This is a genomic window from Amycolatopsis marina (genome assembly GCF_900111885.1).
GTDB lineage: Bacteria > Actinomycetota > Actinomycetes > Mycobacteriales > Pseudonocardiaceae > Amycolatopsis > Amycolatopsis marina.
Window position 1 is genome coordinate 113,971 of sequence record NZ_FOKG01000001.1, and the last position, 111,582, is coordinate 225,552.

A 111,582-nucleotide genomic window follows, 5' to 3' on the forward strand; every position below is an offset into this window, starting at 1 on the left:
AGGTGTCACGTCCCGCGACCTGCAGCATCTGGGCTTCGACGAGCGATTCGGCGACATTCGCGCCGGTACCGCGGTCCACGCCGAGCAGGGTGGCGACGGCGGCACGGGAAACGTAAGGCAGACGTACCGCGCCGAGTAGCCGGAAGGCCTGTCTTGCCTGCCCGGAGCACTCGACATAGCTCAGCTCGATCGTGGCCCGCACATCGAGATCGCCTGCGCGCATCTCGGTGAGCCGGGACCGGCCCGCGCCGATTCGGTCGGTGAGCTCGGCCAGTGTCTCGTGGGGGCGGGCAGCGAGCTTCGCACCGACAATGCGCACGGCCAGCGGCAATCCCGCGCACATCCCCAGCAACTTGCGCGCGGCGTCGGGCTCGGCGACCACGCGTTCCTGCCCGGCGATCCCGCCCAGCAGTTGCCAGGCCTCCGTCTCCGCGAAAGCGTCGACCGGGATGGTCGTCGCCCCGGCAAGGCCGAGCATCCGCCGCCGCGATGTGACCAGCACTCCGCATTCCTCGCCCGCGGGCAACAGGGCGCGCACCTGCCCTTCGTCCCGTGCGTCATCCAGCAGCACGAGCACCGCGGCGTCGGCAGTGCGACTGCGCCAGAGTTGCTGACGCTCGACGAACCCGTGCGGGATCGTCTCCTCGGCCTCGCCGATGGAAAGCAAGAACCTGCGCAACACCTCGCTCGGCTGGCCGGGTTCGGTGGCGAGGTCGGCCACTACCTGACCGTCCCCGAACTCGCGCCGGAGCAGGTGTGCGGAACGGATCGCGAGCGTGCTCTTACCGACGCCGCCGGGTCCGCTCAGCACGACGAGGCGTGGCCCTCGTCCGGTGAGTTCACCGCGAATTCGCTCCAGCAGCTCACCACGGCCGGTGAAATCGGGAATCTGCGCGGGAACCTGCGCGGGACAGGCGATCCCTCCGTTGTGTCCAGTGCCGCCGTGGCCGGGTCCGGTGCGCTCGAGGAGGTAAGACGAGGGGACCGCAGGGGGCTCGGGACGCAGGCGGCCCGCGGCCTGTTCCAGCCGGGTTCCTGGCGAGACGCCCACCGCGTCGAGTGCGATTCGCGTGCTGTCGAACACGTCTCGTGCTGCCGCCCCCCTGCCCGCCGCGACGAGTGCCTCGATGAGCAGTGCGGCGAAGTTCTCCTGCGCAGGGTCGTGGGTGAGTTGCTCGGTCAGGCCGCTGATCGCGCCGGTGAGGTCCCCGAGTGCGATATCGATCTCGAAGCGCTGCTCCAGCGCGGCGAGCCGGTGCTGCTCCAGCAATCCGGCGTATCCGGACAACAGCGGTCCACGGCCGGTGTCCTGCAATGCCTTACCGCGCCAGAGTGCCAACCCGGCGCGTAAGCAGCGACTTGCCTCGGGAAGATCGCCCTGCGCCGCGGCCTTCTTGCCCGCCTCGGTGAACCGGAGGAACTCGGTGGCGTCCAGTTCCGCGTCCTCCAGCATCAGCGTGTAGCAACCCTGCCGGGTGCGAATGAGCTGCTGGGGCGAGCGGGCGGGCAGATCGGGACAGAGCAACTTGCGCAGGGTGGAGATACGGCCCTGCAGAACCGCCCCGCTGGAACCGGGGGCGGGTCCACGCCAGAGTTCGGCCGCGAGCATCTCCGTGGTGACGGGTTCGTTCGGACTACTCAGCAGTACCGCGAGCACAGTTCGAACCTGGCGCGGACCGACGGGCGCGCCTGAGACCAGAGTGGATCCGAGAATGCCGTATCGCACATGCACCCCCGCCGTGTGAAAGTTGCTCACTTACCAGCTTCCGACAGGAACCGCCATGTTCCCACGGTGCGCACAGCATCGAGGGTTTGCGGCGGGAAATCAAGCAACTCCCGTCGGTCATTTCGGACATTCATCAAAATTCACGGGACCGGCGGACGAGAAGAAAGGGAAAACGGCAGACGCCTGTCCGGGGTGCCCAGTACAGGCACCCCGGGAGCGCGCGGACCCGGCCGGACCTCCCCCGGACCCCCAGGACCGGGGGTGGTGGCTCGCACTCGTGTGCAGAGGATGACCACCCAACTGCTTCACCAGAGTGGAGCCGGGTACGCGCAGAGCCTAGACTGGACTCGCGAGCGTTTCAACCGACAGAGAAGTGAAAACTCGGACGGCCGTTTCCGTGAGTGGAGACCCGCCGGTGACATGGGGAGGTCACGATGGTCGACGAAGCAGGCGCGAGTCGAACCTTGGCCAGCAAGCTGAACCACCTCTTTGTCAACAAGACGCCTCGCGACGGGCAGGAGTACAGCAACGAGCAGGTGGCGGCCGCGATCTCGGCGCAGGGCGAGGTCAAGATCTCGCAGAGCTACATCTGGCAGCTCCGGAAGGCGAAGAAGGACAACCCGACCTTCAAACACCTGCAGGCGCTGGCCGGTTTCTTCGGCGTCCCGGTCAGCTACTTCTTCGACGACGAGGTCACCGACCGGGTCGACCAGCAGCTGGCGACGCTCAAGTCCGAGCAGGCGAGGCTGAACGAGATCGCGGGCAGCAGCGAAGCCCAGATGATGGCGATGCGCGCGGGGGAGCTCTCACCGGGGCGGCGCAGGCTGGTGATGGAGTTGCTCGACGTGGTCTACCGCGAGGAGCAGGCCGGCCGCCCGGACGCCACCACCGAGTAGTTCCCCACTCGGCCTTAACCAGCTCCGGGCAACCCGCTAACGTCGAGGACGACGGTGTGTGCGGCAAGGACGGCGGTGACTGATGCGGGAACGACAGCTGCGGCGCCGCTGCAGGCGACTGCTGAACGAGCTGGACATCCAGCCCCCACTCGACGTCACCGAACTCTGCAAGCGCGTCGGCGAACAGCGGGGCAGGCCGATCCGGCTGCTCGGCCATCCGATTCCGGTGCCGGGACCGTTCGGGGTCTGGATCGCGACCGCCACCGCCGACTACATCCTCTACCAGGAGGAAACGAGCAAGTCGCACCAGCGGCACATCATCCTGCACGAACTCGGCCACATCCTGGCCGGTCACAGCAGTGACCAGGACGACGACAGCCTGCTGGCCGACCTCTACCCGGACGTCGAGCCGAACACCCTGCGCGCGAAGTACCCGGACCTCGAACCCGATGCCGTTCGCAGGGCGCTGCGGCGCACGTCCTACGACACCGAGCACGAGCGGGAGGCGGAGACCGTGGCGACCATCATTCTCGAATGGGCCTCCGTGCTCGACCGTGTCTCTCCCCGGACTCCCGTCGACTCGAAGGACACCAACCAGAAGGTGGAGAACGCGCTCGGCGACCGCCTCGGCTGGATGTAGCCTTCAGGGCAATCTGCGCCAGACGAACGCGGCCGAGACCGGGTGGTTGCGGAACCGCTCCCACTTCGGCTTGACGGCGACCCACTCGTCGTCCACGACGCGCTCCCGAAGTTCGGCCAACTGCCAGCCCGCTTCCAGCGCCGCACCGACGTGATCGCTGAGCAGGTGCACGGTCGTGCTGATGGCCACGTCCTCGCCCGCGTGGTTCCGGTAGTGGGTCGGCATGCCGCTGGCCATGATGAAGTGCGGGTGGAAGGCCACCACCACGAAGTGGGCCTTGTCCGCGGCAAGCCGCCAGGCCTCGTGGTAGAACGGCCGCAGGTCACTCAGGTGTTCGTCCACAAGGGACGATATGAGCAGGTCGTAGGTGCCTGCGGCAAGACCGGTCGCGGTGACGTCAGCCTCGATCAACCTGTCGTGTGCTCCGCGTTCCCGTGCGACGGCGAGCATCTGCGGGGTCAGGTCCACTCCGTCGATCGCCCTGACCCCGTGCTCGCGCAGCCAGGCGCCGGTGCGGCCGGTGCCACAGCCGAGGTCCGCCGCGCGCTGCGCGGAAGCCCACGACGGCTCCGTCAACCGGTCGAGGAGGGCGATGTCCATCGTGTCCTGGACGGTGTCCTCGTAGCTGGCGACCCATTCGCCATAGCCGGTGCGAACGTCCACAGTGCGGTAGCCGCGCGCGTCGAAATCGCCGAAGTCCATGACCGCCAGTGTGGCCGCCGATTCCGGTATGGCCAATCGGTTTTCGGGCCGGTTCAGCGCGCGGACCGCGCCAGCTCCCACACGACGTAGCCGCACTCTGCGCTCGGCACGCTCACTTCGGCAATCGGGTCTTCCAGCCGAGCAGTACGTCGAGCACGAGGAACGCCAGCAGGCTGATGCCCAGCAAGGGCACGAACCAGCCGACCACGGCCGCCACGGCGAGCCCGGCGAGCAACGGAAGCCGTGGCGCCTTCCGCCACTGCCCACGGGGGATCGGCCTGCCGAAGGTGAAGCCGGTTGCCCTGGTCGGCCTGCGCTGCCACCACATGCGGTAGCCGAGGACCACCAGCGTCGCCAGGCTCAGCCCGAGTGCGGCGAGCAGGATCTGGTTGGGCCACCCGAACAGCGAGCCCATGTGGCCGTCGATGCCCCAGCGGGCCAGTTTGGCCGCGAGCGGGTAGTCGGCGAAGCGCACGTCGTCGACGACCTGGCCGGTCGAGGCGTCGACCGCGACCGCGTCGACCTGGGTCGGCCAGCCACGGTCGATCTCGGTGACCGCCCATGCTCCCCCTGCTTCGCCGGGCGGCGTGACCTCGATCAGGCCTGCGTCGATCCCTCCTGCACGCGCGGCGGCGAGCACACCGTCCAGTTGCGCGACCGGGTCCTGTGTGGACTGCTCAGCACCGGACGAGTGCTCGGCGTGGCCCGTGTGCTCCGTGTGCTCGGCGTGCTCGCCCCCGCCTGCGGTGTCCAACGACGGAGTGCTCCAGCTCAGCGCCGCGCGCAGGTCGGAGACGTTCTCCCCCGCGTACGTGGACCAGGTGAGCCCGGTGGCGGAAAGGAACAACGCACCGAGCAGCACCCAGGTACCGAGCGCGCCGTGCCGGCTCATCGTGCGGCGGCGCCCGGACGTCCCCGGTTCGGGACGCACCAATGTGGCCGGTCGGCGGCCTCGCCGACGCGAGACCCAGAGCACGATGCCGCCGAGTGCGACCACCCACAGCCAGGAGGCGGCGAGTTCGCTGTAGAGGCGCCCCGGGTCGCCGAGCAGGAGGTTGCGGTGCAGCTGGTCGAGGGTCATGCGCAACGGCAGGACGCCGCTGGTGCCGTAGGTGGTGAGGTCGCCGGTGATGTCGCCGGTGCCCGGATCGACGAAGAGCGTGCGGTACTCCGACGAATCCAGTTGGTCGTCGGCGAACAGCACACGCGTGGTGTCGCCCGGCTCGGGTGCCGGGCGGACGGCGTGCAGTTCGGCGCCGGGAGCGGCGTTCTGTGCGACGCGCACCTGTTCGGAAAGCGGGAGTGGCTCGGCGGCCGCCGGTGCGGTGAGTTCGTCGGCGTAGAGCCAGGACTCGAGCTGCGGGGTGAGGGCGTAGAGGACGCCGGTCAGCGCGGCGACGAGGACGAACGGACCGACCAGCACCCCGGCGTAGAAGTGCAGGCGGAGCACGAGCCCGCGCCAGCCCGAGGCCGGCTGGGAACTGGCATCCGGTGGTGCGGTCGGCGCTGGTTTGGTGGTTTCGGACATGGGAGGTGGTCTCCTGGTTCGGTGCAGGGTGGAGGACCGCGGCGCGCGGCCGGGCAACGGGCGCGCTGCGGTGTGGTGCGGGGTGGTCGGTCAGCTGTGGGAAGGCGGACCGCGCCTGGTCTGCACCCTGCGGCGCAGCACACTGGAGACCGGGCTCGGCGGGATCGGCGCGAGTGGCGCGAGCCGCAGCGGCGCGGTGGCGGGAAGCGGTGTCAGCCTGCGTGGTAGCCGGGACGTCAGCACGGCGAAGAGCAGGAAGACCGCGCGTTCCGCGCCGGTGAGCACGGTGACCACGACGAGGGTGGCCAGCACGTGCGCGAAGAGCATGAACTCGGGGTTGTCGTTTCCGTGGCCGTGGGACCGTGCATGGGACACGGTCATCGACAGGAGGGTGTGCATGGCCAACTGCCCCGCGCCGACCAGGGCGAGGATCGTCCACGGCCCACGTTCACGGCCGCCGAGTCCGGCGGCGACGAGGCCCATGAGCAGGACGGGTGGCACGAACAAGGCCGGATCCGGCAGCGCGGCGCCCGCCTCGGCGTGCGCCAGCAACGCGAGCGTGCCGGTGGCGATCCCCGCGACCCCGCCACGCAGCAGCCTGCCTGCGCCGCGGGTCAGGGTCGGGGACATGACGGGACGATAACCGCGAATCGATTCAGGCAGTACCGCAGGTAGTAGTCAGGATGAGACAGAAAACGGGACAACCATCGCGGCCTTGACCTCAACTTAAGTCGAGGTACCAGGGTGGTTGAAAGGACAACCCGAGAGGTGATGGTCATGACGTTCACGAAGGAAGAGATCGACTACCTGAAGTCGCAGCGGCTGGGCCGGCTCGCGACCGCCCAGCCGGACGGGACGTTGCAGGTCTCGCCGGTCGGATTCGGCCTCAACGAGGAGACCGGGACGATCGACATCGGCGGTTACAACATGGCGGCGAGTCGAAAGTTCCGCAATGTGGCGGACAACGGCAGGGTGGCGTTCGTGGTGGACGATCTCGCCTCGGTGGACCCGTGGCGCGTGCGCTGCCTGGAGATCCGCGGCTACGCGGAGGCCATCGAACAGCCGACGGACAGCTCGGGGAACTTTCGCGGCCCGGTGATCCGCATCCACCCGCAGCGGGTCATCAGTTTCGGTATCGACGATCTCGACACGGAGCCGCACAAGCTGGTCGCCAACAAGCGCGACGTCGGCTGACGGGAAGAGCGCCCCCGGCGGCGGTATGGCTAAATGGCAGGTGATGACCAGAAACCGCCGCAGAGCCATGACCTGGCAGGAGTGGGCCGTCCTGCCGGCCGCCGTGCTCATCTCGGTGCCTGTCCGGGCCGGTCTGTACCACGACTGGCAGTTCCCTGCCCGGCTCTGGTGGGAAAGCCTGGCCTACGGCGTGCTGACCGGGCTACTGCTGGTGTTCCTGTTCCGGTTCCTGCGGCGAAGCCGCCGCTAGGACGGCGGCTTCGCCGCGGGATCAGGGGCAGCTGCCTTCGCCTTCCTGCGGCCTGCTGCACTTCGCGCGGCTCCACAGCTTGCTGAAGTTCTCGTTGAAACCGCGGCTCACCGTCGCGTTCTCCACCTTCGTCAGGATCTCGTCGTTGCTGCGCAGGGCGGCGCCGGAAAGGTTCTGTGAACCGCTGAACACGATCGACCGGTTGGCGGTCTTGTTGTAGTGCCCCTTGTAGATCATGTACTTCGAGTGCAGGCTCACCTTGCGGCCGTCGATGTTGTCGGCGTCGTTGTCCAGGTAACGCTTGAGGGAGATGTTCGCCTTGCCCTTGAGTTTCCCGAGGTTCTTCGAGCCCATCGAGTCGTAGACCACCCGGACCTTGCAGCCGAGCCGGGCGATCCTGGTGATCTCGTCGACAACCACGGAGCGAGTGTCCGCGATGTTCGCCTGGGCGACGTCCAGCGAACAGCCGGATTCGAACCTGTTGATGTACTTGAGGATCTGCGTGTAGATGTCGGTGCTGTGTTCCTGGGACCGGCCGCCCTTGGAATCCGCACGCGGTGACATGTACGTGGTCACCAGACTGGGTACGGATTTGTGGTAGCCACCGTTCTGGGCGTAGTTGTTGTCCTTGCGCTGGGCGAGCATCCGGTCGACGTGCTTGCGGTAGTAGCCGTAGAGGTCGGCGTCGCCACTCATCAGGAGTGCGTGGTTGAACAGATTTCCCTGAGTCGTGGTCAGGTTGTGCGAGGAAACCACCACGACGTCCTTCAGCCCGCCGGTTTCGGAGAACATCCACAACTTGTTGTGATTGATCGAGTGAGGGACGCCGCGGTTGGCGATACAGGCGGTGTTCTTGCCGCCCGGTCCACAGAAGACCAGCTTCGTGAACTTGGCCGATTTGAGCACCTTCATCGCGTTGTTGGCCGCGTTGTCATCCGCGCCACCGTCGATGGCGATCCGCACGCTGACCCCACGCTGCTGAGCCTCGACAAGCGCTTCCGCCACCGCCGGTCTGGTCCAGCTGTAGACGGAGAAGTTGATTTCCGAACCGGCAGGGGCGCCGTTGACCAGTTCGAGGAGCCGCTTCTCGATGCGATGGTCACGGTCACCGCGTTCGGATGGCTCATTGAAGATCGTCTCCATGGTGGCTGGAGCGGGTGCGGCGACGGACGCCGGAACGGCCGCCGCTCCTGGTGGAGTCAGCACCGCCAAGGCCACCCCCAGCGCCGCCGCAACAGAAACCGGTCGACGAAAGACCCGCAGAAGCCTCATCGCTCTCCCTGCCCAGAACTTCCCGATGGCGGAAATGCCAGCCTCAAGGGGAGCACGAAGACGACAGCCGAACCAGTGGCCGAGGGCAACCAACCAAACGCCAACACTTTCCCGGGAAAATGCCACCAGCGACCGATCGGGGCTCGGGCATGAAAAAACCGCCCTGACCTGGGTCGGGGCGGTCTTACGGAAGGTGGCCAGGGCCGGGGTCGAACCGGCGACCTTCCGCTTTTCAGGCGGACGCTCGTACCAACTGAGCTACCTGGCCGGTAACGCCGGCTAGTAGCCGAACGTAAAGCGACCCTGACGGGACTCGAACCCGCGACCTTCGCCGTGACAGGGCGACGCGCTAACCAACTGCGCCACAGGGCCTTACTTGTACTGCGTACTCCCAACGGGATTCGAACCCGCGTTGCCGCCTTGAAAGGGCGGAGTCCTAGGCCGCTGGACGATGGGAGCCCGGTCGGTTGCGGCGAACCGGACGACCGTGCTCTCAGGTCCCCCCGGGAGCGATTACAAGCATAGGGCATCCGTCCACGCCCTTTACGACGGGGGCGCAAACCCGACTTGAAGCGCTTCTACCTGGGCATACTCCTTCACATGTTCCAGGATTTCACCCTTGAGCACATCGACGTCGGCGATGCGCAGCTCCGCGTCCGGTGGGGCGGCTCCGGCCCTGCGGTACTGCTCCTGCACGGCCATCCCCGGACACACACCACCTGGCACCGCGTCGCACCCCTGCTGACCTCGGACTTCACCGTCGTCTGCCCCGATCTGCGCGGCTATGGCCAGTCCTCGAAGCCCCCGACCACCGCCGACCACTCGCCATACAGCAAGCGGGCGATGGCAGGGGACTGCGCGAACCTGATGAGTGCGCTCGGTCACACCGAGTTCGCCGTGGCCGGACACGACCGGGGCAGTTACGTGGCCTTCCGGCTCGCACTGGACCACCCCGATCGGGTGCGTGCGCTCGCCGCACTCGACTGCGTGCCCATCGGCGAGGCACTGGCACGCTGCGATGCCCGCTTCGCCAAGGCCTGGTATCACTGGTTCTTCTTCGCCCAGGCCGAACACCCGGAGCGACTGATCACCGCCGATCCGGACCACTGGTACCGCACCGACTCCAAGAACTCTCCGGATCGCCTCGGGACGGAGAACTTCGCCGACTTCCACCGTGCCATCCACAACCCGGACACCGTCAGCGCAATGCTCGAGGACTACCGCGCCGGACTCGGCGTCGACCGCGCCAACGACGACGCCGACAAGGCCGCCGGCCGGCGGATCACCTGCCCGGTGCTCGCGATGTGGTCCCTGCAGGACGACCTCGGCGACCTCTACGACGACATCGGCGCGATCTGGCGCGACTGGGCCGACGACGTGCGGACGGCGACGATCGACTCCGGCCATCACATGGCCGAAGAGGCACCGGAATCGCTCGCGGACGAGCTACGCACCTTCTTCCGCGGCTGACCGTCGCCCGGCCACCTCAGCGACGGCATCGCCGCGTACCGCTTCCAGATACTCGGCGATGGCGTCCCTGTTGCGGGTCAGACACTCCACGCGGTCAGTCATCCGGTCACGTTCGTGCTCCAGCGTGGCGATCATCTCCGGAGTCGCGTCAGCGAAGTGGATCACCCTCGGCTTGTCGAGACACGGCAGGATCTGCCTGATGATCCGGGTCGGCAATCCGGCGTCGAGCAGGCCCCTGATTTGCAGGATCCGGTCCACCAGCTGTTCGTCATACTCCCGATAGCCGTTCGGCGCCCGGTTGGAGTTGATCAGCCCCTGCTCCTCGTAGTAGCGCAACAGCCTGCGGGACGTGCCGGTCCGAGCTGACAGCTCACCGATACGCATGTGCCCGGCCTCACTCTCCGCCGCGTTGACCTTCACATCTATGTGAGGGTTTGAGCATATCCACCATGCGAAACAACACCACACCGTTGCCGTCCGATTCCCCGGTCGATACGGAGAACGGGCAACTCCCTGTCCCGGCGCTGATGGCACTGGCCACGGCCGCCTTCATCACCGTCCTCACCGAGGCGCTGCCGGCCGGCGTACTGTCCGCCATGAGTACCGACCTCCGCGTCAGCGAGTCCGCCACCGGACAACTGGTGACCGTATATGCGATCGGCACCGCGATCGCGGCGATTCCGCTGTCCGCGGCCACCGCGAGCTGGCGGCGCAAGCGCGTGCTGCTCACCGGGGTCACCGGGTTCGCCGTCGCCAACACGATCACCGCGGTCTCGACCCACTTTCCGCTGACACTGGCGGCCCGGTTCGTCGCAGGCGTGGCCGCAGGCCTCGTCTGGGCACTGCTGGCCGGATACGCCCGTCGCATGGCACCCGTTCAGCTGCAGGGCAGGGCGATCGCGATCGTCATGGCCGGCATTCCCGTGGCACTGGCCCTTGGCGTGCCGGCGGGAACGTTCCTGGGCGGAGCCGTCGGCTGGCGGGTGACGTTCTCGGCGATGACCGTGCTGGCCTTCGTCCTGATCGTCTGGATGATCATGGTGGTCCCGGACTATCCCGGGTACCGCCAGGACGACCGGCCATCGATTCCGCGAACCCTCACCATTCCCGGCGTCGCACCCGTTCTGTTCGTCACGCTGGTTTTCGTACTCGCCCACACGATCCTCTACACCTACATCGCCCCGTTCCTGGACAGGATCGGCATGGGCGGCGCGATCGACGTCGTACTGCTGCTCTTCGGCGCCGCCTCCATGGTGAGCATCTGGATCGTGGGCGCCCACATCGACCGGCGGCTGCGAGTCCTCACCGTCGCCGGCACCCTCCTGTTCGCCGTCGCCGCCAGCACGCTGGCCGTACTGGCGGGCAACTCCCTGCTGGTCTACGTCGCGGTGACGCTGTGGGGGCTCGGCTTCGGCGGCGTGCCCACCCTCCTGCAGACCGCTGTCGGGGACGCGGGCGGCGCCGCGGCGGACACCGCACAGGCCATGCTCGTCACGCTGTGGAACGCGGCCATGGCGGGCGGCGGAATCGCGGGCGGCGTGCTCCTCGACCACCTCGGCCCGGCCGCGTTCCCATGGAGCGTCCTGCTCCTGCTGATCCCGGTGCTGGTCGTGGTGATCACCGCCCGCGCGCACGGCTTCCCGCTCCGGCGCGGAGACACCCACTCATGAACGCCTGGTCACCTCGTCCAGAGCCCGCAAGCGCTGCCGCAGTTCCTCCCGCCGCTCACCAGCCCCCAGGAAGGACCAGGGCACGCTGGGCAGGAGCAATCGATTGCCCGAAACGGCGTATCGCAGTACCTTTTCTTGGTGCTGCCCAGGCGCGCGACCAGGGGGTGCGCACCTGGGCAGCTCCTGGTCAACCCAGCCGGGGAAGGTTCAGCGTTGCACTGGTGGCTGACCTTGGTCGTCCGGCACAAGACCGAGCATGTCGAGCAGTTCGGCACAGTCCTCGACGCCATTCGCACCTCGAGCCACGGCCAGTCGTGCGCGGCGCACCTGGTCGTCGGAGACGCGACCGGCGTCCCCGGCGCTCGTCCGCTGGGCCGGCACTCCGCCGACCACTCCTTCGCCACCTTCGTGCCGCAGGAGGAACTGTCGAACTTCGAGAGACCCGCTCATTGCTCCTCCATGCCCGTCGGAATCGCTTGGCCGCGAGGCTAGCGAGCACGCGAACCGACTCACAGCCCCCCGCAGAGTGAACCTCCCGGCACTCTACGTGTGCTTGAGCCGCCATCCGGGCATAGTTGAAGGTGAACGATCAGCAACGGGAACATGACAGATCACCAGGTTTTTTCCGCTCGCGGGGTCGCCTCGGCGCGCCAAATCATGTAACAATCAACGTGCTGACACACCCCCGGTCAGCGCCTGTGGAGATCCCCTCCGGCCCCCGCGTTCCTCCCCCTGGCGCGGGGGCCTCTCCATGTCCGCACCCTGATTTCGGACTGCGCGACATCGACGCCGGCCTTCCAGCCGGACCGCCGCGTCAACTACTCAGAGTTGTGGCCGTATTGCCGCTCGCGTCGATCACTCATCCAATCAGCCCAGTGACAGCAAAGTTTTCGCGACACGCTGTGTGTGTCATGTCACAAGCGCGTTGCGACCGAAACCTTACCGTTATCGTGTCGGGGTGCCTCTTCCATCACTAGGACGACTGAGCAGCCGGACCGGCCCCAAGGCCGTGAGCCAGGGCCGCCATCGCAACTCCGCGCCCGTCGAGGCGGAGGAAGCGGTCGAGGACCACGAGCTGACCAGTTACCTCGCCGCACTCGCGCCCGAATCCGACGACCCGGAAAGCACGGGCAGCGGACGGCGCTTCGGCGAGGCTCAGGTCTTCCAGCTCCGGCTGAACCTCATCGCCAGCCAGCAACTCAAGGACATCGCCGCCGAGCGCAACACCTCTCCCCAGGCACTCGCCCAGGAATGGATTCTGGAGCGCCTCTCCTGGGAAGGCCAGGCCTCGGCCCAGCTCCGTCAGTTCGAGGAGCAGCACACCGAGGAGCACTACTTCGATCAGCAGTGGCCGCAGCCCGCGGACACCCGCCACTGACCCCACTCACCCGGCAATGAGCAGGGCCCCGGACGGATTTCTCCGCCGGGGCCCGGGCTCGATACGGGACAGCCGTTACAGGGCGCGAACCTTCTGCGCCTGCGGGCCCTTCTGGCCCTGACCGACCTCGAACTCAACGCGCTGGTTCTCCTCGAGGGTGCGGAAGCCGCGTCCCTCGATTTCCGAGTAGTGCACGAACACGTCGCCTTCGCCGCCGTCCTGCGCGATGAAGCCGAAGCCCTTCTCGGCGTTGAACCACTTCACAGTGCCTTGCGCCACCGTCTTTACTCCTCGTTACAGATCCGCATCGGCCGTCACCGAGGCGACGACCGGGCCGCCCCGGGCGGTTCCAACGAGTCGAGCAAAGAGCACGTGTCCGGCTCAGGGCTCGCGTCAGAAGTTCCGCGAGTGTGAAGCCACGAACACGCAAAACGACGGCCTGCCGAAAATCGTACCGGGATCCAGCGCGTTCCGAACCCCTCATCCAACGGTTGGACCAACGCCGTCAGTCGATCGGCGAAACATGGCCGTCCGCTGTCACGAAACGTCGCCTTCCACCGATAGAGGAGCGTCGACCGACGTCCAACCGGTCCTCGGGGGCGACTCCATCTCACCCCCTGCGAGCAACGGCGCACCACTCACTCCATCGCGTGACGCGGGTCACTGTTGCGCGGGTCAACGCCGCACCGGGCCGGGGCGTCATGTGGGAGTAACCGGGGAGAAGGGGCATTCAGTGTTCTTGTCGACTGCGTCGAGACATTCCGTCGCCACAGGCAGGACCCAGCGGACGCATCGACGTCGAAAGTTCCGGCCGAGTGCGGCGACTGCGCTTCTGGCCGCGCTGGTGTTCGGCCTCGCCGCTTGTTCGGGCGATTCGCCGGAAAGCGCCTCGCCGCCCGCGGGCAACCCGGCGCCCGCCGCTCCCGAGGCGCAGGTGACCGCGCAGCCCGCCGACGGGGCGACCGATGTGGCGCCCGCTGATCCGGTGCGGGTATCGGTGACCGAGGGCACGCTCGACTCGGTCGCGCTGACAAACCCGGACGGCAAGCAGGTCAAGGGCGAGACGAGCGAGGACAACCGCAGCTGGACCGTGACGGAGCCACTCGGCTACGGCAAGACGTACACCTGGTCCGGCCGGGCCACCGCGGGTGACGGCGCCGAGGTACCGATCACCGGATCTTTCACGACCGTGCAGCCGCGGCAGCTCCTCCACGCGCAGCTCAACGTCGGGGACAACAAGACCTACGGCATCGCGATGCCGATCAGCGTCACGTTCCGGGACGCTGCGGGCAGTCCCGCCAAGGTCACCAACAAGGCGGCCGTCGAGAAGGCGCTGACCGTGGAGTCGACACCGAGTGCCGAAGGATCGTGGGGCTGGCTGGAGAACGACACCGCGGTGCACTGGCGGCCGAAGGAGTACTGGACCCCGCACACCACCGTGAAACTCACCGCGAAGCTGTACGGCCTGGAGTTGGCCGAGGGCACCTACGGCAAGTCGGACATCACCGCGGACTTCGAGATCGGCCGCTCGCAGATCGTCAAGGGCAACACCCAGACCCACCGGATGACGGTCATCCGCGACGGCGAGAAGGTCGCGGACTACCCGGTCAGCTACGGACTCGACTCCGACCCCGGCCGGGTCACCCGCAGCGGTACCCACGTGGTGATGAGCAAGCACGCGAAGTACTTCATGAACAACCCCGGCTACGGCTACGAGGACTTCGAGGTCGACTGGGCGGTGCGGATTTCCAACAACGGCGAGTTCACTCACGCGGCGCCGTGGTCGGTGGGTGACCAGGGCAACAGAAATGTCTCGCACGGTTGTCTGAACCTGTCCCCGCAGAACGCCAAGGAGTACTTCGACAGCGCGCTGACCGGGGATCCGGTGGAGATCGAGGGCAGCACCCAGAAGCTCGGCCCGAAGGACGGGGCTTACCACGACTGGACCTACTCCTGGGACGAATGGGCCACGAAATCGGCTCTGACCAGCTAGAAGTCGAATCGTCCTGTTTGTCACATCGGTTGCAGGTAGATCGATAATTTCCCACACTGTGCCTCCTCAGTAGAACGTTGTCCTGTTGGACTCCGGGAGGCCGTGACATGACCGAACACGCAGTGCCCGCGGCCGCGGGTGAACCGGACACGGCCCCCTACGAGCCGGCTCCCGGCGATGTCCGCAAGGCGGTCGCGGGCTCGGCCATGGGCAACTGCATCGAGTGGTACGACTTCGGCGTCTTCGGCTTCATGCCCGCGATCCTCGGCCAGGTCTTCTTCAACGCGGGCAGCACCTCCGAGGGTGCGCTCGCGACGTTCGCGCTCCTCGCGGTCACCTTCGTCATCCGGCCGTTCGGCAGTTTCGTCCTCGGCCCGCTCGGTGACCGGCTGGGCAGGCAGAAGGTCCTCGCGCTGACCGTCATCATGATGTCGGGATCGACGTTCTGCATCGGCCTCCTGCCGTCGTGGGAGACGATCGGCCCCGCGGCAGCGGTGCTGGTCATCCTCCTGCGGGCATTGCAGGGTTTCTCCGCGGGCGGCGAGTACGGCGGTGCCGCGACGTTCATCGCCGAGTACGCACCCGACAGGAAGCGCGGTTTCCTCGGCAGCTGGCTGGAGTTCGGCACCCTCGTCGGCTTCTTCCTCGGCGCGGGTGTCGTCACGGTGTCCACCGTGCTGCTCGGCGACGAGGCGATGCGGGAGTGGGGCTGGCGCGTGCCGTTCCTGATCGCGGGCCCGCTCGGCCTCGTCGGGCTCTACCTGCGCACCAAACTTGAGGACACGCCGGTGTTCCGTGAGGTGGAGAAGCAGAAGAAGGTCTCGAAATCGCCGCTGCGGGAACTGCTGACCCATCACTGGCGTTCGATCCTGCACCTGATCGGGCTGGTGATCCTGCTCAACGTCGGTGACTGGATCATGCTGGCCTACGTCGAGACCTATCTGAAGAACGTGCTGGGGCTCGACGGCAATATCCCGCTGTTCATCGTGATGGGCGTCATTCTGGCGATGCTCGCGGTGATCGTCCCGCTGGGCAGCCTGTCCGACAGGATCGGCCGGAAACCGATCCTGATCGCGTGCTGCGCGGGCTTCCTCACGCTGCCGATCCCGGCGTTCAGCCTGATGCAGAACAGTAAGAACGGCGAAGAGGTCAACATCCTGATGCTCGCGGGCGGCTTGTCGCTCATCGGCGCCTGCCTCGTGCTCTTCCTCTCCGTGGTGGCCTCGACGTTGCCTGCGATGTTCCCCACCCAGGTGCGGTACGGGGCGTTCTCGATCGGCTACAACGTCTCGACTGCCGCGTTCGCCGGCACCGCGCCCTACGTCGTAGGCTCGCTGGTGACCTCGACCGGGAACACGCTCTGGCCCGCCTTCTACCTGATGGGCGCGGCCGCTATCGCCGCCGTGCCGATCCTGTTGCTGCCCGAGACCAACGGCGTCTCCCTGCGCGGCATCATCAGCTCGCGCAAGTGCAAGGCGGACAAGGTGCCGAAGGTGTCCGCCGGGACGCCCACCGGCTGAGCGCACTGCGACCTCCGCCACCGCCGTGTCGGCCCTGGGGTGGTCGCGGGTTAGCGTGAGTGGGTGAGCAAACAGGTACAGCCGTGGCCCCCGGTGGACACCGAGCCGGTCGCACCCCACCCGGACGCCCCCACCGCGGGCAGCAAGCTCGGCGTGCACTTCGACGAGTGCTTCGGCTGCGGTAACGAGCAGGAGGCCGGACTGCATCTGCAGTCCACGGTCGGCGAGGGCGCGACGGTGCGCTCGCAGTTCACGGTCACCGAGGCACACCAGGGCGCACCTGGTCTCGCCCACGGCGGCCTGCTGGCCTGCGCGTTCGACGAAGCTCTCGGTTCCACCGTCGGCAACCTCCTGCGCAGGCCCGCGGTGACCGGGCGACTGGAAACGGATTTCCGCAGGCCCGTTCCTGTTGGCTCGACCCTGCACATCGTCGCCAAACTCGACGGGGTGGCGGGCCGCAAGATCTACGTCAGCGCCGACGGACACCTCGACGCGGAGGACGGGCCGGTTGCGGTGCGTGCCCGTGGCCTGTTCGTCACGGTCGGACTGGAGCACTTCACATCCCACGGGGACGCCGACGCACTGGAGAAGATGCGGGCGGCAGGCCGGGTCAAGCGCGAAGACTGGGACATCAACCCCTGATATCCCCTGATCGGTCCCAGCTGGGCCGGAGTGAAAGGCGCCCTGGGTGCTGTTCTTCGTAGTGCTGAGCATCGCCGTCGTGCTGGTGCATGTCTACCTTTGGCGGCGGCTGGTCCGCGACACGACCCGTCCGGGTTGGGCACGCCGAGCGGGTACGGCCGTCCTCGTTGTGCTCGTGTTGTTGCTGATCGCCGCACTGGCGCTGGGCACGAGGACGGACCCGGCTGTCGCCCGGTGGTTCGCCTGGCCGGGCTACCTCTGGCTGGCGGTGTTCTTCTACCTGCTGCTGATCCTGCTGGTGCTGGAGATCCCCCGGCTCGCCCTGCGGGGCTGGATGCGCCGGGGTGAGGAAACCGAACCCGGGGGGCAGGGGGCGGAGTCCCGCAAGCTGAGCAGGCGGGACGTGCTCAGCCGTGGCTCGGCTGCCCTCGCCGGCGTGGTATCCGTGGGTCTGGTCGGCTACGGCACGACGGTCGCGCTCGGCCCGCCGAGCATCACCCGGTTCCCGATCACCCTGCGCAGGCTGGACCCGCGCGTGTCCGGCTTCCGGATCGCCCTGATCAGCGACATCCACCTCGGCCCCATCCTGGGACGTTCGTTCACACAACGGATCGTGGACCTCGTCAACGCCGAGCGGCCGGACGCCGTGGCGATCGTCGGCGACCTGGTGGACGGCGACGTGCCCGCACTCGCCGACGCAACGGCCCCGCTCGCGGACCTGCGCAGCACGCACGGAACGTTCTTCGTCACCGGGAACCACGAGTACTACGTCGGGTACTCGCAGTGGGTGGAGCATCTGCCCACGCTCGGGATCACGGTGCTGCGCAACGAGCGCACGACGATCAACCACAACGGCGGCAGTTTCGACCTCGCCGGGGTGAACGACGCGACGGCCGATCAGTGGCAGGATGCGGCCGACGTCGACAGGGCGATGCGCGGCCGCGATCCGCAGCGCGCGGCCGTGCTGCTGGCGCACCAGCCGGTCGACGTGCAGGACGCCGTGCGCAACGACGTCGACCTGCAGCTGTCCGGACACACGCACGGGGGCCAGCTGACGCCGTTCGAACTGGCGGTGAGCCTGCAGCAGGGCGCGGTCGCCGGCTTCTACGAGATCGAGGGGACCAAGCTGTACGTCACGCGGGGCGCCGGGTTCTGGGGCCCGCCGGTCCGCATCGGCGCGCCCCCGGACATCACCATCATCGAGCTCCGTGCCGAATCCTGAGCCCGACCAGTGGACTCGCACTTTCCCGGGAAAGTGCGAGTTGTTGCCGGCCGGGTCAGGTGAGGGTGCGGGGGCGAACCGAGTTGGCGCGGTCGACCAGTTCGATGCGTTGTTCGGCACTGCTCGCCTGCCTGGCCAGGGTGCGGTAGCACCGTTCGAGACCGAACCGCAGGTCTCGTTCGGTCAGCGCGCAGCCGAGCACCTTCGCCCCCGGCTGCTGCCCCTGATGATGCCTGCCCTGGGCCTGCCCGGAGCGCACCCAGTTGAACGCGGCCTCCAGCACCTCGGCGGACAGCCGGGTTCTGCGTTCGGCGTCCAGGCTCAGTTGCTCCAACCGGGCGGCGGCGTCCACGAGATCACGTTCGTGCACCGCGGCCTGCTCCTGGCCACCACCACCGCGGGCCTTGATCTTGATGGCAGCCACCTGCGCGGCGACATGGTGTGTCGAGGACGCGGGGATCGACTCGAGCACCTCGATGGCCCCGGCTTTTCCGCCCTGGGCGAGGTACACCCGCGCCAGTCCGAAAGCGGCGCTGACGTAGGAGTGGTCGGTCCGCCAGACAAGTTCGTAGAAGCGGGAGGCGCCGAAGTAGTCGCCGTTGGTCTCGGCGCTGACCGCCAGCGCGAGCTTCGGCGCGATCTCGCCGGGGAGCTCGTCGTAGACGGCGTCGAACGCGACCTGCGCGACCCTCGGCCGGTTGCCTGCCAGCTCGATCAGTCCGCGGTACCAGTCGATGCGCCAGTCGTGCGGGTAACCGGCCTTGATGGCGAGGTACTGCGCCGCCTGCAGCTGCCGGTTCGCCTCGGCCAGCTCACCGAGCTCGATCCGGGCGCGCACGATACGCAGCCGCACCTCGATCGACTCCCGAGGTGCACCGGCCAGCGAGGCGATGGCCGTGTGCGGATCCAGCGCCGAGGTGGTGGCGAGCACGCCAGCACCCGGGTCGTCGGTGTCCACCTGCGGCACGGGCAGGCCGGCGATCACCTCGGCGGGCGAGGGCAGCGGCACGCTGTGTCCCGCCTCGGGAACGACCATGTCGACGCCGAACGTCCTGGTCTCCGGGCCGTACACGGTGGAGGCACCGGGACGGGGCTTTCCGGTGCCCAGCGCCATGATCTCGCGCAGCACGCCGGTGAGCTGGTCGGCCATGTCCTCGGCCGAGATGAAGCGGCGGTCCGGGTCGGGATGCGTGGACCTGCGCAGGAACCGGTGGTACGACCCGAACAGGGCGAACAGCGGCACCTCTTCCGCAACGGGCAGGCTGTCCTTGTACTTGCTGGTGTACCCGGTGAACTCGAAGCTCAGCACGGCCAGGGTACGGCCGACCGTGTAGAGGTCCGAGGCCACCGACGCACCCTGCTTGGCCAGCTCCGGTGCGCTGTAACCGGTGGTGAAGAACAGCGGGCTCTCGTAGTCGTCCATCCGGCGGACCGCGCCCATGTCGATCAGCTTGAGCTGCTCGTGGGTCTGGATCACGTTGTCCGGCTTGAGGTCGCAGTAGAGCAGTCCCTGACCGTGCAGATATCCGAGTGCGGGCAGGATCTCCAGCCCGTAGGCAATCACCTGGCCGATCGGCAGTGGCTCCGCCCGGCCGGTCTCCCTGTGGTGCGCGAGCGCGAGCTGGCGCAGCGACTGCCCGCCCACGTACTCCATCACGATGTAGCCGACCGTGGTGCCCGAGTGGGCGTCCGGGTGCTGCACGAAGTTGTAGATCTTGACGATGTTGGGGTGCTCGACCTCGGCGAGGAAGCGCTGCTCGTTCACCGCCGCGGCCATCGCCGTCGCATCACCGGTGTCGATCAGTCCTTTGAGGACGACCCAGCGATCGCTGACGTTGTGGTCCTGTGCCAGGTAGATCCAGCCGAGGCCACCGTAGGCCAACGCGCCGAGGACCTCGTACTGACCGCCTACGATCTCGCGCGGCCGCAGCTTCGGAATGAAGGAGAAGGGGGTGCCACAGTTGGCGCACACGCCCTCGCGCGCACCCGGCTCACCGTCCTTGCCGCGGCCCACCTTCGCGCCACACTTGCTGCAGAAGCGCTTCTCCTCCGACACCACGGGATCGGCAAGCACCGCGGAGGCCGGATCCCGGTAGGGCACCTGCGGCACCTCGACCAGTCCCGCGCCCAGGCGTCCACGCCGAGACTTGCGGGAGGACGTGCGCCGGGACGTGCCGGGAAACGCGCCGGAGCCGGTGCCCGATCCCGTACCAGATCCGGTTCCGCTACCGGTGCCACTGCCACTGCCACGGCCCGAACCGGGATGGATGCCATCGCTGGTGCTGCTGGGCAGCACGCTTTCGGTGCCGGGGTCCGGCAGCACCAGCGGGTTGACTGCCTGGGTCGGGGGTGGTGGCTGAATGCTCTGGGTCGCGGGCGCGGGAACGGACAGCACACTGGTCGGCTGTGGTTCCGCGCCAGGTTGCGCGACCTGGGGCAGCTGCCAGAGCGCAGGTGGACGCTGCGGCTGCGACGAGGACACGCCATCCGCGTCGGGTACGGCATGCCGTGGCTGCTGCGGCTTATCCGTCACTACTTGTCACCCCTACTTGTACTTCGCGGCGGGCGGCTGCGCGGCACCGAGCGGACCTTTGAGCCAGCGGTCGTAGATCTTCTGCCACTCGCCGCCCCGGACGTCCTCCAGCACGGCGTTGACGAAGCGCACCATGTCCTCGTCGTCCTTCGGGATCCCGATCCCGTAGGGCTCCTCGGTGAACCGCTCGCCGACGATCTTGGTGGTCGGGTCCTGCTGGGCCATCCCCGCGAGGATCGTGTCGTCGGTGGAGATCGCCTCCACCTGCCCCTGCTGCATCATCACCAGGCAGTCCGACCAGTCGTCGACCTGGACGGGAATGGGCCCTGGCTCCGCCTTCGCGATGTTCTTCAGCGAAGTGGATCCCTTGCTGGCACACACCTTCCGGTCTGCGAGGTCGGCAAGGCTCCGCACATCGGAGTTCTCGTCGACGAGGATCCGCTGCCCTGCCACGTAGTAGACCGAGGAAAAGTTGATCTTTTTGAGCCGGTCGCAGGTGATGGTCATCGTGCGCACCACGATGTCGACGTCACCGGCCTCCAGTGCCGGGATGCGCTGCGCCGAGGTGACGGCCCTGAACCGGACCTTGTCGGGGTCGCCGAAGATCGCCTTCGCCACGGCCCTTGCCATGTCGACGTCGAACCCCTCGAGAGTTCCGGTGGTCGGATTGCGGAATCCGAAGAGGAACGTGTTCTGGTCCACCCCGGCGACCAGGTAGCCACGCTCCCTGATTTCGTCCATTGTGGAGCCACCAGGGATACCGTCCTGCGGCGAGAGGCTCGCCGTCGCATCGCAGTCCCCGGTGGTGGTTCCCTCGACGTCCACCTCGACGGGACCGGCGTTGGCCGGCATCGGCCGCGCCACCGAACCCACCGGAGCCGGATCCACCGGGGCGCCGGGGGACCCGCAGCCCGCGACGACCACTGCCAGCGCCGACATCAGCGCCACGAGCCGCTTCACCCGAACACTCCTCACCCGCACTGAACTCGCCTGTCCCCGGCTCATCGATACTCCAGCAGGCGTTCCCGGATTCCCATGGTGGCTCCGAGTGCCGCGATCACGGCCAGGACCGCGAATCCCGGCGTCAGCAGGATGAGAGCACGTGAGCCGTTGGTCGTGTCGTCGAGGAAGGTCTGCCTGGCCACCCCGATGGCCTCGGAGAGATCGTTGTCGAGGCGGTAGAAGGCCGCGGCCGCGCTGGCCTCGTCCTGGCCGTCGATCGCCATCGTCACCGCGCTGGCGTGATCGCCGGTGTCGTCGAGTTCGCGCACCTCGGCGTGCGCCGCGAGCCAGGCGGTGGCGTTCTCCCTCGCCCGGTCCAGATGTTCCGTGGCCTCCTGGCCATCGGTGCGGTCGCGGGCCTCCTGCAGCAGTCCACTTTGCCCGTCCGGCCCGGCGAACTGCGCCGCCAACTGACTGAACTCCTCCTCGTAGTCGGAGTCTCCGCCCCTGGCCACCAGGGTCAGGGTCTCGTCGGCGCGCGCCTGCAGTGCGGCGATCCTGGCCCGCACCAGCACATCGACCTGCTCGGTGCCGTCCTCGCTACCGCTGCTGACCAGCACGCTCTGCACCGTCATCGCCACTGTGCTCCACAGGATCGCGATCCCGACCGCGACGGTCGCGATGACCAGGCCGACGTTGAACACCCGGTTGGTCCGGCGGCGAAGATGGATCTGCGTGTAGACCAGCGCCCCCAGCAGACCGAACGTCAGCAGTGCGGTGAACCAGGGGAAGTCGGTCGCGTCGTCCTGCTCGGCGAAGAGCCGCTCGGTGTCGATCCGGTAGAGGCTTTCCGCGGCGGGGAGAATGGTCGCCCGCATGAGTTCCGAAGCCTCACGCAGGTAGGAGGCCCCGGCGGGGAAGCCCTGCCGGTTGTTGGCCCTCGCGGTCTCGACAAGGCCGGTGTAGACGGGCAGCCGCTGGCTGATGACGTCCACCTGCTCGGCAGCCGCGGGGACACCGGCCGAGTCGGACGCGGCCTTGGCGAGCGCGGCCCCGGCCCTGGCGATGTCCTGCTCGTACCGCGAGCGAAGTTCGGGAGGCTCGGCACCGGTCGAGAGGAACGCGCTCGCGGCCGTCGCATCGGCGTCGGACAGCGAGCGGTAGACCTCCTGCGCGGCCGCGGCCAGCGGTTCGCGGTGGTCGATCAGCCCGTCGATGGTGTCTTTCTTGTCCTGCACGGCGAACGCGCCGACCAGCGCGGTCAGTAGCGCGAGCACCACCAGTCCGACCGCGATCACCGAGAGCCTGCCCGGTGTGCTGCTCGCGGAGCGCACGACCGACCGATACGCCTGACCCGGCAGGTCGAGCATTCCGGCGACCCCGGACTTTGCCCCAGGATCTCGGCGGCTTGCGGGCTCCATGGCGGCGCCGGCGGGCGGCCCGGAACCCCCATGGTTCCCGGCGCGGGTCGCGGTGCTCGTCATCGTGTCCATCCTCCCAGTGCCGACACCGGATGAAGGTATCCGAGAGCGCGTGGCCACGAGACGGTTACCTCCGCATTGGGGCGGAGTTGATGCAGTGAGACGCTCCGCGCGCGCCCGTCTCCCGCCACCACCCCATCCAAAGCAGCGGAGCCGCCACCTCGTGCGAGGTGGCGGCTCCGCTGGTTAAGGCGTTGGGGTCAGATAACGCTGACCGAGGTGGCCTGGGGGCCCTTCTGGCCCTGGCCGATCTCGAACTCAACGCGGGCGTTCTCGTCCAAGGAACGGAAGCCGTTGCCCTGGATCTCCGAGTAGTGCACGAAGACGTCGCCGCCGCCGTTGTCCGGGGTGATGAAGCCAAACCCCTTCTCGGAGTTGAACCACTTGACAGTGCCCTGCGTCATGAAAAATCTCCTGTATGACAAAAAATAAAAGGATGACATCAGCTCCGGGAAGCCGTCGCTGACGTCGTAATAAGTCAAGCACACCCGGTCAGTAAAAGCCAATGTTTTCCAGCCGAACGGGTGTGTGATAACCCTCTTGCGCTATTCGCCCTGAGCGGCGTTGCCGTCCTTGCCGAACGGCGACCGCCGCATGGCGTCCCGCGCCTCGGTGGAGTGGAGCGCGTCACCCTGGGTGGTGTCCGCCGTGCCCTCCGGCGCGCTGAACCGAACCGGGGCGACGCCCGATCGGCCAGCGGCATCCTGCTGTGTGGTGTCTGTGGACATGTGTTCTCCCAATCGAGAATGACGGGCGCTACTGAGCGCGCCCGGAAGATGTTGCGAGGCTCGCGTCGAGGCTCAGCGCGCCACTGTGATGCGGTCGAGCCTGGTTGGCGTCGGCCATCGCACGTTCGAGGCCCAGCCGAGCTTTTCGAAGATCCAGATCACCCGCGCGGAGATGTCGATCTGCCCGCGCAGTACCCCGTGCCTCGCGCAGGTGGGATCCGCATGGTGCAGATTGTGCCACGACTCGCCGAACGAGACGATCGCCAGCGGCCAGAAGTTGGCTGCCTTGTCCCTGCTGGTGAACGGCCGCTCGCCGAGCATGTGACAGATCGAGTTCACCGACCACGTGACGTGGTGCAGCAGCGCGACCCGGATGAAGCCGGCCCAGAAGACGGCGGTCACGCCGCCCCATATGGACCAGGTGATCAGCCCGCCGAGCACGCCGGGCAGCAGGAAGGTCGCGACCGTCCACACGGGGAACAACCGGTCCACCGTGCGCAGGTCGCTGTCGGCGACCAGGTCGGGGGCGAAGCGCTCGGCGTTGGTCACGTCCCTGCTGAACAACCAGCCCATGTGCGCGTGCCAGAAACCTTTGGCCAGTGCGGCCGGGCCGGTCCCGAACAGCCACGGCGAGTGCGGATCGCCCGCCCGGTCGGAAAAGGCGTGGTGCCTGCGGTGGTCGGCGACCCAGGTGGTCGTCGGCCCCTGCGCGGCCATGTTCCCCGCGATCGCGAGCGCGATCCGCAGTGGACGCTTGGCCTTGAAGGAACCGTGGGTGAAGTGCCGGTGGAAGCCCGCGGTCACGCCGAGACCGGTCACCACGAAGAACAGGGCACCGAGACCGACGTCGACCCAGCTCAGTCCCCAACCCCAGGCGAAGGGCACCGCTGCGACGAGCGCCAGCAACGGCAGCAGCACGAACACGGTGACCAGCACGTGCTCCGACGTCGGACGCGGCGCGGCCAGCATGGGCTTCGGTTTACGGGCGGCTGGGGGTTCGGGCCTGGTCGGTGTCTCGGTTGCGGACATGCACACCTCTGGTTTTTCTGGCGCCCGAAATCAGGCCACCGCGAATTTGCGAATAGGCTTGACAAAGCCACCGCACGAATCGCGTCAGGGCTTACGTCAAGAGCAGGACTTGTCAATTGCACGAAAGTGAATTCAGAAACCGCGCATTTCCTGCGCAGCCGCCCCACCGACAAATGAAGTTCTCATTGGGGCGCTGGGGTCTAACCCACGCCGTCGGGGTGGCTCCGATCTACCAAGCGGTCGTGCCGCTAACCTGCCTACGCCTTCGACGGTACCCGATAGCCAGACCAGACGCCATGGCCACACCCTGCGACCTGTGGGTGAGATCGCGGTCACACCCGCCTCGGCCGCGACCGTGGGTTAGCTTCAGGCCATGCAGCAGGACTACCCCCACTGGCAGCAGGTCCCCACACGGTGGAAGGACAACGACGTCTACGGGCACATGAACAACGTCGTGCACTACTCGCTGATGGACACCGTCATCAACGAGTGGCTGATCCGCGCAGGCGGGTTGGACATCCACGACGGCGATCTCATCGGCCTGTGCGTGGAGTCGCACTGCAACTACCACGCTTCGGTGGGCTTTCCGGACACGCTCGCAGTCGGCCTGCGGGTCGGGCGTCTTGGCCGTTCCAGCGTCCGCTACGAGATCGGTATCCACACCGCTGACCGCCAGACACTGGTCGCCGACGGGCACTTCGTCCATGTCTTCGTGGACCGGGCAGCCCGCAGGCCGAAGGAGATCACCGGGCAGCTGCGCGCGTCGCTGGAGCGGCTGCTGATCGAGCCGACGCCGTGACCGGCCCCTCCCAGGCCTGCATCAACTCCGCGTAGCGCGGCGAGCGGTCGAGCAGTTCCGTGTGGGTACCGAGCAACACCGACGCCACGCCCGCGGGTCCGCCGTCCATCACCAGCACCCGGTCCGCCCGCAGTGCCGAACTGAGCCGGTGCGCGATCACCACCAGCACCCCGCCCCTGGCTGCGAACGCGCGCTCGGCCCTGGCCTCCGCCTGCGCATCGAGGTTCGCCGTGGCCTCGTCGAGTACGACCACCTTCGCCGGTGACGCGTACAGCCTGGCCAGCGCGAGCAGCTGGGTCTCACCGGCGGACAGCCCAGATCCCGCGTGCCCGAGCTCCGCGTAGAGCCCGCCGAGCCGTTCCACCAGCGCGCCGGCGCCCACCGCATCGGCCGCGGCGAGCAGGTCGGTGTCGTCGGCGAGCGGGGCGAACAGCGCCAGGTTCTCCCGCACGGTCCCGGCGAAGACGTAGGACTCCTGCGGGGTGAAGGCGATCAGCTGGTGCCGCAGTTGCGGTCGGATGTCACCCACGGGCACCCCGCCCAGCCGCACACTCCCCTCCTGCGGAGCGAGCGTGCCGGTCAGCAGACTCGCCAATGTCGACTTACCGATACCGCTGGGACCCACCACGGCGAGGTGATCGCCGGGCACGAGGTCGAGGTCCACGCGATCGAGCACCGGTTCGGCCTTGGCTCCCCACCGGTGCGTGAGGCCGCGGATCGAGATCGCACTGCCGTCCGGAACGGCGTCGACACCGCGCTCCTGCTCCGGTGCGCACGCCTCGCCGAGCCTGCGCAGCGCGACCAGCAGTCGCAACACGACGGTGCTCGCGGTGGCCGCGAGACCCTGCAGCGCGGGCTGCATCGTGGTGGCCAGGTAGACCAGCGCGCCGAGGGCCGCGCCCGCCGTGAGCTGCCCGGACGCCACCATCCCCGGCGCGAGCACCAGCACCAGCAGCAACGGGAAGAACGCCCCGGTCGCCACCACCAGCGTGCGCAGCGCGGCGGCCGAGGCCATCCGTATGGCCGCACTCGCCTGCGCGTCCACCGCCTCGTGCACCTCGGTGATCGCGGCCGGTTCCGCACCACACGCCACGACGTCACGGATACCGACGAGCGCCTGTCCCGAGACCTCCGCGGTCCGCTCGTCGGCGATCGCCAGCGTCCGTTGTCTGCGGGCGAGAGCGGGCAGCAGGCAGGCGAAGAACACCACCGACACCGTCACCGGGATCGCCACGAGCCAGGCCAGCGACCCCGCGACGGTGAACAACCCGGCCAGCGCCGCCACGGTCGTCACCACCATCCCGCGCGCCTGCACCAGCAGGCCTGCCGTGGCGTCCCGGATGATCTCCACGTGCTGCGTGATCCGAGCGACTCCGCTCGCGTCCGGCCCCGCGCGCCGGGGTGTGCCGCCGCGCAGCACACCCCGCACGACCGCCGCGACCAGCGTGTCGCGCAGCGGCTCGATCACGGTGCCGAGGCGCTGCCAGACCAGCCGGGAACCGAACGCGCCGAGCACCGCCACCACGGCGAAGACCAGCAACCAGGCGGTGCCGCTGACCGCGTCCCCCGCGGCGAACCCCTGGTCCACCGAGAGTTGCACCAGCCGACCGGACAGGAACGCGGGCAGGCTCTCCAGGACAGAGCAGCCGAGCAGGGCGACCCAGCCACGCCACTGCCCGCCGAGGGTCGCCCAGTACAACCTGGGGATCGTCTCGCCGGTGCGGCCCGCCAGCTGCTTGGTCATCCTTCCTCGTCCGCTGCCTCGGTGAAGACCGCTCGGTAACGCGGGTCGTCCCAGAGTTCGAGGTGCGGAGCCAATGCCCTGACCCGTCCCTGATCAAGCCAGAGCACCAGGTCTGCCCGCCGTGCCGTGGTCGCGCGATGCGTCACCGCGAACCGAGTCCGTCCCGGCAGGAGGCCGGTGATCGCGTCCTCCACCCTCGCCTCGGTGACGGTGTCCAGGCTTCCGGTCGCCTCGTCCAGCGCGAGCACTCGTGGCGCCCGTGCCAGTGCTCGGGCCAGGCCGAGACGCTGGGCCTCGCCGCCGGACAGCGGCGTATCGGCCAGCGGTGTGTCGTACCCCTCGGGCAGCCGCACGACGAGGTCGTGCACCTGCGCAGCCCGGCACGCTCGCTCGACCGAAGCCGTGCCGGCCCAGCTGCCGTAGGCGACGGCATCGCGAACCGTCGCGCCGAGCAGCGCGGGACGCTCGAAGGCGTGCCCGATCGCGGCGCGAATGTCCTCCGGCGGCAGGCAGCGCAACGGGACGCCGTCGAGCAGCACCTCGCCACGATCGGGTGCACGCAGTCCGCCGAGCACCGCGACCAGCGTCGACTTGCCCGCGCCGGACGGACCGACGACGGCGAGGTGGGTGCCTCCTGACACGGTCACGTCGATGTCGTGGAGCACGTCCTCGACGCCGACTCCGCGCACCTCGATCGTGCCCGCGCCGTTCGGCAACCGGAACTTCCCGCGCTCGGGGACGGGGACGTCGAGCACGGCCGTGATCCGGGTGGCACAGGACCGTGCCTTCGACAACGCGGTCAGCAGCGCGATCTGCCCCACCAGGCCCATACCGAGCATGGTGTAGCCGAGCGCGGCGAGCACGTCGCCGATGCTCAGTCGCCCGGCGAGCACGCCGAAGCCCGCGGCGACCAGCACGGCCAGCTGCACGCTGGGGAGCAGGAGACCTGCCCGCCAGACCATCCGGGCCTGCGTGCGCCACATGCCGATCCCCGCGGCGCCCAGCAACGGCAGGGGACGCAGCACCCGCTCCGCCTCCCGCTCTGCTGTACCGGAGGCGGCGATCGTGCGTAGCCCGGAGACCGCGTCCAGCAGCCGGGCGGACAGCTCCCCGGAGACCTCCTGATAGGTCGTGACGTCGTCGGCGGTGAGCCGCAGGTGCGAACGGGCGAGCAGGACCGCCATCGGAACGCTGACCAGGAACACCGCGGCGAGCCGCCAGTCGAGCAGCGCCAGCAGGACGATCGCGCCGCACGAGAGCACCAGGGCCGAGCCGAGTTGCACCACGAGCGAGGGGGCAGCGGCTGCCCCTGTGCTGTCCCCGGTGATCCGGCTGATGGCGTCGCCCTCCGGGAAGGGAGAGCGGAGGCCGAGGCGGATGAGGTGCCGGGAAAGCCGGTGGCGCAGCCAGGCGGCACCGGTGTGCGTGACCCGTGCCGTGACGACGATGCCGAACACCTCGGCCAGGATCTCGGAGACCCCCAGTGTCAGCAGCCACAGCACCTGCGCCCAACTGCTCTGCCCCGAGATCGCGGTGTCGACCGCCGAGGCCAGCGCACCGGGAAGGAGCAGTCCCGCCGCCGTGGCGACCAGCGCCGTCCCGGCCATCAACCCCAGTCCCGCGGGGTTTCGGGCAATCAGCGCACGCAGCAGCCGATCGCCATCGCGACGAGTGCTCACGTTCGCTCCGTTCGTCCAGCTCTTCCGGCCGGACTTGTGCGGAACAGCACTGGTCCGCCAGCCGAAAAAGGGGAGAATGGCGGCGCGGGAGCGGCGCACTTGGCCTGTGCCGCTCCCGCGCTCGGTTCGATCAGTGGCAGGTGAGCAGGCTGATCGTGCTGTTGGCGCAGGACGCCAGCAGGCTCAGGTTGCTGCCACCACCGTTGCTCGGGTCGCCGTAGGACATGTCCTCGGGCGCGTCGAGGTTCTGCAGGTCAAGAACGAAATCCATTGTGTTCCCTTTCCTTGTTCTACTTTCCACCGGTCGGGGTCCGGCCGGAGGTTCATGGAGACGGCACAGGGGCCGTCAGCGAGTAACCCGCACCGAGGAACGGCAGCACGCGACCGTGCCCGTCCAGGGTGGCGGCGAGTGCGAGCAGCACACCGGCGTTGCCGGTGTTCAGGTCCATCGAGAGCCGCAGCAGTTGGTTGCCGGGAAGCGCGATTCCGTCCTCTCCGTAGGGAATCGCGTACCAGGCCAGCCTGGACAGATGCAGTGAGACCGATGCGGCGAACTCCGGATTCGGATCTCTGCGATTCGCGGCGGCCAGTGCCGCCAGCAACCCCATGCGGCCGAGGACCAGGTTGGGATGGATGACGAACTCACCCCGGCAGGCGCGCAGCAGTTCGTCCTGACTGCCGAGGCATTCGGCGGTTGGCGAGTGTGCGGCGAGTTCCTCTGCGACCAGCGCGACACCGGCGCTGCCGATGCCCAGGTAGGGCAGGGTGCGCGCGCCGCGGTCGCGGACCTGCAGGGAGCCGTCGTCGGTGACGACGCATTCGCGCAGGTCACGGGCCAGCGCTCGATCGGCGTCGACCAGCCAGCCCCGGTCGCCCGTGTGCTCGAACAACCGGACGAACAGGAGCGCGGGACCGGACCAGCCGTTGAGCAGGCCGGCCCTGGCGAAGTCACCTGGTTCCTGGTCGGCGGCGAGGGCTTCGGCGAGCCGCTCACCGATGGTGACGGCCCTGGTGAGCAGTCCGCCGTCGCGCCGCGTCTCGGCGAAGTGCAGCAGGTTCAGCCCGATACCGGAGAGACCGCCGTCGAAGCTGTGGTCGCGCGTCTGGGCCACCAGCCCTTCCGCGTCCGCGAGTAGCCGGTCCGCCTCGTCCTGATGGCCGAGGTTCTCCAGTACGTGGGCGATGCCGTGCGCTCCGTCGAAGAAGCCCGGCCTGGTGGGTGGGTCGCGGTGCACGGCATCGATCAGCCAGCGCTCGTGCTCGGGAAAGCGTCCCGCGCCCGCGGCGTCCAGGGCGTGCAACACACCTGCGGCGCCATAGCCGAAGCAGGTACCGCCGACCCGGAACTGTTCGATGTCACCGGGGAACAGCCGATCGGTGCGGTGCGGGGTGGCACTGGCCAGGATCGCGGTGGCGAGCGACTTGCGCACCACACCCCAGTCCGGCTCGGGCTGATCGAACTCATGCGCGACGGGAGCGGGCACATCCTTTCCGCGTGGTGTCAGCGCCGCCCGGATCTCGTCGCCGTAGGAGTCCGGCAGCGGGAAGCGGCGCTCGATGGAGTCCACGAGACCGGCGAGCTTCGCCGGGGACAACTCCAGCAGCGCGTTCAGCGGCAGGAAGACCCACAGCCGCAACGCGGCGAGGGCGTGCGCGTCGATGTCGAAGCCTGTCCGGTCCGCGGGGGCACGGAAGCCGGGTGCGCCCAGTGCGGGTCTGCCCGTTTCCTCGGCGGCGAAGGCCATCTCGAAGTCGATCACCGAGACGCGCTCGTCCGCTTCGCCGTCCACCATGATGTTCAGCGGATGCAGATCGCCGAAGACGACGCCGCGCTCATGCACCTGGTCGATCAGCGTCGCCACCCGTTCCACCAGCGCCAGTGCGCGCCGGGTGTAGTCGACGATGTCCTGCTCCGTGGAGTCGACCCTGGTGAGGGGATAGTTGCGGGGGAGCCACGAACCGAGCGAACGGCCGGGAACGTACTCCATCGAAAGAAAGTGGTGTTCCCAGACGGTGAACAGGTCGTAGGCCTCAGGGACGCCCTCGATACCGGAGAGCCTGCGCAGGATGTCGTGTTCCCGCCGTAGCCGCTGCACCGCGTCCACCCCGTCGCGGTCGAGGCCGGCGTGCGGCCGTGCCTCCTTCAGCACCACCTCGTGATCGTCGGCGAGCCGCGTCGCGCGATAGACACCGCCGCCGTTGGAGAAGTGCAGGGAGGACGTGACGCGGTACGGGAACTTGGCCGGATCGCCGCCCTTGCGCGCCGCCAGGTGCGGTGCGAGACATTCGGGCAGGTCCACCCACTCCGGCACGGTGAACGTCGGTGTTCGCCGGTCGGGCACCAATGTCCCGTCCGGCTTCGTGACGGCCAGCACCCTGGTGCCGTCCATCTCGACCCATTGTTCTGCGAATCCGCCGTACCGGACGTACAACGGTCCGTCGCCATAACGGAGGTCGCTGAGAATGTAGGCGCCCGGCTGGCCGGCGAGTTGATCGGAAAGCTCGGCGAGCACCTGCGTCAGCGCTTCGTCGTCCGCCGGGTAAATCGTGATCAATTTTCCACTCGAGTCCCGCGGGGCGTATTTCGAGTTTCGTGCGAGGAGAACTGTTTTCGTGCGCAGATGCTTGAACGCGATTCGTCGCTGCACGCAGTACTCGTACACGGTGGCGAGTACCGTCTCGGCGTTGCCCAGACATGCGCTCACATGGATCTTCCAGCCCTGTCCAGGCAGGATGACATCATCCGGAGCCAGCATCCGCCAAGTGCCCTTATTCCCCTCATGCCAACCAGCCCGAGGCAACGGCAACGCGGCGGCGAACTCGTCCTCCTCGGTGTCCGACCGCCGCTGCTCATCGAAGAACAGGGGATCGGCGAAGCAGAATGCCTCGTACCGAAGATCCATTCGAATACCCTCCGGAAATTTGCCCCCTGGCCGCTTCGGCCCGTTCAACATTCAGTCATACCGAACCCGGAAAGCCAATCCGCCATTTCAGCGGTTCGATTGGTCTGAACAGGGTAGGAAATATTGACCACCGCGAACCGGAAGACCTTACTTAAGTAGGGTTTGACTTCCTTGCTTCACCCGTATGACGTGTAACGCTTTACCGTTCATCGAGTCGGCCGAGCAGAAGATCGCCTAGCCGCCCGAAAAGTCTGTCACATTCAGGATAAACATAATGACCGGTATGTTGTGTTACGCAACGGCGACAACTTCACTGTCCGCGACGTGCGGAACCCCCGGCCGGACGTCCGGCCGCCGGGAAGCGGTCAGTAACCTACGACCCGAGTAGCAGTACGTCCGGACGGAGGACCGGTGATCACTGGGTTCGCAGTGGCGGTCGCGTTGACCTCGCTGGCTGTCGCGGGTTGGAGTTTCGTCCTGGTCCTGCGGAACCGGGCACCCCAGCGGCCGCTGCTCATCGGCCTCGCCGTGATCGAGGCCCTGCTGGTCGCCCAGTTGGTCATCGCCATCGTCCTGTTGATCTCCGGCGAGCGGCCGGGCAGCATGGCCACCTTCCTCGCCTACCTCATCGGCTCGCTGCTGGTCCTGCCCATCGGCACCGCATGGGCGCTCGCGGAACGGACCCGTTCGAGCACCGCCGTCCTCGGCGTCGCCTGCCTCACCGTTCCGGTGCTGATCCTGCGGATGTCCGAGGTGTGGGGAGGTGCCGGTGCCTGAGAGTGCGGCCGAGAATCCGGAAGTGCCCGCGGTCGGGGCCACGGCCAGCGGGCCGGGACGGGTGCTGATCGCGATCTACGCGATCTTCGCCGTGGGCGCCACGTCAAGGGCAGCGGTACAGATCGCGACCCGCTTCGGCGAGGCCCCCCTTGCCTACGTGCTGTCGGCCTTCGCAGCCGTCGTCTACCTGCTCGCGACCCTCGCCCTCGCCCGTTCGGGACTCGCGTGGTGGCGGGTGGCACTCGCCGCATGCAGTGTCGAGCTCGTCGGCGTGCTCACCGTCGGCACACTGACCGTCTTCGACGCCGCGGCGTTCCCGGACGCCACGGTGTGGTCGAACTACGGCCGTGGCTACCTGTTCATCCCGCTCGTGCTGCCGGTGATCGGCCTGCTCTGGTTGCGCAGGACCGCGCCCTCGCGTTGAGGCATCACCTGCGGCACCAGCGCCGCGCGCAACGCATCGGCCTCGGCGGTGCTCACCGAGTGGGCGAAGTGGACGAGCGCCGAGTCCCGGTCACCGGTCATCGCCAAGGCCTCCAGCATCAGCCCCGCGACATACTCGTCCCTGCTCACCTTCGGGAAGTACAGCCAGGCGCGACCGGACCGCTCCCTGTGCACCACGTTCTTCGACGCGAGTCTGGTGAGTACCGTCATCACCGTCGTGTAGGCCAGGTTCCGGCCGGCCAGTTCCCCGTGCACCGCGCGCACGCTCATCGACTCCCGATGCCCCCACAACACATCCATCACCGCACGCTCAAGTTCACCGAGCTTGGCCACCTGCACCCCTCTTGCCGGTCATCAGCGCTGGCGGAAAGCCGCCACGATCATCTTGGCATCGCGACTCGGCCCTGCATGCCGCCTACTGGGCGTGGTTTCCCTGCTCCGCCCGGGTCACTACGAGTAGCAACTGGAGGTGGCAGAACTGCCGTTCCCTCGGCTCGGTCAGGTCGATTCCGCTGATCGAGCCGGCCCTCCGCACCCGGTGGCGCAGCGTGTTCGGGTGCACATGCAGCGCATTCGCCGCGGATCGCACGTCCCCCAGCGCGTCCAGGAAGGCCAGCAGCGAAACCACCAGCTCGGTGCCGTGCGCCCTGTCGTGTTCGACCAGCGCGGACACCCCGGGATCGCGCAGGTCCTCGGCTGCTTCCAGGAGGGTCAGTACCTCGCCGAGGAGTACCTCGCCGCGTAGTTCGGCGATCGTCGCCACGCTGCGTTGCGGATCGCGGGCCATCACCTCCAGTACGCGGTCGGCCTCCGACCTCGAACGCACCACCTTGCCGAGCCCGAGGACCGGTGCGCCGATCCCGACCTGCACGCTGGCGCCGGTCCTCCTGCGGAGCACGGCGGTGATGTCCTCGGCGAGGGTGACCAGTGCGGGTTCCACCGCGCCGAGCGGCACACCCGGCAGCACCGCGTACACCCGCGTGCCGATCGCGCCGACCAGCGCGGACCGCCGGTAGGCGGTGGCATGCACCGAGACGACGTTGAGCATCTCCGCCTTGTGCAGCTCACGTGCGGAGTGGTCGGGTTCGGCCGGCGCGGTCACGGCGGCGACGACGGCAGGAGTCGCGGGATCGAGACCGAGGTGCCCGGCGACCAGATCGGGGCTGGACCGCCCGTCCAGCAGTCCGGACACGAGTTCCTGCTGGGAGCGGTTGCCCGGTGAGCTTCCCGCCCGGTAGCGCAACAGGTGCGCCGCGGCGACCCTGGACGCGCCGAGCAGGGCGCTTTCGGCGCGTTCGGCGAACGGCTCACGGCCCTGTTGCACCCAGATCATGCCGAGGTACTGGGCGCCCGCCCTGATACCCACCGCCAGCCTGCGCCGGATACCGACCTCGGGGTGCTCGTCGATGTGCACCACCTCGCCGTCACGCAGCCGCTGGTAGACACCCCACTCACGGAGCATCGCCAGATAGGACTCCGGTCCCTCCCAACCGAGGATGGAGAGCCTGCGCAGCTCGTCGACCTCGTCGTCCGATCGGGAGTAGGCGAGGACCCGGTTGCCCGCGTCCTCGATGATGACGCTGCCCGCGGTGAGGACGGCGACGGTCTGCGCGAGAGCGAAGAGATCGCCGGTCCCACCCTCCGATCCGAGTCCGGCCGAGAGAGCAGCCGCGTCGAGCACCTCGCGCACCAGCGTCTCCAACTGCTCCCACCGCACCCTGGGACGCACGGCGAGCAGGGCGATCCCTGCCTCGGACGCGGCGGCACGCAACTCGTGCAGGCCGCCCTGCGTCTCCGGACCGACCTGGGCGTCCACCTTCACGGCAGCGGCCACAGCGCCACGACGGGCAGCAGCGCGCACGAAGCGAACGGCCTCCCGCCCGCGGGCACCGATGATCAGCACCAGTTCACCGGAGTAGCTGCCCAGCTCGTCGTCCGGGTCCAGAATGGTGACATCGCGAACCTGCGCGTCCAGCCACGCGTTGGCGACGTACAGATCGACCAGCGGTTCCCCGATCGCGACCAGCAGACCGCGCAGCGTCGGCGCATCTTCCCGCGGCGAATCGGGCACCAGAATTCCTCTGTTCGATCGAACAATGCCAACCGTGGCACGTTAGCGGATGAAACAATCCCCTGCGAGTTCGACCTGCTTAGCGTGTTCAGGACACGTACCCGGCGAGAGGCAGCTCGAATGGACGCCATCACCACCACACCCGCGCCCCGCAACGAGCCGGTGCGGGACTACGCACCCGGCTCCGCGGAGCGGGAGAGCCTGTCCGCGAAGCTCACCGAACTGGCCGGGCAGCACACCGAGCTGACGCTGACCATCGATGGTGAGCAACGGCCCGGTGGCGGCAGGCAGATCGATGTCGTGCAGCCGCACAGACACAGCCACGTTCTCGGCACCATGGGCAACGCGACCCAGGAGGACGCCAAGGCAGCGGTCGAGTCCTCACTTCGAGCGGCGGACAGCTGGCGCAGGCTGCCCTTCGACGAGCGGGCCGCCGTGCTGCTGCGCGCAGCCGACCTGCTGTCGGGACCGTGGCGGGACACGCTGAACGCGGCGACGATGCTCGGCCAGTCGAAGACAGCCATCCAGGCCGAGATCGACTCCGCCTGCGAGCTCGCCGACTTCTGGCGGTTCAACGTGCACTTCGCCCGGCAGATCCAGCAGGAGCAGCCGGTCAGCTCCCCCGGTATGTGGAACCGGCTGGACTACCGTCCGCTCGAGGGCTTCGTCTACGCCATCACGCCGTTCAACTTCACCGCCATCGCGGGCAACCTCCCCACCGCCCCCGCATTGATGGGCAACACGGTCGTCTGGAAGCCCTCGCCTACACAGGGCCTCGCCGCGCACCTGACCATGCGGCTGCTCGAGGAGGCCGGACTGCCACCCGGCGTCATCAACCTGGTCACCGGTGACGGTCTCGACGTCTCCGAGGTCGCCCTGACCGACCCGGCGCTGGCCGGGGTGCACTTCACCGGTTCGTCGCGGACCTTCCAGCATCTGTGGTCGACCGTCGGCGCCAACATCTCCGGCTACCGCACCTATCCGCGCCTTGTCGGCGAGACGGGCGGCAAGGACTTCGTGCTGGCCCACCAGTCCGCCGATGTCGACGTGCTGCGCACGGCGCTCGTACGGGGTGCGTTCGAGTTCCAGGGGCAGAAGTGCTCCGCCGCGTCGCGGGCGTTCGTGCCGCGCTCGGTGTGGAACCGCATGCGTGACGACCTGGTGTCCGAAGTGGAATCCCTCGCGGTCGGTGACGTCACCGACTTCCGCAACTTCATGGGCGCGGTGATCGACCGTCGCAGCTTCGACAAGCTCGCCGCCGCACAACGCCTGGCCCACGAGGAGTCCACTCTGGACGTCATCGCCGGTGGCACGGCCGACGACTCGGAGGGTTTCTTCGTCCGGCCCACGGTCGTGGTCGGCACCGATCCGACGCACGAGGTGTTCAACACCGAGTACTTCGGTCCCTTCCTCGCCGTGCACGTGTACTCCGACGGTGACTTCGACAAGGTGCTGCAGCAGGTGGACCAGGGTGCGGCCTACGGGCTCACCGGTGCCGTCATCGCACAGGACCGCGCGGCCATCGCGCGGGCGAGCGAGGCTTTGCGGTTCGCCGCGGGCAACTTCTACGTCAACGACAAGCCCACCGGGGCTGTCGTCGGACAGCAGCCGTTCGGTGGCGCACGGGCTTCCGGCACCAACGACAAGGCGGGGTCCATCTACAACCTGCTGCGCTGGATCAGCCCGCGCACAATCAAGGAGACCTTCGTCCCGCCGGTGAACTCCGGCTACCCACACCAGGGAGAGTGAGATGTTGCGTTCGGCTCTGCTCGCGGCGGCGAAGTCCCCGGCCTGCCGCTCCCTGGTCGAGAACGCCCCGCCGGTGCGCCCGATCGTCGACCGCTTCGTCGCGGGCGGCGGGCTGGACGACGCGGTGCGCGCGGCGAAGGAGCTCAGCACCGACCGGCTGGTCTCGCTCGACCACCTCGGTGAGGACACCACCGACCGCGAGCAGGCCGGCGCGACCGTGTCCGCCTACCAGGCACTCCTCCGCGCGCTCGGCGAGCACGGACTCGCCGAGCGCGCGGAGGTGTCGGTGAAACTCTCCGCCGTGGGCCAGGCCCTTCCGGTGGACGGCGAGAAGATCGCGCTGGACAACGTCCGGCAGATCTGCGCGACCGCGGCCGCCGTTGGCACCATGGTCACGGTTGACATGGAGGACCACACCACCACCGACTCGACCCTGTCGATCGTGCGCGACCTGCGCGTGGACTTTCCCTCGACGGGCGCCGTGCTGCAGGCCTACCTGCGGCGCACCGAGTCCGACTGCGCCGAGCTGGTCGGACCCGGTTCGCGGATCCGGCTCTGCAAGGGCGCATACGACGAACCCGAGTCCGTGGCGTTCCGGGACAAGACGGAGGTGGACGCGTCCTACGTGCGCTGTCTGCGGACGCTGATGGCAGGGCAGGGCTATCCGATGGTCGCCACCCACGATCCCCGGCTCATCGCGATCGCCGAGCACCTCGCGGGCAAGGCCGGGCGCGAGCACGCGGACTTCGAGTTCCAGATGCTCTACGGGATCCGGCCCGAAGCACAGGAACTGCTGGCCGCACGCGGGCACCGGATGCGGGTGTACGTGCCGTACGGCGCCGAGTGGTACCCGTACTTCATGCGCCGTCTCGGTGAGCGGCCGGCGAACATCGCGTTCTTCCTGCGCTCACTGCTGACCAAGGGTTAGTGCCTACGGCCGTTTTCCGCGTCAGCCGGTACTGACCTTGTCGCGGGCCTTCTCGCTGCCCACGCTGCTCTGCCGGGAGCAGTGCGCACAGCAGAAGAAGTGCCCGTCCACCTCGACTCCGTGACCGATCACCCGGCACCGGCAGTGCTCACAGATGGGGGCCAGCTGATGGATCGCGCACTCGAACGAGTCGAAGGTGTGCTTCGCGCCGTCGCGGGTGTGGATCTCGAACGACTGGTCGTAGGTGTTTCCGCAGACTTCGCAGACGTCCATGGTGATCCTTTCCGTCGTTGCACCATGCTCGGATAGGAATGACCGCATACGTCCGGCTCGAAACCCCGGGCGACGAGGAGGCCACGATGACCGCTCCCGACGTCGACCAGCTCACCGTCTACGGCGCGGGCTGGTGCCCGGATGTCCGGCGCAGCAGGGCACTGCTGGACCGCGAGGGGGTGGCATACAGCTACGTCGACGTCGAGAGCGATGAAGCCGCCGCGGAAGCGGTGCGGCGCCTGCAGGGTGGCCCGCGACGGATTCCGACCGTCGTCTGGCCCGACGGCACCCACCTGGTGGAGCCGTCCGACGCGGATCTCTCCGCGGCGCTGCGGCGCTGACGCGGTCGGGACTCAGCGGCCGGTGAACTCGGCCTGCCTGCGCTCGACGAAGCTGCGCACGCCCTCCTCGGCGTCCGCGCTGCCGACGATGCCGGGCAGCAGCCCCCGCAGGTGCTCAGCGGCCTCGTGTTCGGAGCCGGACCGCAGCGCGACCCGTGCGTTGGCCAGGGTGCCCTGGACGCCGAGCGGCGCCTGCGCGGCGATCAACGCCGCGAGTTCCTTCGCCCGTTCGAGCTGGGTGCCGGCTGGAACCACTTCCTGCACCAGGCCGATCCGGTGGGCCTCCGCCGCGCCGAACTCCTCCCCTGTGAGCAGGAACCGCATGGCGTTTCCCCAGCCGAGCTGCGCAGGCGCACGTAGTGTCGCGCCGCCGAACGGGATGATGCCGCGACCGATCTCCAACTGCCGGAACCGCACGTCGTCGGCCGCCACCACGATGTCGCTGGCGAGCGCGAGCTCGATCGAGAGGGTGAAGGCAATTCCCTGCACCGCGAGCACGACGGGTTTGCCGACCGGCTCCTTCCAGAGTCCGAACGGGTCGTGCTTGCCGTCGCCGGACAGCGCACCGGGCCCGTGCTCCCGAACGGCGGGGAAGACGTCGGTCAGGTCGAGGCCCGCACTGAAGTGCTCGCCGTGGCCGTGGACGACGCCGACACGCAGCTCGTCGTCCTCGGCGAGCCGGTCGTAGGCGGCACTGAGCTCGGAGATCGTCCGCAGGTCCCAGGCGTTGCGCTTGGCGGCCCGGTCGACCCCGATGAGCAGTACATGGCCGTCTCGCTCGACGGTGACCCGATGGGACATGGCGCTCCTCCTGTTGTCCGGACGCAGGCGACCTACTCGCCGGTAACTACCGGCGCCACCCTAGCGGTTCGGCGTGAGGACGACCTTGCCGGTTGTCGCCCTGCCCTCCAGTGCGGCGTGTGCGGAAGCGGCTTCGGCGAGCGGGAAGGGCTCGTGCACAACAGGCGACAAGCGCCCCTGCGCGAGTGCGGCGAGGGATTCGGTCTCCAGACCGCGAAGTCCGCCGGGACGGCGCAGCAGCCGAGGGCCGACGGCGACGGCTGCGGTTAGTCCGCGCGAGTAGAGAATCTCGGTGGTGATCCGGATGGGCTCGCCCGACGACCAGCCGAACGTGATCACCCTGCCGCCGATGCCCAGCATTTCGAGCGCGGTCTGCCCAACGGTGCCGCCGACGCCGTCGAGTACCACGCTGGGTTCACGTCCGTCCAGTGTGGACCGAACCGTCGCCGACCAATCCTCGCCGGAGTAGTCCACCGCCGCATCAGCTCCGAGTGAACGGATCAGTTCCACCTTGTCCTGCCCGCGCGCGAGGCCGATCACCATCGCACCGACCCGCCGCGCCTCCTGCACCAGCAGGGTGCCGATGCCGCCGGCCGCGGCCGGAACCAGCACGACGTCGTCCGCCGAGAGCGCGGCGACGTGCAGGATGCCCACGGCGGTGCGGCCGGTACCGATCATGGCCACCGCCGCGGCGAAGTCGACCTCGGCGGACAGTTCGTGCAGCGAGGAGGCCGCGACCACCGCGAGTTCGGCGTAACCACCGCTGGCTGGTCCGAGGTGCGCGACGACCCGCTTACCGAGCCAGTACCCGTCCACCCCCGCGCCCAGTTCGTCCACCACTCCGGCCACCTCCCTGCCGGGAGTCATCGGCAGTTCGGGCAACGGGAACGGACCACCGTTCGTGCCCGAGCGAATGGTGGTGTCGAGCAGGTGTACACCCGCCACGGCGACCCTGATCCGCACCTGCCCTTCGGCGGGCGCGGGGTCCTGCACCTCTTCCTGGCGGAGCCTGTCGGCTGGACCGAACTCGTGCTGCCGAATCGCGCGCATTCACGTCTCCACAACTTCTGGCCACGGCTGTCCCGCTGGCGCCGAAGCCAAAGCTATGACTTCGACATTGGTTGAGGTCAAGACGAATGCTGAAACTCACAGTCAGTGACATCACCCACGACAAAGAGAAGTGTTAGCAGGTCAGGGTGTCGCGATTGCGTCAGTCACAGATGTCGATGTTTACCCCGAGTGACAGGTAGCGTGGCGGAGCCTTGGCGAGCACCAGGGCTCTCGATCATCTCGTCCGCCGGGCCCGCACCACTGAGCGCGCATCCCGGCTCCCTGTGAAAGGACCTCTCTTGCGGCGAAATCTGCCGCCGATGCTTCGTGCGCTCGGAAATCACAACTACCGGCTCTGGGCCACGGCTGACCTCATCTCGGTCACCGGATCCTGGATGCAGGTACTCGGCCTGAACTGGGTGGTGATGGATCGGACCGGGTCCGCCACCTCGGTCGGAATATCCGTGTTGTTGAGCACCCTGCCGTCGCTGCTTCTCGGCCCATGGGCGGGCGCGCTCGCCGACCGGTTCAAACCCCAGCGGATCATCGTGCTGGGCGAGTCGTTACACCTGATCATCGCGCTACTCCTCGCGCTGATGGTCTTCACTCACGTGCCGTTGACCGCCATCTACGCACTCACCGTGGTGTCCGGGCTCATCGGCACCTTCGAGGGGCCCGCCCTGGGCCGGTTCGCGGGCCAGGTGGTGCCGCGTCAGGACCTTGGCAACGCACTCGCGCTGAACTCGATCATCAGCTCGTCCGGCCGGGTGCTGGGCATGAGCCTGGCGGGTGTGCTGGCCGCCGTGATGGGGGCCGCCCTGCTGTTCGTGTTCAACGCCGTGACGTTCATCGCGGTGATCGTCACGATCCTGGTGATGCGCAAGGAAGAACTGCACGAACTGGCGGTGAGCACCGCGGAACGCGCGGGGGTGCGGGCGGGCCTCACGTATCTGCGCAGACAGCGCGTGCTGGTGTTGCTGTTCGCCCTCGGCTTCGTCCTGTCCAGCCTGGGCCGGAACTATCAGGTGACCATGGCCGCGATGACCCAGGGACCGCTGGGCACGGGTGCCGCCGGTTACGGAATGCTGTCGTCGATCTTCGCCGTCGGCACCGTGGTCGGCGGGCTCATCGCGGCTCGTGCGCGTGAGCTCACCATCCCCCTCCTGCTCGGCGCGGCCGCCGTCACCAGCGTGCTGCAGGCCGCCAGTGGGTTGATTCCCGGGATGCTCGGGTTCGCCGCGCTGATCCTGCCGATCGCGGCAGGAGCTGTGCTGATCGACACGACGAAGACCACGCTGTTGCAGTTGGGCTGCGCCGACGACATGCGCGGGCGGGTGCTCGCCGTCGAAGGTGCGATCGCGGCGGCAGCTGGTGCGGCGGGCGCTCCGCTGCTGGGCTGGTTGTGCGACCGGCTCGGACCGGAACCGGCTCTGCTGATGGCGGGTCTCGCCACACTCGTCGCCACCGGGATCGCCGCGACCGCTCTGCGCAAGCCACGCCGTGCCGAGGCTGAGGCTGAGGCTGCGGCCGAGACGCCCGTGTCCGACACGCCCGCGCCCGCGCTGGCAGTTGCGGCAGCCTGAGGCGATCACGCGGGAACGGGCTCGCTTCGTCCGTGGCCGACCGGAACGCGGGCATACGCCGCGAGTTCGGCATCGAGGCCGTCCTCGGCGTCCGCACGGCGGAGCCGGGACGGCCGCGCCTGGCCAGGCCAGCGGCCGTTGAAGATCGCCTCCACGAAGGCGGCGACAGCCTCGGGCGGGGGAAGAACCCGTTCGCCGAGGTGGGACAACACGACGAGGCTGAGGCCGCTGTGTGAGTCGACACCGACGGCCCAGCCGTGTTCCTCGTCCCAGACCAGTGCCGTGTTCCTGGTCGGAAAGGCTGCCAGACGTCGTTGCAGATCGAGGTACGCGCCTGCGGGCGCGTCGAGTTCGTAGTACCCCTGGGCGGCGTCGAGGCCGAGTTCGCGGGCGACAAGCCGTAGGTACTGCGCCAGTCCCTTGGCGGCCGCGCTGTGCGGATCGGTCAGCATGTTTTCTCTCCGGCGGAGCGATCGTCGGTCGTGCTGTTTCGCTGTTTCAGGTACCCAGGTGCGCGCAGATCATGCCTGTGACGTCGGACTCGTGTTTAGCTGATCGACATGAAATTCGAGTCGGTGGCCGATGAGCTCTACGGTGCCGCGCGGGAGGAGTTCATCGCGCTGCGGGACGAGCGTGCTGCCGAGGCGAAAGCGGCGGGCCGACAGCAGTTGGCGACGAAAATCCGAGGACTGCGCAAGCCGACGACCGCGGCCTGGCTCGCCAACCAGCTGGCCAGACAACGCGCGGCGGAGATCGGCAGGCTCGAACAGCTCGGCGAGGCGCTGCGCAGGGCGCACACCGAACTGGCCGGAGAGGAATTGCGCAACCTGTCGCGACAACGGCATGAGCTGATCGAGGCTTTGACGGACGAGGCGCGGGCCGTGGGCCGGGAGCTCGGCACGCCGGTCAGCGATGCGGTGGCGCAGGAGCTCGCCGAAACCCTGGAGACGGCGCTCGGCGATCCCGGCGCCGCCCGGACTCTCGCGCAGGGCAGGCTGACCAGCTCACTGCACCCCGGAGAAGGTTTGTCAGAGCGCTGGCTGTCCGCCGCGACCGCCGCCCCGAGGAGGACCGCCACCCAGCGACCTCCCGCAGCTCGGCCGTACGGAAGCAAACCAGCTCCCACCAAGCGACCCCAGGACGACAGGGCGGCACAGGTCAAAGAGGACAGACAAAGGGAGAAGGAGGCGCAGCGGGCAGAAGCCGCACGTCTTCGTGCCGCACGCGAGAAAGCACGGAAGACGGTGCGCGAAGCGAAAAAGGCCCGTGACGATGCCAGTAAGCGGCTGCGGGAAGCCGAACGGGCCGAGGAGAAGGCACGCCGCGCTACGGAAGCCGCGAGAGCGGATGCCGAGAAGACCGAGCAGGCGCTCGCCGAGGCCGAGACGAACCTCGCCGGCCTGGACTGACACGGCGGACGGCGCCCGCCTCGTTTACCACCGCGACTCAGGGGTAACCCGCTGTTGTTCGACGCAGAATCGCAGCGAACGACAGTGTTCGCCCCAAGGAGGAAACGATGAGCACCGTAACGAAATCGGTGGATGTCGACGTGCCGGTGCGCACCGCGTACAACCAGTGGACGCAGTTCGAGTCGTTCCCCGAGTTCATGGAAGGCGTCGAGCGGGTCGAGCAGCGCGACGACCAGCACACCCACTGGGTGGTCAAGGTCGGCGGGGCCACGCGTGAGTTCGACGCGACCATCACCGAACAGCACCCGGACGAGCGCGTCGCCTGGACGACCGATTCCGGGCCGAAGCACGCAGGGGTGATCACCTTCCACCGGCTGGACGAGGGCAAGACCCGAGTCACGGCCCAGATGGACATCGACCCGGAGGGCTTCACCGAGAACGTCGCCGACAAACTGGGGGTCGTGGACGCCAGGGTGTCCGGCGACCTGAAGCGCTTCAAGAGCTTCATCGAGGAGCGCGGCCGGGAGACCGGTTCCTGGCGCGGTGACGTGGACCGTCCTGGTAGCTGACCTGGCGGACCAATCCCGCCGCGGCACCACTCCGGAACCCGCTCGGGTGTTCCGGAGTGGTGCTCACTCGCTGTAGGGCACCCGTTAGACTGGCGGAGGGCCGCTAGCTCAGTTGGTAGAGCAAGGGACTTTTAATCCCTGGGTCCAGGGTTCGAGCCCCTGGCGGCCCACAACCTCAACATGTCTGCTGACCAGCGGTTATGTACCGTTTTGTCGATAGTGTGTCGGGCCGGGTGATCATGGCTGGTCTCGCTGTGGGCTCATCGAGGGCCCGAGGCCGTGAACAGCGGTTTTCTTCGCTCAGCAGGACCTTTTGGGGCAGTGTTCAGCCCTGGCTCTGAGCCTTTCGGTTTGGGAACTAGAAGTAGCGTTCGGCGGCAATTAGTCGTGTTGAAGGTGTCGTCTGCCACAGCAGCCACCTGTCGACGGATCGTCGCCTTACGAGGTCGCCGTGCACGTAGGTGGGTCCCGGTGGTGCGGGCGGCGTCGAGTACCAGGCGTGCGGTGGCCTCGGCGGACTGCCGAGCCAGGCTGGGCAAGACGCTGGTGTAGGTGTCGGCGGTGAGCAGAATCCTGGAGTGCCCGAGCATTGCTTGCACCGTCTTGAGGTCGTTGCCCGCTGCCAGTGACAGGCAGGCCGCGCCGTGCCGCCGGTCGTGCAGCCGGATCGGCGGTAGTCCTGATTCCGTGTTGAGCCTGCGGAACAGGTGGCTCACCGAGTCGGGCCTGATCAGCTCACCTTGGCGACCGGGGAAGAGGTATCCGACTGGTTCGTAGAGCAGGGGGTGCGATGGCTGTCGCGGTAGCGGCGTAAGACGGCCGTGGTGCCGTGATCGAGGGCGATAACCCGGTTGCTGGCTTCGCTCTTCGGTTTCCCGATCTCCAGCCGGGTGCCCAGCCACAGCTGAAGCCACGCACGACTTCACCAGACGACCCTCCTGCCCCTTGATGATGAGCAGCCCTGCGACGTGTGTGTCTGCGGCCACCCGGTTGGGTGACAAAATTTCCGGTGCGGGCGAACAAGCTGGCAACAGAGCTTGCCGCGGGTATCCGCGCGGATCGGTGGCCCCTGCCTGGACCGATAGCGACATGGTGCAATCGCGATTGTGCACCGGGGCAAGCCTCCTGAGCCGGGACGAGTTCGCCGCAGTGCACGCGGAAGGCTAGCGCGGGGCCGTGGACCTTGCGCACGTCGTTCAGCTGGCCCGCTGCCGATGATCGGCGCGACTTGATCATTTCAAACACCCCTGGTTAACGGCTTAAAAACCATTCTTAGGGAAGAGTTAGCGAAGAAATGACCAAGTGTGGTAATGGTAGGCATATGTCACCCATTTGGCGGTTCGACCATGTTGTTGAACAGGTGGAACATAGATTCCTGTCGCACAGGAAATTCGCGTTCCAGCCTCTGCACCATCAGGTTGACGCGGCGCGATAAACGCCTGAAGGGCATCGAAGACCGCGATTAAATCGTCACCAAACCACAACAGGACGTCTCGCCGGGAAATTGATCTAATTTCTAGATGAAGGGACTGGTAAATCGTGCGTAAATCTCGCGGCAGATTGGCAGCAATCAGCTTGATGGCGGCTGGCTCGCTCATTTTCGGGACGGCCTCCGCGCAAGCGGAAGGATCCCCTGACCCGTCGGCTGTAAAGAGTGACGCGGCCCCCGATCTTGAGACGATCGACGAGCTGGACCTCTCGTCCGGATACTTTGCTCCGGCACCAGCGACGCTGACGCCTCAGGCTGAATCGCCAGTCATCACAGCGGGCGATTGCCAATACAAGCAGGCCGTGGACAACGCGCACGTCACAAGGGGCGAGGCGCCGGTGCATGGCTGGTGGATCAAGTGGGCCGGCTCATGCCCCAGCACAGCGACGACTACCGTCTACCTCCAGGCTTACTGGTGTGATCAGCTTGGCTGCCGGTGGGTCACGGTTCGGTCCAATTCGCGTTCGGCCGGACCGGGGACCAGTAAGCGGGCGAACGCCAGGAGTGCTTGCGCGTCCACAACCAGGACTGTCGGATGGCGGGGTGCGTCCGACGTCGACTTGGACTGGCAGGTCGACCCGTCGGGCCTGACCTATTCTGGTTATCAGAACCTGTACTGCTCACCCAGCTAGTCATCGGGAGTTCTGCCATGGATACAGCGACAGGGGGTTGGTCTCCCGTCCCCGAGTCGTGGACGGGCTCAGGTCGGCTACCGCCCGGCCCGGACGCGTCCGCGAAAGACGGAGCTGTCGTCGCCGTCGGAGCTGTCTGCGATGTCGCTGTTCCGTGGAACGAGTCGACCGGTCAGATCAGTTTCGCCCTCAGCGAGTACCTCGACCTGGAATCCGGCAAGCGGGTGGTACTTCACAGCGAGCGTGGCGTCACAGTGGGTGTGCGCGGCGGTTACTCTTCGAGCTTCACCGCACGTGAGCTCCGTGACTTCTTCCTCGGAGCCCTACTGCCGGACGAGGGAGACGATGACCCCGAGGAGCCGCACCCTTGGACGTGGCTGGCCGAACTCGCCGCAACCCGTGGAGTCACGGTCACACCCGAGGAGCTCAAGTCCCTCCCGTACGAACTCGAGTTTCGCCCCGCAGTGCAAACACTCATCCGATCAGACGAGCCCTGACCTCTTCAACAGGGACCAGATTGTCGAGTCCCGGTCACCTACTTTGTGATCTTGGCCGGTGAAGACGGACGCGGCCGCCAATTGATCATGAATGGCTTGTGAGGACTACTCAAGATCGTGTGGCGGCCGAAGGGTCCAGCGTAGACCCTGACCGGTGGCGGGAGATCTTTGACGGGGTGATGTCCCGGGTGGCGGGCCGGTTCGCCACCCGGGTGGAGCCGCGTCGGCGAGCGCTGGTGCTGGGATTGTTGCGAAATCGACCGAGGAACCATGAACATTCCTCACCGAAGAATTCCTCTACTCGCGCACCTGGGCCAGCGAACAACACCGCTCACACGCACTGAAAGTATGGAACATCCACTACAACTACCATCGACCTGCCGCCGGAAACCAACCCCCAGCCACCCTGCTCCACACCACCGTCACCAACGTCCAGACCTCATACAGCTAGTCCTCGGCCAGTGACAGGGCCTGACTGGGGCAGACCTGGATGGCCTCCCTGGCCGTTTCCAGGTCGGCGGGGCGTTCCACCAGCACGAGCACGGTGCCGTCGTCCTCGCTCTGGTCGAAGATCTCGGGATCGGTGAGCACGCACTGGCCCGCCCCCACGCAGACGTCCTTGTCGGCGACGATTCGCATATCCCCTCCTACCAGGTGACCGGAAGCTCGTACAACCCGTAGACGTTCGCATCGTCCTTGAACCGCAGCTCCTCGGCAGGCACCGCGAGCCGCAGCCCGGGTATCCGCTGGAACAGGGTGTCGTAGACGATCTCCAGCTCCATCCGGGCAAGGTTCTGCCCGAGGCACTGGTGCGCGCCGAACCCGAACGCGATGTGGTGCCGGGCGCCGCGGCCGAGGTCCAGTTCGTCGGGATTGTCGAACGCCTCAGGATCGCGGTTGGCGGTGTTGCTCAGCCCGACCACTCCCTCGCCCGCGTGGATGAGCACCCCGCCGATCTCGACGTCCTCCACCGCGAAGCGCGACGTGGCGAGTTCGGCGATGGTGAAGTACCGCAACAGTTCCTCGACCGCGTCACGGGTTTTCGACGGGTCCTCGCGGAGGACCGTCAGCGCTTCCGGACGCTCCAGCAGTGTCATCGTGCCGAGCGAGATCATGTTCGCCGTGGTCTCGTGCCCGGCGATGAGCAGCAGGAAAGCCAGGCTCACCAGCTCCTCGCGGTCCTCGGTCTTGCCGAGCTGGCGGCTGAGCAGGTCGTCGCCCGGGTTCTGCTCCTTGCGGGTGATCAGATCGGCCAAGTACGACCGGAGCTCCTCGACAGCGGCGATGCGATCGTCGGCCGAGGTGGTGCGGCTGAGCAGGGCGGCCGACCGGGCCTGGAAGAACTCGTGATCGCTGTAGGGCACGCCGAGGAGCTCGCAGATCACCAGCGACGGCACGGGCAGGGACAGCGCTTGCACGAGGTCGGCCGGGCGCGGCCCGGCGAGCATCGCGTCGAGGTGCTCGCCGACGATCTCCTGGATGCGCGGGCGCAGCGCGGCCATCCGCCTGACGGTGAACTCGCCGAGGACCGCGCGCCGGGCAGGGCCGTGCTCCGGCGGGTCCATGCCGATCAGCGATGGCCGGAACTTGGCGATCCGGCGCTGGTCGCCGCCCCCGATCAGCGGGAAGTTCGGGTTCCGCCGGTCGGAGCTGAACCTGGGATCGGTCAGCATCGCGCGAATGTCCTCGTGGCGGGTCAGCGCCCACACCTCGTGCCCGCCAGGCAGGGTCACGCGTGAGATGGGCTCCTCGGCGCGCCGCCTGCGGTGCTCCTCCGGTGGCGCGTACGGGCAGCTTCTGGTGAGCGGGAGTTCCGTGGCAGCGACGGTCATCGTGTACTCCGAGTATGCGGACGAATACATTCCATTTAATTCACGGTACTCAAGCGGAAGGAGTTCGTCCACCTACGCTCAGGTGCGACAATCTGGCCATGACCGCCGATGCTGACCTCCGACTGCGGGCCGACGCGCGCCGCAACCGGGACCAGATCATCGCGGCCGCCAAGCAGGTCTTCGCCGAAGACGGCCCGGACGCACCGATGGAAGAGATCGCGCGGCGGGCCTGTGTCGGGGTCGGCACGCTCTACCGGCGTTTCCCGGACCGCGAGGCGCTGATCCGCGGGGTCGCGCGCGACAACTTCGCCGCCGTGCTGACCGAGGCACGCGCGGCCGCCGCAGAGGAGCCGACCTCGTGGAAGGCACTCGTGCGGCTGTTGAGCCGCTCGCACGAGCTGCAGTTGTCGATTCATCTCTCACTGGTGTCGCCGCTGGCCCGCCGGGTCATCCGGGAGGATCCGGCAACCGGCGAGTTCCGGCACGCGATACTGGAGGTACTCGACGGCATCGTGCACGGCGCACAGGCGGAGGGGATGCTGCGCAGGGATGTGGCCAGCGGGGACATCGCCGTCGTGGTGTCGATGCTGCTGCGCCCCATGCCCCACGACGACAAAAACATGGCCGAAATGATTCGGGATCGAATGCTGACCATCCTGCTCGACGGCCTCCGCCCGGGCTCGGCCCTGCCGGGCAGGCCCATCACCAGCGACAAACTCCGCAGGCCCTAGCCGGTCGCGACGCACGCCGGCCGCATGGCGTCGAGCAGATCGTCAGCTGCGTCGCCACGACAACGGGTCGTCGAAGTACGACTCCTCGTCGACCTCGTCGTTGTCGCGGCGCGACTGCCTCTCCTCCGGCTTGTTCTCGGCCTGCGCACCAGAGGGTTCCGTGGGAAGCACGCCGATCTCGATCAGCTTCTCCATGTCCGCCGGTGGGATCGCGGACAAGGAGTCGAAGGCGGCGGCTACGCGGTGGTCGAGTCCGCCGGTGGCCAGTCCCTCGACGACCTCGCGCCAGGTGAGTTCTCCGCGGTTGATCAGGTCGATCACCCGCTGCCATTCGTCGGTCAGCGCGTGGCCGAGAACGAACTTCCTGATCCGCTCGACCTCCTCGGCAGTGGGAGGTCCGGAATCCTCCGCCACCTTCTGCGCGATCTCACCGGCCTTCAGCCGGACCTCCCTGGCCTGGCTGAACGCCTGGTCGATGCGATCGTCGAGTTCCCGGTCGGCCCGTTCCATTTCCGGTCCGAAGAAGCCGCCGTCCGGTTGGTTTCGCATCATGCAACCCCTTCCCAACTAGCCGGCGTTCGCCGCGATCTCGTCCAGGTCGTCGAGTGCGCCTTCGGCCTTGTCGGCTTCCTCGTTGACCGTGGTTGTCTGTTCCTCCATGGCGTCGATGTGCTGGTTGATCGTCTCGGTGGTGTTGTAGGCCTCCTCGAGGCTGCCGACCTCGGGGATCTTCTGGACCGTCGCGACGAGCTCCTCGAGCGTGCCGAAGTATTCCTGCATGGACTCGACGATGTTCTTCATCGCTTCGAAGAGATCGAAGATCGCCTTGGCGGTGTCGATGATCTCCACGATGTCGTCGTAGAGGTCGTTGATGTCAACGCCGAAAACCTTGCCCAGCCACTTGCCCGCGGTCTCGATTGCCGTCCACGCCCAGCCGACGACGGGCATTGCCTTCGTCGCGATCCTGCGGGCGGCCTTGATAATCACCTCGATGGCGTCGATGGCGAGCTGGGCGATCTGTTTGGAGACCTCGGCCACCTTCTCGAACCCCTTCGAGACGAAGTCGCCCAGCTGCTCGCCCGCGTAGACGGCTCCCTTGCGCCAGAACAGATCGAGGAACTGCTCGAAGGCACTCGCCGCGTCGCCTTCCCAGTGTTCGGCCGCCAGAGTGGTGGCATTGTCGCCCATGCTCGCGGCAACAAGGCCGAGATTCGCCCCGACGCTCTGCCACGCCTTGCCGTTGGCCTCGATGCTGTTGTAATTGCCCGCGAGCGGGGAGATCAGCGAGTCGGTGAAGCCCTTGCCGCCGTCCACTTCGAACTCGGCCCAGATCCAGTCCAGCACGGTCAGCACCCCGCCGGTGTCCAGGTCGTCGGAGTAGTTCGTGTCCGGGCGGTCGATGGGAGAGATGTCGAGTTCGGCGTAGTTGAAGCTGGAGGTGCCGACATCTCGATGGCGGTCGTAGCCGTCGCCGAATCCGTAACCGGATCCGTAGCCGATCGCCTCGTCGGTGTCGGAGTCGAGACCGTTGCGCTCGATCAGCGAGCGGTTGTCGTCCTCGGTGTAGCCATACTGCTTGGCCACATCGATCAGGGCGTCGCCGAGTTCGCAGAGTTTGCGCTGCATCAGGCTGAACGCCGAGCCGACCAGCACCGAGGCTTCGCCGTTGACAATGTCGCCAAGGGGCTCGAGCAACCCGGTGAATCCGGCGTCGCTCATGCCTTCGTCACGCGCGAGCTCTTCTATTCTCGCCAGGTTGTACCCGGCCTCCGCGCTCAAGTAGAGGCCGAAGTCCGCAACCTGGTCCTCATCGACTTTTACCATGATCTCCCCCCCCCCAGTCGTTTCACGAACGAGTATCTATTCCATGGCGGATTTCGCATTCGCCAGCAGTTCCTCGGCCAGCGGACGAACTTGTTCCAGCTCGGTCTTCCCCGTGACCGAGATCGTCAACAGCAGCCGCTCACTGTCTACGGTGAACACAACGCCGAGCGACGACGCGTTGACGGCTTTGCCGAGGACCGCGTCGCGGCCGAAGCCGGCCAGGGTGCCAAGTCCCGGCACCGCCTGATGAGCGCCGACAACCTTGTCTTCCTGGGTGCGATCGGTGAAGACGCCATCCAGCACCTCCTGATCGGACTCGCTCGATCGGGTCGCGCTCAGGTCGGTCGAAACCGTCGGGAATCCTTCGCTGTCGTAGTCGCACTCGTAGGACACGGTTACCGGAGCCCGGCCCCGCTTCATGCCCTCGCTGCCTTCGACTGTCGTGTCGAAGGCCTTCTCGATCGCTTCGTCGCTGAGCAGGTCGCACATCTGTTGCTCGGTCAGTGCCTCAAGGCCGGAGGGTCCCTGCGCGGCCGGCTGCGAGTCCCGGCCCGTGTCGGCACCCTCCGATGAGCAGGACGCAAGTACGAGGGCTGCGGCACAAAGACTCACGACTACGCGAAACATGGATTCCCTCCAGGGTGTTTCCGAGATGATGAGGGAACACGGTCCCAGGTGTGTATCCCGTGACTGATTCGACGCTAACCGCGCCGGAACGGCTCCGGTGTCAGGTGAACACCTGACACCGTACGAGCGGTGCGGCTAGCGAGGATGAACCGGAAAGTGGCCGTCCTCAGAGGACAAAAAAGAAGCCGCCCCGTCGGTCTCCCGACGGGGCGGCTTCCGGTTCGTGTCAATCGAGTTTCGGCGGGGATTCATCCGGGTCGTTCTCGAGCAGGAAGTCACGCAGCCCTGGGAGGTCGTCGGTGTTGAGGTGGTCGGCACCCGCGGCCACCAGTTCACGCCACACGGCTGTTCGGGCGGCACCTTCGAGATCCGGCGTCGCCCAGAAACGCACGCGGTACCCGGCGGCGTGTGCCTCATCGACGATCCGCCGCAGCTTCGCCCGCTGGCTCTCCGGCATCGCGTCCGCACCCCGCCAGGTGAAGTGGCGCGTCCAGTTGTCGCTGACCAACGGCATGAAGGTCGCTGGAATGCCGGCACCGAGATCGCTCAGCCTGCCGTCGTATCCGGCGAGCCGCACCCGCTGTTCGAGCATGTCCGCCTTTGGCCGGTTACCACTGATGACGACCTCGACGGCCCCCGGACGTTCGTGGCCTTGTGTCCACTGGGTCAGCATGGACCGGTAGCCACGCAACGCCTTGTCGATCGCTGCGTACGTGGCGGATCCGTCGCTCTTGATATCGATCAGCAGTTGAAACCGGCCGTCCCAGTGGGGGTGGACACTGCCCTTGTTGGCGCGAGTCAGCGAAGCCAGCGGATCGAGATAGAGCCGCTCCAGCGTCCGGCCCTGCCGGGCATCGCCGCGATCGTGCGCGACCCGGAGTTCGCCGTCGATCAGCCACACGTCCGCTTCCACGGACGTGAAGCCGTGCTCGACGGCGTCGAGCAGCGGTCGTTCGTGTTCATAGTCGTTGTGGGCGTGCGCCCGCTCCAGTGGTTGCGCTCCTGACCAGGAGGGCGTTGCCGTGGCGCTCACAGGCGAAGCCAGTCCGAGGCAGAGCGCGAGGGTCACGAGGAGTACGTGAACTCGCCGCATGTCAGAGGTTCCTCTCCCGCAGGATCTGCCGGAGCACGGCCGGGTAGTCGGTGATGATGCCGTCCACTCCCAGGTTGCGGTACTGCCGCATGAGCCTGCCGGTGTTGAGGGTGTACACGCTGATCGTCATGCCCAACTCGTGCACCCGGTCCACCAGTGCCCGATCGGTTACCCGGTAGCTGGGGTTGATCTGGTCCGCCCACTCGCTCGCCGCCACCAGTTCGGCCTCGGTCGGCCGTGCGCCGTAGAGCAGGCCGACCGGCACCTCCGGAGCGATCTCGTGATAGGCGAACATCGAAACATGGTCGAATGACTGGATGACGAGATTTCCGGCGGCCAGTGCGGAGGGCAGGTATCCCGGGATGTCCGAGAGCTCCTGGTGGATCTCGGCCTCGATGCCCGGGTACAGGGCAGGGCTCTTCACCTCCAGCAGCAGGCCCGCTCGTCGGCCCAGTGCGTTGACGACTTCACGCAGGGTGGGAACCGGCTCACCCGCGAACTCGTCGGCGAACCAGGAACCCGCGTCCAGACTGCGAATTTCCGCCATGGTGAAGTCACCGACCCGCCACGGCGCCCGGCCGGGGAACACCTCCTCGGCATCAGTGGTGCGATCCAGCGTGACGTCGTGCAGCACGACCAGCTCGCCGTCGGCCGAACGCTGCACGTCGACCTCGACGAAGCTGGCGTGCTGCCTGAGGGCGACCTGCACCGCGGCGACGGTGTTCTCCGGCGCGGAGCCGGACGAGCCGCGGTGGGCGATGTCGGTGACGGCTCCTGGCTCGGCCTGAACCGGTGCCGTGCCGGCCAGTACGGCCAGCAACGACAGGCTCATCGCCGCGAAAGCCCGAGACAAGGTCAGGCGCATGGGGACCTCTTTCCGGTGGGGGACAGGCGCCCTTCACGCTGACGATCTCCGATGCCCCGAACGTAACGCGGAACCGGCGGCCAGGTGTCGGTCGAATGTCACTATGTCGGTGATTTGCGCGAAGCATCCTGGTTCGGTTCCTTCTTACCAGTTCGCTGCGCGCAGTTCGCCGAAATTTCACCCCCACCGAGAGGGAGATGCGCACCGGGATCAACCGGCGCGACCAGCTAACCGGGACTTTGTTCGGTGTTGCGACCGCGGGCTTCGTCCAGCTGATCCTCGAGGGTGACGATCCGGCATGCGGCATCGAGGGGAGTGCCCTGATCCACCAGTTCCCGCAGCCGCGTGGCAAGGCGGAGCTGGTGTCGGGAGTAGCGACGGTGGCCGCCGGCGGAGCGCTGCGGCTCGATCAGGCCCGTGCCGTCCAGGCTGCGCAGGAAACCCGGCGTGGTTCCGAGCATCGCCGCGGCCCTGCCCATGGTGTAGGCGGGATAGTGCTCATCATCGAACTTGTCGTCCGCGGTCGAACTCGCCGCAGCCGTCTCACCGGGCTCAGGGGTCATTACACCTCCACATCACAAGGGACCCCGGCACCGCACGGCGCCGGGGTCCCAGGGGTTGGGTTTCATCATTGCCAACCGACCGTGAGGTCGGCTTCTTATACCCGGGTCCGCCTGTACGGCAGACCTTCCGGGGATCGCGTATCCGTAACCGAGAACCACCTGCCAATCTGATGGGACTGCGGTACCCGCCCGGCGAAACACAGCCACGGCGGGCGATCCAATGATGCGACCTTTCCCTTCTTTCCAGTGTTTTCCAGTTTCCTTGCGCTACCGCGAACGTCACCGGCTGGAACCCCTTACCCAGATCGGCCCCAGCACGCCTGACGTCGCTGGTCACTGCCCGGAGCCCCGTCACTCATGGCTCCGGCGCACCTGACCGTCTTCAGTGCCTCGGTAAAACTTCGCGGGTAGTTACGTCATCTCCCGCGCCTGCTTGCTTTTCTGTCTCCGTACAACCAGAAGACTACACACAGCAGCCAGCGAATGTCTACCCCGGCCATCATAGATTTTTTGAGCTCGCCAACCAGGTAAAACGCGCTCGACCGGGTGTCGATATGGGCGGCACGTACTCCTATCGGGTACTACGAGCATGTCGGGAGGTTTGTCCGATCTCGTGCCTGGTCAATCTGACGCCATGTCAGCAACCAACTCGTCCATACCGTCTCCCAGGAGAACCGCGGTACTGCGGCGCGCGCACGCCACCCAGTGCAGACAGGGCCATTCCGGCGCCGGGGACGGACCCCGTCGGGCGGCGTCCTGCCGAATCCGTGCGCTCATGGCAGCCAGAGGCCTGACCGTCACCGACGTCGCGATCACGACCGGACTCAAGGCCTCGTCGGTGCAGCGCTGGCTCTACGGGCGAAAGGCCCCGGCGAGTGATGAGCTGCTCACGCAGCTCGCCACCCTGTTCCGGGTCGACTTCGCCGCGCTGCTCGACTCCGGTGAACCGTGTGCCACGCAATACGTCCGCGCAGCCGACGCGGTACTCGCGCACGCCTAGGAGCTGTTTCAGAAGGCATCTGTATGAGGTGATGTGTGGCGCGCCTGTGGCCGACGACCTCGCGAATCCGGCTGCGGACCGCTCGCGTGCCAAGGTTCGAATCCTCACGCGGGTCACGGTCCGTAGACGGGTTCGCGACCGCGCGCTTATGAAACACCGCCTAGAGCTGGCTCAGGCGGCGGCCCTGATCGGCCCGCTCAGGCCACCGGTGGCTTCGCGGGCCACTCGGTCAGGCTGACTGTCTCCGCCCCCGCGGGCAGGCGGACCCTGCGCGGCCGCTCGCACCGAGCCGCGGGCACGGGGCGCAGTCCGTGCCGGACGGCGTGTGCGGCGTCGATGCCGTAGGCGATGTCGCCAAGGAACCGGCGAAGAGAGCGCACCGCGCCCACCCGTCCCCGTCGTGCACTCCACATACGGCAGATTTTGACTTCGCCGCGGGTCGTTGACCAGAGATGGAAGTCACCGGATTTGCCCGATTACGGCGTGGCGCGGAAGACACGCCGATCAGTCGACGACCTGCACCACCGCACCCACGGCGACTCCCACCGTGGAAGGCGATTCCGGTGTGTCAGGAGCGGGTCCAGCGGGCCTCGTAGCCAGTCAGCCTGGCGATCGTGGCGAGGCCCCCGAGCAACAACCGCTGCACCACCGCGGGCACCCCCGCCAGGTAGCCGTCCTGCCGTTCCCACAGCAGGGCAAGCGCGAGCGGATTTCGCGGAACTCCGCTACGACTCGTCCGGCCCGCGACGTCGAGCCGGTGCCAGAGCTCGAACATCTCCCTGTGCCGCAACGGCGGCCGCACCTCGTGGTGGAGCGTCAGCGCCTGCCCCACGTTGCGGAACTCATGCACCGCACCTGGCCGGATCGTCACCGTATCCCCAGGCCGTGGCGCGATTTCGCGCCCGTCCACACGGAACAGGACGGACCCCTGCGTCAGCGTGAACGACTCGGTCAGCACGGGATGCCAGTGTGGCCCGGCCATTCGCCCTGGCCGGGACCAGACGTGCTCGATCCGCAGGAAGTCGCCCGCTGAATCGGTGTCCTCGGCAAGGAACCTGACCTCGTGGCCATCGCGAAACACCAGCACCGAGGTTCTCTCGTCCTCGCCCATCCGCCACCCCTTCCAGTACCGACCACACAATACTAAGGTAGCCTTTGTATCTGTGCCAGACCTCGAGACCCCGCCGACCGGGCGGGACAGCCTGCTGAAACTGCTCGTGGAGACATCGAGGCTGCTGGAAGGCAGGCTCGACGAGCAGCTTCGCGACACCGAAGGGCGGGTCCTCCGCCCCGCGCACTACGCCGTCTTCCGCTACCTGGATCCAGCGGGCTCCCGAGTCACGGAACTGGCGGCGGCCGCCGGCATGACCCAGCAGTCGATGGGCGAACTGGTCACTCATCTCGAACGGCACGGTTATGTCGAACGGGTGCGGGATACACGCGACGGCCGCGCCAAGATCGTGGTTCCGACCGGAAAGGGCCGTGCCGGACTGGGCCGGGCGGGCACATTGCTCGCCGAGATCGAGTCCGCTCTCGCACACCGTATCGGCGAGGACAGATTGGGGGATCTCGTGGATCTGCTTCTGGAACTCAGGCGGACACTCGAGTCGGACTGATATGTTGAGCCGAAAGGGTTGGTGTCGAAAGAATTCTTCTTCCGCGCAGTCACCGGCGAGTGGCGAGTGAATGCCGAAAGGACGAGGTGAATGCTGGCCAACCAACGGCGGTCGCAGATCCTTGAGGATATCCGTCGGACGGGCGCGGTGCGGGTCAGTTCTCTCGTGGAGAGTCTCGGCGTCTCGGACATGACAGTCCGCCGTGACCTGGAACTGCTCGCCCAGGAAGGTCTCGTCGTAAAGGTCCACGGCGGTGCGCTCCTGCCTGGCGGGCGGAGCGCGGAGGAGCCCGGATTCGCCGCGAAGTCCGGCAGACAGAACGCGGAGAAGCGCGCGATCGCCGCCGAGGCGGCGAAACTGGTGGAACCGGGTATGGCGATCGGCCTTTCCGGCGGCACGACCACGTGGACCTTCGCCCGGCGCCTCCGGGACGTTCCCGGCATCACCGTCGTGACGAACTCGGTTCAGGTGGCCGACCTGTTCTCCCACCAGCCGCGTCCCGACCAGACAGTCGTCCTGACCGGTGGTATCCGGACCCCGTCCGAGGCGCTGGTCGGGCCGTTCGCCGTCGCGGCAATCCGCTCGGTGAATCTCGACATCATGTTCATGGGCGTGCACGGAATGGACGTACGCAACGGTTTCACGACACCCAACCTGGTGGAGGCCGAGACCGACCGCGCCTTTGTGGACGCGTCTCGGCGGTTCGTCGTCCTCGCCGACCACACCAAGTTCGGCGTACTGGGCATCAGCACCATCGCAAGCCTGGAGGCTGCGGACATCCTGGTGACCGACAGCGGACTGGCGGCGGAGAACCAGGCAGCACTGCGCGAGCGGGTCGGCGACCTCGTCGTGGTCGAGGTGAACCCGGCAGAGCACACCGACACCGCCGAGTACGACGTTCCCGCCGACCCACCCGACCGACCCGAATGACCCCGCGGGGGTAATTCGTCGACGAATCAGCGCCGGTCTTTCGGCCGGAAGCAGGTGTCAGCGACGTTCCACTCTGGACAGCCAGCGTTGGACGGTGACCACGACCAGCAGGATCGTGCCGCTGATCACCGCCTGCCAGTTGGAGTTCAGCGAACCGACCTGGTTGATCACGTTCTTGATCACCTGCAGGAGCAGCACGCCGACCAGGGTGCCGAGAATCGTGCCCGCACCTCCGGTGAGCAGGGTGCCACCGAGCACGACCGCGGCGATGGCCTCGAGTTCCATGCCCACACCGAGCACCGTCACCCCGGATGACGTGTAGGACGCGATCATCACGCCACCGAACCCGGCCAGCAGACCGGACATGACGTAGGCGATGATCTTCGTCCGCACCACCGGCAGGCCCATCAGATCGGCGGCGTCCTCCTGTCCACCGATCGCGAGCACCGTCGACCCGTACGACGTGCGGTGCAGCACGAGCCCGCCGATCGCGAACGCGACCACGACGAGCCAGAGCGGATACCCGATCCCGAACAACGAACCCTGCGCGAGTTCCAGGAACGCCGACCCCGGCGGCACCTTGTACGTCGTCGCGCCCTCGTCACTGATGAGCAGCAGCAGGCCACGCGCGAACAACAGGCCGGCCAGCGTGACGATGAACGGCGGCAGGCCACCGCGCGCGATGATCAGCCCCTGGATCAGGCCGATTCCCCCGCACACCACCAACGGGACAACGAGCGCGGCCAGTAGACCGTACTGCGAGCCCCATGCCGCCAGGACTCCCCCGAGCGCGAACACCGACCCGACCGAGAGGTCGATCCCACCGGTCATGATCACGAAGGTCATCCCGAGCGCGACCATGGCGAGGAACGACGCCTCGAGACCGATGTTCGTCAGGTTGCCCGCGGTGCCGAAGGAGTCGAACGCGAACGTAGACACGACGACGGCAGCGACGAGAATGACCAGCGCACCCTGTCGCTGCACCAGATGGGCCATCCTGGCCCGGCTTCCCCGGGACGGGGCGGTATCGGGGGTCGTATCACTCTCCGGAACACCCGTCGCCGTCATGATCGAGCCTTTCTCCTGCCGAGCTGCACATAGACGGCCGCGACCACGATGACCGCCTGGGCGATCTGCGCGGTCGAATCCGGGATGTCGTGGAAGATCAGGGTCGCGGTGATCAGTTGCATCAGCAGAGCGCCTGCCACGGTCCCGGCAATCCGCACCTGACCACCGGAGAGCGGAGTTCCGCCGATCACGACCGCGGTGATGGCCGACAGTTCCACCAGCAGACCCAGCTTGGTCGGGTCGCTGGCCTGCGAGCGCGCGGCCAGCAACACCCCGGCAAGGGCCGCCAGCAGTCCACACACGACATACGTCGTCGTGAGCACCCGTTTCACCGGGAGCCCGGCGAGTTCCGCGGCACGTTTGTTGCCGCCGATCGCCACCAGTTGCCGCCCGTAGGTGGACCTGCGCACTAGGAACCACGCCATCGCGGCGACGGCGATACCGATCAACACGACGTAGGGGACGCCGAGCAGGGCACCGGAGCCGAGTTCGACGATGCCCGGCTGCCGGATGCTCTTGATCTCCCCGCCGAACAGGTTGGCGACGCCCCGCCCGGCGACCATGATGCCGAGTGTGGCGACGATGGGCTGCACTCCCACCCTGGCCACGAGCGTTCCGGCCAGTACGCCGGTTACTCCGCCCGCGAGCACCGCGATCAGGACGGCCACCAGTGCGCCGTAGCCGATGTACAGCGGGATCAGTGCGGCGGCCAGGGCCATCACCGCGCCGACCGAGAGGTCGATGCCCTGGGTGCCGATCACCAGCGACATCCCGAGTGCCACGATCAGCACCGGGGCCACCTGGATCAGCTGCAGCCGGATGGTCCCCTCGCTGAGAAAGTTGTCGGTGACGGCGATGTTCACCAGCACCAGCAACGCCAGCGCCACGTACACACCGTTGCGCCTGGCCCAGTCCATGGAGAGCCTGTCCCGCACGGACCGACGACCCGGCACGGGCGTGCCCGGCGACACCGGCGCCGGTTCCTCCCTGCCGGAGTCCACGTCGTGACCGGACGTCGTGATCTCAGACATCACCCGCCTCCTCAACGGCCGGATCCGGCCGCGCGGGCCCACCAGCGAGTGCGGCGAGCAGTGCGGCGCTCGTCATCTCGTCACCGGACAGCTCCTGCTGGATGGATCCGTTGTGCAGCACGGCAATGCGGTCAGCCCCTTCCACCAGTTCGTCCATCTCGCTGGAGATCAGCACGACCGCGAGGCCCTGCTCGGCCAGTTCGTCGATCAGCGCCTGCACCTCACTCTTGGCGCCGACATCGATGCCGCGGGTGGGCTCGTCCAGCAGGAACACCTTTGGTTCCGTGCACAGCCATCGGGCGATCAGCACCTTCTGCTGGTTACCGCCGGAGAGCTCCCGCACCTTCTGCGCGGGACTGGACGCCTTGATTCGCAACCGGCGGATGAATGTCTCCACCAGCTCGTCCATCCGCGACTCGGAGATGATCCCGGCACGGGAGAACCGGGGCATGACGGCCAGCGCGATGTTGTCCCGGACGGAGAGGTCGGGAATGATGCCCTCTGCCTTGCGATCCTCCGACAGCAGTGCGATACCGGACCGCAGGGCGTGGCGAACGGAATTGGTGCGGATCGCGGAACCCGACACCTCGACCGTCCCGGCCCGCATCGGCAACGCGCCGTACACCGCCTTCACCGTTTCGCTGCGCCCCGAACCGAGCAGGCCACCGAGGCCGAGCACCTCACCCGGCCGGACGGCCAGGGTGACACCGCGCAGCCGGTTCCGGACATCGACACCGGTGACCGCCAGCACGGGGTCGCGAGCACGCAGATGCGTCTCGCCGAACTCCGTCGTCCCCGCCTCCACGATCTCGCCCGGATCGCGGCCGAGCATGTGCGAGACCAACGTGACGCGGTCGATTCCCGCGAGTTCGCCGGTGTGCACATGCTGCCCGTCACGCAGGATCGTGACGCGGTCACAGAGTTCCCACAGCTCGTCGAGCCGGTGTGAGACGAAAACCAGGCCGACGCCCCTGTCGCGCAGGGTGCGCGCGACACCGAACAGCGTCGCCACCTCCCTCGACTCCAGTGAGGACGTCGGCTCGTCCATGATCACGACCCGGCTGTCCACCGACATCGCCCTGGCGAGTGCCACCATCTGCTGCACACCGAGGCCGAGCCTGCCGAGGTCGGCTGCGACGTCGATGTCGATGCCGAGCGAACCGAGCAGTGCCCCCGCCATTCGGTTCATCGCGCGCACGTCGATCAGCCGGGCACGGTTGCGCGGCTCCCTGCCGAGGAAGATGTTGCGGGCCACCGACAGCAGCGGTACCAGGTTGACCTCCTGGTAGATGGTGGAGATGCCCGCGTCCTGCGCGTCCGATGGCCGCTGGAAGTCCACCTCGTCGCCGGCGAACCGGACGGTTCCGCTGTTGGGCCGGTACACCCCGGTCAGCACCTTGATCAAAGTGGACTTGCCCGCGCCGTTCTCACCGACCAATGCGTGGATCTCGCCCTCGGCGAGGGCGAAGTCGACTCCGCGCAGCGCGTGTACGCCGCCAAACGACTTGGTCACGCCCTCGGTCTCGAGCACGAGACCGGACCGGGTCGGCCGCGGTGGCGGTTGTGCTGTGCTGGTGGCGGTCACGACGATGTCACTCCTCGCGCTGCGGTTCAGAAGGCGTTGCCGATTTCCGCCTCAGCGTTCTCGGCGTTGTACTCGTCGTCGGAGATGATGATGTCCTCCGGGATCGGCTCGCCGTCGTAGAACTTCTGCGCGGTCTCGAAAGCCAGAGGACCGAACCGGGGGTTGGACTCGATCACGGCGTTCATCTGGCCGTCCACGATCGCCTGCACGGCGTTGCGTGTGCCGTCGATGGACACGAGTTTGATGTCCTCACCCGGCTTCTTCCCCGCGGCCTGCACAGCCGTCACGGCGCCCAGTGCCATCTCGTCGTTGTGCGCATAGATCGCGGTGATGTCCGGGTTGGACTGCAACAGTTGCTCGGCGACGGTCTGTCCCTCGTCACGGGCGAAGTTCGCGGTCTGCTCCGCGACGATCTCCAGCCCGGGGTACTGCGCCTTGACCTGGTCCTTGAATCCCGAGTTCCGCTCGTCGGTCACGTTGTTACCGGACGCGCCCAGCAGAACCGCCACCTTGGCGGTACCGCCGGTGACCTCGTTCATCGCGTCGGCGGCGCGCTTGCCCTGCTCGTAGAAGTCCGAACCCAGGAACGCGACGTAGTCCTCGCAGTGGGTGTTGGTCACCTTCCTGTCGATCGTGAGTACCGGGACGCCTGCCTGTTTCGCCGCGTCGAGGGCGGGGTCGAGGCCGTCGGAGTTCACCGGGGCGACGATCAGGAACTCCACTCCCTGGCTCACCAGGTTCTTGATGTCGGCGATCTGCTTTGGCAGTTCGTTGTTGGCGTTGGTGACGAGCAGGTCCTGAACGCCCGCAGCCTTGGCGGCGTCCCTGATCGACTTCGTCTCCGCCGCGCGGAAGGCCGCGGTGTCCGGTTCGGACTGGGAGAAGCCGACAACGGCGTCGGCCAGGTTGATCTTCTCGGCGCCGTACTTCTCGAGCGTGCATCCCTCGCCCGTGCTCTCGTTCTCCTTGACGACCTGCCCGTCGCCGCCGTCGCCCGCGCCCGCTGCGGGCGTCGGCTCCTCGCCGGTGTTGGTGCAGCCGGCCAGTGCCACGCCTACGGCCGTTGCCGCGACGAGCGCCTGCCATGAGCGCAGTGCCTTGTTGCGTGTCATGCAAAGCTCCTTGGGAAAGTTTCTGGCAACAACCGGGTGTTGGCACTGGTGAAAAAGGGAGCGGTGCCAGGGACGGATTCCTCCCTGGCACCGCCCGCTGTCACTCGCCTGCGGAAGCCAGTTCGGCGATCTCCGCATCGGACAGCGCCCGGTCGAAGAGCCGGACGTCGTCCACGTCGCCACGGAGGTGGTCGACGTTGTTGCCGCCGTACTGCCCGCGACCGATCACCGTGTTTCCCGTCGACTCACCGGCCGAGCACGCACTCTTCGAGGCGACCTGCTTGCCGTCGACGAACAACTCCAGCGTTCCGGCCTGCGCGTCGCGCACCCCGGTGAGGTGGTACCAGCGACCGGGTTCCGGCTTTTCGGGCGACAGCGCTCGCAGCCCGACGAAGCTCATGGCCCAGCGCTGGTCCTGCCCCGAGTACTGCAGGAAGAACGCGCTGCTGTTGCCGGTGTCCTGGCTGACCACCGTCTGGAAGGCGCCACCCGCCTCGTCCAGCTTCGCCCACGCCGACACCGAGTAGCTGCCCTCGGTGTCGACCAGGCTCGCGCCCGTGTCGGCGACACCGTCGCCGGCGAAGGAAAGCCCACCGCCCTCGACACCAGCGGCCCACTCGGTGTTGGCCAGTGTGGCGTCGGCTCCACCGACGGAGTCCTCCGCCGTCGAACCACTGCCCTCGTTGAACTTGTAGGCGTGGACACCCTGCAGGCCGGGAGTTCCTGGATCGGGATCCGGCCCACCGTTGCCACTTCCGTCCGCGTTGCGGATGATCGCCTCGTTGACGGCACGGACCTGCGCGAAGTCCATCTTCTCGACCTGCCGGTCATAGGTGAAGAAGCCGTTGACCTCGTGCTCGACATCGGTGATCTGCGTGTAGATGGCACCGCTGATGCCGCAACCCTGTGCGGCCGTCAGCACATCGCGCTGGTTCTCCACGTACCGCCGGGTGAGGGTTTCCTTGTCCGGCGTCATCTCGTAGGCGTGGCCCTCGCCGAACCACATGTGCCCATCGACCTCGAGACCGAAGCCGCCGTGTTCACCGTCCATCGAAACCCGGTCACCCTCGGGCATCGGATTGGCCGGGCCGGTGTAGGCGTGCCAGTCGATGACGTCACCCTTGCCCGAGTCACCGAGAGAGGCACAACAGTTCACGCCGCTGTGCGCGTTCACCAGCCGGGTCGGGTCCTGTGCCTTGACCTCCTCCGCGATCCGCCCGGTCGCCTCGCGAGACCATTCACCCCAGCCCTCGTTGAAGGGCACCCAGCCGACGACCGAGGTCCAGTTCTTCTTCTCCTCGACGATCTCGTGCAACTCGGCCTCGAACTGCCGTTGCGCGTCGACCGGCGGCCTTCCACCGGTCCGCATCGACGGCATGTCCTGCCAGACCAGCAGGCCCAGCTTGTCCGCGTGGTAGTACCAGCGGTCCGGTTCGGTCTTGATGTGCTTGCGCACGGTGTTGAAGCCCAGCACCTTGTGCTGCTCGAGGTCGAACTTCAGTGCCTCGTCGGTCGGCGCGGTGTAGATGCCGTCCGGCCAGTACCCCTGATCCAAAGTGGACATGTGGAAGAGGATCTCCCCGTTGAGGGTCATCCGCAGCTTGCCGTCCGCGCCCTCGGCGGTGCCGATCTCGCGCATGCCGAAGTAGGAGGAGACGCGGTCGACCGGTCGTCTGCCGTCCTTCAGCACAACCTCGAGGTCGTAGAGGAAGGGCGAGTCCGGTGACCACAGCTTGGCGTTCGGCACCGGGACCTCGAGCGGCTCGTCCGCCGGACCGCGCGTGCGAGTGACCGTCCGGCGACCGTCCTTGACGACCACTTCCGCGGTCAGCCCTTCGGCCTGCTCACCGGTGTTCACCGTCAGTCCGAGGGTGGACGTGTCGATATCAGGCACCATGTCGAGCTCGGTGACGTGGGCTGCGGGAACGGGCTCCATCCAGACCGTCTGCCAGACACCGGAGGCGCCTTCGTAGAAGATGCCTCGATCCGGAACCAGCCGCTGTTTGCCGACGGGCTGCCAGGTCGCGTCAGCGCGGTCCTCGACACCGATGACGATCTCCTGCGGGCCCGACCGCGTCAGTGCGTCGGTCACGTCTGCGGAGAAGGCACCGAAACCGCCGGTGTGGTCGGCGACTCGCTGCCCGTTCACGTACACCGTGGCCCTGTAGTCGACTGCTCCGAAGTGGAGCTTCAGTTTGTTGCCGTCGCCGACGCGCCATCCGCGGGGGACCTCGAAGGTGCGGCGGTACCACATGAAGTCCTCGTGCCGCTGGATCCCGGAGAGCGCCGACTCCGTCGGGTAGGGCACCAGAATCCGCTCGGCCAGCGTCCTGCCGAACGGCGGCGCCTCACCCTCGGCCGCACCGGCGAACTCCCAGACACCGTTGAGGTTCTGCCAGTTCTTGCGCGTGAGCTGCGGCCTCGGGTACTCGGGCAGCGCGTTGTCGGGGGATACCTGGTCGGTCCACGGGGTGGCCATTCGGGGCTCACCCATTTCCCAGCCCTCTGCCGTCGGTGCCGCCGCCACGGGAGATGCGGCTGCGGCCATCAGGAACGCGGAGAACACCGCCGTCGCGACGGTCAGCGGACCCCCACGTCTGCGTCGTCTCATCAGTGCGGATGACTTCACGGTCGAAACACCCTTCTCGGGGGGACCACGCCAGCGGACGCTGGCGCCAAAGCACCGGCAGCAGTTCGTGGTTCGCACGGAACTCACTCCGGCGTGACACATTTCACACAGGTTTCGAACGCGTGTCAACAGTTGCGACCATGTTCAATCAGACTTCAACAGAGCGTGACGACGAGCGAATGCCCAGGTCGAGCCGGGGCCTTTGGCGATCCTGGTCCAGGCAACCTCAGTATCGGCCAGAAAACAGGACAAAATCCCGAGCATGCCTGTTCGATAATGTTGCTTTGTGCTTGGATGCGTATCCCAGCCCACGGAGCGCGAGCCCCTAGGAGCAGTGACCGGTGAAACGAACCGTCGCGACGCTGGCAGACGGCCGCGAGATGCTGTATTTCGACGAGGACGACGTGACCGATCGCGAGGTGCTGGACACACGGGATCTCCCGGGGGTCAGCACGGCGTCCCAGCTGCGGCTCGATCCACTGCTCGACGAGTGGATCATGATGGCGGCGCACCGGCAGGGACGTACTTTCTTTCCTCCCAAGGACGAATGCCCGCTGTGTCCCTCGACCGCACAACGGCGGACCGAGATCCCCTCGGCCGACTACACGGTGGCCATCTTCGAGAACAGGTTTCCCAGCCTCTCGACAGGGGCAGCGCCGGAACAGGACGGGGTGAACCATTCACTCGTGGGCTTCCGGCCGGGTTTCGGCCGGTGCGAGGTGGTGTGCTTCACCAGCGACCACCAGGCGCGGTTCGCCGATCTGACGCCGGGGCACGCCCGGCTCGTGGTCGACGCATGGGCGGACCGCACCAGGGCACTGTCCGAACTGGATGGAGTCGAGCAGGTCTTCTGCTTCGAAAGCCGTGGCCGGGAGATCGGGGTGACACTCGCACATCCGCACGGCCAGATCTACGCCTATCCTTTCGTCACTCCGAGGACGCGCCGGATGTGGGAGGTGGCGCGCCGACACCGCCAACGCACCGGCGGCGATCTGCACACCGACGTGATCGCGGCGGAACGCGCCGCGGGAGAACGGGTGCTCGTCGAAACCGCGCACTGGGTCGCCTTCGTTCCGGCCGCCGCGCGCTGGCCCGTCGAGGTGCACTGCTACCCGCTACGGCGGGTGCGGACCATTCCGGAACTGACCGATACCGAGCGGGACGACTTCGCCCTGCTGTACCTCGACATCCTCCAGCGCTTCGATCGGCTCTACGATGCGCCGCTGCCGTACATCTCGGCATGGCACCAGGGCCCGGTCAACGACTCCGAAGACCTCGGTTACCTGCACCTGCAGCTCTTCTCGGCACGCCGGGGTGCCGACAAGCTGAAGCACCTCGCCGGGTCTGAGGCCGCGATGGACGCCTTCATCACCGATTCGCTCCCCGAGGACGTCGCGCTCCGGCTCAGGGAAATCTGATCCGGCAAACGCAGGCCGGTTCAGGCGCGCATGCGAACCACCTTGCGGCGGAACAACATCCCGCTCAACGGCACCGCGACGACGATCAGCCCGGCCCACCAGAGCACCGCGATCCAGCCGGTCCCGTTCACGGGCAGCCCGAGGAACATCGCGCGAACCGTGTCGATCACCAGGGTCACGGGCTGGTTCTCGGCGAACACGCGCAGCACCTCGGGCATCGAGTCGGGCGGCACGAACGCACTGCTGAGATACGGGATGAACACCAGCGGCATCGTCATCCCGCTCGCGCCCTCCACGGTCTGGGCGAGCATGCCGACGATCGCGGCCAGCCAGGACACGGCGATGGCGAACAACAGCAGCAACCCCACCGCGCCGATCCAGTCGAGGACGTCGGCCGCCGGGCGGAAGCCGATCAGGAAGCCGACGCCGAGCATCACGGCGATCGACACCGCGGTACGAACCACCGAGGCGGCAACGTGTCCGACCAGCACGGCCGAGCTGAGCATCGGCATGGTGCGGAAGCGCTCCACGATGCCCTCCAGCATGTCCCCGGCCACACCGACACTGGTCTGGGTCGCGTTGAAGGTGATACTGACCGCGATGATTCCCGGGAGCACGTAGTTCACGTAGGTGGTCGAACCCACGTCGACGGCGCCGCCGAAGACGTACCGGAACATCAGCAGCAGCACGATCGGCAGGAACAGCATGAGCATCAGTTGTTCGGGGCTGCGCAGGACGTGCCGCACGTTGCGTCCGATGAGGACGGCGGAGTCGCTCAGCGCCCAGTGGAGTTCGGACCGCTCGTGGCCCTGGGATGCCGTTGTCGTCGTCATGACCGCCCTCCCACGGGCTCGGGTGTTTCGGCCTGGCTTCCGGTCAGACTCAGGAAGACGTCGTCGAGCGACGGTTCCGTGACCCGCACCCTGCTGAGATTCGCGCCGGCGACGTCCAGCAGATCGAGGATGCGTTTGACGTCGTGGGCGGCGGCGACGGGAACCTCGGCCCGCAGCGCCGTTTCGTCGAGTCGCGGCCGCTCGACGCCGAGCGCCGCGGCACCCTTCGCGTAGCTTTCCGCGTCGGCGAAGGTCAGGTCGAGCAACTCCGCGCCCACCTGCTGCTTGAGTTGCGACGCGGTGCCCTCGGCGACGATCGCGCCGCCGTCGATCACGGCGATCCGGTCCGCCAGCTGGTCGGCCTCCTCCAGGTACTGCGTCGTCAGCAGGATCGTGACCCCACCGTCGAGGAGCTGACGCACGGTCTGCCACACGTCCCCGCGGCTACGTGGGTCGAGTCCGGTCGTGGGCTCGTCCAGGAAGATCACCGGCGGTGCGGTGATCATGCTGATCGCGACGTCCAGCCTGCGGCGCATGCCCCCGGAGTAGGTCTTGACCTGTCGCTGCCCCGCATCCACCAGATCGAATCGCACGAGCAGCTCGCGCGCTCGCTCCCGCGCGGCTGCCGAACCGAGCCGGAACAGCCTGCCCATCATCACCAGGTTCTCGTACCCGGTGAGCAGACCGTCGACGGCCGTCTGCTGCCCGGTGACCCCGATGACGCCGCGGACCGCACGCGCCTGCGTGGCGACGTCGTACCCGGCGATCCGCGCGCTGCCACCGTCCATTCCGAGCAGCGTGCTGAGGATCCGCACCGCCGTGGTCTTGCCAGCGCCGTTCGGCCCGAGCAGGGCGAGCATCGTCCCCCGTTCGACCCGCAGGTCCACCCCGGCCAGCACCTCGATCTCGCCGAAGGACTTCCGTAGCCCCTTCGCCTCGATCACCTCACCCGTTCTCACGATGCCCCCCAATTGTGTATCTGATACGCATAATGGTGTATTTGATACACAGTTTTAGGATGTACGTCAAGACGACAGTGATTAGGTGGCGTATGACGACCGACCGGACAACGACCGGTTACAGCGGCAGGCAGGGACCACTGAGCAGCGCCGAGCTGCTCTGGGGAGCACGCGACCGTCCGAGCAGAGGCCCGAAGCCCAAACTCACCATCGACCGGATCGCTCGTGCGGCGATCGCGATCGCCGATGCCGAGGGGCTCGACGCACTCTCGATGCAGCGGGTGGCGAAGGAACTCGGGTTCAGCACGATGTCGCTGTACCGGTACGTGCCGAGCAAGGAACAGCTGCTCGACGTGATGATCGACATCGGCTGCGGACCCGCACCCATCCCCGCCGGCCCATGCACCGACTGGCGTGCCGAGATCGAGGACTGGGTGCGCCGAATCTGGACCATGTACCAGGAGCACCCCTGGGTACTGCGCGTGCAGATCAACGGCCCGCCGGTGGGACCGAACCAGCTGTCCTGGTTCGAGGCCGCGCTGCGCCCGCTGTCCCAGGCGGGGCTGGGCGGCGCCGACCTCGTCGCGGTGGCGACCTTCCTGCTCGGAACGACGCGGGAACTGGCGCGTATCTCGCTGGACATGGCCCAGGCCCGCGAACAGGCGGGGGTCAGTGTCACCCAGGCGGGGTCCGGATTCGCGGCGGTGCTGCGGGACCACGTGGACGCCACTCGGTACCCGACACTGGCCGGGCTGGTCGCCGACGAGCTCTTCGAGCCGGTCGAAGCACAGGGCGACGGCATCGACTTCGACCTGCACTTCGGCATCCAGCGACTCCTCGACGGCATCGAGTCCTACGTGGACACCGGTCGCGCGAACCGGTGACCGGCCGTCAGAGCCAACCGCGCTCGCGAGCCAGCTTGGCGGCCTCGCTGCGGTTGCGGGCGTTGAGCTTCGCCATCGCCGCGGAAAGGTAGTTCCGCACGGTGCCCTCGGCCAGGTGCAACCGCGCGGCGATCACGGCGTTCCCCGCACCCTCGGCCACCTCGCGCAGCAGTTCCCGTTCCCGGTCGGTGAGCGGGTTCGCGGTGTCGAACGCGGCGACCGCGAGTTCCGGGGCCACCACCCGCTCACCCGCGTGCACCCGGCGAAGGGCGGCGACCAGTTCGCCGATCGGCGCGTCCTTGAGCAGGTAGCCGGCCACCCCGGCGTCCATCGCCCTGCGCAGGTACCCGCTGCGGGCGAACATCGTCACGATCAGCACGCGGGTCACCGCGCCCCGCTCGTTCAGTTCCGCCGCGAGGTCGAGTCCGGTTCGTCCCGGCATCTCGATGTCGGTGAGCAGCACATCCGGCCGATGCTCCAGCACCGCCGCGAATGCCTCGTCGCCGTCGGCCGCCGTCGCGACCACCTCGACATCCGGCTGCAGGTCGAGCAGTGAGGCGAACGCCCCGAGCACCATCGCCTGGTCCTCGGCCAGGACGACCCTGATCGGCCCGCTCACAGTGCCACCTCCGCAGGCACCGCGATCGTGATCGTGGTGCCGACCGTTCCGGTGCGATCCACGGTGCCGCCCAGCGCGGTCACGCGCTCACGGATACCGGCGAGCCCGTTGCCTTCCCGCGCGTGTCCGCCCCTGCCGTCGTCCGCCACCACGAGCCGCAGCTCCCCGTTCTCGACGCCGACGCGAACGTGACACGTCCGGGCGCGCGCGTGCCGCGCCACGTTCGTCACCGCTTCGCGCAGCGCCAGTGCCAGTGCGTGCTCCACCGAGCCGACGAGGGTCAGGGCGTCGTCCTGGTGCACCGTCAGCTCGACCCCCATGCTCGCCAGCGTGGCGCGGGCCGATTCGAGTTCGTCGTCCAGGCTCGCCTGCCGCCAGCCGCCCAGCGTGCTTCTGACCTCCGACAGCGCGTTCCTGGCGATCTGCTCGATCTCGGCGGCCTCCGTCCGCGCCTTGTCCGGATCCGCCGGCACCAGTTGCCGCACGAGCTGGGCCCGCACCACCACCGCGGTCAGCGAGTGCCCGAGCAGGTCGTGCAGGTCGCGGGCGATCCGCTCGCGTTCGGAGACCGTCGCAAGATGTTCCACCCTGGCGTTGCGCATCCGCAGCTCGGCGGCCTCCCTGCCCTTCTCGGAGCCCTCGATCTGGATGAAGCCGATGACCCAGATGAACAGCAGGGAGGGCAGCAGGCCCCACAGCCGCCACGGGAGCGGAACCAGGGAGACGACGCCGAGGACCCCGAGGATCACCGTGAGCGCCGCCAGCCAGCGCAGCGCCACCCTGCGGGTCTCGACGGAGGCGGCGAACGCGGCCGCGTAGACGAACAGGATCGAAAGACCGGTGTTGAACGGGGTGCCCGCGACGCCCAGCAATGTGGTCAGCACGGCCAGCAGCCGGGATCGCTCCGGCCGCAGCACCCCGGCGACGAACACCGGCAGGAACGCACCGACGAATCCGGCCGCGAGCAGCCACTCGCCCGGCGGGTTCTCCGGGCTGAAGATCGGCTGGAAGAACGGGATGACCAGATAGACCAGGAACAGCCAGTCCATCGTCCGCCACGGGGACTTCTGCGGCCTGGTGGGTTCGCTCATGATCGAGCATGACGATACGACACGGCCGCGAGCGTCGCCGTCACCGCGGTGGTCGCGACCAGCACCGACGTGTGTCCTGCGACCGCGCTGCCGTCGAGTTGCCCCAGCGCGAGCTGCGCCAGGTGGTAGGTCGGCAGGAACGGTGCGACATTCTGGATGAACGCGGGCATGATCTCCAGCGGCATCCACAGCCCGGAGAGCACGGCCGAGGGCATCAGGATCGCGTTGAGGATGGCCGCGGCCGCGTTCGACCTCGTCTGGAACCCGATCGCGAGGCCGAACAGCGCGAACGGCAGCGAACCCAGCAGGAGTACGACGACGAGCCGGGCAAGGCTGCCGACGGAGGCGTTCAGCGTGCCGGTGAACGCGGCCGCGACGCCCATCGCGATCAGCACACCGACCGCGTAGGGCATGCTCGCGGTGACCTTGGCGGCCAACGTCAGCCGGATCGGCACGGCAGACACCTGCTTGGCCCGCAACCAGCCGAGTTCCCGGTCCTGCGCGACGCCGATTCCCGGATTCATCAGCGTCACCGAGAGCACACCGAAAGTGCCGAACGTCGCGAGCATCTGCGTCCCGCGTGGCACCGCCTCGTCGCCGTAGTTGCCGAACAGGGAGACGAACAGGACGAAGAACCCGACGGGCATCAGGATCGAGAAGAACAGGGCCGTCGGTTCACGGAAGATGCCGCGCAACTCGTCGGCCACCTCGACTCCGAAGATGCGTGTGTTCATTCCCGGACCTCCTGGGGACGACTGGTGAGGGCGACAACGGCTTCCTCGAGTCCCGCGCCCTCGACGCGCAGATCCGACAGCTGGTGATCCTCCGCGAGCAGCACACGGAGCAGGTCCTCCGGCGAACGGGTGCTCAGCCGGACGTACTCGGCGTCGCGCCGGGCCGCCACCACGCCGGGCAGCGCACGAAGGCGGTCGAGATCGAGCGAGGTGCGCGCGACGACCGTCCGATCGGGCAGCAGGGCCACCAGTTCCCCGGGGGAGCCCTTGGCCAGCACGCTGCCGTCCGCCAGCACGACCACCCGGTCGGCCACCGCAGCGGACTCCTCGATCAGATGCGTGGTGACCAACACTCCGGTGCCACGCTCACGACGCTGCTCCAGCAGTTGCCAGAACTGCTTCCGGGCGACGACGTCCAGCCCGGCGGTCGGTTCGTCGAGCACGAGCAGATCCGGATCGGTGACCAGCGCCATCGCCAGTTGCAGGCGCTGCTTCTGCCCACCGGAGAGTTTCGCGGCGCGCCGGTTCACGAACTCCGTCAGCCCCAGTTCCGCCAGCACCGGTCCCGCCGTGGACCGCGGACGCCCTCCGCGTACAGCAGCCCCTGCGACCAGTTCGCCCACCTTGAGCGTGGCCGGGAAGCCGAGGGACTGCTGTACGACACCAAGGTGACGGCGGGTCGCGGCGTCGCGCGGGTTGCCGCCGGCCAGCAGGACCTGCCCCCGCTGCACCCTAAGCAGGCCGATCGCCAGGTTCACCAGCGTCGTCTTGCCTGCTCCGTTGGGTCCCAGCAGTGCGACACACTCACCGGCCCCGACCTCGAGATCGACTCCGTCCAGAGCGGGGGGACCACTGTAGGAGTGGTGGACCCCGCTCACCCCCAGCACGATTTGCACGTCGAACTCCTCACCTTGTTGCCCTGCCAACAGTGGTCGTCGGCAGCGCCACGAGGTAGTGCGGCGGAGTCACGAGGACGAGATGACGAATGTCAGTAGGCCTGGGGTTGCCCCGCCTTTTGCCCTCACCCCAACAGGTGACCTCGAAAGTAGGGGCGCAAGCACCTGGACCAGGGAGTAGCCGAGGATCTCTCACATTTCAAGTCTCCCGATCGTGGCAGCCCGCGACCTAGCTTTCCCGCATCGCCGTCCACCCCTGCTCGGCGAGATCACGACAGTCGGGAGAGATCAACTGATGGCACGACCTCTCGTTCGTTCCCTGCTCGCCGCGATAGCGGCCGCGGGCGCCTCGGTGACCCTGTCCGCCCCCGCGATGGCCGCGCCAGCGCCGGTCGCGCAACCGCACACCGTGGCCGAAGAGGCCGCGACGACGACGGCCGAACAACATCGGATCGACGCGTACTGGACTGCCGAGCGCATGTCCTCCGCAGCGCCTGCCGAAATCAGGTTCGCCGGTGACAAGGCGCAGGCGGGTGGCAACGGAAAGGGGAACGGGAAGAACAAGAAGACCGAATCCGCCGTCCCGGCCACGCCCCAGCCGGAACTCGGCAAGGTGTTCTTCACCCTCGGCGGCACCGACTACGTCTGCTCCGGCACGGCCACGGCGAGCGGCAACGCCGATGTGGTCACCACCGCGGGCCACTGCCTGAACGAGGGGCCGGGCGAGTTCGCCACCAACTTCGCCTTCGTTCCCGCTTACGACGAAGGTGCGGAACCCTATGGCACCTGGACCGCCAAGGAACTGTTCACCACCACCCAATGGTCACAGTCCGGCGACTTCAACCACGATGTCGGCTTCGCCGTGATGAACGAGAACTCCAGCGGCCAGAGCCTCACCGATGTGGTCGGCTCCTACCCGATCGCGTTCAACCTGTCCCGCGGCCTGGACTACACCGCCTACGGCTACCCGGCCGCCTCACCGTTCGACGGGCAGACGCTGTGGTCCTGCTCCGGCACCGTGACGCAGGATCAGCGTGGCTCGACCGACCAGGGCCTCAAGTGCAGCATGACCGGCGGCTCGTCCGGCGGCGGCTGGATCACCGGCGGCAAACTCAACTCGGTGAACAGCTTCAAGTACACAACCGACTCGTCGACGATGTACGGCCCGTACTTCGGCGATGTCGCCCGGTCCGTCTTCAACTCGGCGGCAGCGGCCTGACCTGATCCAGCAAAGCGAATCACCGTCCTGATTCCGACAGTGCACGAAGGAAAGTCCTGGCGCGGCGCCCCTGCAAACGCCGCACCAGGACTTTCTCAGTCGCCGAGAACCCGGTCACACCGAGCCCGGCGGGCCATCAGCTCGCGCACCCTGCGCCGCGCGCGGCTGGCAATACTTTCGGTCGCCCTCCTGGTCGTACCCAGTCGTCGGGCGATCTCGTCGTGGGATACCCCTCGCTCCAGATGTAGCAGGACAAAGCGTTCCCGCTCACTCAACCGGCCAAACCTGGCTATGAGCCAGCGTGCCTCCTCCCGGCACAACACCGTTTCCTCCGGGTCCTCCAGTGCCCCGACCGACGGCAGCAGTACCCGAGGATGCACCGCCGCGGCCTGAAGCGCCACCCGGCGCCGAAGATCGTCGACGCAGAGCCTGCGGGTGACGGTCGAGAGAAAACGACTGAGCCGGTCCAGGTCGAGGTCGTCGTACCTGGCCGCGCGCAGGAAGGCTTCGTGGACGATGTCCTCCGCGTCAGCCTCTACGCCGAACGTTGCCGCTGCCCGGACCAGAGCTGAGCGAAGACGAACGCATTCCTGCCAGAATTCTTCGGTCTCGTCCGAGCCGAGCGTATCCGCACTTCTACCACCCCTGGTCGTCACTGTTTTTCCTTCTCGCCCACCACAAACCGACCCGCGAAATTCGTGGATCTTGCGGAAGAGCGCGCTCATCAGGCGCCGTTGTTCGTGAACCAACCTTGGCATCGAGCCCGATAGGCACGTACCGCCGTTCGTGGGAAGTCGGCCGTTCACATTTCCCTCGCGGTGACTCTTGTCACTGCGGGTCAATAGCACTCCAAAACGTATTCATGAGTGGAGCTCCCCACAAGGAAGCAAATACCGCGCCCGTTTAGTTGAAGGATGAACATGCTTCGCAAACGAATTCTGATGTGCACACTCGCACTCGCCGCGTTCCTGACGACGGCTACCGCCCGTCAGTCGTGGCAGCAGGACCGGTAACCGACAGCGCACTGCTGCCGACGATCGCAAAAGGAGAAGAACCTTACCCGGCACCGAAAGCGGCCTTGCTGGTCCGGGAACCCCGTGTCCTTATCTACGCGCCGGTAACTGCAACAGCAAGGGGCACCGGAAAGGACGGACCGTGGATTACCGGGAAACCTTTCCCCACACTTGCACCCTTCAGGTCGCGAAGGGTCCGATCTTCGGATTCCGACGATCATCACTACCCAGTAGTAAGAATAGGACTCATTTGCAGAAGTCTGAATGACTTCCCGGCGCATACGCCGGGAAGTCATTCACTGAAGAACGGGAGGGACCGTGGCCGATTAACCGTCGGCCGGCTGGTGCCTGAGCATCCGGGTCGGAACGATGAACCAGACCACCAGGAACAGCACTCCGACGAGCGGCCCGAGGACCACCATCGCGACAATGCCGAACACCACCTTGGCGATGAGTGCCACCGTCACCGTCACTGCGGCGGCGAGGCAGGCGAGTCCGGCGAGCACCGAGCGGTTGCCCGCGCGCAGGATGTCCCACCGCCGACCACCCCGGAAAAGCACCCGGTGCCAGGCGGCGGGCGCGGTGAGCAGCGCGGTGGCCACCGAGGTGAGCAGTACGGCCGAGATGTGCAACGACTTCTCGAATCCGCTCGCGTCACGGAAGGTGCCGGTGAAGACGACGGAGAGCAGGAACCCGAAGAGAATCTGCACGCCCGCCTGCGCGACGCGCAACTCACCGAGCAGCTCGTTGACGTTGCGAGCGAGCTTCTCGTTCTCCGACTCGGAATCCGCCTCGCTCAGTGTTATCGCCTCACACCCGTTCCAGTGCCTGCTCCACCACGACAGTCCCACCCCGCGAGCGCTCGTGCCAGCCGAGGGCGGTCACCGCGCCGACGACGATCACGAGACCGATCCACTGCGTCGCGGACAGTGACGCTCCGAGAAAGGACACGCCGATCAGCGCGGCGGTGACGGGGAACGCCAACTCGGCCAGCGTCGCTCGCGCGGCCGGAGTGGCCCGCAGGCCCACGTAGTACAGGCTCAGTGCCAACAGCCCCGGTACCAGGGCCAGCAGAACGAGGCCGACGGCGTTGCCCCAGCCGGGGACGATCGAGTCATCCTGTGCCCACAACAGGGCTGCCGCTACCGGCAGACCGACGCTGAACCGCAGCACGGTGACGTCCAGCGCGGGCAACTGCTTCGACACCAACCGGCCCAGAACGGTGCCCGCCGCCCACAGGGCCGCCGCCCCGAGCGCGAGCAGCGCGGTCTGCGCCGCCGCCACCTCGACGTCGAACGGGTCGGCGAAGGCCAGTAGCCAGGCGCCCGCCACCGCGGGCACGGCGAAGACGACATAGCCGGGGCGCAACCGTTCACCGAGGATGAAGAACGCGGCGAGAACTGCGATCACCGGTTGCAGCTTCTGCAGGACGAGCGGCGTGACCGGATCGCCGGTCTGGAAGGCCATGGTGAACAGCGTGGTGGCGAGCGCGGAGGAACCCGCCCCGATCACCAGGACCGCGATCCACTCCCGCCTTCCGCAGGCGCGCAGTGCCCGCAGCGCGCGAGGCACGAAGGGCAGCAGCACCAGCACGATCAGCAGGTGCTCCCAGAACACCACGGTCGCGGCGGGCAACGCCTCGGCCATGGGCAGCCGCAGCAATCCGTCCGTGCCCCAGAGCGCCGCCGCCACGGCGACCAACCAGGTCCGATCAGCAGGTCTGCCCGCGGTCGTTGTCACGTCGTCAGCCTACGAGGCTGCCGGACGCCGGTTCCGCGCCAGGCCCACATCGTGAAACGGGTTCACCACTCGATCGTGTGAGAACACTGGCGCACGAGCCCGACGGCGAGATAACAGGTGGAGGCATGCACCGCTCGATCGCCACAATCGCCGCCCTCGTTCTCGCCGTCCTTGTCACCGGGGCGGGCAACGCGGCCGCGGAACCGACAGTCTCACCGCGGCTGGCAACGGCGGGAGGGACGTTCGGCGGGTACGAGCCGGGCAAGGCCGCCAGCACGTACGACCCCGCACTGGTGCCGGAGGGCGCACGCGCCCACGTCTTCGCACTGTCCGCTCCGGGGCTGGGCACGAGCACTGCGCTGTCCGTCGGAGGCCTTGTGCCGAACCGCGAGTACGGCGCACACGCCCACACCAAGCCGTGCGGCCCGACCGGCAAGGACGCCGGTCCGCACTTCCAGCACGAACAGGACCCGGTCAGCCCCTCGGTCGACCCGGCCTACGCCAACCCGGACAACGAGATCTGGCTCGACTTCACCACGGACCGGCTGGGCAACTCACTGGAGATCTCGAAGGTGGCGTGGCCGTTGGGCGAGCGCCGCCCGGCCTCGGTGGTCATCCACGAGATGCACACCCACACCGCCCCCGGCGAGGCCGGAGACGCCGGTTCGAGGCTGGCCTGCGTCAACGTCGACTTCTAGCCGCGCCAGGCGAGTTCGATGTGGCGGTCGTCATCGGCGACAATGGAGGACGTGACCGCCACCCTCTCGAAGCCCGCCCTGCGGATCGGCCCGTACGAGGTCGATCCGCCAGTCGTGCTCGCACCGATGGCCGGTATCACCAACGTGGCCTTCCGCAGGCTGTGCCAGGAGTACGGCGCCGGCCTGTACGTGTGCGAGATGATCACCGCCCGCGCCGTGGTCGAACGGCATCCCGGGACGATGCACATGATGACCTTCGGTGAGGGCGAGTACCCCCGCTCGATGCAGCTCTACGGCGTCGACCCGAAGACGATGAGCGAGGCAGTCAAGATCATCGTCGGCGAGGGGCTCGCCGACCACGTCGACAGCAACTTCGGCTGCCCCGTCAGCAAGGTGACCCGCAAGGGTGGCGGCGCGGCGCTGCCGTTCAAGCGCCGCCTGTTCGCCGACATCGTGCGCGCGTCCGTACAGGCTGCCGAGGGCGCGGGCGTGCCGTTCACGGTCAAGTTCCGCGTGGGCATCGACGACCAGCACCACACCTATCTCGACGCGGGCCGGATCGCCGAGGCGGAAGGCGCCGCCGCGGTGTCGCTGCACGCCAGGACGGCGGCCCAGCGCTACTCCGGTGCGGCGGACTGGAGCCACATCGCCCGGCTCAAGGAAGCCGTGACCACCATTCCGGTTCTGGGCAACGGCGACATCTTCACCGCGAACGACGCGTTGCGGATGGTCAGCGAGACCGGCTGCGACGGTGTCGTCGTCGGTCGCGGCTGTCTGGGCAGGCCGTGGCTGTTCGGCGAACTGGAAGCCGCGTTCCAGGACAGGCCGGTCCCCGACGGCCCGCCGCTCGGCGAGGTAGCGCGGGTACTGCGGCGGCACGCCGAGTTGCTCATCGAGCACGACGGCACCGACAAGGCCCTGCGCGACCTGCGCAAGCACATGGCCTGGTACTTCATGGGCTTCCCGCTCGGCTCGGAACTGCGGCGTGGCTTCGCGATGGTGTCGAGCCTGCAGGAGCTCGACGAGCTGATCGGCAGGCTGGAGACGGTCGGGTTGGACACGCCGTTCCCAGCTGAAGGGCAGGGCCCGCGGGGACGACAGGGCTCGCCCGGCAAGGTCACACTGCCGCACGGCTGGCTGGACGACCCGGACGACGACTGCGTCCCCGAGGCCGAGGACATGCACTCCGGCGGCTGAGCCAGTTCGGCCAGCCCTCCGCGAAATCAATTCCCTCCAGTTGTCGATTCCGTCCGTTCTCGTTCGCCGTGGTTGCTGAGGGCGTCACCACCGACGCCCGACGGCAGGTACGAGCGAGGGAAACGACATGCGCAAACTGACGGTGACCATCTTCGTGTCGCTGGACGGGGTCATGCAGGCACCGGGCGGGAGCGACGAGGACCGCGACGGCGGGTTCGAGCACGGTGGCTGGGCCGTTCCGCACTTCGACGGGCAACTGCTGCGACGGATGGCCGAGACGGCAGCCAGGGCCGACGCACTCCTGCTCGGACGCAGGACCTACGAGATCTTCGCTGCCTCCTGGCCGCTCGCCGATGCGGACGACCCGATCGGGGCCAAGTGGAACAGCGTCCGCAAGTACGTCGCGTCCCGGAGCCTGGAGACGGTGTCCTGGCAGAACTCGACGCTGCTCACCGGGGCCGTCGCCGAAGCGGTTGGCCGGCTGAAGCAGGGCGACGGTGGCGAGATCCAGGTTCACGGCAGCGGCGGGCTTGTCCAGACGCTGGTCGAGCACGACCTCGTCGACGAGTTCCAACTGCTGGTGTTCCCGGTACTCGTCGGATCCGGCAAGCGGCTGTTCGCCGAAGGGACAATTCCGGCCGGGTTGAAACTGGTCGAGATCAACAGTTCCGGCACCGGGGTCCTCATTTCCAGGTACACACGGGACGGCGACGTCGAATACGGTCACATGGGCCCGGAAACCGGGAACTGGTGACGGGGCGACACGACCAGACAGGACAGACGATGCCGCAGTACGCGATTCTCATCTACGAAAAGGAAACTCCCGGCGGAGTGGCCGATATCCCGCCGGAGGTCATGGAAGCCAACATCAACGCCGGGGAGCAGATCGCGGCCATGGGCGTCCGGGTCGTGCACGAACACGGCATGCAGCCAAGTGCGACGGCGCGGACGCTGCACAAGGACGGCATGGTCACCGATGGCCCGTTCATCGAGAGCAAAGAGGTGATCGCCGGGTTCTTCGTCGTGGAGGCCGAGAACCTCGACGAGGCGGTAGCCGTCGGCAAACTGCTCCCGATCATGGACGGGGCCGTCGAGGTCCGGCCGCTGCTCGACTCCGCCTGACCGCGTGACCGGGGTCAGGCAGGCGCTCGCCGACGCGCACCGTCACGAATGGGCCACCGTGCTCGCCGCGACGGTGCGCGTCACCCGTGACATCGATCTGGCCGAGGAGTGCGTCCAGGACGCCTACGCCGCCGCGCTCGACTCCTGGTCCCGAGACGGTGTGCCTGCCCGGCCAGGAGCCTGGTTGACCACGGCTGCCCGGCACAACGCGTTGGACATCCTGCGCAGGGCCAGGACCCTGCGGTCGAAGCTGCACCTGCTGGTCGAGCCCGAGGCGTCCGGTGCGGCGTCCGGGGCAGGCCACGGGCAGGCCGACGACCGGTTACGGCTGGTCTTCCTCTGCTGCCATCCCGCGCTGTCCCCCGAAGCGCAGGTCGCACTCACACTGCGGCTGGTCTGCGGGGTGCCGACGCCGGAGGTCGCGACGGCGTTCCTGGTATCCGAGTCGACCATGGCGGCCCGGCTGACCAGGGCGAAGAAGAAGATCGCGGCCGCTCGAATTCCCTTCCGCATACCGTCGCCGGACGCGCTGCCCGGCCGGTTGGATGCCGCCTTGACCGCGATCCACCTGCTCTTCTCCACCGGCCACACCGCGCCCGCAGGCCCCACACTGACCCGCGACGATCTCGCCGAGCGGGCCCTGGACCTCGCGCGCATGCTGCGTGCGCTGATGCCGGACGAGCGCGAGGTCCGGGGGCTGCTCGCGCTGTTGCTGGCCAACCACGCCCGCCGGACCACCCGCGTCGGCGCGGACGGGCGGCTGCTGCCACTGGAGGAGCAGGACCGGTCGGCCTGGGACCAGCAGGTCGTCGCAGAGGCGCACGACCTCGTCCTCGGAGCACTTCGTGGCGGTCGTCCCGGTCGATTCGCCCTGCAGGCCGCCATCGCGGCACTGCACGCGAGCGCGCCGACGTACGCGGAGACGGACTGGGACCAGATCCTCGCGGTCTACGACGAGCTGCTGCGGGTCTGGCCGACGCCGGTGGTCGCACTCAACCGGGCCGTGGCTGTCGCGATGGTCCGCGGGCCGGCGGTCGCGTTGGCCGAGGTCGAGGAGTTGGAACAGGACCACCGGCTCGCCGGGTACCGCTACCTGCCGATGGTCAAGGCGGATCTCCTCCGCAGGCTGGGTCACGGGACAGCGGCCGCCGCGGCGTACGAAGAGGCGATCACGCTTACCGGCAACGAAGCCGAGCGGGCTTTCCTCGAAGGTCGTCTCGCCGAGGTGGCCCCGAACTCGCGGCACCACGACGGACCCGCCCGGCGTGCATGATCCGGCCCGCCCGTGGGCATCCCTGAGGACGAGGGACGTCCGTCATGGGAAAGGGGCCTGGTCATGCCGTACCCGACCACGGCAGCGAGAGTGCCACGCTGGCTGGCCGTCGCGCTGCTGGCGCTGTCGGTCACCGTCGCCTGTGGGGACTCGGCCGGCCCGGACAAGAACGCCACGGCCCAGGACGTCACCGAGAACGAGAACATCTTCCACGACGAGGAGTACATCGGGCAGCAGGTGACCGTCACCGCGACCGTCACCGACGTCATCGGGCCGAACTCGTTCGCGATCGGCGGCCAGGAGTACGGCGAGGACTCGCTGCTCGTGCTCACCGAACAGGGCACAGTGGACGTCCACAAGGGCGAGGTCGCCCACGTCACCGGCACGGTCGAACGGTTCACCTTCGCCGACTACGCCGATCTGTACGGACTCGATGACGAGCGGGCGTACGAGGCATACCACGACAAGCAGATCCTGATTGCCGAGGACATCCACCTCAGCACCCCGGATGTCCCCTGAAGCCTGTCGTAGGCCCGCCTCCGTAATTCGTCGGCGAATTTCCGCTGGCGCCCGGGGCACTAGGCTCGGCGCGGTGCGGACGAGGGCCGGAATGGTGGCGAGTGGGATCGCGCTGCTGCTCGTCGGCTGCTCGCCCCTGTCGAGCACGGCGCCGACCGCACGCCCCGAGACGGACACCGACCTGCTCAACCGCTACTTCGCTGCCTTCAACCAGGCAGCGGACCAGGGATCGGAAGCCCAGTTCGCCTTCCTCCGCACCACCCAGCATCCGGACTTCGCCGCGAGGCTCTGCGAACTCGACGGACTCACCGTGGACATCTATCCAGCCATGTCCTCGGTTCGACCTGATCCCGATTGGGCACCCGACGGAGCGAGTTCGCCACGCGGCACCGTCTACGTTGTCGGCGTCTCGCTCACTGTCCGCCGAGACGGAACGCTCGTCGGCGAGCAAATCGGTTCCCAACGGGTGGCGATCCTGGACCGAAGGACGTACGGATTCGCCCCCTGTTTGAACCCTCGGTAGCCAATCGTTGACACCTCGTCCGGTTGAGCGATCTTCACGTTCCACGCGTCCGGATAGCTCAAGGAACCGCTCCTTCTAGACGAAGGGGACTTGAGTGACGGAGGTAAACGTGGTGTCACAGGACAGTGCCTCGCTCCGCGCGAGTGAAGCCGACTCCGCGGACCTGCTCGCCGTGCACGAATCGATCGCGGGAATGTTCGCGACCCAGGGCAACTGGCGCAGGGCGTACGAGCACCTGCGGTGTGCGTACGACCTGGCCCGCGCCGAGCCGCGAATACCGGACCAGTTCCGGCTCGAGGTGGAGCAGCTGCGCCGCGAGCGCGCGCAGGCGCGGCAGGAGAGCCTGACCGACGCCCTCACCGCCACCTACAACCGGCGCTATCTCGATGATCGGCTCACCGGTTTGCGTACCGAAGGCAGGGCGCCTGCGCTCGCTCTGGTCGACCTCGACCTTTTCAAGATCGTCAACGACACGTTCGGACATCGGGTGGGCGACCAGGTGCTGCAGCGGGTGGTAGCCCTGTTGCAGCAGAGCCTTCCGCCAACTGCGTTCTGCGCGCGCTACGGCGGCGAGGAATTCGTTCTGGTGCTGCCCGACACCAGCGCCGGAGCGGCGATCGCACTCGCCGAACGGGCCCGCCTCCGCGTTGCCGAGCACGAATGGGAACAGTTGTGCTCGGGACTGACGGTGACAATCAGTATCGGCGTCGCACTGCAACCGGAAACGTTGCTCGACGCGGAGGACCAGCTGCTCGAAGCTGACTCCCTGCTCTATGCGGCAAAACGGGCAGGAAGGAATCTGGTGGCATACCGGCGGTACGGAACTATCCGTGTTGTTCGCACAGCCCGTAACGTCACTCTGCCAACAACACGATCTGAGGGCGCATATTCGTCACCCGAACGTGGTTGAACTTCGCACAAGTCAACCCTGCGTAAAAAAGTCACGGGATGGTGTCGTCACGAACGGCCGGTATCCGTACGATAACGAATGCTGCGGTCCCGGCGATCATGCAGTGCAGAATGCGTGCGAACCGGCCGGCCCCGCGCACGAATGTCCGAACGCAGTTTCGACATGCGTACAAGGCCGCCATGAGAAGTGGAGGGAGACTCGGTGCCAGACGACCACGGCGCTTCCGGTACCGGCCCTTCAGCCAGCAGTTTCGACGATTCCGGCGAGCCGAGCGGGCGCAGAGCGGCCAGACGCCGCCGTTCGATGGACACCTACGGCGGTATCAGCGTCTCCGAGGTCGTCGCACGCAGCTCAGGTCAGCCCCGCCACGCGGCGCCTCCGCCCCAGACCCCACCCCCGCCGGCCGCCCGGGCCCCGCGCGCTTCCACACCCCCGGCACCGGCGCCTCCAGCGGCACCGCCTCCGCCTCCGCCCGACCCCGGGGCGGTACGCCCGCCACGGGCACCGAGGACGGCTCGAGAAAGCTTCCCCGCACCGCGCCGCGATTCGGTGTCGCCCAGCCGCCCTCCCGCCACCGAGGCGGGCAGGCCGGTGCCGCCCGCTGATCGCCGCCCGATTCAGTCGGGAACCACGGTGGGCCGACGGCAGCCGAGGACCACCAACCTGCCGACCACCGGTGACGGTGAGCCCACCAAGACGGCCCGGCCGGTCCGGAAGGCCCCGCCGGTACCGCCGCCCGCGCAGCAGCCAGCTCCACAGGCATCGCCGTCTGCCCCCGCCACGCAGGTAACGCCTCCGGTGCGGCCACGTCCGCCACGGCCCCGCACGGCTCCCTCGCAACCACTGCCGCTGCCCCCGTCCCAGCCACCGCGTGCGCCCCGGACAACCCAGGTACCGGCTGTCCAGAACGGCGCCGAAGCTCCGGTGCAGGGCGAACGACCAGGCCCACCGTCCCGGCCGCAACAGCCGCAGAGCCCCGCGGGGCCGGTGCAACCACGGCCCGCGCAGCCACAGCGACCGCCACGACCCCGGCGCCCGCTCGGCAGGAGACCCGAGCCGACGGCCGAGGACCGGCTGACGATGACCGACCAGCTCGAGCCCGTCGGTGACGCGACGAAGGTCCGGCGCAAGATCGACGACTCGCTGGCGCGGTTCTCCGCGGCACATGACGAACTCGCCAAGGAAGAAGAGGAACGCAAGCGCCGCCGCGATCGGCTCACCTCCCGTCCCGTTCAGCTGCTTGAGCAGACCAGAACCAGACTCCAGCGTGTTGTGCTGCCCGTCCGCGCCGAGGACGAGGAGCAGGCGCAAGGGCAGGTGGAGCAACTCCCGGCCGCGGAGGACGAACAGCAGGCTGCCGGTGCGGGCGGCCGGAAGTCGGTCCGCACTCGCCTGCAGGAGAAGAAGCAGCGGCGTACCGATCGCTCGATCCGCACCGGCCGGATCACCGCCGTGGTGATCGCCGTGCTCGTCTTCCTGGCCACCGGGGCCGCGTGGGGTACCAAGACCTGGTTCAACAACAAGTTCAACGAGATCGCCGCACTGGACGAGAACTCCGCGGACATCCGCAACGCGGCAGGACAGACCGGTGACGAGAACTTCCTGATCATCGGCTCCGACACGCGGGCGGGCGCCGCGGCCGAGGAGCACGTCGGGGACACCGACGGGACGCCCGGTGCCAGGGCCGACACGGTGATGCTCGCCCACGTCCCGGCCGACAGGGCGCGGGCCGCCGTGGTGTCTTTTCCGCGTGACCTCGAGGTGGATCGGCCCGCCTGCCAGCGCTGGGATCCGGCCACCGGGACGTACGGCGAGGAGCTGGAGCCGGGCGAACGCGTCAAGCTCAACTCCGTGTACGCCCTCGGCGGCCCGAAGTGCGTCACCAAGCTCGTGCAGCAGATCTCCGGCATGCGGATGAACCACTTCGTCGGCATCGATTTCAACGGCTTCAAGGGAATGGTCGACGCGGTGGGCGGGGTGACCGTCAACGTCGAGGAGCCGATCAACGACGAGGTCCTCGGCAAGGTCATCGCCGAGACGGGCAAGGTGACGATCAGCGGTGACCAGGCCCTGAACTACGTCCGGGCGCGGCACGTCATCGGCGATCCGACCTCGGACTACGGCCGGATCAACCGGCAGCAGGAATTCCTGCAGTCCCTGCTGGCCAAGACCATGTCCCGCGAGGTGCTGTTCGACCCCGGCAAGCTGACGGCGTTCGTCAACGCGTTCGCGGCCTCCACGTTCGGCGAGAACCTCGGCATGGACGAGCTGCTGACTCTCGCGCAGTCGATGCAGGGCCTCGACCCCGGCAAGGTCAAGTTCGAGACCATCCCGACCGTTGGCGAGGCGAACGAGCGCGGCAACGAGGTGCTGCGCGAGGACATGTCGGACGAACTCTTCCGCGCACTGGTCGAGAACAAGCCGCTGCCCGGCGAGGAGGACGAGAAGCAGAAGTCGGCGGAGTCCGGCACCAGCTCGTCCGGCGATTCTGGGTCTTCCTCGGAGGTTTCCGAGGCCGCACTGCCCTCCCGCTGACGTCGCGAGGATCGGCCGGGAAACGTCAGACCCGGTTCATGTCGCGTTCATCCTGCGATGCGGCGACCGTCTGTTCATCACCGTAGGGTGTGAGCATGCGCGAGGCTTACCACGTCGAACTCGAACAACTGGCCCAGCACCTGGCCGGCATGTCCGCCCAGGTTGCGGATGCCATGGAGCAGGCCACAAAGGCTCTGCTGGACGCCGATCTGGCGCTTGCGGAGAAGGTGATCAGCAACGACGCGAAGGTGGACGACGCGCGCGCGGAATGCGAGGAGCAGGCATACGCCCTCCTCGCACTGCAGGCGCCGGTCGCCACCGATCTGCGGACGGTGCTGGCCGCCATTCACGCGGCCGAGAGCCTGGAACGGATGGGCGATCTGGCCCTGCACGTCGCCAAGACCGCCCGTCGCAGGCACCCCGACCCGGTGCTGCCCGAGCAGGTCCGGACCTACTTCGCTCAAATGGGCGACGTCGCGGTGAAGCTGGCGAGGCAGACCCAGGAGGTCATCCAGACCAAGGACGTCGAGGCGGCCCGCAGCCTGGAGTCCGACGACGACCAGGTGGACGACCTGCACCGCCACCTGTTCACCGTGATCATGGACAAGGAATGGCCGCACGGAGTGGCCGCGGCCGTGGACGTCACCCTGCTGGGCCGGTTCTACGAGCGCTACGCCGACCACGCCGTCTCGGTGGCGAAGCGGATGGTGTTCGTCGTCACCGGAAAGATGCCGGGCTACGGACCGGACGAGGAACTCTGAGCCCCTCCGCGACTCCGATTCGGCAGACCACACCCGATTCAGCCGCCCTGACGTGAGCGACCTCTCATCGACTACGAACCGTCACGCGAAGCCTCGCGTGACGGTTCTTTCGGTTTACGCCCTGCTCAGGACGTCCATTTTTCGCCCGATGGCTAACCCTCGGTAACTTCGCTGTGATGTTGCCGTGACGACCGTTCTTTGCCGAGCGTCGTTCGCCTCCCGTTCACCTTCTCTGCCCTGCGACGTCATGTCGCCCTCTTAGCGTCGCTGCCGCGAGGCAACATGCGATCGGCTGAACAGCCGGTCACAATGCCACGGAAATCCCGAACACTTCGAAAGAGGTCAACTGTGAAGCGTTCCACCCTGGGTCGCATTGTCGCGCTGCCCGCGGCAGCCGCCCTCACCATGGGGATCGCGGCCTGCGGCTCCGCCAACGAGTCGCCTTCGGGCAACGAGAACACGGATGGCGGATCGAGCCTGGCCGGCACCATCTCGGGTGCGGGCGCCAGCTCGCAGGACGCCGCGATGCAGGCCTGGACCGCGGGCTTCATCGGGCAAAACCCCGATGTGACCGTCAACTACGACCCGATCGGCTCCGGCGGCGGTCGTGACCAGTTCGTCAGCGGTGGTTCCGACTTCGGCGGCACCGACGCCTACCTCGACGAGGAGGAGCTGGCAGCCGCCAACGAGCGCTGCGGCCAGTTGGTCGAGATTCCGACCTACGTCTCACCGATCGCCATCGTGTTCAAGCTGGATGGCGTGAACGAGCTCAACCTCAAGCCCGCCACGATCGCGAAGATCTTCAACCAGAAGATCAACAAGTGGAACGACCCGGCCATCGCCGCGGACAACCCCGGCGTCGAGCTGCCGGACACGGCGATCACCCCGGTGAACCGTTCCGACGAGTCCGGCACCACCGAGAACTTCGTCGAGTACCTCAAGGCCACGGCCGAAGCCGACTGGCCGCACGAGGTCAGCGGTGACTGGCCGGTGCAGGGTGGCGAGGCCGCGCAGGGCACCTCGGGCGTCGTCCAGGCCGTCGCGGGCGGCAACGGCACGATCGGTTACACCGACGCGAGCCAGGCACGCGAGCTGAGCACGGTCAAGGTCGGGGTCGGCGACGAGTTCGTGGCCTACTCCCCTGAGGCGGCCGCGGCAGTGCTCGACGTTTCCGAGCGTGTCGAGGGCCGGGGCGACTACAGCTTCGCCTACGACCTCGCCAGGGACACCACCGAGTCGGGCACCTACCCGATCGTGCTGGTCTCCTATGGCCTCGCGTGCAGCAACTACGAGGACGCGAACGAGGCCGAGCTGGTGAAGGCGTACTTCTCCTACATCATCAGCCAGGAGGGGCAGCAGGCCTCCGCCGAGTCCGCCGGTTCCGCGCCGATCTCGGACACGCTGCGCCAGCAGATCAAGCCCGCCGTCGACGCCATCTCCGCGGGCAGCTGATCATCCAGAACACGCAGTACCCCCAGAGGTCCGGGCGGTCGCCACACCAGGCGACCACCCGGGCCGCTGGCCGTCCGGGCCCCACAACCTCAGAAAGGGACTGACCCGTGCCTCCCAGCACAGAGAGGAAACCCGTCCGCCGCAGGACGCGGCAGCGGCCGGGGGATCGCATCTTCGCCGGCGCGTCGACGGGGGCGGGAATCCTCATCCTCGTCGTGCTCGCCGGCGTTGCCGCGTTCCTGCTCGTCGAGGCATGGCCGGCCCTGGTCGCGTCGGACGAGCAGATACCCGGTGACGGCGGACTCGTAGTCTTCGTCTGGCCACTGCTCTTCGGCACCCTGATCTCGGCCACGTTCGCGCTGGTCGTCGCGGCCCCGCTCGCCGTCGCGATCGCTCTGTTCATCACCCACTACGCGCCGAGACGCGTGGCGCAGACCCTCGGTTACCTGATCGACCTGCTCGCCGCGGTGCCCAGCATCATCTACGGCCTCTGGGGCTTCACCGTCCTGGCACCGGCGACCGTCGGGCCGACGGGCTGGCTTTCGGAGAACCTCGGCTTCATCCCGCTGTTCCAGGGGCCGCCATCGGCCACCGGCCGGACCATGCTGGTGGCGGTGATCGTGCTCGCCGTGATGATCCTGCCGATCATCACCGCCGTGGTGCGTGAGGCGTTCCGGCAGACCCCGCGGTTGCACGAGGAGGCATCGCTGGCACTGGGCGCCACCCGCTGGGAGATGATCCGGATGGCGGTGCTGCCCTTCGGCCGCTCCAGCATCGTGGGTGCGTCCATGCTGGGCCTCGGCCGCGCGCTGGGCGAGACCATGGCGGTGGCGATCGTGCTCTCGGTGTCCGGTGGCGTCAGCTTCAACCTGATCGGGAGCAGCAACCCCTCCACGATCGCCGCGAACATCGCACTGGACTTCCCCGAATCCACCGGGATCGAGGTGAACGCGCTGATCGCCTCCGGTCTCGTCCTGTTCGCCATCACCCTGCTCGTGAACATGGCCGCCCGCGCGGTGATCAACCGGCGGCGCAACTTCTCCGGAGCCAACTGATGAGCACCTCGACCACCTCTCGTGGTCCGGACCAGGATCTGGACACCCCCCTCGGCGGCACACCGCTCAGCCACGGCTCACTGCCCCGCAGGGCACCGCAACTGACCATAGTGGCGGCGCTGGTCGTCGGCATCGTGCTGTGGCAGACCGGGATGAGCGTCGGCCTTGCCGGCGTGCTCGCGGTCGTCGGTTACACCATCGCGATCTACGTCTGGTCGCGCATCGTCGAAGGCCGGCGCAAGGCCACCAACCGCCTGGTCACAGCGATCGTCTACGCGGCGTTCCTGCTCGCGCTGCTGCCGCTGGTCTCGGTCATCTTCACGGTGCTGTCCAAGGGCCTTCCCCGATTCGACGCCGAGTTTTTCAGCTTCTCGATGCGCGGTGTCGTCGGCGAGGGCGGTGGCGCCTACCACGCCATCATGGGCACCTTGATCATCACCGCGCTCGCGACGGTCATCTCGGTGCCGGTCGGCATGCTGACCGCCATCTACCTGGTGGAGTACGGCAAGGGCAAGCTCGCGAAGTGGATCACGTTCTTCGTGGACGTGATGACCGGTATTCCGTCCATCGTGGCGGGTCTGTTCGCCTACGCCCTGTTCGCGCTGATCTTCGGTCCCGGTGTCCGGATGGGAATCATGGGTGCGGTCGCGCTGAGCGTGCTGATGATTCCGGTCGTGGTGCGCTCCACCGAGGAGATGCTCAAGCTCGTGCCCAACGAGCTGCGCGAAGCCTCGTACGCGCTGGCTGTGCCCAAGTGGCGCACCATCGTGAAGGTCGTGCTGCCGACAGCGCTGGCCGGGATCGCAACGGGTGTGACGCTGGCGATCGCCAGGGTCATCGGGGAGACCGCCCCACTGCTGATCACGGTCGGTATCACCTCGAGCGACAACTTCGACCCGTTCGACGGTCGTATGGCGACACTGTCGGTGTTCTCCTACTACGAGTACGTGAATCCCGGCGTCCCGCCCCAGCCCGCGCTCGACAGGGCATGGGCAGCCGCGCTCGTCCTTATCATTTTGGTGATGGCGCTCAACCTGATCGCACGACTGATCTCCCGACTGTTCGCACCGAAGACCCGCGGCTGACGCGGATCAACACCGATAGGAAGCACAGTGGCCAAGCGCATCGAGGTCAAGGACCTCGACATCTACTACGACACGTTCCTCGCCGTGCAGGGCGTTTCGATGACGATCCAGCCACGGTCGGTCACCGCGTTGATCGGCCCCTCCGGGTGCGGCAAGTCGACGTTCCTGCGATCCATCAACCGCATGCACGAACTCGTCCCGAACGCCAGGGTCGAGGGCACGATCACGATGGACGGTGAGGATCTCTACGGCCCGGGCATCGACCCGGTCGGCGTTCGCAGGCAGATCGGCATGGTCTTCCAGCGGCCGAACCCGTTCCCCACCATGTCGATCTACGACAACGTCGCGGCGGGCCTCCGGCTGAACAGCACCCGGATGAAGAAGTCCGATCTGGACGATCTGGTCGAGAAGTCACTGCGGTCGGCGAACCTGTGGGGAGAGGTGAAGGACCGGCTGGCCAAGCCGGGCTCCGGTCTCTCCGGCGGGCAGCAACAGCGGCTGTGCATCGCGCGGGCGATCGCGGTCTCACCCGAGGTCCTGCTGATGGACGAGCCGTGCTCGGCGCTCGACCCGATCTCGACTCAGGCCATTGAGGACCTGATGACCGAGTTGAAGTCCGAGTACACGATCGTCATCGTGACGCACAACATGCAGCAGGCCGCCAGGGTCAGCAACACGACCGGATTCTTCAACCTGCGCGGTGTCGGTCAGCCCGGCGAACTGGTGGAGATCGACGAAACGACGAAGATCTTCTCCACGCCGAGCAACCAGGCGACGGAGGACTACATCTCCGGCCGCTTCGGCTGATCTCCCGCACTTTCCCGGGAAAGTGCGCGGGCTCGCGTGCCCGCGTCTCGCACTTTCCCGGGAAAGTGCGACCTACCGGGCGTACTGGACGTCGACCTCGTAGCGCGTGAAACCGAGTCCGGTGTAGACGGACACGGCAGGGGCGTTGTCGCCCTCCACATACAGAATGATCTGCTCGAGTCCGCGGTCGGCGAGATGGCGCAGGCCGGCCAGCGTCAGCGCCTTGCCCAGTCCACCGCCCTGCGCGGCCGGGTCGACACCGACCACGTAGACCTCGCCGACCGGCTTTCCACCGAACCGTTCCGGGTTCGGCTCGTGCACCTTCGTCCAGTGAAAGCCGACGACGCCACCTGTCGCGTTCTCCGCGAGGAAGAACCCCGCCGGGTCGAACCAGCCCTCCCGCTCGGTCGCCCGCAGTTCGTCCGCGGTGAGACTGCCCTGTTCCGGATGCCAGTCGAAAGCACGGGCATTGACCGCGATCACGGCGTCCTCGTCCTGCCCCGGCCGGAACGTCCGGATGGAGACGCCCTCGCGAAGCGCAGGTTCGGGCCATTGCGCGTCCGCCACCTCGGCATGCATGACCAGCAGCTCACGAGCCCTGGTGAAGCCGGCCCGCTCGGCAAGCCGGGCGGCACCGGGGTGGTCGCCGTGCGACCAGACGCGTAACCGGTCCCGTTCCGCGCCTGCCTTGTCGACCAGCGCGTCGACCATGGCCGTCGCATAGCCGTTGCGACGGCGGTCCGGCCGCACGATCAGCTCCGCGACCTGCCTGCCGAAGGAGTCGCCGCCGGTGTCCAGGTGGGCGTATCCGACCAGTTCGCCTGCGACGTCCGCGAGCAGGTGCGCCCCACCGGTCAGTTCCGGGGGCAACGCCGTGCCCTCCGGGAGCTCCGGCCTCCCGTCGACGTCCCGTGCCGCGAGCAGCAACGCACGGATCCGCTCGACCGTCGCAGGGTCCGGGTCCTCGATCCACACCGCATTCAGCATGCGACCAACTTACCCAGCCGGGGTTGTGTCGCGACGGGGATCAGGAGTTGGAGAACTGTCCCCGCTGGACCTGCTGGGGCATCATCGAAGCGGTCGGCGGCTTCGCGGCGGCCCCCTTCGCGGGGCGTTCGAACTTGTAGCCCACGTTGCGCACGGTGCCGATCATCTGCTCGTGCTCGGGGCCCAGCTTCGCCCGCAGGCGCCGCACATGGACGTCGACCGTGCGGGTGCCGCCGAAGAAGTCGTAGCCCCACACCTCCTGCAGCAGCTGCGCCCTGGTGAACACCCGCCCCGCGTGCTGGGCGAGGTACTTGAGCAGTTCGAATTCCTTGTAGGTCAGTTCGAGTGTGCGCTTGCGCAGTCGTGCGGTGTACGTGGCCTCGTCGATCACCAGGTCCCCCACGCGCAACTCGGCGTCGGCCTGGGAGACGGCGCCGTCGCGCGTGGTGGCGAGCCGCAGCCGGGCGTCGACCTCGGCCGGCCCCGCGGTGGGCAGAATGATGTCGTCGGTCCGCCATTCGGCGCTGACCGCGACCAAACCACCCTCGCCGACGACCGCGATGACAGGCGTGGAAGCCTCGTCGTCACCAGCGCCCTTGAGCAGTCGGCAGAGGCTCTTCGCGGAGGCGAGATCGGTGCGCGCGTCCAGCAGGATCAGGTCACGGCCCCCCGCGTCGAGCAGTGCGGTGACCTCCGGAGCGCGCACGCGTACGGTGTGAGGCAGCAGATCGAGGGCAGGTAGGACAGTTGTCGCATCCTGTTCCGCCGTAAGCACCAGCAAGTCCAGGCTCATCGCCACACCGCCTTGTTTTGGATCGCCTCGGATTCGGCTTCGGGCCGGTGCTGAGTGAGAATAGCCGATGACAAGACCGGAGTCCCCAGCTTGACGACCGGATCACACCTGGTCGGGCAGGTTTGACAGGCGCGAAGACATGCAGATGACAGATCGGAACCGATTGTGAGCAGCCCCGTCACACAGCAGAACCGGCGCGGCCCCGCCCGTCCCGTCAAGCGCAAGGGACGGCGCACCAAGAAGATCGTCATCGTCCTGCTCGTGCTGGCCGGACTGCTGGTCGGGGCCGATTTCGCGCTCGCGGCCGTGGCTGAGCACACGGTCTCGCAGAAGGCGCGCGAGCAACTCGGGCTGACCGAGGATCCTTCGGTCACCGTGCACGGCTTCCCGTTCACCACGCAGGCGCTGTCCGGTGACTACCGCCACATCTCGGTCTCGGCGACCGGCGTCCCGGTGCAGGACACCCTGCGCGACGTCGGAGTCGCCGCGGAGTTGCGAGACGTGGACGCCCCGCTCTCCGACCTGATGGCCGGGAACGTGGACAACATCAAGATCAACGAGGTCGAGGGGCAGGTCCGGATCAAGGACAGCGACATCGCCAGGGTCGATCCGCTCGACAAGATCGAGAACCTGCGCATCGCACCGTCCACGGAGGACTACGTCCGGCACGGCGACGAGGGCGCCGTGGAGGAGGACGCCGCCAAGGAGGAGAAGGACGGCTCGTCGGCCGGTATCCGGTTGTCCGGCGAGGTGCAGATCGCCGGGGAACGGGTCGAGATCATCGCGTTCGCGATCATCGACCTCGACGGCAACACCGTGCGGATCAGCCCGGAGCGACTCGAGTTCGGGAATGGTCAGGACAGGACGGTTGTTCCCCCAGAGGTACAACAGACGCTGCTGCCGAGCTTCGAGGCGGACATCAGCACCGGTTCGTTGCCGTTCACGGTGACTCCCACCGACATCGAGGTGGAATCCGGTGCGATCGTGGTCAAGGGCACGGCCGAGAACGTGCGGTTCAGCGGGATGTCGGGCAACTGACTGGGGCCGGACACGGGGAGAGGATCGAACGCCGAATGACAGGGGTGTGGGTGCTGCTGGGCACGCTGGCCGCCGCGCTGGCCGCCGGCGCCATGCTCGCGGCGCGCAACGGCCGTATCCGGACGGGGAAGCGGCCGGAGCGCGCACTGCCCGCGGCGGTCGCCGAGGCGATCGATCCCGCCGCTGGAGTCACCCTGGTGCAGATCTCCACCACGTTCTGCGCGCCCTGCAGGCACACTCGCGCGGTGCTTTCCATCCTCGCCGAACGTACTGCCGGACTGCACCACGTGGACCTCGACGTGACCCAGCGGCCCGAGGTGGCCGAGGCGCTCGGGGTGCTGCGCACGCCCACCACGCTGGCATTCGACCCAGGCGGCAGCGAACTGCTGCGGATCGGCGGTGTGCCGAAGGCCGCGGCGCTGCTGGACGCACTGCGTCCGCATTTGCCCACCTCCCGCACTTTCCCGGGAAAGTGACGTACACCGCGCGTGCACGCACATCACTTTCCCGGGAAAGTGCGCGGCTGGCGCAGGTCGTGGACCAGGGCACCTCGCACTTTCCCGGGAAAGTGCGAGGTCAGCGCCCTGGGCGCGGCCCGGGGTCCCGGTATCTGGGACTCGTCTCACAAGATGAGCACGCTTCCCACTCTGAGGGAAGTCTGGGTACCCTGACCCTCGTGGACCGGCTGCCTATTCACTTGCTGACGCAGCGCCGCGCAGTGGACCTGTGCCGCGTGCGCAGCAGCCTGTGTCCACGCTCGCCGCGTTCGGGCGCGCGGTCCCTGCGCTGAGCAGGGTCTACCGCAGCCGACCTTCGCACCACCTGTCGAGCCGGGCGCATGTGCGCCACCATCTGTCCAGCCCAGGAGCGCCAGATGTTCGCAGGACCCGCCGTTGATCCCCGCGGGCCGCGTTTCGCGGCCGCCGTCACCACTGTCGTGCTCGCCGTCGTACTGGTGACCGGCTGGTGGCCGCTACTCGCCGCGCAGACGGTGGTCTTCGCGATCGGGGCGTTCGTCGGACTGAAGCCCGCTCCGTACTCGGTGCTGTACCGGAGTCTGGTCGCCCCACGCCTCGGGCCGACCAGCGAACGGGAGGACGCGGCTCCACTGCGCTTCGCCCAGACTGTGGGTTTCGTGTTCGCGCTCGTCGGGACGATCGGCTACGCCACTGATCTCATCACCCTCGGTGCCGTGGCCACGGCGTTCGCGCTGTTCGCCGCTTTCCTCAACGCGGCGTTCAACTTCTGCCTCGGCTGCGAGGTCTACCTGCTCGTCCGCCGGTTCACGCCCCGAACCGGCCAACCGTCCTAACTGGAATTGCTCGATAAACCGTAGAGAAAGAGAGTGCCGCTCCATGAGCCGTGAAGACGTCCTGGTCACTACCCAGTGGGCCGAGGAGAACCTGGACAGCCCCGGTGTGGTGTTCGCCGAGGTCGACGAGGACACCACCGCTTACGACGGCGGACACATCCGCGGTGCGGTGAAGATCGACTGGAAGAACGAGCTGCAGGACCCGGTGCGCCGGGACTTCGTCGACCGTGCCGGATTCGAGAAGCTGCTGTCCGAGAAGGGGATCTCGAACGACGACCTCGTGATCCTTTACGGCGGCAACAACAACTGGTTCGCCGCATACGCGTACTGGTACTTCAAGCTGTACGGCCACGACAAGGTCAAGCTGCTCGACGGCGGCAGGAAGAAGTGGGAACTCGACGGCCGTGAGCTGACCGCGGACGAGGTCAAGCGGGAGGCCACGAGCTACTCCGCTAAGGAGCCGGACACCTCGATCCGCGCCTTCCGGGACGAGGTCGTCGACGCCATCAACACGAAGAACCTCGTCGACGTGCGTTCCCCGGACGAGTTCACCGGGAAGCTGAACGCCCCGGCGCACCTGCCGCAGGAATCCGCGCAGCGTTCCGGCCACATCCCCAGCGCGGTGAACGTCCCCTGGGCGAAGACCGCCAACGAGGACGGCACCTTCAAGTCCGCAGAGGAGCTCGCCGAGCTCTACAAGGAGGCAGGCCTCGACACGTCGAAGTCGACCATCGCGTACTGCCGTATCGGCGAGCGCTCGAGCCACACCTGGTTCGCCCTGCGCGAGCTGCTCGGGCTCGAGGACGTGAAGAACTACGACGGATCGTGGACCGAGTACGGCTCGCTGGTCGGCGTGCCGATCGAAACCGGAGCAGGGACAGGAGGCAAGTGACGATGAGCGACGGTTGCGGCGCCCCGGCGCAGACGGCCACGGCGGCCGATATCGACACGAACGGTCAGGTGGTGGTCGCGGGCAAAGTGCGCGGCGGAGACGGCCCGCTCGGCGGAGCTTACGTCCGGCTGCTCAACCACGGCGGCGACTTCGTCGGTGAGGTGCAGGCCTCACCGGAGGGCGACTTCCGCTTCTACGCGGCGCCAGGACAGTGGACGGTGCGCGCCCTGCACCGTTCCGGCAACGGCGAGGCGAACGTGACCGCCGAAGGCCCGGGCCTGCACCAGGTCTCCATCGCCGTCTGATCCAGCCTGATCAAATCAAGGCCACCTCGCGTGCTCGGAGCACGCGAGGTGGCCTTGAGGGTTATTCACGATCGGCCGGACGGGGTGACCCGGAGGGCTACTCGCGGCTGGTCGATACAGGTGAGCTGTGCGCACCGGTGACGGTGTCGCGTGAATGTCGCGTGAATAACGCCCAGCTGTCCATTGAGTTTCGTGTTGGGCGCCACTCCGGACAGGTGCGCACGGAGGCAAGGGACTATTGTGCTGGCCGTGGAGATTCTGTTTACGACCCTGCTGCTGCTCGCCATCCTCGGCGTGACCTGGTTCGGCGGTTACGTCGTCTACCGGCTGTACTCGGACCAGCGCTGAGTATGTCCACCAGCGGCGACGACGCGATCGCGGCAGCGGCGGCTCGCGCGGAGAGCACGCGTGAGCGCAACATCCCGCAGCTGGACGATCTGCCGATCCCTGGCGACACCGCAAACCTGCGTCAGGGCGAGAACCTCAACGACGCCTGTCTCGCACTGCTGCCGCTGGTCGGAGTGTGGCGCGGTGAGGGTGAGGTCAACTACCCGACGATCGACGGCCCAAGGCGCATCGCGCAGCAGCTGACGATCTCCCACGACGGCAGGCCCTTCCTCCACCACGAGGCACGGTCCTGGCTGCTGGACGACGAGGGCAACGTCGTGCGGCCCGCGGCGCGGGAGACCGGCTGGTGGCGCCCGCAAGCCGATGACACGATCGAACTGCTGCTCACGCACTCCAGCGGCATCCTCGAACTCTTCTACGGCAAACCCCGCGGCCAGTCCTCCTGGGAGCTGGGCACGGACGCCGTGATCCGCACCTCCACCGCCAAGGAGGTCACCGGCGCGCAGCGGCTCTACGGCCTGGTGAACAACGGCGACCTCGGCTATGTCGAGGAGCGCGCGATGGTCGGCGAGCCGATGCAGCCGCACGTGTCGCTCTATCTGCGCCGCGTGGTGGGCTGAGCCACTCAGCACATGCGGTGGCGGCGGTACGGCCCGGATGCGACTCTGCTCGACTGCGACTCGCTGGAGCAGATGAGCGCCGTACGTGCGGTGGTGTCCGCCGCGGGCCCGGAACACGTCACCGAACTGGTTCCCGGGGCCCGCAGCCTGTTGATCGCCAGCCGCGACGGCGAGCGCGGACTCGCCGCGATCCGCGCGCTCGTGGAGTCGGCGGATCTCGCCCACCCACCGACGGTCGGTGGCCGGGAGGTCGTCCTCGACGTGCGCTACGACGGCGCGGACCTGGACCTGGTCGCCGAAACGGCAGGCATCGGCGTCGACGAGGTGGTCGAGTTGCACACCGGCGCGGAGTACCGGGTCGCCTTCACCGGTTTCGCACCGGGCTTCGGTTACCTCACGGGCCTCCCCGAGCCACTGCGCCAGGCAAGGCTGCGCACCCCCCGCACGAGTGTTCCCGCCGGATCGGTGGCGATAGCGGGTGAGTTCACCGGCGTCTACCCGCGGTCGTCGCCCGGTGGCTGGCGGCTTGTCGGCCATACCGAGGCCGTGCTGTTCGACCCACGTGCCGAACGGCCCGCCCTGCTCGCTCCCGGGGACACCGTGCGCTTCCGGAGCCTGCCGTGAGGCGCGTGGAGATCCTCGATCCCGGCCCGAGCGCGCTGATCCAGGACCTGGGCAGGCCAGGGCACGCGCATCTGGGCGTACCGCCGTCCGGGGCGCTGGACCAGCCTGCCCTGCGGCTGGCGAACCGGCTGGTCGGCAACCCGGAGGGCGCGGCAGGGGTGGAAGCTCTCCTCGGCGGGCTCCGGCTGCGCGCGGACGTCTCCTGCACGGTCGCGGTGACCGGCCCATCGGTGCCGGTGCTGATCGACGGCCGGGAGGTCGGCTCGCACGTGGCACTGCATCTGCGCCCGGCGCAAACGCTTGTGCTGGGCACGCCCGCGGCCGGTCTGCGCTGCTATCTGGCCGTGTCCGGCGGCATCGCCGCATCCGCCGAACTCGGCAGCCGGTCCACGGACGTGCTGTCCGGCATCGGGCCCCCGCCACTGGAGGCGGGTGACCTGCTGGTTCTGGGCACGGACACCGGAGTACCGACCGGTGCGGACACGCTGGCGCCGCCGATCCCGAGGGCGGACCTGACGGTGCCCGTGCTGCTCGGTCCCCGCGACGACTGGTTCACCGGGCCAGCGGCAGCCCTCGCGACGACATGGACCGTCACCTCCGAATCCAACCGCGTCGGCCTGCGACTCGACGGCACCGCACTGCGCCGGGCGCCCGAGCGGACGGACGCGGAACTGCCCAGCGAGGGCATCCTCACGGGCGCGATCCAGGTCCCGCCGAGCGGCCTGCCCGTGGTGTTTCTGGCCGATCACCCCACCACGGGCGGCTATCCAGTGGTCGCGGTGGCGCATCCGGACGCCCTGCCCGCCCTCGGACAGGCGCGGCCAGGAACCTCTGTGCGCTTCCGAACGTCATTCTGAGTATGGAAGAGGTCACGGTCAGCGGCGGAACGGGCGTCCTCGACGTCGTGGACGGACTACCTCCGGCGAAGCGGCCCGAACTGGGGGCGAACCTGCGGATCGCGCTGGCCACCGGACAGATCCGCAAGCCGTTGCGCGACACGCTGAGGCCACTGCTCGATCTGCTGACCGACGGCGAGTACGAACTCAGCGACGACACGTTCCTACCGCCGGGGAACTGGCCGTCCGTGGAGCACGCACGCGTCGAGTACTACCGCTCGGCGATCCGGGCCGGCCACCGGCCGGCCGCTGTGCTGGTGGACCGCGCGGGCCATCCCGGGTACGTGCTGGACGGCCTGCACAAGGTCACCGCCTACCTCGCCGAGGACGTGACGCCGAGAGTGATCCGCATCCGCCGCATCCCGGCACCGGCCTGACCGGTCAGGAGTACACGGACTCGTAGGCCTGCGCGATCTCGGCGTGCACGGTGGTGGAGTCCTTCAGCGCCTCGCCGTCGAGGGTGTGCACCCGAGTCACCTTCCTCGCCGAGGAGGCGAGGAAGACGCCGTCGGCCGTGCGCAGGTCCTCGACCCGGAGTGGTTCGATCTTGGTGCTCCACCCCGCGCGCTCGGCTCCGCGGAACAACCCGGCCTGCGTCGTCCCCGGCAGGATGCCGATGGTGGCGGGCGGCGTGTACAGCGTGCGGCCACGGGCGATCACGACCGTCGAGGTCGGCCCCTCCAGCACCGAGCCGTCGCCGGCGAGGAAAATGACGTCCGAAGCCCCCCTGCGCGCGGCCTCGCGGCCCGCCGCCATGTTCACGGCGTAGGACAGGGACTTGGCACCCAGCAGCAGCCACGGCGCACGCTCGGCGAGCCCGGTGTCGACACCACGATCGAGGGTAATTGCCGCAACACCCTCGGTGCGGGCGCGGATCACCTTCTCATCGATCTCGAAACCGAGTGCGAATCCCGTTGGTGCCGCGGCGGGATCACCCTCGAGCCCCCGGGTGTAGACCAGCTTGAGCCCGAACTCCGCCGGCCCGCCACGCTCGACCCAGGTCTCGATCACCTTGTGCGACAAGCGTTCCCAGGTCGGACCATCGGGTTCGGGCAACTCGAGCATCGAGGCCGACCTGGCGAGCCGGTCCAGGTGCGGCCAGAGTTCCCTCGGCCTGCCGTCGACGACGAGGATCGTCTCGAAAATTCCGTCGCCACGCAGCAGACCGAGATCGTTGACCCGGATGTGGGCGGCGTCCGGGTCGGCCAGTGTTCCATCGGTGAAGGCGAGCACGCGCATACCCGTGACACTACTCAGCCTTACGTGAATCGCGCCGGATGTGCCCAACCATCCTGGCCTACCATCGAATACATGAGCTATCACTCGCCCCTGCTGGAGCTGCCCGGATCAATCGCGGCACCAGAAGGCCATCCCGATGAGGGCGTGCCGTGGCACTGGGGTGATCCGTTCGCCGAACAGCGCACCGCCGTGCGCTCAGCCGCCGTCGTGGACCGCTCGTACCGGGAGGTCCTCGCGGTGCGGGGAGAGGAGCGGCTGTCCTGGCTGCACCTGGTGATCTCCCAGCACGTCACCGGGCTCGCGGAGGACAGCGGCACCGAGGCCCTCGTGCTGGACAGCTACGGCCGGATCGAGTCGCATCTGGTCCTGGCACACGTCGGCGGTGCGGTCTACCTGGACACCATGCCGGGGGCGGAGATCACCAGCGCGCTGCCGAAGGGCGGCCCGCAGAGCCCGCTCGAGTACTTCGAGGCGATGAAGTTCTGGTCCAAGGTGGAGATCTCCGACGTCACGGACGAACTCGCCACTCTCACCCTGCTCGGCCCCGAGATCCCGGGCATCCTCACCGCACTGGACATCGAACTGGGCGAGGAGCCGTACAGCGTCACGGCGTTCCCCGGCGGTTTCGCCCGCCGCATGCCCTGGCCCGGCCGCAGCAGCGTGGACCTGCTCGTCCCGCGCGGCGAGGTGGTGCGCTGGTGGACGCGGATCACCGATGCGGGTGCACGACCGGTGGGCAGCTGGACGTTCGAAGCGTTGCGGGTCGAGTCCCTGCGCCCCCGTCTCGGCATGGACACCGACGAGCGAACGATCCCGCACGAGGTCAACTGGATCGGCTCGGCGGCGCACGTGGCCAAGGGCTGCTACCGGGGGCAGGAGACGGTGTCGAAGGTGCACAACGTCGGCAGGCCGCCCCGGCACCTGTTGCTGCTGCACCTGGACGGTTCCCCGGAGATCACCCCGGAGACGGGCGACCCGGTGAAACTCGGTGATCGCACCGTGGGCCGTGTCGGCAGCGTGGTCCAGCACCACGAACTCGGCCCGATCGCACTGGCGCTGGTGAAACGCTCCGCCCCGGTGGACGCGGAGTTCCTCACCGGCACGGAGGACCGGGTCGTGCAGGCCGCGGTCGACCCCGACTCCGTTCCGGAGGAGGGCGAGGCGCCCGGCCGGGCCGCGGCCAAGTCCCTGCGGGGCTGACCGGACGGGGCGCGTTTCAGACAGCGGCTGAGGGTGGTTCAGACAACCAGCCCTGGCGCACCCAACCGATGTAGAGCAGGATGGCGACCGTGATCGAAGTCCGGCCCGGTGGGCGTCGACGTATCGACCGCGTCCTCGACGCCGACTACGTGCGCGACCTCGGCGAGCTCGCGCTCACCACCCTGCGCGAACGCCGGAACGAGGCGGCGCAGGAGGAGACGGATCTGTCCTACCTGCGCAGACTGCTGCACGCCCGGATCGACATCGTCCTTGCCGAGCAGGCACGGCGCACCTCGGGCGGGCGCAGCGTGGTCGACCAGCTGGCCACGATCCTCGCCGACAACGCGCTCGGCCCGGCCAACGGTTCCGGCAGGCATCAGCCGTTGGAGCCCTCCCGTGCCGGTGACCACAGGAGGCAGGCCGAGGCACTGGTCGGGGACTCGGACCTGTCCGACGTCACCTCGTTGAGCGATGACAAACTGCTCGGGACCCTGGCCGATTACCGCGAGCAGGAAGTATCGGTCTCGCAGCGGCGCCGCGAGGTGCAGTGCGTGGTGGACACCATCAACGCCGAGATCGCCGGCCGGTACGCGCAGGGCACGGCGTCGGTCGACGAGCTGATCAGCCGCGAACGCGGCTGGCCCGGAAAGGAATAGTTACAGCGTCGCCGAACTTGCAACCAGGTAGTCCCACCATGCGCGCTTAGCCGAGAAGGAACAGTTACACCCCGTTGAACACCTCAAGTCTCACCGCAGCGGCCAATCCTGCCCTGGTCGAGGTTGTCCGCTCCGGTTTCGTGGAGAGCGTGCACCACGGTGCCCTCGTGATCACCAACCCCGACGGGTCGGTTCGCACCGCCGTCGGCGACGTCGACATCCCGGTCTTTCCCCGGTCGTCGAACAAGCCGTTGCAGGCGCTCGGCATGCTCAGGGCCGGTCTGGAGATCGGCGACGCCGACCTGGCGCTGGCCTGCGCCTCGCACAACGGCGAACCCGGCCACATCGACCGGACACTGACGTTGCTCGCCGCGCACGGTCTCGACGAGCAGACGCTGCACTGTCCGCCGGACTATCCGCTGCACGAGGCGAGCAGGGTGGCCGCGATCCGCGACTGGCCCGGCAAGCGCAGGGCGGCGATGAACTGCTCCGGCAAGCACGCAGGCATGGTCGTCACCTGCGCCCAGCGCGGGTGGCCGCTCGAGAACTACGAGGACGCGGGACACGAACTCCAGCAGGTCATCGCCGAAACGGTCGCCGAGCTCACCGGTGACCCGATCGCCGCGACCGCGGTGGACGGCTGCGGCGCACCGCTGTTCGCCTTCTCCCTGACCGGCCTCGCCCGCGCGTTCGGCAGGCTCGTCACCGCAGGGGAAGGCCCCGAACGACGTGTCGCCGACGCCATGCGGGCGCACCCGTGGCTGGTGGCGGGTACGGGCCGCGAGGACACGTTGCTGATGCTCACCGTGGAAGGCCTGTTGGCCAAGGGCGGCGCGGAAGGAGTGCATGCGATCGCGCTGCCGGACGGCACGGCCATCGCCCTGAAGGTGGACGACGGAGCGCAGCGACCGCGCAATCCCCTGCTGGTCGCGGCGCTCGACGCGCTCGGCGCGCTACCGGACAACCCGGCGGCCCGGTCCGTCCTCGACGGACTCGGCCGGGGCGACGGCGAGGTTCTCGGCGGTGGGCTACCGGTCGGCGAGCTGCGCCCGACCGATCAGTTGAGGCGTTCCCTCGAGGCGAGCTCGCTCCAGTAGTCCCGCAGATCCTGGAACAACTCGGCGAGTTCCTCGACGTCGCCGGTACGCAGCGAGTCGAGGATCCGGTGCACCTCCTCCGCGGAGGTGTCCGTGTCCAGGATGGGGTCGGAGATCAGCTGCACCAGGCCGCCGTAGTCCAACTCGACAGCGGAGTCGTCGTGGAAATGCTCCAGCCAGCGACCGGTCTCCGCGAGCACCCTGCCGGGGCCCGAGTCGCCGATGCTGTTCTCCACCAGCTTCCGCGCCTCGGAGACGCGCCTGCGTGCGTCCGCCATCGCCACCCGCCAGGACAGCTCCCGCTGCGGGTCGTGACGTCCTGAGCCCAACACCAGGCGCCGCTCATCCGGATCGACCAGGGCGAACCACGGCAGCGGAACGGTCCACGTGGTGGAAAGCACGTGCATGGCCGAACGGTGCAGGTCGCCAAGCGCGGCGCTGGTGCGTGCCCGGACCGACTCGACACTGACGCCGCCCGCGTTGAGCACGGAATCGCGCAGTGTCGGGTGCGCGTCGCCGACGAAGCTGGCGAGCGCCGCGGCCGAACGGGCCCGTAGTTCGAGTGGGCAGACGAGCGGTCCTGGACCGACTGTCACATCCGGACTCGCCGGCACCTCGGCCGGATCCAGCACCAGCACGTCGGTGGTGGTACTCGGCGCGGCCCTGCCGTCGGCGAGTTCGGCAGGCAGGAGCCGGGCAGGAGCGGCGGTCTGTGACTTGAGCCACATGAGCTGCTCGCGTTCCCCGGCGGACGCCCTGGTCAGCTGGGCAGTCTCGACAGCCTTGACCAGCCGCGGGTCCGGCGGGTCGCCGAACGCTGAGAGTGGCTCGTACACCCGCAAGTACGCCACGAACGGTCGAAGCACAGGAGAATCGTGGCACGTGCGCCGTGGATGGCAACCACCGGCTTGCCGCATCGCGTGCCGGACGAGCGGGCGCCCCGAGTGGCACTGTCCGCGACCGGAGGGCAACCCGTCGAGGGTGTCGGATCCCGCACACCGTGCCGCATCGCGTCCCACCCCCGGGACACGGTACGGTGGTCGGAGGAAATAGTTGTCGAGACGATGCGGGGCCGCCGATTTCCCCCGGCCGCCCCGCCCCTGTGCGAGGGGGTCGAGCCATGGGGCGCGGCCGAGCTAAGGCCAAGCAGACGAAGGTGGCCCGGGAGCTCAAGTACAGCACTCCCACCACGGACTTCGATGCATTACAGCGAGAGCTGTCCGGTAGCTCCTCCGGTGACCAGCACGAGGACGAGCGGCGGGACGAAGACCCGTACGACGACGGATACGACGAGTACCGGCGTTGACGGACGCGGAACACGAGGGTGGGCGCTGGGTGAACCCCAGACCCCACCCTCGAGTTTCGTGTGTCTTCTGGCCATCTGTCCTCCGATGGTCAGGTGTGAGCGGACACGGTAAGGAGCCTGTTGGTGAAGGGAGCTTGTGGCGATGGTGCCCCCTGGAACGCGCGCGGCGTAGCCCACGAGCGGCGAGGTGGGGCGAATTACTCGCGATGGTGAGTACTCATGCGTGAGTCCGAGCCCCGCCGAGTCGATCGTGACGTGCGTTTGCCAGCGAACATTAAGGAGCGCAGTGCCTGATATTCAGCGGGTAGGTGTGGTCGGTGCGGGCCTGATGGGCTCGGGTATCGCCGAGGTGCACGCCAAGGCCGGGCTCGATGTGACGATCACCGAGGTCAACCAGCCTGCGCTCGACGCGGGGCGGGCGCGGATCGAGAAGTCCCTGCAACGCGGCGTGCGCAACGGCAAGCTGTCCGAGGCCGACGCCGAGGCAGCACTTGGCCGGTTGAGCTTCACCACCGATCTGGAGGCGTTCAGCGACCGGGACCTGGTGGTCGAGGCCGTGCTCGAACAGGAGCAGGCCAAGGTCGAGGTCTTCAGTTCGCTCGACAAGGTGGTCCGGCGCGAGGACGCGATCTTCGCCTCGAACACGTCCTCCATCCCGATCATGAAGCTGGGCATGGCCACGAGCCGGCCCGAGCAGGTGGTCGGCATTCACTTCTTCAACCCGGTTCCGGTTCTGCCGCTGGTGGAGCTGGTGCCATCCCTGCTCACCGGCGAGGAAACGATCCAGCGTGCCGACGCGCACGTCACCGGTGCGTTGAGCAAGACCGTGATCCGCTCGCAGGACCGCGCCGGGTTCATCGTGAACTCCCTGCTGGTGCCCTACCTGCTCTCGGCCATCCGGATGATCGAGAGCGGCTTCGCCTCGGCCGAGGACATCGACCGGGGTATGGAGCTCGGCACCGCGCACCCGATGGGTCCGCTGCGCCTTTCCGATCTGATCGGACTCGACACGATCAAGGCGATCGCCGACTCCATGTACGCCGAGTTCAAGGAGCCGCTGTACTCGGCGCCGCCGCTGTTGCTGCGCATGGTCGACGCCGGCCTGCTCGGCAAGAAGACCGGTCGCGGGTTCTACAGCTACTCCTGACCACACGACGAGGGGGACGCCCGTGCTGACCGGCGAGTTCGTGCGGTTGCGGGCCGTCGAACCGTCCGACGCCGAGTCGTTGCTGCGCTGGAACGACGATCCTGACGTGTCCCGGTGGATGATCAACGATTATCCGATGTCGCTCGCCCAGACGGTCAGGCGTTGCGAGGAGCGACCCCGGAACACCTACGGCGAGCTGACCCTGTGCATTGAGACGCTGGCCGAAGGGCGCGCGATCGGCATCGTCGGCCTGTCGGGTGCGGAACCGGAATCGGGCCGGGCCGAACTCGACATCTACATCGGCGAGCCAGACTTCAGGGGCGGCGGATACGGCACCGACGCCACGCGGGTGATCTGCCGGTACGGGTTCGACTCGATGCGGCTGCACAGGATCAGTCTGTGGGTCGTCGCGGAGAACATCGCCGCGCGGCGGGTGTACGAGAAGCTCGGCTTCGTCGAAGAGGGACGGCAGCGGGAGAGCTTCCGCCGGGACGGGCGCTGGCACGACCACATCCTGATGGGCCTGCTCGAAGGCGAACTGGTCGAGTAACACCTGGCCCCGGCGGGTAATCGCGACGGTGCCCTACGCTGCGCGCATGCACGAAGAAGCGCCTCCTGCCCCGCTCCGGGTCGGCCTGATCGGCGGTGGCCCGTGGGCCTCGTCGGTGCACGCTCCCGGCCTCGCCGACCACCCCGGAACCACCCTCACGGCCATCTGGACCCGACGTCCCGAGGTGGCGAAGGAACTCGCCGAGGCGCACGGGGCCATCGCGTGCGCCGATGTGGACGAGTTGTTCGACGCCGTGGACGCCGTGGCTTTCGCGGTGCCACCCGCGATCCAGGCGGAGCTGGGGGTTCGCGCGGCCGAGGCGGGTAAGCACCTGATCCTGGAGAAGCCGATCGCGGCCGACGTGGCCGGCGCCGAACGGCTCGCCGAGGCCGTCACCGACGCCGGTGTCGTCGCTCTCGTGGTGCTCACCCTGCGGTACGCGTTGCAGACACAGGAATGGCTGAGCGGGCTGGCCGAGGCCGGCGGCTGGTCCGGTGGCAGCGTGCGGTGGCTGTCCGGCGCGCTGCTCGGTGACACCTACGGCAGCTCGCCGTGGCGGCACGAGCAAGGTGCGCTGGCCGACATCGGACCACACGTCTTCGATCTGGTCGATGCCGCGCTCGGTCCGGTCACCCGGGTGCTGGGCGCGAACCGGAGTGAGAACGACCTGTGGCACGTGCTGCTCGAGCACACCGGCGGCGCGACCAGCACGGTCAGCATGTCGCTGCGGCTGCCGGTGCGGCCGTCGGTGGTCGAGTTCGCGGTGTACGGGGAGCACGGCTTCCGCTGCCTCGGCCGTAAGCCCGGTTCGGCGAGCGAGTCCTACACGGCACTGCTGGACGACTTCGCGGCGATGATCGCCAGCGGCACCAGCACCCACCCCTGCGACGTCCATCGTGGTCTGCACCTGCAGCGCATCTTGGACCAGGCCCGTAGGGCAGCTGCCCGCGCGTGAAGCCCACCGTGGCCACCGTGCGGACGTCCCGCACGGTGGCCACGGTGGGCTTTTCCAGGGGTGGCTACCTCAGGCGTCGATGCGCTCGCGGTCCGGCGCCGCCTTGGGGAGGAACCTGCGGAGCAGGGGCCAGGCCAGGATCACCGCGATGATCGCGTAGACCACCACCGCCATCGGCGAGTTGACCAGGCCGACCACGTCACCGTCGCTGATCTGCAACGCGCGCCGCATCTGCTGCTCGGCGGCCGGGCCGAGGATCACCCCGATGATCGCGGGCAGCACCGGAAGGCCGTACCGGCGCATCGCGAAGCCGAGCAGGCCGATGAGGAACAGCAGGAGCAGGTCGATCACCTCGCCACCGACGGCGTACGCGCCGACGCTGGCGAAGAACAGGATCCCGGCGTACAGGTACGGCCGCGGAACCCGCAGCAGCTTCGCCCACAACGGCGCGAGCGGCAGGTTGATCACCAACAGCAGGGTCAGGCCGATGAACAGGCTGGCGATCAGCGCCCAGACAAGTCCTGCCTCCTGCTCGAACAACAGCGGCCCCGGCTGGATCCCGTACTGCTGGAACGCGGCCAGCATCACCGCCGCCACGGCGGTCGTCGGCAGGCCGAGCGTCAGCATCGTCACCAGCGTGCCCGCGGCGGACGCGCTGGCCGTGGACTCCGGGCCCGCGACACCCTCGATCGCTCCCTTGCCCCACTCGTCCTTGCGCCGGGACAGTCGCTTCTCGGTCACGTAGGACAGGAACGTCGGGATCTCGGCGCCACCGGCGGGAATCGCGCCGAACGGGAAGCCGATCACCGGCCCCCGCAGCCATGGCCGCCAGGTGCGTCGCAGGTCGCCCCGCCCGAGCCACGGCTGGCCGACCGGGATCGGCTTGTCCAGTTTGCGATTCATCCGCGACGCGACCCACAGCGACTCACCGACGGCGAACAACCCGACCGCAACGATCACCACGTCGATGCCGTCGGCCAGGTGCAGCGATCCGAGCGTCAGCCGCGACTGCCCGGTCATCTCGTCGAGGCCGACCAAGCCGATCGTCAGACCGATCAGCAGTGCGGCGAAGCCGCGGATGCGCGACCGGCCCAGCACGGACGTGACGGCGATGAACGCCAGCACCATGATCGCGAAGTAGTCGGGCGAACCGATGTTCACGGCGAGTGATGCGACGGTCGGCGCGAGCAGCACGAGCGCGATGGTGCCGATCATTCCGCCGATGAAGTTGCCGATCGCGGCAGCGGCGAGCGCCTGCGAACCCCGGCCGCGTTTGGCCATCGGATTGCCCTCGATCGCGGTCACCACCGACGCGCTCTCACCGGGAGTGTTGAGCAGGATCGACGTGGTGGAACCGCCGAACATCCCGCCGTAGTAGATACCGGCGAACATGATGAAGGCCGCCGTCGGATCGAGTCCGTAGGTCACCGGAAGCAGCAGTGCAACGGCCATCGCCGGGCCGATGCCCGGCAGCACGCCGATGGCGGTGCCGAGAATGACACCAATGGCGGCGAACATCAGGTTCTGCGGAGTCAGCGCGGTGCCGAACCCCTCGATCAACAGGGAGAACGAGTCCATGTTCAGAGCACCTCCATCAGCGGCCCGCCGGGCAACGGAACCCCGAGCAACTCGTTGAACAGGAACCAGGTGATCACCGCGACGGCGGCGGAGATCAACGGATCACGGACCAGATTGCGGCTACCCAGGGCGTAGCAGGCGCCCCAGAACAGAATCGCCGAGGAAATCGGAAAACCCACGGTGCCGATCAGTGCCGCGTTGGCCAGAAACGCGGCGGAGAGCAGCAGCACCGTGCGCCAGTCGGTCGACGCCTCGAGGTCGACGTCCTCACCCCCCTCTGCCTCGCCACGCCCGCCACGAAACACGTTGCGCGCCAGCAGGACCGCGACGAGCACGAGCAGGGATCCGACGACCACCGGCACGCTCTTCGGCCCGACCGGCCCACGCTGGGTGAAGTCGGTGGGCATACTCAGCGCGTCGGTCAGCACCAGCACACCGAGTGCCAGCAGCAGCACGCAGATGCCGAGTTCGGAATGCCCCCGCCACCAAGAAGCCCGGCCGCCGTTCCCGGAGGTATTCACAGGCTTGTCCACAGTGTTCACAGATCCCGTGGAAGAACTGCCCAGCGACGAAGTCATGCGAGCCCCAACTCCTTCAGGACCGAGACAACCCGGTCGTTCTCCGATTTCAGGAAGGTGTCGAACTCCTCACCGGTCAGGAACGCATCGCCCCAGCCGTTGCGCCGCAGCGCCTCTTGCCACTGCTCGGTTCCGTGCATCCTGGTCAACATCGTCACGAGCTTGTTCCGGTCCTCGTCACTGATATCGGGCGGCGCGACGATGCCCCGCCAGTTGGTGAAGCCGACGTCCACTCCGGACTCCTGGAGCGTGGGAGCGTCGATGCCGGGCACGCGCTCCGGGCTCGTGACAGCGAGGGCACGCAGTTCGCCCGCGGCGATCTGGTCGCGGGTCTCGCCGATTCCGGAAACCCCGAATCCGACCTTTCCGCCGAGCACCGAGGCCATCAGCTCACCGCCGCCGTCGAACTGGACGTAGTTCACCTGGCGCGGCTTGATACCGACGGCCTTCGCCATCAGCATCGGCGCGAGGTGGTCCGGCCCGCCCGGAGACGAACCACCACCGACCGGCAGGGAAGCCGGGTCCTTCTTCCACGCCTCGACGAGCTGCCCGATGTTCTCGTAGGGCGAGTCCTTCGACACCACGACGATGTCGGACTCCTCCGTGAGCCGGGCGATCGGCGTCGTTTCCTGAAGCGACGAGGGTGACTGGTTGGTGTAGACGGAACCGACCACGCCGAGGCCCATCGACATGGCCAGTTTGCCGTTTCCGCGCTCACTGACCAGCCTGCCGAGGCCGACCGTGCCACCCGCACCCGGCAGGTTGAACACCTCGACATTGCTGTTGAACTCGGCGTCCTCAATGGTCTTCGCCGCCGTGCGTGCGGTGATGTCGTATCCGCCGCCCGGCGAGTTCGGCACCATGAACCGCAGGCCGCGGATCTGCGACCCGCTGTCGTCACCACCCGCGGAGACCAGCGGCGGGACCAGCAGCACCAGCAGGGCGGCGCCCAGCACCGCCAGCCAGGTTTTCGGGTTCCTCATACGGGGTTGCACCTCGATGTGCTCGTGTTTCTGCCATGCTCGTGTTCACTGAAGCTGCCTGAACCTCTGTGAGACCGGCCTCAGTGTCCGGCTGGTCGGTCATGCTCCCCCGGCACGGGCCCGTTGTCTCGCTTGCGCGCCTTTCGGTACTTGTGTTCGTTGTGGTCACGTGGCGCACCGCCGTCGAAGTGTCATAGTTGGAGATCCGATCCGGGCGATCGGTCACGCGCAGGCAGGACACGAGGAGGTGTGGCGTGGGCGGCAAGGGTTCCCTCGCCCGCCAACTGCTGGGCTGGCAGTTGGCGATCGTCTTCGCGCTGCTGGCGTGTGTGGTCACCTTCTCGGTGATCCAGTCCGGCAAGAGCTTCACCGACACCGAGGGACGCAAGCTGCTCTCCGTCGCGGAGAACGTGGCGGCGACCCCAGGAGTGCGGATCAGCCTCGCTGATCCCGTGCGCCGGGACGCGTTACCGATCTTCGCCGAGAGCGCGCGCAGCCTCTCCGGAGCCGACTCGGTGATCATCGCCTCGCCCGATCGGAAAGTGCTGACCTCCCCGGACCCGCGCCAGATCCGGGAGGCTCTGCCGCTGGGCGAGAGCACGGTCATCGAGGGGCGCGCCTGGGTCGGCGAGGTGGATGACTTCCTCGTGGCGCACGTTCCGGTGATCGACAAGAACGGCGAGTTCCTCGGGATCGTCGCCGCGGCCAAGGAGATGCCCGGATTCTTCGCCGGCATCACGAACTCTCCCGGCAACGCCCTCGCCCTGCTGGCGATCGCGACCCTGATCGGCATCGCCGGTTCGGTCTTCATCACCTGGTGGGTCAAGCGGCAGACCCTCGGCCTCGAACCCCGCGAAATCACCGGGCTGGTGGAACACCGCGAAGCGCTGTTGCACGGCATCAGGGAAGGCGTGGTGGCACTCGACGAGCAGGACCGGATCACGCTGGTCAACGACAAGGCCCGGGAACTGCTGGCGCTGCCGCAGGAATGTGTCGGCATGCACGTCAACGAGCTCGAACTCAACGAGCGACTGCGCGACGTCCTCACCGGAACGGCGAGCGGCACGGACCAGATCGTGCTGCGCGCGGGGCGGGTGCTGGTGATGAACCGGATGCCGGTCACGCACGACGGTCGCGAGGTCGGCGCGGTGGCGACCCTGCGCGACCGCACCGAACTGGTGGCCCTGCGCGAGGAACTGGAGGCCAACTCCAGGGCCACGGACACGCTGCGCGCGCAGGCGCACGAGTTCACCAACCGGCTGCACACCATCGCGGGACTGATCGAACTGGGTGAGTACGACGAGGCCCGCAGCTACGTCGACCTGGTCAGTCGTGCGCACGACGAGTGGCACGACCAGGTCACCGCGCGGATCGGCGACGTCGCCGTGGCGGCACTGCTGATCGCGAAGGCGAGCCTCGCCGCGGAGCAGGGGATCGGGCTGCGGATCACCGACACCAGCGGTCTCGCTCCGGTGGACGAGCGGCTTTCCGGCGATCTGGTGACCGTGGTGGGCAATCTTGTGGACAACGCGCTCGACGCGCTGCACGGGACCGGCGGCGACTGGATCGAGGTGGAGATCCGGCAGGAGTCCGGGAGGGTGGCGGTCGTCGTCCGCGACTCCGGTCCGGGTGTCGCGCCGGACATCGCCACCGAGGTGTTCACCCACGGCTTCACCACGAAGGCCGCGGAGGACCGTGGGCAACGCGGACTCGGCCTGGCCATCACCCGGCAGATCTGCCGGCGTCGCGGCGGTTCCGTTCAGGTGCACAACGCCGGTGGCGCGGTGTTCACCGCGGAACTTCCCCTGTCCGGGGACTCGGCGAAGGTGACGACATGATCAGGGTGCTGGTCGTGGACGACGACTTCATGGTCGCCAAGGTCCACAGTGGATACGTGGAGCGGACCCCCGGGTTCACCGTTGTAGGCGTCGCACACAGCGGCGCCGACGCGCTACGCGCCGTGACCGACCTCCGGCCCGACCTCGTCCTCCTGGATATCTATTTGCCCGATTTGGACGGGATTGCGGTGCTCCGAGAACTTCGTGCGGATCCGTCTACAGCGGACACGGACGTGG

Annotated in this window: 117 protein-coding genes, 4 tRNA genes and 1 pseudogene (2 of these 122 cut by a window edge); 62 read left to right on the plus strand and 60 right to left on the minus strand. The window is 67.7% G+C overall.

Features of this window, described 5'->3' with window-relative positions:
* A protein-coding gene (locus tag BM199_RS00515; protein WP_177242419.1) for an ATP-binding protein crosses the window boundary here: on the minus strand, positions 1-1,657 show its 5' portion. 1,253 nt of this gene lie to the left of the window's left edge; the window shows 1,657 of its 2,910 coding nt (coding positions 1-1,657); its start codon is at positions 1,655-1,657; its stop codon lies beyond the left edge, outside the window.
* A gap of 503 nt (positions 1,658-2,160) precedes the next feature.
* Between BM199_RS00515 and BM199_RS00520 the strand changes: the two genes are divergently transcribed.
* Both BM199_RS00520 and BM199_RS00525 read left to right on the plus strand, forming a co-directional pair.
* A complete protein-coding gene (locus tag BM199_RS00520) occupies positions 2,161-2,622 on the plus strand; it encodes a helix-turn-helix domain-containing protein (RefSeq protein WP_091667869.1) in 462 nt (153 codons plus the stop codon).
* A gap of 82 nt (positions 2,623-2,704) precedes the next feature.
* Positions 2,705-3,262 (plus strand): M78 family metallopeptidase domain-containing protein, encoded by a 558-nt coding sequence (locus BM199_RS00525; protein ID WP_091667871.1) that lies wholly within the window; start codon positions 2,705-2,707, stop codon positions 3,260-3,262.
* 3 nt (positions 3,263-3,265) lie between these two features.
* Here BM199_RS00525 and BM199_RS00530 read toward each other — a convergent pair whose 3' ends face one another.
* From BM199_RS00530 to BM199_RS00540, 3 genes are all read right to left on the minus strand, one after another.
* Positions 3,266-3,964 (minus strand): class I SAM-dependent DNA methyltransferase, encoded by a 699-nt coding sequence (locus tag BM199_RS00530; RefSeq protein ID WP_091669489.1) that lies wholly within the window; start codon positions 3,962-3,964, stop codon positions 3,266-3,268.
* 112 nt (positions 3,965-4,076) lie between these two features.
* A complete protein-coding gene (locus BM199_RS00535; RefSeq protein WP_091667874.1) occupies positions 4,077-5,492 on the minus strand; it encodes a PepSY-associated TM helix domain-containing protein in 1,416 nt (471 codons plus the stop codon).
* 90 nt (positions 5,493-5,582) lie between these two features.
* The gene (locus BM199_RS00540; protein ID WP_245788051.1) at positions 5,583-6,122 is read right to left on the minus strand and encodes a hypothetical protein; all 540 of its coding nucleotides are present in this window, start codon (positions 6,120-6,122) and stop codon (positions 5,583-5,585) included.
* A 147-nt stretch (positions 6,123-6,269) separates the two neighbouring features.
* Here BM199_RS00540 and BM199_RS00545 point away from each other — a divergent pair, with 147 nt between their 5' ends.
* Positions 6,270-6,686: a PPOX class F420-dependent oxidoreductase gene (locus BM199_RS00545; RefSeq protein ID WP_091669494.1), complete on the plus strand. Its 417-nt coding sequence runs from the start codon at positions 6,270-6,272 to the stop codon at positions 6,684-6,686.
* A gap of 43 nt (positions 6,687-6,729) precedes the next feature.
* Positions 6,730-6,936 carry a hypothetical protein gene (locus BM199_RS00550; RefSeq protein WP_143101733.1) on the plus strand — a complete coding sequence of 69 codons (207 nt, stop codon included), beginning with the start codon at positions 6,730-6,732 and terminating at the stop codon, positions 6,934-6,936.
* A 21-nt stretch (positions 6,937-6,957) separates the two neighbouring features.
* Here BM199_RS00550 and BM199_RS00555 read toward each other — a convergent pair whose 3' ends face one another.
* The 4 genes from BM199_RS00555 to BM199_RS00570 form a co-directional block, all read right to left on the minus strand.
* Positions 6,958-8,142: a phospholipase D-like domain-containing protein gene (locus BM199_RS00555; RefSeq protein ID WP_245788052.1), complete on the minus strand. Its 1,185-nt coding sequence runs from the start codon at positions 8,140-8,142 to the stop codon at positions 6,958-6,960.
* Positions 8,143-8,402: 260 nt separating this feature from the next.
* Positions 8,403-8,476: transfer RNA gene (locus tag BM199_RS00560), tRNA-Phe, on the minus strand.
* A 30-nt stretch (positions 8,477-8,506) separates the two neighbouring features.
* Positions 8,507-8,580, minus strand: a tRNA-Asp gene (locus BM199_RS00565).
* Positions 8,581-8,594: 14 nt separating this feature from the next.
* Positions 8,595-8,667 (minus strand) — tRNA-Glu (locus BM199_RS00570).
* 141 nt (positions 8,668-8,808) lie between these two features.
* Here BM199_RS00570 and BM199_RS00575 point away from each other — a divergent pair.
* Positions 8,809-9,678 (plus strand): alpha/beta fold hydrolase, encoded by an 870-nt coding sequence (locus tag BM199_RS00575; RefSeq protein ID WP_091667882.1) that lies wholly within the window; start codon positions 8,809-8,811, stop codon positions 9,676-9,678.
* Here BM199_RS00575 and BM199_RS00580 read toward each other — a convergent pair.
* Entirely contained in the window at positions 9,655-10,062 is a 408-nt protein-coding gene (locus tag BM199_RS00580; protein WP_091669497.1) for a MerR family transcriptional regulator, read from the minus strand. The two genes, BM199_RS00575 and BM199_RS00580, sit on opposite strands and share 24 nt — an antisense overlap.
* 65 nt (positions 10,063-10,127) lie before the next feature.
* Here BM199_RS00580 and BM199_RS00585 point away from each other — a divergent pair, with 65 nt between their 5' ends.
* Positions 10,128-11,348 (plus strand): MFS transporter, encoded by a 1,221-nt coding sequence (locus BM199_RS00585; RefSeq protein WP_091667883.1) that lies wholly within the window; start codon positions 10,128-10,130, stop codon positions 11,346-11,348.
* Positions 11,349-11,555: 207 nt separating this feature from the next.
* Here the strand turns inward: BM199_RS00585 and BM199_RS00590 are convergent, their stop codons facing one another.
* Positions 11,556-11,798, minus strand: a complete 243-nt coding sequence (locus BM199_RS00590; protein ID WP_091667886.1) for a hypothetical protein — start codon at positions 11,796-11,798, stop codon at positions 11,556-11,558.
* Between the two features lie 508 nt (positions 11,799-12,306).
* Between BM199_RS00590 and BM199_RS00595 the strand changes: the two genes are divergently transcribed.
* Positions 12,307-12,726 carry a hypothetical protein gene (locus BM199_RS00595; RefSeq protein ID WP_091667888.1) on the plus strand — a complete coding sequence of 140 codons (420 nt, stop codon included), beginning with the start codon at positions 12,307-12,309 and terminating at the stop codon, positions 12,724-12,726.
* A 75-nt stretch (positions 12,727-12,801) separates the two neighbouring features.
* On the opposite strand, the gene BM199_RS00600 is transcribed toward BM199_RS00595, so the two are convergent.
* Positions 12,802-13,005 carry a cold-shock protein gene (locus tag BM199_RS00600; RefSeq protein WP_009156738.1) on the minus strand — a complete coding sequence of 68 codons (204 nt, stop codon included), beginning with the start codon at positions 13,003-13,005 and terminating at the stop codon, positions 12,802-12,804.
* A gap of 454 nt (positions 13,006-13,459) precedes the next feature.
* Here BM199_RS00600 and BM199_RS00605 point away from each other — a divergent pair, with 454 nt between their 5' ends.
* The 4 genes from BM199_RS00605 to BM199_RS00620 all read left to right on the plus strand — a co-directional run bounded on the left by BM199_RS00605 (position 13,460) and on the right by BM199_RS00620 (position 18,103).
* Positions 13,460-14,719, plus strand: coding sequence for a L,D-transpeptidase (locus BM199_RS00605; RefSeq protein WP_245788053.1), 1,260 nt, complete (start codon positions 13,460-13,462; stop codon positions 14,717-14,719).
* Between the two features lie 107 nt (positions 14,720-14,826).
* Positions 14,827-16,239, plus strand: a complete 1,413-nt coding sequence (locus tag BM199_RS00610; RefSeq protein ID WP_091667892.1) for an MFS transporter — start codon at positions 14,827-14,829, stop codon at positions 16,237-16,239.
* Between the two features lie 63 nt (positions 16,240-16,302).
* Positions 16,303-16,881 (plus strand): PaaI family thioesterase, encoded by a 579-nt coding sequence (locus tag BM199_RS00615; RefSeq protein ID WP_177242420.1) that lies wholly within the window; start codon positions 16,303-16,305, stop codon positions 16,879-16,881.
* Positions 16,882-16,930: 49 nt separating this feature from the next.
* Positions 16,931-18,103, plus strand: coding sequence for a metallophosphoesterase (locus tag BM199_RS00620; RefSeq protein WP_091669500.1), 1,173 nt, complete (start codon positions 16,931-16,933; stop codon positions 18,101-18,103).
* 55 nt (positions 18,104-18,158) lie between these two features.
* Here the strand turns inward: BM199_RS00620 and BM199_RS00625 are convergent, their stop codons facing one another.
* From BM199_RS00625 to BM199_RS00650, 6 genes are all read right to left on the minus strand, one after another.
* A complete protein-coding gene (locus BM199_RS00625; protein WP_091667897.1) occupies positions 18,159-20,636 on the minus strand; it encodes a tetratricopeptide repeat protein in 2,478 nt (825 codons plus the stop codon).
* Positions 20,637-20,648: 12 nt separating this feature from the next.
* Complete coding sequence (locus tag BM199_RS00630) at positions 20,649-21,575, minus strand: glutamate ABC transporter substrate-binding protein (protein ID WP_245788126.1); 927 nt, start codon at positions 21,573-21,575, stop codon at positions 20,649-20,651.
* Between the two features lie 62 nt (positions 21,576-21,637).
* On the minus strand, positions 21,638-23,062 hold the full coding sequence (locus BM199_RS00635; RefSeq protein ID WP_091667903.1) for a hypothetical protein: 1,425 nt from the start codon (positions 23,060-23,062) through the stop codon (positions 21,638-21,640).
* A gap of 197 nt (positions 23,063-23,259) precedes the next feature.
* Positions 23,260-23,463, minus strand: coding sequence for a cold-shock protein (locus BM199_RS00640; RefSeq protein WP_091669503.1), 204 nt, complete (start codon positions 23,461-23,463; stop codon positions 23,260-23,262).
* 141 nt (positions 23,464-23,604) lie between these two features.
* The gene (locus BM199_RS00645; protein ID WP_091667906.1) at positions 23,605-23,787 is read right to left on the minus strand and encodes a hypothetical protein; all 183 of its coding nucleotides are present in this window, start codon (positions 23,785-23,787) and stop codon (positions 23,605-23,607) included.
* Between the two features lie 72 nt (positions 23,788-23,859).
* A complete protein-coding gene (locus tag BM199_RS00650) occupies positions 23,860-24,816 on the minus strand; it encodes an acyl-CoA desaturase (RefSeq protein ID WP_091667909.1) in 957 nt (318 codons plus the stop codon).
* A 373-nt stretch (positions 24,817-25,189) separates the two neighbouring features.
* Between BM199_RS00650 and BM199_RS00655 the strand changes: the two genes are divergently transcribed.
* Positions 25,190-25,615, plus strand: coding sequence for an acyl-CoA thioesterase (locus tag BM199_RS00655; RefSeq protein ID WP_091667912.1), 426 nt, complete (start codon positions 25,190-25,192; stop codon positions 25,613-25,615).
* On the opposite strand, the gene BM199_RS00660 is transcribed toward BM199_RS00655, so the two are convergent.
* From BM199_RS00660 to lanKC, 4 genes are all read right to left on the minus strand, one after another.
* Positions 25,560-27,359, minus strand: a complete 1,800-nt coding sequence (locus BM199_RS00660; protein ID WP_091667914.1) for an ATP-binding cassette domain-containing protein — start codon at positions 27,357-27,359, stop codon at positions 25,560-25,562. The two genes, BM199_RS00655 and BM199_RS00660, sit on opposite strands and share 56 nt — an antisense overlap.
* Positions 27,356-28,966 carry an ABC transporter ATP-binding protein gene (locus tag BM199_RS00665; protein WP_091669506.1) on the minus strand — a complete coding sequence of 537 codons (1,611 nt, stop codon included), beginning with the start codon at positions 28,964-28,966 and terminating at the stop codon, positions 27,356-27,358. Before BM199_RS00665 ends, BM199_RS00660 begins: the two co-directional genes overlap by 4 nt.
* A gap of 202 nt (positions 28,967-29,168) precedes the next feature.
* Positions 29,169-29,309 carry a SapB/AmfS family lanthipeptide gene (locus BM199_RS00670; RefSeq protein WP_091667917.1) on the minus strand — a complete coding sequence of 47 codons (141 nt, stop codon included), beginning with the start codon at positions 29,307-29,309 and terminating at the stop codon, positions 29,169-29,171.
* Positions 29,310-29,361: 52 nt separating this feature from the next.
* A complete protein-coding gene (lanKC, locus tag BM199_RS00675; protein WP_091667919.1) occupies positions 29,362-31,941 on the minus strand; it encodes a class III lanthionine synthetase LanKC in 2,580 nt (859 codons plus the stop codon).
* A 411-nt stretch (positions 31,942-32,352) separates the two neighbouring features.
* Here lanKC and BM199_RS00680 point away from each other — a divergent pair, with 411 nt between their 5' ends.
* Together BM199_RS00680 and BM199_RS00685 are read left to right on the plus strand one after the other, a co-directional pair.
* A complete protein-coding gene (locus tag BM199_RS00680; protein ID WP_091667922.1) occupies positions 32,353-32,718 on the plus strand; it encodes a hypothetical protein in 366 nt (121 codons plus the stop codon).
* Entirely contained in the window at positions 32,711-33,142 is a 432-nt protein-coding gene (locus tag BM199_RS00685; RefSeq protein ID WP_091669509.1) for a hypothetical protein, read from the plus strand. Before BM199_RS00680 ends, BM199_RS00685 begins: the two co-directional genes overlap by 8 nt.
* On the opposite strand, the gene BM199_RS00690 is transcribed toward BM199_RS00685, so the two are convergent.
* Positions 33,070-33,501 (minus strand): BlaI/MecI/CopY family transcriptional regulator, encoded by a 432-nt coding sequence (locus tag BM199_RS00690; RefSeq protein WP_091667924.1) that lies wholly within the window; start codon positions 33,499-33,501, stop codon positions 33,070-33,072. The genes BM199_RS00685 and BM199_RS00690 overlap by 73 nt on opposite strands.
* A gap of 76 nt (positions 33,502-33,577) precedes the next feature.
* Complete coding sequence (locus BM199_RS00695; RefSeq protein WP_218160271.1) at positions 33,578-35,233, minus strand: PucR family transcriptional regulator; 1,656 nt, start codon at positions 35,231-35,233, stop codon at positions 33,578-33,580.
* 120 nt (positions 35,234-35,353) lie between these two features.
* On the opposite strand from BM199_RS00695, the gene pruA reads away from it, so the two are divergent.
* Both pruA and BM199_RS00705 read left to right on the plus strand, forming a co-directional pair.
* Positions 35,354-36,982, plus strand: coding sequence for an L-glutamate gamma-semialdehyde dehydrogenase (gene pruA / locus BM199_RS00700; protein ID WP_091667927.1), 1,629 nt, complete (start codon positions 35,354-35,356; stop codon positions 36,980-36,982).
* 1 nt (position 36,983) lies between these two features.
* Positions 36,984-37,910 (plus strand): proline dehydrogenase family protein, encoded by a 927-nt coding sequence (locus tag BM199_RS00705; RefSeq protein ID WP_091667929.1) that lies wholly within the window; start codon positions 36,984-36,986, stop codon positions 37,908-37,910.
* Between the two features lie 21 nt (positions 37,911-37,931).
* On the opposite strand, the gene BM199_RS00710 is transcribed toward BM199_RS00705, so the two are convergent.
* Positions 37,932-38,183 carry a Prokaryotic metallothionein gene (locus BM199_RS00710; protein WP_091667932.1) on the minus strand — a complete coding sequence of 84 codons (252 nt, stop codon included), beginning with the start codon at positions 38,181-38,183 and terminating at the stop codon, positions 37,932-37,934.
* Positions 38,184-38,221: 38 nt separating this feature from the next.
* On the opposite strand from BM199_RS00710, the gene BM199_RS00715 reads away from it, so the two are divergent.
* The gene (locus BM199_RS00715; protein WP_245788054.1) at positions 38,222-38,524 is read left to right on the plus strand and encodes a glutaredoxin domain-containing protein; all 303 of its coding nucleotides are present in this window, start codon (positions 38,222-38,224) and stop codon (positions 38,522-38,524) included.
* A gap of 12 nt (positions 38,525-38,536) precedes the next feature.
* Here the strand turns inward: BM199_RS00715 and BM199_RS00720 are convergent, their stop codons facing one another.
* Positions 38,537-39,325 (minus strand): crotonase/enoyl-CoA hydratase family protein, encoded by a 789-nt coding sequence (locus BM199_RS00720; protein ID WP_091667935.1) that lies wholly within the window; start codon positions 39,323-39,325, stop codon positions 38,537-38,539.
* 60 nt (positions 39,326-39,385) lie between these two features.
* Positions 39,386-40,375, minus strand: a complete 990-nt coding sequence (locus BM199_RS00725) for a zinc-binding dehydrogenase (RefSeq protein ID WP_091667937.1) — start codon at positions 40,373-40,375, stop codon at positions 39,386-39,388.
* Between the two features lie 320 nt (positions 40,376-40,695).
* Between BM199_RS00725 and BM199_RS00730 the strand changes: the two genes are divergently transcribed.
* Positions 40,696-41,958 (plus strand): MFS transporter, encoded by a 1,263-nt coding sequence (locus tag BM199_RS00730; RefSeq protein ID WP_091667939.1) that lies wholly within the window; start codon positions 40,696-40,698, stop codon positions 41,956-41,958.
* A 5-nt stretch (positions 41,959-41,963) separates the two neighbouring features.
* Here BM199_RS00730 and BM199_RS00735 read toward each other — a convergent pair whose 3' ends face one another.
* Positions 41,964-42,410, minus strand: coding sequence for a DUF6292 family protein (locus BM199_RS00735; protein WP_091667942.1), 447 nt, complete (start codon positions 42,408-42,410; stop codon positions 41,964-41,966).
* Positions 42,411-42,518: 108 nt separating this feature from the next.
* On the opposite strand from BM199_RS00735, the gene BM199_RS00740 reads away from it, so the two are divergent.
* From BM199_RS00740 to BM199_RS00750, 3 genes are all read left to right on the plus strand, one after another.
* Entirely contained in the window at positions 42,519-43,367 is an 849-nt protein-coding gene (locus BM199_RS00740; protein ID WP_091667944.1) for a hypothetical protein, read from the plus strand.
* Between the two features lie 107 nt (positions 43,368-43,474).
* Complete coding sequence (locus BM199_RS00745; protein ID WP_091667947.1) at positions 43,475-43,936, plus strand: SRPBCC family protein; 462 nt, start codon at positions 43,475-43,477, stop codon at positions 43,934-43,936.
* A gap of 97 nt (positions 43,937-44,033) precedes the next feature.
* A tRNA-Lys gene (locus tag BM199_RS00750) sits at positions 44,034-44,106 on the plus strand.
* A 90-nt stretch (positions 44,107-44,196) separates the two neighbouring features.
* On the opposite strand, the gene BM199_RS35130 is transcribed toward BM199_RS00750, so the two are convergent.
* Positions 44,197-45,027, minus strand: coding sequence for a tyrosine-type recombinase/integrase (locus BM199_RS35130; RefSeq protein ID WP_091667950.1), 831 nt, complete (start codon positions 45,025-45,027; stop codon positions 44,197-44,199).
* A 192-nt stretch (positions 45,028-45,219) separates the two neighbouring features.
* Positions 45,220-45,534 (minus strand): hypothetical protein, encoded by a 315-nt coding sequence (locus BM199_RS33130; RefSeq protein WP_143101734.1) that lies wholly within the window; start codon positions 45,532-45,534, stop codon positions 45,220-45,222.
* Positions 45,535-46,074: 540 nt separating this feature from the next.
* On the opposite strand from BM199_RS33130, the gene BM199_RS00760 reads away from it, so the two are divergent.
* Both BM199_RS00760 and BM199_RS34380 read left to right on the plus strand, forming a co-directional pair.
* Positions 46,075-46,554, plus strand: coding sequence for a hypothetical protein (locus BM199_RS00760; RefSeq protein WP_091667952.1), 480 nt, complete (start codon positions 46,075-46,077; stop codon positions 46,552-46,554).
* Between the two features lie 280 nt (positions 46,555-46,834).
* A pseudogene (locus BM199_RS34380) lies at positions 46,835-47,005 on the plus strand (IS481 family transposase); the annotation flags it as partial.
* Here the strand turns inward: BM199_RS34380 and BM199_RS00765 are convergent.
* Both BM199_RS00765 and BM199_RS00770 read right to left on the minus strand, forming a co-directional pair.
* On the minus strand, positions 47,002-47,193 hold the full coding sequence (locus BM199_RS00765; protein ID WP_091667955.1) for a ferredoxin: 192 nt from the start codon (positions 47,191-47,193) through the stop codon (positions 47,002-47,004). The pseudogene BM199_RS34380 and the gene BM199_RS00765 sit on opposite strands and share 4 nt — an antisense overlap.
* Before the next feature lie 8 nt (positions 47,194-47,201).
* A complete protein-coding gene (locus BM199_RS00770) occupies positions 47,202-48,386 on the minus strand; it encodes a cytochrome P450 (protein ID WP_091669518.1) in 1,185 nt (394 codons plus the stop codon).
* A gap of 98 nt (positions 48,387-48,484) precedes the next feature.
* Here BM199_RS00770 and BM199_RS00775 point away from each other — a divergent pair, with 98 nt between their 5' ends.
* Positions 48,485-49,117: a TetR/AcrR family transcriptional regulator gene (locus BM199_RS00775; protein ID WP_091667958.1), complete on the plus strand. Its 633-nt coding sequence runs from the start codon at positions 48,485-48,487 to the stop codon at positions 49,115-49,117.
* 42 nt (positions 49,118-49,159) lie between these two features.
* On the opposite strand, the gene BM199_RS00780 is transcribed toward BM199_RS00775, so the two are convergent.
* The 6 genes from BM199_RS00780 to BM199_RS00805 form a co-directional block, all read right to left on the minus strand.
* Complete coding sequence (locus tag BM199_RS00780; RefSeq protein ID WP_218160273.1) at positions 49,160-49,666, minus strand: hypothetical protein; 507 nt, start codon at positions 49,664-49,666, stop codon at positions 49,160-49,162.
* A gap of 18 nt (positions 49,667-49,684) precedes the next feature.
* Complete coding sequence (locus BM199_RS00785; protein WP_091667964.1) at positions 49,685-50,941, minus strand: hypothetical protein; 1,257 nt, start codon at positions 50,939-50,941, stop codon at positions 49,685-49,687.
* A 36-nt stretch (positions 50,942-50,977) separates the two neighbouring features.
* Positions 50,978-51,430, minus strand: a complete 453-nt coding sequence (locus BM199_RS00790) for a hypothetical protein (protein ID WP_091667966.1) — start codon at positions 51,428-51,430, stop codon at positions 50,978-50,980.
* A gap of 364 nt (positions 51,431-51,794) precedes the next feature.
* Positions 51,795-52,661, minus strand: coding sequence for a phosphatidylinositol-specific phospholipase C/glycerophosphodiester phosphodiesterase family protein (locus BM199_RS00795; RefSeq protein WP_091667969.1), 867 nt, complete (start codon positions 52,659-52,661; stop codon positions 51,795-51,797).
* 1 nt (position 52,662) lies between these two features.
* Positions 52,663-53,526, minus strand: a complete 864-nt coding sequence (locus BM199_RS00800) for a glycerophosphodiester phosphodiesterase (RefSeq protein WP_091667972.1) — start codon at positions 53,524-53,526, stop codon at positions 52,663-52,665.
* A 227-nt stretch (positions 53,527-53,753) separates the two neighbouring features.
* Complete coding sequence (locus tag BM199_RS00805) at positions 53,754-54,089, minus strand: helix-turn-helix domain-containing protein (RefSeq protein WP_091667975.1); 336 nt, start codon at positions 54,087-54,089, stop codon at positions 53,754-53,756.
* 634 nt (positions 54,090-54,723) lie between these two features.
* Here BM199_RS00805 and BM199_RS34885 point away from each other — a divergent pair.
* Complete coding sequence (locus BM199_RS34885; protein ID WP_281245639.1) at positions 54,724-55,089, plus strand: helix-turn-helix domain-containing protein; 366 nt, start codon at positions 54,724-54,726, stop codon at positions 55,087-55,089.
* A gap of 197 nt (positions 55,090-55,286) precedes the next feature.
* Here the strand turns inward: BM199_RS34885 and BM199_RS00815 are convergent, their stop codons facing one another.
* Positions 55,287-55,502, minus strand: coding sequence for a hypothetical protein (locus tag BM199_RS00815; RefSeq protein WP_143101736.1), 216 nt, complete (start codon positions 55,500-55,502; stop codon positions 55,287-55,289).
* 155 nt (positions 55,503-55,657) lie between these two features.
* Positions 55,658-56,200 carry a cupin domain-containing protein gene (locus BM199_RS00820; protein WP_091667983.1) on the minus strand — a complete coding sequence of 181 codons (543 nt, stop codon included), beginning with the start codon at positions 56,198-56,200 and terminating at the stop codon, positions 55,658-55,660.
* A gap of 52 nt (positions 56,201-56,252) precedes the next feature.
* Between BM199_RS00820 and BM199_RS00825 the strand changes: the two genes are divergently transcribed.
* Positions 56,253-56,705 carry a MarR family winged helix-turn-helix transcriptional regulator gene (locus BM199_RS00825; protein WP_245788055.1) on the plus strand — a complete coding sequence of 151 codons (453 nt, stop codon included), beginning with the start codon at positions 56,253-56,255 and terminating at the stop codon, positions 56,703-56,705.
* 90 nt (positions 56,706-56,795) lie between these two features.
* Positions 56,796-57,635, plus strand: coding sequence for a DeoR/GlpR family DNA-binding transcription regulator (locus BM199_RS00830; protein ID WP_091667986.1), 840 nt, complete (start codon positions 56,796-56,798; stop codon positions 57,633-57,635).
* Positions 57,636-57,692: 57 nt separating this feature from the next.
* On the opposite strand, the gene BM199_RS00835 is transcribed toward BM199_RS00830, so the two are convergent.
* The 5 genes from BM199_RS00835 to BM199_RS00855 form a co-directional block, all read right to left on the minus strand.
* On the minus strand, positions 57,693-58,703 hold the full coding sequence (locus BM199_RS00835) for an ABC transporter permease (RefSeq protein WP_091667988.1): 1,011 nt from the start codon (positions 58,701-58,703) through the stop codon (positions 57,693-57,695).
* Entirely contained in the window at positions 58,700-59,734 is a 1,035-nt protein-coding gene (locus BM199_RS00840) for an ABC transporter permease (RefSeq protein WP_245788056.1), read from the minus strand. Before BM199_RS00840 ends, BM199_RS00835 begins: the two co-directional genes overlap by 4 nt.
* Positions 59,727-61,319 carry a sugar ABC transporter ATP-binding protein gene (locus BM199_RS00845; protein ID WP_245788057.1) on the minus strand — a complete coding sequence of 531 codons (1,593 nt, stop codon included), beginning with the start codon at positions 61,317-61,319 and terminating at the stop codon, positions 59,727-59,729. The genes BM199_RS00840 and BM199_RS00845 overlap by 8 nt, the downstream gene beginning before the upstream one ends.
* Before the next feature lie 26 nt (positions 61,320-61,345).
* A complete protein-coding gene (locus BM199_RS00850; RefSeq protein WP_091667991.1) occupies positions 61,346-62,431 on the minus strand; it encodes an ABC transporter substrate-binding protein in 1,086 nt (361 codons plus the stop codon).
* A gap of 100 nt (positions 62,432-62,531) precedes the next feature.
* Positions 62,532-64,979 (minus strand): LamG-like jellyroll fold domain-containing protein, encoded by a 2,448-nt coding sequence (locus BM199_RS00855; RefSeq protein WP_091669528.1) that lies wholly within the window; start codon positions 64,977-64,979, stop codon positions 62,532-62,534.
* 422 nt (positions 64,980-65,401) lie between these two features.
* On the opposite strand from BM199_RS00855, the gene galT reads away from it, so the two are divergent.
* Positions 65,402-66,478 (plus strand): galactose-1-phosphate uridylyltransferase, encoded by a 1,077-nt coding sequence (gene galT, locus BM199_RS00860; RefSeq protein WP_091667993.1) that lies wholly within the window; start codon positions 65,402-65,404, stop codon positions 66,476-66,478.
* A gap of 20 nt (positions 66,479-66,498) precedes the next feature.
* On the opposite strand, the gene BM199_RS00865 is transcribed toward galT, so the two are convergent.
* Positions 66,499-67,311: an ABC transporter permease gene (locus BM199_RS00865; protein ID WP_091667996.1), complete on the minus strand. Its 813-nt coding sequence runs from the start codon at positions 67,309-67,311 to the stop codon at positions 66,499-66,501.
* Entirely contained in the window at positions 67,308-68,255 is a 948-nt protein-coding gene (locus BM199_RS00870; protein ID WP_091667998.1) for an ATP-binding cassette domain-containing protein, read from the minus strand. Before BM199_RS00870 ends, BM199_RS00865 begins: the two co-directional genes overlap by 4 nt.
* A 107-nt stretch (positions 68,256-68,362) precedes the next feature.
* Between BM199_RS00870 and BM199_RS00875 the strand changes: the two genes are divergently transcribed.
* Positions 68,363-69,154: a TetR/AcrR family transcriptional regulator gene (locus BM199_RS00875; RefSeq protein WP_091668001.1), complete on the plus strand. Its 792-nt coding sequence runs from the start codon at positions 68,363-68,365 to the stop codon at positions 69,152-69,154.
* A 7-nt stretch (positions 69,155-69,161) separates the two neighbouring features.
* Here the strand turns inward: BM199_RS00875 and BM199_RS00880 are convergent, their stop codons facing one another.
* The 4 genes from BM199_RS00880 to BM199_RS00895 are packed head-to-tail and all read right to left on the minus strand — an operon-like array spanning position 69,162 to position 72,494.
* The gene (locus tag BM199_RS00880) at positions 69,162-69,773 is read right to left on the minus strand and encodes a response regulator transcription factor (protein ID WP_091668004.1); all 612 of its coding nucleotides are present in this window, start codon (positions 69,771-69,773) and stop codon (positions 69,162-69,164) included.
* Entirely contained in the window at positions 69,770-70,864 is a 1,095-nt protein-coding gene (locus BM199_RS00885; RefSeq protein ID WP_091668007.1) for a sensor histidine kinase, read from the minus strand. The genes BM199_RS00880 and BM199_RS00885 overlap by 4 nt, the downstream gene beginning before the upstream one ends.
* Entirely contained in the window at positions 70,861-71,598 is a 738-nt protein-coding gene (locus BM199_RS00890; RefSeq protein ID WP_091668010.1) for an ABC transporter permease, read from the minus strand. The genes BM199_RS00885 and BM199_RS00890 overlap by 4 nt, the downstream gene beginning before the upstream one ends.
* Complete coding sequence (locus BM199_RS00895; protein WP_245788059.1) at positions 71,595-72,494, minus strand: ABC transporter ATP-binding protein; 900 nt, start codon at positions 72,492-72,494, stop codon at positions 71,595-71,597. The genes BM199_RS00890 and BM199_RS00895 overlap by 4 nt, the downstream gene beginning before the upstream one ends.
* 295 nt (positions 72,495-72,789) lie before the next feature.
* Here BM199_RS00895 and BM199_RS00900 point away from each other — a divergent pair, with 295 nt between their 5' ends.
* Positions 72,790-73,713 (plus strand): trypsin-like serine peptidase, encoded by a 924-nt coding sequence (locus BM199_RS00900; protein WP_177242423.1) that lies wholly within the window; start codon positions 72,790-72,792, stop codon positions 73,711-73,713.
* Between the two features lie 95 nt (positions 73,714-73,808).
* Here the strand turns inward: BM199_RS00900 and BM199_RS00905 are convergent, their stop codons facing one another.
* The 3 genes from BM199_RS00905 to BM199_RS00915 form a co-directional block, all read right to left on the minus strand.
* The gene (locus tag BM199_RS00905) at positions 73,809-74,369 is read right to left on the minus strand and encodes an RNA polymerase sigma factor (RefSeq protein WP_177242424.1); all 561 of its coding nucleotides are present in this window, start codon (positions 74,367-74,369) and stop codon (positions 73,809-73,811) included.
* A 683-nt stretch (positions 74,370-75,052) separates the two neighbouring features.
* A complete protein-coding gene (locus BM199_RS00910) occupies positions 75,053-75,526 on the minus strand; it encodes a DUF6328 family protein (RefSeq protein ID WP_091669535.1) in 474 nt (157 codons plus the stop codon).
* 10 nt (positions 75,527-75,536) lie between these two features.
* Complete coding sequence (locus BM199_RS00915; protein ID WP_245788060.1) at positions 75,537-76,466, minus strand: DMT family transporter; 930 nt, start codon at positions 76,464-76,466, stop codon at positions 75,537-75,539.
* A 125-nt stretch (positions 76,467-76,591) separates the two neighbouring features.
* Between BM199_RS00915 and BM199_RS00920 the strand changes: the two genes are divergently transcribed.
* The 14 genes from BM199_RS00920 to pstB all read left to right on the plus strand — a co-directional run bounded on the left by BM199_RS00920 (position 76,592) and on the right by pstB (position 90,403).
* Positions 76,592-77,164: a superoxide dismutase family protein gene (locus BM199_RS00920; RefSeq protein ID WP_091668015.1), complete on the plus strand. Its 573-nt coding sequence runs from the start codon at positions 76,592-76,594 to the stop codon at positions 77,162-77,164.
* Positions 77,165-77,206: 42 nt separating this feature from the next.
* On the plus strand, positions 77,207-78,361 hold the full coding sequence (gene dusB / locus BM199_RS00925; protein WP_177242457.1) for a tRNA dihydrouridine synthase DusB: 1,155 nt from the start codon (positions 77,207-77,209) through the stop codon (positions 78,359-78,361).
* A 127-nt stretch (positions 78,362-78,488) separates the two neighbouring features.
* Positions 78,489-79,115 (plus strand): dihydrofolate reductase family protein, encoded by a 627-nt coding sequence (locus BM199_RS00930; RefSeq protein ID WP_091668018.1) that lies wholly within the window; start codon positions 78,489-78,491, stop codon positions 79,113-79,115.
* Between the two features lie 29 nt (positions 79,116-79,144).
* The gene (locus BM199_RS00935) at positions 79,145-79,483 is read left to right on the plus strand and encodes a YciI family protein (protein ID WP_091668021.1); all 339 of its coding nucleotides are present in this window, start codon (positions 79,145-79,147) and stop codon (positions 79,481-79,483) included.
* Between the two features lie 4 nt (positions 79,484-79,487).
* Complete coding sequence (locus BM199_RS00940; RefSeq protein ID WP_091668024.1) at positions 79,488-80,756, plus strand: RNA polymerase sigma factor; 1,269 nt, start codon at positions 79,488-79,490, stop codon at positions 80,754-80,756.
* A gap of 63 nt (positions 80,757-80,819) precedes the next feature.
* Positions 80,820-81,275: a hypothetical protein gene (locus BM199_RS00945; protein WP_091668027.1), complete on the plus strand. Its 456-nt coding sequence runs from the start codon at positions 80,820-80,822 to the stop codon at positions 81,273-81,275.
* A gap of 73 nt (positions 81,276-81,348) precedes the next feature.
* Complete coding sequence (locus BM199_RS00950; protein ID WP_143101737.1) at positions 81,349-81,798, plus strand: hypothetical protein; 450 nt, start codon at positions 81,349-81,351, stop codon at positions 81,796-81,798.
* Between the two features lie 94 nt (positions 81,799-81,892).
* On the plus strand, positions 81,893-82,708 hold the full coding sequence (locus BM199_RS00955) for a GGDEF domain-containing protein (protein WP_177242425.1): 816 nt from the start codon (positions 81,893-81,895) through the stop codon (positions 82,706-82,708).
* A 1,080-nt stretch (positions 82,709-83,788) separates the two neighbouring features.
* Positions 83,789-85,243 (plus strand): LCP family protein, encoded by a 1,455-nt coding sequence (locus BM199_RS00960; RefSeq protein ID WP_091668032.1) that lies wholly within the window; start codon positions 83,789-83,791, stop codon positions 85,241-85,243.
* A 95-nt stretch (positions 85,244-85,338) separates the two neighbouring features.
* On the plus strand, positions 85,339-86,004 hold the full coding sequence (gene phoU, locus BM199_RS00965; RefSeq protein ID WP_091668035.1) for a phosphate signaling complex protein PhoU: 666 nt from the start codon (positions 85,339-85,341) through the stop codon (positions 86,002-86,004).
* 348 nt (positions 86,005-86,352) lie between these two features.
* Positions 86,353-87,456 (plus strand): phosphate ABC transporter substrate-binding protein PstS, encoded by a 1,104-nt coding sequence (gene pstS / locus BM199_RS00970; RefSeq protein ID WP_091668038.1) that lies wholly within the window; start codon positions 86,353-86,355, stop codon positions 87,454-87,456.
* A gap of 107 nt (positions 87,457-87,563) precedes the next feature.
* The gene (gene pstC / locus BM199_RS00975) at positions 87,564-88,511 is read left to right on the plus strand and encodes a phosphate ABC transporter permease subunit PstC (protein WP_091668041.1); all 948 of its coding nucleotides are present in this window, start codon (positions 87,564-87,566) and stop codon (positions 88,509-88,511) included.
* Positions 88,511-89,596 carry a phosphate ABC transporter permease PstA gene (pstA, locus tag BM199_RS00980; protein ID WP_091668044.1) on the plus strand — a complete coding sequence of 362 codons (1,086 nt, stop codon included), beginning with the start codon at positions 88,511-88,513 and terminating at the stop codon, positions 89,594-89,596. The genes pstC and pstA overlap by 1 nt, the downstream gene beginning before the upstream one ends.
* Positions 89,597-89,623: 27 nt before the next feature.
* Positions 89,624-90,403 (plus strand): phosphate ABC transporter ATP-binding protein PstB, encoded by a 780-nt coding sequence (gene pstB / locus BM199_RS00985; protein WP_091668047.1) that lies wholly within the window; start codon positions 89,624-89,626, stop codon positions 90,401-90,403.
* Positions 90,404-90,475: 72 nt separating this feature from the next.
* Here the strand turns inward: pstB and mshD are convergent, their stop codons facing one another.
* Together mshD and BM199_RS00995 are read right to left on the minus strand one after the other, a co-directional pair.
* Positions 90,476-91,390 (minus strand): mycothiol synthase, encoded by a 915-nt coding sequence (gene mshD, locus BM199_RS00990; protein WP_091668050.1) that lies wholly within the window; start codon positions 91,388-91,390, stop codon positions 90,476-90,478.
* A 40-nt stretch (positions 91,391-91,430) separates the two neighbouring features.
* Positions 91,431-92,183 (minus strand): response regulator transcription factor, encoded by a 753-nt coding sequence (locus tag BM199_RS00995; RefSeq protein ID WP_091668052.1) that lies wholly within the window; start codon positions 92,181-92,183, stop codon positions 91,431-91,433.
* A 162-nt stretch (positions 92,184-92,345) separates the two neighbouring features.
* On the opposite strand from BM199_RS00995, the gene BM199_RS01000 reads away from it, so the two are divergent.
* The 9 genes from BM199_RS01000 to BM199_RS01040 all read left to right on the plus strand — a co-directional run bounded on the left by BM199_RS01000 (position 92,346) and on the right by BM199_RS01040 (position 98,595).
* Complete coding sequence (locus tag BM199_RS01000; protein WP_091668055.1) at positions 92,346-93,221, plus strand: LmeA family phospholipid-binding protein; 876 nt, start codon at positions 92,346-92,348, stop codon at positions 93,219-93,221.
* Positions 93,222-93,256: 35 nt separating this feature from the next.
* Positions 93,257-93,697 carry a TlpA family protein disulfide reductase gene (locus tag BM199_RS01005; RefSeq protein WP_091668058.1) on the plus strand — a complete coding sequence of 147 codons (441 nt, stop codon included), beginning with the start codon at positions 93,257-93,259 and terminating at the stop codon, positions 93,695-93,697.
* Positions 93,698-94,095: 398 nt separating this feature from the next.
* Complete coding sequence (locus BM199_RS01010; RefSeq protein ID WP_091668061.1) at positions 94,096-94,533, plus strand: DUF4395 domain-containing protein; 438 nt, start codon at positions 94,096-94,098, stop codon at positions 94,531-94,533.
* A 43-nt stretch (positions 94,534-94,576) separates the two neighbouring features.
* Entirely contained in the window at positions 94,577-95,425 is an 849-nt protein-coding gene (locus BM199_RS01015; RefSeq protein WP_091668064.1) for a sulfurtransferase, read from the plus strand.
* A 2-nt stretch (positions 95,426-95,427) separates the two neighbouring features.
* Positions 95,428-95,730: a DUF1416 domain-containing protein gene (locus BM199_RS01020; RefSeq protein WP_091668066.1), complete on the plus strand. Its 303-nt coding sequence runs from the start codon at positions 95,428-95,430 to the stop codon at positions 95,728-95,730.
* Positions 95,731-96,080: 350 nt separating this feature from the next.
* Positions 96,081-96,698, plus strand: coding sequence for a heme-binding beta-barrel domain-containing protein (locus BM199_RS01025; protein WP_091668069.1), 618 nt, complete (start codon positions 96,081-96,083; stop codon positions 96,696-96,698).
* A 12-nt stretch (positions 96,699-96,710) separates the two neighbouring features.
* Complete coding sequence (locus BM199_RS01030) at positions 96,711-97,322, plus strand: 5-oxoprolinase subunit B family protein (RefSeq protein ID WP_091668072.1); 612 nt, start codon at positions 96,711-96,713, stop codon at positions 97,320-97,322.
* Positions 97,319-98,179: a 5-oxoprolinase subunit C family protein gene (locus BM199_RS01035; protein WP_245788061.1), complete on the plus strand. Its 861-nt coding sequence runs from the start codon at positions 97,319-97,321 to the stop codon at positions 98,177-98,179. Before BM199_RS01030 ends, BM199_RS01035 begins: the two co-directional genes overlap by 4 nt.
* 2 nt (positions 98,180-98,181) lie before the next feature.
* Positions 98,182-98,595, plus strand: coding sequence for a hypothetical protein (locus BM199_RS01040; protein ID WP_091668074.1), 414 nt, complete (start codon positions 98,182-98,184; stop codon positions 98,593-98,595).
* Positions 98,596-98,599: 4 nt separating this feature from the next.
* On the opposite strand, the gene BM199_RS01045 is transcribed toward BM199_RS01040, so the two are convergent.
* Entirely contained in the window at positions 98,600-99,457 is an 858-nt protein-coding gene (locus BM199_RS01045; RefSeq protein ID WP_091668077.1) for an aminodeoxychorismate lyase, read from the minus strand.
* Between the two features lie 72 nt (positions 99,458-99,529).
* On the opposite strand from BM199_RS01045, the gene ygfZ reads away from it, so the two are divergent.
* From ygfZ to BM199_RS01060, 3 genes are all read left to right on the plus strand, one after another.
* Positions 99,530-100,657, plus strand: a complete 1,128-nt coding sequence (gene ygfZ / locus BM199_RS01050) for a CAF17-like 4Fe-4S cluster assembly/insertion protein YgfZ (protein WP_091668079.1) — start codon at positions 99,530-99,532, stop codon at positions 100,655-100,657.
* Positions 100,658-100,746: 89 nt separating this feature from the next.
* Complete coding sequence (locus BM199_RS01055) at positions 100,747-101,313, plus strand: RsiG family protein (RefSeq protein ID WP_091669569.1); 567 nt, start codon at positions 100,747-100,749, stop codon at positions 101,311-101,313.
* Positions 101,314-101,387: 74 nt separating this feature from the next.
* Positions 101,388-102,410, plus strand: a complete 1,023-nt coding sequence (locus BM199_RS01060) for an asparaginase (protein ID WP_091668082.1) — start codon at positions 101,388-101,390, stop codon at positions 102,408-102,410.
* On the opposite strand, the gene BM199_RS01065 is transcribed toward BM199_RS01060, so the two are convergent.
* Entirely contained in the window at positions 102,371-103,276 is a 906-nt protein-coding gene (locus BM199_RS01065; RefSeq protein ID WP_091668084.1) for a DUF8083 family protein, read from the minus strand. The two genes, BM199_RS01060 and BM199_RS01065, sit on opposite strands and share 40 nt — an antisense overlap.
* A 254-nt stretch (positions 103,277-103,530) precedes the next feature.
* On the opposite strand from BM199_RS01065, the gene BM199_RS01070 reads away from it, so the two are divergent.
* The 4 genes from BM199_RS01070 to BM199_RS01085 all read left to right on the plus strand — a co-directional run bounded on the left by BM199_RS01070 (position 103,531) and on the right by BM199_RS01085 (position 106,368).
* Entirely contained in the window at positions 103,531-103,716 is a 186-nt protein-coding gene (locus BM199_RS01070; protein WP_091668087.1) for a DUF3073 domain-containing protein, read from the plus strand.
* Positions 103,717-104,002: 286 nt separating this feature from the next.
* The gene (locus BM199_RS01075) at positions 104,003-104,863 is read left to right on the plus strand and encodes a 3-hydroxybutyryl-CoA dehydrogenase (RefSeq protein ID WP_091668089.1); all 861 of its coding nucleotides are present in this window, start codon (positions 104,003-104,005) and stop codon (positions 104,861-104,863) included.
* A gap of 22 nt (positions 104,864-104,885) precedes the next feature.
* A complete protein-coding gene (locus tag BM199_RS01080; protein ID WP_091668092.1) occupies positions 104,886-105,413 on the plus strand; it encodes a GNAT family N-acetyltransferase in 528 nt (175 codons plus the stop codon).
* Between the two features lie 46 nt (positions 105,414-105,459).
* Entirely contained in the window at positions 105,460-106,368 is a 909-nt protein-coding gene (locus BM199_RS01085) for a Gfo/Idh/MocA family protein (RefSeq protein ID WP_091668095.1), read from the plus strand.
* Positions 106,369-106,437: 69 nt separating this feature from the next.
* Here BM199_RS01085 and BM199_RS01090 read toward each other — a convergent pair whose 3' ends face one another.
* From BM199_RS01090 to BM199_RS01100, 3 genes are read right to left on the minus strand one after another with little or no spacing between them, the layout of a single operon-like run.
* Positions 106,438-107,946: a tripartite tricarboxylate transporter permease gene (locus BM199_RS01090; protein ID WP_091668097.1), complete on the minus strand. Its 1,509-nt coding sequence runs from the start codon at positions 107,944-107,946 to the stop codon at positions 106,438-106,440.
* A gap of 2 nt (positions 107,947-107,948) precedes the next feature.
* Positions 107,949-108,524, minus strand: coding sequence for a tripartite tricarboxylate transporter TctB family protein (locus tag BM199_RS01095; protein ID WP_091668100.1), 576 nt, complete (start codon positions 108,522-108,524; stop codon positions 107,949-107,951).
* Positions 108,521-109,507, minus strand: coding sequence for a Bug family tripartite tricarboxylate transporter substrate binding protein (locus BM199_RS01100; RefSeq protein WP_091668103.1), 987 nt, complete (start codon positions 109,505-109,507; stop codon positions 108,521-108,523). The genes BM199_RS01095 and BM199_RS01100 overlap by 4 nt, the downstream gene beginning before the upstream one ends.
* Before the next feature lie 254 nt (positions 109,508-109,761).
* Here BM199_RS01100 and BM199_RS01105 point away from each other — a divergent pair, with 254 nt between their 5' ends.
* A complete protein-coding gene (locus BM199_RS01105) occupies positions 109,762-111,345 on the plus strand; it encodes a sensor histidine kinase (RefSeq protein ID WP_091668106.1) in 1,584 nt (527 codons plus the stop codon).
* Positions 111,342-111,582, plus strand: partial view of a response regulator gene (locus BM199_RS01110; protein ID WP_091668108.1) — the 5' end (the start) only. 443 nt of this gene lie beyond the right edge of the window; the window shows 241 of its 684 coding nt (coding positions 1-241); it begins with the start codon at positions 111,342-111,344; the stop codon falls past the right edge of the window. The genes BM199_RS01105 and BM199_RS01110 overlap by 4 nt, the downstream gene beginning before the upstream one ends.

Bases quoted from the DNA above. Each gene is read 5' to 3' on its own strand.
- BM199_RS00520 (WP_091667869.1), top strand. From the start codon at position 2,161: ATGGTCGACGAAGCAGGCGCGAGTCGAACCTTGGCCAGCAAGCTGAAC.
- BM199_RS00525 (WP_091667871.1), top strand. From the start codon at position 2,705: ATGCGGGAACGACAGCTGCGGCGCCGCTGCAGGCGACTGCTGAACGAG.
- BM199_RS00530 (WP_091669489.1), bottom strand. From the start codon at position 3,964: ATGGACTTCGGCGATTTCGACGCGCGCGGCTACCGCACTGTGGACGTT.
- BM199_RS00535 (WP_091667874.1), bottom strand. From the start codon at position 5,492: ATGTCCGAAACCACCAAACCAGCGCCGACCGCACCACCGGATGCCAGT.
- BM199_RS00540 (WP_245788051.1), bottom strand. From the start codon at position 6,122: ATGTCCCCGACCCTGACCCGCGGCGCAGGCAGGCTGCTGCGTGGCGGG.
- BM199_RS00545 (WP_091669494.1), top strand. From the start codon at position 6,270: ATGACGTTCACGAAGGAAGAGATCGACTACCTGAAGTCGCAGCGGCTG.
- BM199_RS00550 (WP_143101733.1), top strand. From the start codon at position 6,730: ATGACCAGAAACCGCCGCAGAGCCATGACCTGGCAGGAGTGGGCCGTC.
- BM199_RS00575 (WP_091667882.1), top strand. From the start codon at position 8,809: ATGTTCCAGGATTTCACCCTTGAGCACATCGACGTCGGCGATGCGCAG.
- BM199_RS00580 (WP_091669497.1), bottom strand. From the start codon at position 10,062: ATGCGTATCGGTGAGCTGTCAGCTCGGACCGGCACGTCCCGCAGGCTG.
- BM199_RS00585 (WP_091667883.1), top strand. From the start codon at position 10,128: ATGCGAAACAACACCACACCGTTGCCGTCCGATTCCCCGGTCGATACG.
- BM199_RS00590 (WP_091667886.1), bottom strand. From the start codon at position 11,798: ATGAGCGGGTCTCTCGAAGTTCGACAGTTCCTCCTGCGGCACGAAGGT.
- BM199_RS00610 (WP_091667892.1), top strand. From the start codon at position 14,827: ATGACCGAACACGCAGTGCCCGCGGCCGCGGGTGAACCGGACACGGCC.
- BM199_RS00630 (WP_245788126.1), bottom strand. From the start codon at position 21,575: ATGTCGGCGCTGGCAGTGGTCGTCGCGGGCTGCGGGTCCCCCGGCGCC.
- BM199_RS00635 (WP_091667903.1), bottom strand. From the start codon at position 23,062: ATGACGAGCACCGCGACCCGCGCCGGGAACCATGGGGGTTCCGGGCCG.
- BM199_RS00640 (WP_091669503.1), bottom strand. From the start codon at position 23,463: ATGACGCAGGGCACTGTCAAGTGGTTCAACTCCGAGAAGGGGTTTGGC.
- BM199_RS00645 (WP_091667906.1), bottom strand. From the start codon at position 23,787: ATGTCCACAGACACCACACAGCAGGATGCCGCTGGCCGATCGGGCGTC.
- BM199_RS00650 (WP_091667909.1), bottom strand. From the start codon at position 24,816: ATGTCCGCAACCGAGACACCGACCAGGCCCGAACCCCCAGCCGCCCGT.
- BM199_RS00655 (WP_091667912.1), top strand. From the start codon at position 25,190: ATGCAGCAGGACTACCCCCACTGGCAGCAGGTCCCCACACGGTGGAAG.
- BM199_RS00660 (WP_091667914.1), bottom strand. From the start codon at position 27,359: ATGACCAAGCAGCTGGCGGGCCGCACCGGCGAGACGATCCCCAGGTTG.
- BM199_RS00665 (WP_091669506.1), bottom strand. From the start codon at position 28,966: ATGGCCGGGACGGCGCTGGTCGCCACGGCGGCGGGACTGCTCCTTCCC.
- BM199_RS00670 (WP_091667917.1), bottom strand. From the start codon at position 29,309: ATGGATTTCGTTCTTGACCTGCAGAACCTCGACGCGCCCGAGGACATG.
- lanKC (WP_091667919.1), bottom strand. From the start codon at position 31,941: ATGGATCTTCGGTACGAGGCATTCTGCTTCGCCGATCCCCTGTTCTTC.
- pruA (WP_091667927.1), top strand. From the start codon at position 35,354: ATGGACGCCATCACCACCACACCCGCGCCCCGCAACGAGCCGGTGCGG.
- BM199_RS00705 (WP_091667929.1), top strand. From the start codon at position 36,984: ATGTTGCGTTCGGCTCTGCTCGCGGCGGCGAAGTCCCCGGCCTGCCGC.
- BM199_RS00710 (WP_091667932.1), bottom strand. From the start codon at position 38,183: ATGGACGTCTGCGAAGTCTGCGGAAACACCTACGACCAGTCGTTCGAG.
- BM199_RS00715 (WP_245788054.1), top strand. From the start codon at position 38,222: ATGACCGCATACGTCCGGCTCGAAACCCCGGGCGACGAGGAGGCCACG.
- BM199_RS00720 (WP_091667935.1), bottom strand. From the start codon at position 39,325: ATGTCCCATCGGGTCACCGTCGAGCGAGACGGCCATGTACTGCTCATC.
- BM199_RS00725 (WP_091667937.1), bottom strand. From the start codon at position 40,375: ATGCGCGCGATTCGGCAGCACGAGTTCGGTCCAGCCGACAGGCTCCGC.
- BM199_RS00730 (WP_091667939.1), top strand. From the start codon at position 40,696: ATGCTTCGTGCGCTCGGAAATCACAACTACCGGCTCTGGGCCACGGCT.
- BM199_RS00735 (WP_091667942.1), bottom strand. From the start codon at position 42,410: ATGCTGACCGATCCGCACAGCGCGGCCGCCAAGGGACTGGCGCAGTAC.
- BM199_RS00740 (WP_091667944.1), top strand. From the start codon at position 42,519: ATGAAATTCGAGTCGGTGGCCGATGAGCTCTACGGTGCCGCGCGGGAG.
- BM199_RS00745 (WP_091667947.1), top strand. From the start codon at position 43,475: ATGAGCACCGTAACGAAATCGGTGGATGTCGACGTGCCGGTGCGCACC.
- BM199_RS35130 (WP_091667950.1), bottom strand. From the start codon at position 45,027: ATGTCGCTATCGGTCCAGGCAGGGGCCACCGATCCGCGCGGATACCCG.
- BM199_RS33130 (WP_143101734.1), bottom strand. From the start codon at position 45,534: ATGAGCGAGCCAGCCGCCATCAAGCTGATTGCTGCCAATCTGCCGCGA.
- BM199_RS00760 (WP_091667952.1), top strand. From the start codon at position 46,075: ATGGATACAGCGACAGGGGGTTGGTCTCCCGTCCCCGAGTCGTGGACG.
- BM199_RS00765 (WP_091667955.1), bottom strand. From the start codon at position 47,193: ATGCGAATCGTCGCCGACAAGGACGTCTGCGTGGGGGCGGGCCAGTGC.
- BM199_RS00770 (WP_091669518.1), bottom strand. From the start codon at position 48,386: ATGACCGTCGCTGCCACGGAACTCCCGCTCACCAGAAGCTGCCCGTAC.
- BM199_RS00775 (WP_091667958.1), top strand. From the start codon at position 48,485: ATGACCGCCGATGCTGACCTCCGACTGCGGGCCGACGCGCGCCGCAAC.
- BM199_RS00780 (WP_218160273.1), bottom strand. From the start codon at position 49,666: ATGCGAAACCAACCGGACGGCGGCTTCTTCGGACCGGAAATGGAACGG.
- BM199_RS00785 (WP_091667964.1), bottom strand. From the start codon at position 50,941: ATGGTAAAAGTCGATGAGGACCAGGTTGCGGACTTCGGCCTCTACTTG.
- BM199_RS00790 (WP_091667966.1), bottom strand. From the start codon at position 51,430: ATGTGCGACCTGCTCAGCGACGAAGCGATCGAGAAGGCCTTCGACACG.
- BM199_RS00795 (WP_091667969.1), bottom strand. From the start codon at position 52,661: ATGCGGCGAGTTCACGTACTCCTCGTGACCCTCGCGCTCTGCCTCGGA.
- BM199_RS00800 (WP_091667972.1), bottom strand. From the start codon at position 53,526: ATGCGCCTGACCTTGTCTCGGGCTTTCGCGGCGATGAGCCTGTCGTTG.
- BM199_RS00805 (WP_091667975.1), bottom strand. From the start codon at position 54,089: ATGACCCCTGAGCCCGGTGAGACGGCTGCGGCGAGTTCGACCGCGGAC.
- BM199_RS34885 (WP_281245639.1), top strand. From the start codon at position 54,724: ATGTCAGCAACCAACTCGTCCATACCGTCTCCCAGGAGAACCGCGGTA.
- BM199_RS00815 (WP_143101736.1), bottom strand. From the start codon at position 55,502: ATGTGGAGTGCACGACGGGGACGGGTGGGCGCGGTGCGCTCTCTTCGC.
- BM199_RS00820 (WP_091667983.1), bottom strand. From the start codon at position 56,200: ATGGGCGAGGACGAGAGAACCTCGGTGCTGGTGTTTCGCGATGGCCAC.
- BM199_RS00830 (WP_091667986.1), top strand. From the start codon at position 56,796: ATGCTGGCCAACCAACGGCGGTCGCAGATCCTTGAGGATATCCGTCGG.
- BM199_RS00835 (WP_091667988.1), bottom strand. From the start codon at position 58,703: ATGACGGCGACGGGTGTTCCGGAGAGTGATACGACCCCCGATACCGCC.
- BM199_RS00840 (WP_245788056.1), bottom strand. From the start codon at position 59,734: ATGTCTGAGATCACGACGTCCGGTCACGACGTGGACTCCGGCAGGGAG.
- BM199_RS00850 (WP_091667991.1), bottom strand. From the start codon at position 62,431: ATGACACGCAACAAGGCACTGCGCTCATGGCAGGCGCTCGTCGCGGCA.
- BM199_RS00855 (WP_091669528.1), bottom strand. From the start codon at position 64,979: ATGGCCGCAGCCGCATCTCCCGTGGCGGCGGCACCGACGGCAGAGGGC.
- BM199_RS00865 (WP_091667996.1), bottom strand. From the start codon at position 67,311: ATGACGACGACAACGGCATCCCAGGGCCACGAGCGGTCCGAACTCCAC.
- BM199_RS00875 (WP_091668001.1), top strand. From the start codon at position 68,363: ATGACGACCGACCGGACAACGACCGGTTACAGCGGCAGGCAGGGACCA.
- BM199_RS00885 (WP_091668007.1), bottom strand. From the start codon at position 70,864: ATGAGCGAACCCACCAGGCCGCAGAAGTCCCCGTGGCGGACGATGGAC.
- BM199_RS00890 (WP_091668010.1), bottom strand. From the start codon at position 71,598: ATGAACACACGCATCTTCGGAGTCGAGGTGGCCGACGAGTTGCGCGGC.
- BM199_RS00900 (WP_177242423.1), top strand. From the start codon at position 72,790: ATGGCACGACCTCTCGTTCGTTCCCTGCTCGCCGCGATAGCGGCCGCG.
- BM199_RS00920 (WP_091668015.1), top strand. From the start codon at position 76,592: ATGCACCGCTCGATCGCCACAATCGCCGCCCTCGTTCTCGCCGTCCTT.
- dusB (WP_177242457.1), top strand. From the start codon at position 77,207: ATGGAGGACGTGACCGCCACCCTCTCGAAGCCCGCCCTGCGGATCGGC.
- BM199_RS00930 (WP_091668018.1), top strand. From the start codon at position 78,489: ATGCGCAAACTGACGGTGACCATCTTCGTGTCGCTGGACGGGGTCATG.
- BM199_RS00935 (WP_091668021.1), top strand. From the start codon at position 79,145: ATGCCGCAGTACGCGATTCTCATCTACGAAAAGGAAACTCCCGGCGGA.
- BM199_RS00945 (WP_091668027.1), top strand. From the start codon at position 80,820: ATGCCGTACCCGACCACGGCAGCGAGAGTGCCACGCTGGCTGGCCGTC.
- BM199_RS00960 (WP_091668032.1), top strand. From the start codon at position 83,789: ATGACCGACCAGCTCGAGCCCGTCGGTGACGCGACGAAGGTCCGGCGC.
- phoU (WP_091668035.1), top strand. From the start codon at position 85,339: ATGCGCGAGGCTTACCACGTCGAACTCGAACAACTGGCCCAGCACCTG.
- pstA (WP_091668044.1), top strand. From the start codon at position 88,511: ATGAGCACCTCGACCACCTCTCGTGGTCCGGACCAGGATCTGGACACC.
- mshD (WP_091668050.1), bottom strand. From the start codon at position 91,390: ATGCTGAATGCGGTGTGGATCGAGGACCCGGACCCTGCGACGGTCGAG.
- BM199_RS00995 (WP_091668052.1), bottom strand. From the start codon at position 92,183: ATGAGCCTGGACTTGCTGGTGCTTACGGCGGAACAGGATGCGACAACT.
- BM199_RS01005 (WP_091668058.1), top strand. From the start codon at position 93,257: ATGACAGGGGTGTGGGTGCTGCTGGGCACGCTGGCCGCCGCGCTGGCC.
- BM199_RS01010 (WP_091668061.1), top strand. From the start codon at position 94,096: ATGTTCGCAGGACCCGCCGTTGATCCCCGCGGGCCGCGTTTCGCGGCC.
- BM199_RS01015 (WP_091668064.1), top strand. From the start codon at position 94,577: ATGAGCCGTGAAGACGTCCTGGTCACTACCCAGTGGGCCGAGGAGAAC.
- BM199_RS01020 (WP_091668066.1), top strand. From the start codon at position 95,428: ATGAGCGACGGTTGCGGCGCCCCGGCGCAGACGGCCACGGCGGCCGAT.
- BM199_RS01025 (WP_091668069.1), top strand. From the start codon at position 96,081: ATGTCCACCAGCGGCGACGACGCGATCGCGGCAGCGGCGGCTCGCGCG.
- BM199_RS01030 (WP_091668072.1), top strand. From the start codon at position 96,711: ATGCGGTGGCGGCGGTACGGCCCGGATGCGACTCTGCTCGACTGCGAC.
- BM199_RS01040 (WP_091668074.1), top strand. From the start codon at position 98,182: ATGGAAGAGGTCACGGTCAGCGGCGGAACGGGCGTCCTCGACGTCGTG.
- BM199_RS01045 (WP_091668077.1), bottom strand. From the start codon at position 99,457: ATGCGCGTGCTCGCCTTCACCGATGGAACACTGGCCGACCCGGACGCC.
- ygfZ (WP_091668079.1), top strand. From the start codon at position 99,530: ATGAGCTATCACTCGCCCCTGCTGGAGCTGCCCGGATCAATCGCGGCA.
- BM199_RS01070 (WP_091668087.1), top strand. From the start codon at position 103,531: ATGGGGCGCGGCCGAGCTAAGGCCAAGCAGACGAAGGTGGCCCGGGAG.
- BM199_RS01085 (WP_091668095.1), top strand. From the start codon at position 105,460: ATGCACGAAGAAGCGCCTCCTGCCCCGCTCCGGGTCGGCCTGATCGGC.
- BM199_RS01090 (WP_091668097.1), bottom strand. From the start codon at position 107,946: ATGGACTCGTTCTCCCTGTTGATCGAGGGGTTCGGCACCGCGCTGACT.
- BM199_RS01095 (WP_091668100.1), bottom strand. From the start codon at position 108,524: ATGACTTCGTCGCTGGGCAGTTCTTCCACGGGATCTGTGAACACTGTG.
- BM199_RS01100 (WP_091668103.1), bottom strand. From the start codon at position 109,507: ATGAGGAACCCGAAAACCTGGCTGGCGGTGCTGGGCGCCGCCCTGCTG.